This window comes from Arthrobacter sp. Rue61a, assembly GCF_000294695.2.
In the GTDB taxonomy this organism is placed as follows: domain Bacteria; phylum Actinomycetota; class Actinomycetes; order Actinomycetales; family Micrococcaceae; genus Arthrobacter; species Arthrobacter aurescens_A.
Window position 1 is genome coordinate 3318543 of record NC_018531.1, and the last position, 115343, is coordinate 3433885.

A 115343-nucleotide genomic window follows, 5' to 3' on the forward strand; every position below is an offset into this window, starting at 1 on the left:
CCATCAGGGCAGGACCGGAGGCGATCCAATAGTCCAAAGGGACGTGGTGGGGTGTTTGTTCTGGATACGGGAACTGCTGGCTCATGCGAAGGTCAAGGCCGCCGCGAATTCGTCGAAGGCTTGGTCTGCCGGCACAGGACGGTGAGGAGGGTTTTCCTCGTCGCCTGTGGCAAGGGTCCAGCTGCCGTCCACACCCGCTTTCAGGTGCGCAGTAACAGGCTTACCATCGGCGCGGTGGTGCTTGATCATGGCCGCGGCCGGCAAACCATCCGGGCCATCCACCAAGTAGTGCCGGGCAATCTCGATCCCCAGCGGGAGCATTCCCGAGCGCGAATCGATGGGCTGGACCTCGTGTACGCCATAGCGGCTGAGGTTCAGGAGAACGGAGCCCTGGTCTGAGCCCGCCGTGAACAACACGTGATCCGTGCTGGGGGTCACCAAAGCCATTTCCAACCATTCATCAGCACTGGAGACTACTGCCGCCACGATGGCACCACGGTCAACGGGCACGATGTCATCGCCGTCCACTTCAGCCAGCCCCCGCACCAACAGAGTGGTGATCCCGGCCTGTTCCAGCACGTCTTTGTCCGCCACCCCCGAGAGACGGAACAGCTCGCGTGTTTTCTCCGCGCCCCGGGTGGGGCGCATGGCCAGCAACGCCAAAAGCTCATGGTCCGTCAGCCGCAGGGTTTCCAGGTTCGCCGTCTCTGTCATGCCGTCCTCATGTTGGTTGTCTGATTCCACGCTATCTTAGGAAGCCCGGTCAACCGCCGAGCCAACCCCAGACCTTCTTGGCGCCATCCGCTACCGCCTTGGCGCCGTCTTCCACGGCCCCGGCAACGGCTTTGGCGCCGTCTACCACCATTTCCGAGGTGGAATCGTAGCCGAGACCCTTGGCCAGGAAGCCCATGCCTGCCCAGGCAAGGCTGGCACCGGCAAAGAACGGGCCAACTACGGGTATAAAGCTTCCGGCCGCCAGTACGGTTGTGATGCCGCCATCAGCCATGGCATAGCCGTCGCCGCGCATGTAGCCGTCAGCGAACTGTGCCACTCCCCCGATGACGCTTAAGACGCCGGCCGCGCGTCCCACCATGGATAGGCCGTTGAGGAGCTGGGTGCCCTTCAGATAACCGACACCCGGCATCTGTCCGAACTGTGCGCCCAACAGGCTCCACGGCTGACGCACCAGGAGGTTCGCCTTGCTCATCTTGTTCAAGAGCAGGTCACTGACGAATCCCGCCCCGGAGGCTGTGAAGTTCAGCGCTTGGTAGACAGTGTTGCCGTTGGCATCCACAACGGGCGAAAACGGAGTGGACGTTTGACCTGGCCCCGAGCCCGAACCTGAACCTGAACCAGAGGCAGATGAGCCTGTGGATCCGTGGCTTGCCTGCTCCTGCTCATCAGCTTGGGCAAGGAGTGCCTTGGCCTGCGTCCGGAGTGACTCGCTGGCCCCATGGAGCATTGGCCGCATCTTTCCGGACCATTCGGACCGGAAGCGCTCACCGTCGGCGCCCCGCCAGGCAGTGGAGGCGACGACGCCATTGATGTTCAGCTCAAGGTTGGACAGGGTGTTACCCGATGCCCCCATCACTTTGGACAGTGACCTTAGCTGGGCAACGTCTGCCCCATAAATGCCCGGCGCCATTCTCTCCCCCACTTTCTGCCAGCAAAAACTTCTTCGGCGTCAGACTACGGGGCAATGAAGGGAGCCGCGATGGGGAGAACTGCCCCGATGAAGAAAGCCCCCGTTGGCTCCGACGGGAATCGGTAGTCAACAGGGGCTTTCAGCGCCTGGTATCAGTTGCCTGCGTAGGGCGAAACTACGACGTCCACACGCTGGAACTCTTTGAGGTCCGAGTAGCCGGTGGTCGCCATGGAACGGCGCAAGGCGCCAATCAGGTTGGACGTTCCGTTGGTGTGGTGGCCGGGCCCAAAGAGGACCTCTTCCAGCGGGCCAACCGTTCCAACGTTGACGCGATCGCCGCGGGGCGATTCAAGGTGGTGTGCTTCAGGACCCCAGTGCCAGCCCCGGCCCGGCGCCTCTTCGGCACGCGCCAGTGCACTGCCAAGCATGACGGCGTCGGCGCCCATGGCGATCGCCTTGACGATGTCGCCGGAGCTGCCCATGCCGCCGTCGGCAATGACGTGGACATAGCGTCCGCCGGACTCATCCATGTAATCGCGGCGTGCTGCAGCCACATCGGAGATAGCCGAAGCCATGGGCGAGTGGATACCCAGGGCGCGGCGCGTAGTGGTGGTTGCACCGCCGCCGAAGCCCACCAGGACGCCGGCAGCGCCCGTGCGCATGAGGTGAAGGGCAGGGGTGTAGCCGGCTGCTCCGCCAACAATCACGGGAACATCGAGTTCGTAGATGAACTGCTTCAGGTTCAGGGGTTCGTGATTCTTGGAGACGTGTTCGGCTGAAACCGTGGTTCCACGGATGACAAAGATGTCGACGCCGGCAGCCACTACGGTCTTGTAGTGCTCTTGCGTGCGCTGCGGGGTCAAGGACCCGGCTACGGTCACTCCGGCGGCGCGGATCTCGGCCAAGCGGGAGCTGATGAGTTCAGGTTGGATGGGTGCCTGGTACAGGTCCTGCATGCGCCGCGTGACGGCGGGGCTGTTGGTTTCATCGGCTAGGTCTGCGATCTCGTCGAGTATCTTCTGGGGATCCTCGTAACGTGTCCAGAGACCTTCGAGGTCAAGGACTCCCAGGCCGCCGAGGCGACCAAAAGCGATGGCTGTATCCGGGGACATCACTGAGTCCATGGGAGCAGCAATTACGGGGGTGTCGAACTTGTAGGCGTCGATCTGCCACGAGACAGAGACGTCCTTCGGGTCACGCGTCCGGCGGTTCGGGACGATCGCGATGTCATCCAGGGAGTAGGCACGACGCCCACGCTTGCCACGGCCAATCTCAATCTCATAAGTCACTGCTCGAGTTTATCCCACCTCAACCAAGGCCCCGGTTTTGCCCCACCGTGCACCGGCACAGCGGACGCGGGCACAGCGGACGCCTACACAGCGCAGATGGGCGCTCAGGGACTGTTCTGGCTGGTCTCATCCACCGAAAGCTGGGATTCGAACATCCGGAAGTACCGGCCCCTCAATGCCACGAGTTCCTTGTGTGTTCCTTGCTCCGCAATGCGCCCGTCCTCCAGCATGTACACGATGTCCGCCTTCTCGATGGTGGCCAGGCGATGGCTGATGGCGATGATGGTGCTGCTACGGTCCGCGAACAGCCGGGTGAAGATGCGGTGCTCCGCCAAAGCGTCGATGGCTGATGTGGGTTCATCCATGACCATGAACGAGGCATCGCGGTAGAAGTTACGTGCCATTGCGAGCCGTTGCCATTGGCCGCCTGACAGCCCGCTTCCCTTGCGTCCGCGGGGGTCCTCCATCCAGTTGCTGACATGGTTCTCCAGGCCGTTTGGCAGCTTGTTGATGAACTCCATCGCTTCAGCGTCCGAGGCCGCCCGCCGGATGCGGTCATCGTCCCGGGGCTGGTCCACATCGCCGAGGTAGATGTTCTCCGCCGCGGTGGCGAACTCATATTTCAGGAACTCCTGGCTCAGCACTGCGAGGTGCCGGTGCCAGCTGGTGACGTCAATCGTGGTGAGGTCAACGCCGTCGAGCAGAACCTGGCCTGAATCGGGCCGGTACAGTCCCGCCAAAATTCGGATCAGCGTGGATTTGCCGGCGCCGTTCTCCCCCACAATCGCGATGTGCTGACCTGCCCTGATGGTCATGGAAATGCCTTTGATGACCTCAATGTCGCTCCCCGTATAGCTGAACCGGATGTCCCGCAGCTCCACGGTGTTGGGCGACGCGGGCAGAGGCTTTTCTTTCCCGCTGGGCACAGGAAGGGCCATGAAAAGCTCGTAGTCCTTGAGGTTTGCGAGGTCCTCATCGATTGAACTCAGCGACGAGACAAGGCTGTTGGCGGTGGAGAGCGCGCGGCTCACAATCTGTTGGACATAGAGGAACTGGCCCACCGGCTGTGCCCTGGCGATGATCTGGCCAACCACCCAGATCAGGGACACAACTTCGGCTCCGTACTGCAGGGAGTCTGCGGCCAGCTGCTTGGGAATGTACCGCTTTTGGAAGTCCAGGCGCCTGCGTTCATCAGCATCCCGCAGCCTCGACCTGAGGTCCATGAGGTACCCCACGATCCCGTAAAGGCGCATCTCCGCAATGTGCTGGGGCCGAAGCAGGTTTTGCTCGATCATCCGGCGTTGCCGCCGCGAATCAACCTGTGTGTTCCAGTGCGCGATCTGTTCCCGGGACAGCTTGAACTGGAGGTAGACACTGGGCACGATAGCCACCAGCACAATGACTGCGATCCACCAACTGACCAGCAGCAGGGCACCGATGGCCAGGACCACGGAGACGAACTGCGTGAAGATGGCCGCTATCCGGTCCAGAACGCGCGCATACGAATCGGAGAACCGCTTGGCGCGGTCGTAAAGATCCACCGTTTCCTTGTCGTCGTAGCGCCAGAACTCCAGCGCCAGAAACCGCTGGTACATCATGTCGCCAACGATGGCACCCACTTTGAAGCTCATCAGCTGCTGGATGTAGCGGTCAACGCTGCTGAAGGCCCCCCAGAACAAGCCCAGCGCCGCAGTGATGATGACGTACAGGATGGCCCGGGGGCCGGCGTCGGAGTCTCCCGCGTAACCGGCGGCCAGCGCTGTGGTGGTCAGCGCAGCGAAATAGGTGGTGACCAGCGGCAGCGTGGCCGAAATCAGCGATCCGGCCACCTTCATGATGACCGCCCCAGGTGAGGCTTTGAAGCTCACTTTCAGGACCTGTCCGACGGCGCGTGCGTACGGCCGCAGAGCCAGCTTGCGGGGCGGCGCCTTGCCCGGTTGGCTTGAATTCAGCCGGATCGATTCCGGGTGCCGCGGTTGCGCGGGCTTTTCTGACATGTGCCCAGCCTATTCTTAGGGACCGACAATGATGCGGCGTCCTGTTAAACAACTGTTCCCCGTGGAAACTTCCACGGGGAACAGTTGAGGTAATTGATCAGCGGGAACCGTAGTTAGGTGCCTCGACAGTCATCTGGATGTCATGCGGGTGGGACTCCTTGAGTCCCGCGGGCGTGATCCGGACGAACTTGCCGCGTGCCTTCAGCTCCGGAATGGTGGGAGCGCCGGTGTAGAACATGGTCTGGCGGAGGCCGCCAACCAGCTGGTAAGCCACCGAAGCCAGCGGGCCGCGGAAGGCAACGCGGCCTTCGATACCTTCCGGGATGAGCTTGTCGTCGCCGGAAACGTCCGCTTGGAAGTAGCGGTCCTTGGAGTAGGAGGTGTTCTTGCCACGGGACTGCATGGCGCCCAGGGAGCCCATGCCGCGGTAGCTCTTGAACTGCTTGCCGTTGACGAAGATGAGCTCGCCCGGGGACTCCTCACAGCCTGCGAGGAGGGAGCCCAGCATCACGGTGTCGGCTCCGGCAACCAGTGCCTTGCCAATGTCGCCCGAGTACTGGAGGCCGCCGTCGGCAATCAACGGAACGCCGGCAGGGATTGCTGCCTTCGCGGACTCGTAAATGGCGGTGATCTGCGGCACGCCCACGCCGGCAACCACGCGGGTGGTGCAAATGGATCCCGGGCCCACGCCCACTTTGATGCCGTCGGCGCCGGCGTCGATCAGTGCCTGGGCGCCTTCACGGGTGGCAGCCTGGCCGCCGATGATGTCAACGTGCGCAGCGATGGGATCCGACTTCAGGCGGCGGATCATGTCCAGCACGCCCTGGGAGTGGCCGTTGGCGGTATCGACGAACAGTGCGTCAACGCCGGCGTCGATGAGCTTCATGGCGCGCTCCCAGCCGTCACCGAAGAAACCGATGGCGGCACCCACGCGGAGGCGGCCTTCGTCGTCCTTGGTGGCCAATGGGTACTGCTCTGCCTTGGTGAAGTCCTTGGTGGTGATGAGGCCCATCAGGCGGCCTTGCTCATCAACCAGCGGGAGCTTCTCGATCTTGTTGGTGGCCAGCTTGTGCGAGGCTTCCTCGCGGCTGATGCCCACATGACCGGTGATGAGCGGCATCTTGGTCATGGCGTCGCTGACGCTGCGCAGCGGGAATTCCGATTCCGGGATGAAGCGGGTGTCGCGGTTGGTGACGATACCCAACAGGCGTCCATCGGTGTCCACTACGGGAAGGCCTGAAACGCGGTAGCGGGAACACAGCTCGTCCAGTTCCTGCAGCGTTGCCTGCGGGCCAATGGTCAGCGGGTTGGTGATCATGCCTGATTCGCTGCGCTTGACGCGGTCAACGTGCTCGGCTTGGTCGTCGATGGACAGGTTGCGGTGAACCACGCCCAAACCACCTTGGCGGGCCATGGCGATGGCCATGCGGGACTCGGTGACGGTGTCCATGGCTGCGGACAGCAACGGAGTCTGTACCGAGATGCGCTTGGAAATGCGTGATGAGGTGTCCGCGTCGGACGGGATGACATCCGTGTGGCCGGGGAGCAACAGGACGTCGTCGTAGGTCAGGCCGACAAAGCCAAAGGGATCGTGTTCGGGCTGGGTCATGAGTGTGCGCCTCTTACCTGGGTTCCGGGGGCTTAACTGGTAGGGGTTGCAACTGATGACCAGCCCGTCATTACGGGACTGGCCTGTGCATGAGGTACCTGTGCAGAAGTTACCTGTGCAGAAGGTATTGGATAAATACTAGAACCTCCGCGCCTATCGCCATATTCCGCGACGCCTGACTGTGAGCAATCCCACTGGCGGCAGGCCGGCGTCGTGCGTTTGAAACCGCCGGAGAGCGGGAACCTAGCTGGCTGACCAACCGGTGGCGGCCAGCAGCCGTTCTTCAAACATCGGGATCATGGTTTGCACGTAGGTCTTGGTGAGGTGGTTGTCGTCCTTGTAGACATAGATGTTCCCAACCACAGCCGGACACGTCCCTTGCTCGCAGATGAAGTCGCTCATGTCCATCAGGTAGAGCCGCTCCACCTTGCCGACGTAATCGTCCAACGGTGACGACGCCGCCAGGGACTCTTCAAGCGGCACATTGCAGTCGGGCGAATCTTTGCCCTTCTTCTGGACGCATTCAGGCATGTTGAAGCCGAAACGCGGGTTGTCCCGGACGCCCACTACATCGATTCCTGCGTCTGTGAACGGCTTGATGCCTTCGAGGTACCCGGGCACTTCGGTCTCGAACGGGGCCTCGACGTGCGTCAGCGAAGCTACGGTGAACACGGCATCAGGCTTGTGCTCCATGACGTAAGCGGCACTAGCCTTGTTGAACTCGTTGCAAAAATCGGGCCTCTCCGGAGATTGGGCACCGAAACGGCAGCCACCCTTGAGCAACGTCACCACTTCCCAACCGTGTTCCTTGGCGATCGGACCAAGGGCAGCCGTGTACTGCTGGGAGTGCGAATCACCGAGCACCACAATTCTCTTGGTGACCACATCGGGTTCCTCATTCTGCAGGCAGCCCTCCAGCAGAGGATCGCCGGGCACGTTGTCCCCGGTGCACGGCCCATCGACGTTCGCCCACTCATCCTTCATGGCTGCAGGCGCCGGGATGATCAGGGCCTCTTCGCTCGGCCGACCGGAGTAGTCCGGGGACAACGCGGCAGCACCCGGCGTCAATTCCTGGGGCTGACCAGCAATCGCTGCAGCTTCCGCGGTGATGGCGCTTTGCCAAGCCGTGACCGGCAGTGCCAGCAGCGCACCGCAGGAGACAATCACGACGGCGGCCCGCCAGGACCGCACGTCTGGCCACTTCCAGCTGCGCAGGGGTACTTCCACATACCTTGTGGTGGCAACCGCGAGCAGCAGGGAACCCGCCATGATTCCCAGACCTTGGAGGAGGCTCGGCTGCTTGGTGCCGGAGGCCAGGAGGAAGAACACCAGCATTGGCCAGTGCCACAGGTACAGGGCGTACGAATTGTCTCCCAGCATGACCAGCGGACGCGAGCTCAGGAGACGGTCGGCACCGAACCGGCTCCCGCTTTGCCCGGCGACGATCACGGCGGCGGCTGCGAGGGTGGGCCAAAGGGCTACGAACCCCGGGAACGAGCGGTCCACGGTGAGCATGAGCCCACAGGCGAGCATCGCTGCAATACCGGCCCATCCCAGAAAAACGCGGAGCCTCCGTTTTGGTTTCAGATACGGGATGGCCAGGGCCAGCAGTGAGCCCAAGGCGAACTCCCACAGGCGGGCACGGGTATCAAAGTAGGCGTACGCCTGGTTGGTGGCGGTCTGCTCGATGGAGAACACGAGCGAAGCCACGAAGACGGCACCGAAGGCGATGAACAGCATTTGCCGGTGGGCTACGGCCTTCCGCTGCGGGAACAGCCTGGCCAGCTGCGGCTGCAGAAGGGCGACTCCGGCGAAGATCAGCGGCCACAGAATAAACACCTGGCCCTGCACGGACAGCGACCAAAAATGTTGCAGGGGGCTGGCGTCCACGTGCTGCTGGGCGTAGTAATCCACGGCGAACGCGGCAAGCTGCCAGTTTTGCCGGTACATGAGGGATGCCCACGCCTCCGTGAGCACATCAGGCCACCGGCTCTGCGGGATCAGCGCCCAAGTGCCGGCCAAGACCGCCAGCAGGACGACGACGACGGCGGGCAGCAGCCGCTTGAACACGTGGAGCCAGTGCCGCAAGAGTCTGAGTGGCTTATGACTTTCAAGCTTGCGCGTGAAGGACAACGTCAGCAGGAAAGCCGAGATGAGCAGGAAGACGTCCACGCCGCCCGAAACTTTGCCGAGCCAGATATGGTAGGCCGCAACCATGAGCACTGCCAGTGCACGCAAGCCCTGGACCTCCGGACGGAAGCCGGGTTTCGCCGTCGTGCCTTCCTTGCCCGCCGCCGGGGACGTGGCGCTTGCGCGTGTATCCATCATTGTTGCCACCCTGTCGCGGCAAACCACCTTTCATCGAGCATGCCCGCCATGCTCTTGACGTAGGTTTTGGTCAGGTGGTTGTCGTCCAGGTAGACGAACGTATTACCGATGATGGGCGGACAGTAGATTCCCAGGCAGATCAGGTCTGTCATGTCCAAGAGGAACAGGTTCTGGTACTTACCCCTCACGGCGTCAAAAGGGCTGGGTTCGGCCAGGACGTCTGACTTCAGCGGGCGGCAATCAGGGCTGTCCACGCCTTTGGCGAGCGTGCAGTCCGTGAGGCTGTAAGTAAACCGTGGGTTATCCCGCACCGCCACCACCTGGATGCCCAGCCCCGTGACCTCAGGAATGAGGTCCTCGAAACCGTGGGTCAGTCGCTCGTCGGGCAAGGATGACACAGCCGCCGTGCCCACCATGAAGATGGCATCCGGCGCATGGTCCTGGATGTGGCTGCGCACTTCACTGTTGAACTCGTTGCAGCCCGGCTCGGACTCGGGGTCTTCTGTCATGAAGGGACAGGCTCCGGCGAGCAACGAGTAGACGCGCCAATGATGCTGCTCCGCCAACACTTCCAGGGCGGCAAGCCACTGCTGGGAGTGGGAGCTGCCAACTACCAGGACTGTCTTGGTGGCGTCGGCCCCGACGCCGTTCTGCTGGCAGTTGTCCTGAAGCAGCTGCGATTCCGGCTTAATGTCGCCCGAACATCCGTCGGACAGGTTGGCCCAGTCACTCCCAATCCTTTCCGCGGTGGGCTGGGTGAGCGCATTCGGAGCCACTTCATTCACATATGTGGGAAGGAGGGCTTTTGCACCGGGGTTATCGAAGACCATCCGCGCCTCCGCAGCTTGCTGGTCCACGTCCAACCTGTACTGGAAAGCGAGGAGGGGCGCGGACACCACTGCCAGGCAGGCCACGATCGCGATGACCGAGCGGCGGCGCTTCATCTCCGGCCACTTCCACTCACGGAAGGGCTTCTCTATGTACTTGGTGGTCAGGAAAGCCAAGACAAGTGACAGCGCAATAATGGCCGTGCCCGAAAGCCAGCCGGCGTGATCCTTGCCGCTCCAAGCCAAGGCAATCACCAGAATGGGCCAGTGCCAGAGGTAGAGGGCGTAGGAGTTGTCACCGAGCCGGACCAGGAATTTGGAACTCAGGATCCTGTCCACGCCGAAACGGCTCCCCGTCTGACCGGCTGCGATAACCGCGACGGCAGCCAGCGTGGGCCACAAGGCCACGAATCCAGGGAACGCAGTCTGCACCTGCAGAAGGATGCCGCAGGTGAGCATCGCTGCCACCCCAATCCAGCCCAAGGCCACACGGACAGGTTTGGAGAAGTTCAGGGCCGGCAGGATCAAGGCCACCAACGTGCCCAAAGCAAACTCCCACAAACGGGCAAAGGTATCGAAGTACGCTACTGCCTGGTTGTTGGCAGTGAAGATGATGGAGTAAATGAACGAGACCAGGAAAATGATCGCGAAGACGTACACCAGCGTGGCGCGGTAGCGGAGGGCAAAGCGGCGGCACACCAGCGCGACCGTTGCAAAGATGATGGGCCACAAAATGAACACCTGGCCCTGGATGGACAAGGACCAGAAGTGCTGCACAGGGCTCGCCATGCTGTGGTCGGTGGCGTAGTAATCAACTGCCAACTCCTGCAACAGCCTGTTCTCAAAGTAAAACAGCGAAGCCCAGGTTTGCTGGACGATTTCAACCCAGCGCGTGGCCGGCAGGAACGCGAAGGTTGCTGCGAGCGTGCCCACCAGAACTACGACGACGGCGGGCAGGAGCCGCCTGAACAGGTGCAGCCAGTGCCGCAGGAGGTCCATGGGGCGGCCCTGTTTGTAACGTCCCGTGAACTGGAGGGTCATGAGGAACGCTGAGATCAGGAGGAAGACATCAACGCCTCCGGAGACCCTGCCGATCCAGATGTGGTAACTGACCACCATGAGGACTGCGAGGGATCGAAGGCCTTGGATTTCGGGGCGGAACTTAGACTTCGCAACGGGTCCGGCAGCCCGCTTACCGTGGTGGGCAGGGGCTGGAATCGTTGGCGTCGTCACGTTAGGCAGTTCCTCAAAGCTTGTGGCACAAAGCATCAATATTACGCGGATTTAGCCGCGCAACCCATGGTGGAGGGTGTCCCTGGCCGCCATACGAAGCCCCATCAGCACAGGTCCAGCCATACATTCTGCCAGCCCAACCTGTGCGTGACCTGTGCTGATACTTCTTTGCCTCGTTAGCGTTGCCGTTCGGCGCGCCCCCTCCAACGTGACCCATTACACGTTTTATGAGGCTGCCTGGCCCGCTGCGTTTTGCTTCAATACTGGTTCCGTTGCACGGCCTGGATTCCGTTCAGCGAGCCGGCTGGCAAGGTAGCGGGCATCCCTGGTGACTCCGGGAAGCGTTGCCGAGGCTGCCGCGAAAAGGAACTCCTGACCGATGAAATAAACGCCCGGAACGTCGTGGGCCACTCCCCGTGTCTGTTGGGGCTCACCGAGGGCATCGAAGACCGGGAGTTTCACCCACGAGTAGTCCTCGTGGTAACCGGTGCACCAAATGACATTCGAAGCTTCCACACGACTCCCATCGTCCAGGACCGGCCGGCCCTCCGAAACCCCGGCCAGCCTCGGTACCAGGTGCACCCCCGCAGCAACCAGGTCCTTGGTCTTGGTCCGGATTAGTGGTGCCGCCATCGACTTGAATCCGGGAGCCGCCTTGCGACCGATGGGTGTGTTGAGATTCAGGACATGCAAACCGAGGAACCGCACCATGGGAAGGGCGAAGCGTGCAGCCGTCCGGCCATGCCGCATAGGCATCTCACCGCTGGGGCGTCCCGCCAGTTGAGTGGCATGGGATTTGCCAACTTCAAGGGCTATTTCAGCTCCTGAATTGCCCAGCCCCACCACCAGGACGGGGCCATCCTTCAACTGCCCGGGATTCCTGTAGTCCTCTGAATGCAGTTGCAGTATCTCCGAATCCAAATCTCCTGCGAACTGCGGCTTCTTGGGCAGATGGTGTCCTCCTGTAGCAATCACCACGTTGTTGCAGCGCCAGCTGCGATCTCCCGCTGCCACGGTAAACACGTCTCCGACACGATTGATCTGGTCCACGAGGACGTTTGGGACGAAGGGGAGGTCAAAGCGGCGCACATAGTCCTCCAGATAGTCAGCCAGTTGATCCTTTGTGGGGAACGCAAGGTGGTCACCGGGGAAAGGCGCTCCTGGGAGGCCGTCATACTTGGCGGGCGTAAAGAGCCGCAGCGAGTCCCAGCGTTGGCGCCAGGCTTCCCCCGGCCTCCCGTTCTGATCCAGTATCAGGAAGGTCCTGCCTTCCTGGGCCAAGAAGTATCCCAGCGCGAGCCCTGCCTGCCCACCTCCCACGATGATCGTGTCCACTGTCGATTCCAGGTTGGCGTTCATTGTTCTGTCCCTTCAGTTACTGGTTCTCCGATTGGTTCATTGAGAGCGTCGTCAGGGACCTTCCGGTAGCGCAGGCACCACAAGAGCATGAGGGCGGAAGCAACAATGTAGAAGGAGTGCAGCAGCCAAACGGGGCCCGCCGGGAGGTCAAAGACATAGAACGAATGCACTGCATTGGCCACGTTGGTGGTGGCGATGTTGCCGACGCTGTAGGACTCAAGGTCCTTGGTGCGCACAGCTTTGAGAAGCATGGGCAGCATGCTGGCTGCAAAAAGCACTGTGGATACGGTGCCGGCAAGCAGTGGAATGTTCATAACGCCAAGCTATGAGTCCAGCCCCTTACGCCGCGTCGGCAGAATGACGCATTTCAGTACACGCTGCATGGGTATTTCTGCGCAGGAGATGACTGAGGGTCAGTGGATCAGGCCGTGCTCAAAGGCGTAGCCGGTCGCGGCCGCCCTGGAGGGCACCGCGAGCTTGGAAAGAATGTTGCTGACGTGCCGGGCTACCGTCTTTTCGCTGAGGTAAAGCTCGCGGGCGATGGTCCGGTTGGCATTGCCGCCCGCGATCAGGCGCAGGACTTCCAGTTCCCTGCTGGTCAACGGAGATGCGTCCACGCTCGTTTCGCCAGTCAATTCCAAAACATCTGCTGCTGCCGGAGTTGCCCCGAGATCGGCGAACTCTGCTTTTGCGGCTTCAAACTCCATCGCAGCAGAGTCCTGGTCGCCCAGCAAGTTGCAGGCACGGCCCGCCAGCACCCTGCAGCTGGCGGCGCCAAAGGGGGCCTCTAGGCTGTACCAAAGACGCCATGCTTTCCTCGCCGCGGCCAGGGCCGCATGGGGATTTCCTTCGGCGAGCAGCACGTTGGCTTCAGCCTGGGCAGCGATAGCCTGTTCCAAGGGCCTGCGCGCGTCCCTGACCGGTGCCGCGAATTCGTCGGCCGCTGCGCGTGCCGCTTCAAGATCGCCGGCGGCAAGCTCGATGTCCACCACAGCAGGGAGCAGTCGACGGCGGTTGGCAGGATCCGCGCCGGACATCGCTCGTCGCACCATGGATTGGGCTTGTGCTGCCTTGTGCTGCCTGACGAGCATGAGGGCCAACCCCGGCAGTGCTTCGAAGCCGGTCTCGGCGGCTTTGGCATAGGCCGAGGCCGCTTCTTCTTCAAGGCCGGTCAGGCGAAAGAGCTCGCCTTGAAAGTACCAGGCGCCCCAAGTCGCTTCGGGGTCGCCGTGTCGAGAACGGTCTTGGGCGATCTTGAGTGCCGCCATGGCTTCCTCCCAAGCTCCATGGAGGATGAACAACTCGGCCCTGTGCGTTTGGCATTGCCCGCTGAACATGACCATGTCAGGCTGCTGCCCGCACCAGCGTGCCAGCGCAGCCGTCCACTCGTGCGCGCGCTGCACGTCCAAGGTCAGGCGGCAGCTTCCGATCACAGCGCAGTAGATGATGCCCGAGGGGATGGGCGAGACTTCCCCGGCGCTTACGGCGACCATCGCTTCGTCCAGGAAACCGAGGCCTTCATCGGGGAATCCCAAGTTGATCCGGGCAGTCCCAACGCCCAACTGCCCCAACGCCGTCAGGTCACGGTCGTGGAACCGCTGTCCCAAGGCCAAAGCGCGGCTGAAGAGCTCGTTGCTGGTCTCCGGATTCCCTCCATACAGTGCTCCCAGTGCTGTCGGGATCAGGACGTAGCCCTCGGCTTCCGTGGGGTCTACCATTCCGTCCAGCATGTGCTTGGCACGGGACAACCAGCCGGAACCCCGCGCTTGTTCCCCGAGGTTCATGAGGTAGAGGACCAGCCACGCTGCACAGCGGGCCGCCCCTGCCATATCCCCCACGGTCACGTACTCGTCATGGGCTCTCGTCAGGTAGGCGACGCCCTCCGATTCCTTACCCAGGAGCATCGCCACGGATGCCACCAGCTCAATGTCTTGGGGAGGCAGACCACCCTCGGCATCCGCGCGGGCGAGGCAATCCAGAGCATCGCTCCAGCGATGCTCGGAGAACGCCGAGCGTCCCAGGTCCAAGGCTGTGGCAGGCATCGTCATGGCTCACCTTGCGGCGACGATGCACCCCGGTGACGCACCCAAGCCGCCGTATTAGCGTCAGGTTACCGCCGCCGTCGTACGCTCACAATAGCCGCCCCGCGCAAAGCCGCAGACAACAAAAGCCCCGGTCAACGTGACCGGGGCCTTTGTAAAACAGGCCGTTAGTGCTGGTGGCCTGCGTGTGCGTCTTCTTCCTCAGCCGGCTTCTCGGCAACCAGGGTCTCGGTGGTGAGAACCAGGGCAGCGATGGAAGCGGCGTTGCGGAGAGCCGAACGGGTGACCTTGACGGGGTCGATCACGCCAGCGGCGATCAGGTCCTCGTACTCGCCGGACTTGGCGTTGAAGCCGTGGTTGGCTTCGAGCTCGGAAACCTTGGCAACAACAACAAAGCCGTCGAAGCCTGCGTTCTGGGCGATCCAGCGCAGCGGCTGAACCAGGGCGCGGCGGACGATGCCCACAGCAGCTGCTGCGTCGCCTTCGAGCGCCTTCACGGCCGGGGACTCGTCCAGTGCCTTGAGGGCGTGGATGAGAGCGGAACCGCCACCGGAAACGATGCCTTCTTCGAGGGCTGCACGCGTGGAGGAAACTGCGTCCTCGATGCGGTGCTTCTTTTCCTTCAGCTCAACCTCGGTGGCTGCGCCAACCTTGATCACGCCGATGCCGCCGGCCAGCTTGGCCAGGCGTTCCTGCAGCTTTTCCTTGTCCCAGTCGGAGTCCGTCCGGGTGAGCTCAGCACGCAGCTGTGCAACGCGGTCGGCAACGTCCTGGGCCGTGCCGGCGCCGTCAACGATGGTGGTGTTGTCCTTGGTCACCGTGATGCGGCGCGCGGTACCAAGCACCTCCAGGCCAACGGTGTCCAGGGTCAGGCCGAGGTCCGGGGAAACAACCTGGGCGCCCGTGAGCGTGGCGATGTCCTGGAGCATGGCCTTGCGGCGGTCGCCGAAGCCCGGAGCCTTGACGGCAACAACGTTGAGCGTGCCGCGGATGCGGTTGACGATCAGCGTGGAAAGGGCTTCGCCTTCGATGTCTTCAGCGATGATGAAGAGCGGCTTGTTTGCCTGCAGGGCCTTCTCCAGCAGCGGCAGGAAGTCCTGCAGCGAGGAGATCTTGCCCTGGTTGATCAGGATGAGGGCGTCCTCAAGGACGGCTTCCTGGCGCTCAGCGTCGGTGACGAAGTACGGGGAAAGGTAGCCCTTGTCGAACTGCATGCCCTCGGTGAGGACCAGTTCGGTCTGGGTGGTGGAGGACTCTTCAATGGTGATCACACCATCCTTGCCAACCTTGCCGAATGCTTCAGCCAGCAGTTCGCCAACCTCGTCGCTCTGCGCGGAGATGGCTGCAACGCTGGCAACCTGGGTGCCTTCAACTTCGCGGGCGTTCTCCAGGAGGCGGGCGGCGACGGCTTCGACGGAAACCTCGATGCCGCGCTTGATCTCGCCCGGAGCTGCGCCGGCAGCAACGTTGCGGAGGCCTTCCTTGACCAGCGCCTGTGCCAGCACGGTAGCCGTGGTGGTGCCGTCACCGGCGACGTCGTTGGTCTTGGTGGCTACTTCCTTGGCCAGCTGTGCGCCAAGGTTCTCGTAGGGGTCGTCAAGCTCAACTTCGCGGGCGATGGTCACGCCGTCGTTGGTGATCGTGGGAGCGCCCCACTTCTTGTCCAGCACGACGTTGCGGCCGCGCGGGCCAAGCGTCACCTTGACAGTGTTGGCGAGCTTGTCGATACCGGCCTCAAGAGACCGGCGGGCAGCATCGTTAAAAGCAAGCTGCTTTGCCATGGTTGTGTCCTTTCAAGACAGAAAACCCGCACCGCTGACGGGTTGGAATGATTCCAACGCGGCGGCGGTGCGGGGCTCCGGGAAGTTACTTTACGACGATCGCAAGGACGTCGCGGGCGGACAGAACGAGGTACTCGTTGCCGCCGGTCTTGACTTCGGTTCCACCGTACTTGGAGTAGATGACGACGTCGCCAACAGCTACGTCAACCGGTACGCGGTTGCCGTTGTCATCGAAGCGGCCGGGGCCGATTGCAACAACTTCGCCTTCCTGCGGCTTCTCCTGTGCGGAGTCCGGAATTACCAGGCCGGAAGCCGTGGTCTGCTCTGCTTCGAGCGGGCGAACAACAATACGATCCTCAAGAGGCTTAATCGAGACCGACACTCGGACTCTCCTTTTCATGAGCTGATTCATGGACTAAGAACTAGGGTGCCGGAGCGTACAACCGTCGTCGCGGTGCCGGAAGACGCTTGGCGTGATTAGCACCCTCCGGGGGAGAGTGCTAACAAGACTCTATGTAAGCGTTAGCACTCGGTCAAGGTGAGTGCCAGCATTTCGTCATGGGTGAACGTTCGTCACCTGCCGGTGAGGTCGTCCAGATCGTAGTCTTCGCCGTCATCGTCTTCGTCCAGCGGAGCGTTGCCACGGTTCAGATACAGCACCACGGCGGCGGCAACGGCCATGACGCCGGAGATCACCAGCGTGATGATTCCACCGGTCCTGGCTCCGCTGTAAAGTTCGCGGATGCCTCGCGCTTCATCCGTGGCGTCATTGACGCTTTTGCCAGCGACGGAGTAGGTGGCGGCATTGAAGGAATCCAACGCAAAGATAATGACGAGCAGGCCGATGCACACCACCGCGATCACTCCCCCTGCTATGAGGGCGGGGCGCGCGAATTTTGCCATGGTTGAGGGGTGCGGGGCTGCGTTGTCTTCCATGAAAACAACCTTATCGGGCTGATTAGCCGGTCACGCTGTCAAGTGCCGCGCCGTTAGGCTTGATCCCATGCCTCACGCACCGCAGGAACAGATCGCCCCCTTGCTGACCACTGAAGGATGGGAACTTCTTGCCTCCCTGGGGCCCTACCGGGAGGCCGATTCGTTCAGCGTCAACGCGCACCTTCGGAAGGCCGGTCACTCCCCCGAACTCGTGGCCGCGGTGCTCACGCAATCCCGGCTGCGGACACGCGCAGAGGCAAAGTTCGGCGAGTTTGCCCGGCAGATGCTGTTCACCCAAGCCGGTTTGGAACAGGCCACGCGATTGAACGTCGCAGCCCGGCACGCGGAGCGCTTTGCGAAGGCCGGCATCTCGCACGTTGCAGACCTCGGCTGCGGCCTTGGCGCCGATTCCATGGCGATGGCGTCAATGGACATTTCCGTGACCGCCGTTGAGATGGATGAAACCACTGCCGCCTGCGCCACCATCAATCTCATGCCCTTCCCGCATGCCACCGTGGTGCATGCGGATGCAACCTCCGTAGAGTTGGACGGGATGGACGGGGTATGGCTGGATCCTGCCCGCCGAACCACGTCCACGTCCGGAACCAAGCGGATTTGGGATCCTGAAGCCTTCTCTCCCCCGCTGTCCTTCGTAGAACGTCTGGCGGCGACCGGCCGCGCTATCGGCGTCAAGATGGGTCCCGGCATTCCCCACGACTCCGTGCCCCCAGGCTGTGAAGCCCAGTGGGTCTCAGTGGGCGGAGACGTCACCGAAGTGACCCTCTGGTTCAACGCTGTGGCGCGCCCCGGCGTGCGTCGGGCCGCGCTGGTGATCGGCAACCAGGGCGCCGCTGAAATCACCAGCGGCGCGGATTTCGACGGCGGTCCGGTAGCCGTCGTCGGGCCCGTTGAGGGCTTCCTCTACGAACCGGATGGTGCGGTGATCCGCGCAGGACTGGTGGCCGACGTCGCCGAAAGGCTGGGCGGGCACCTCGTGGACGAGCACATCGCCTACATCTGCGCCCCCGAGCTTCACGACACCCCTTTCGCCCGCGCCTTCAAGGTGCTTGAGGTGATGCCGTACAACGTCAAGGCCCTGAAGGCCTGGGTGAAAAACCAGGGCATCACTGTGCTGGACATCAAGAAGCGCGGCACTGCCGTGACGCCGGAAGAACTTCGGAAGCAATTGCTGCCTGCCAAGCCCGTCAAAGGCAAGGATGCGAAAACAGCCACCCTGGTCCTCACCAGGATCGGCGAGGAAAGAGTGGCTGTTGTCGTGGAGCCGGTGACGGCCTAGAGCGTCAGCGGCGCGAGAACTCCGAGGCTTCCCGGACCTGCTCGGCGCTAGGTCGCACACCCGTGTAGAGGACAAACTGCTCCTCAGCCTGGATGGCGATGACCTCGGCACCCGTGATCACAGGCTTACCGGCGGAGCGTGCGGCGGAGATAAGGGGCGTCTCCGAAGGCAAGGCGACGACGTCGAACACCACCTGTGCAGCGGCGATCGTGGCGTCGTCGAAGGACTGGGCGGTTTCATCCGCACCAGCCATTCCCAGCGGCGTGACGTTAATGATGAGATCGGCTGTGGAGCCGTTGACGTCATCCTGCCAAGCGAAGCCGTAGAGATCTGCCAGCGCGCGGCCGGTGTCCTCGTTGCGGGCCACGATGGTGACGGCGGTGAACCCGGCGTCCCGAAGTGCTGCGGCTACGGCCTTCGCCATGCCGCCTGCACCGCGGAGGAGCACGCTGTGGCTGTTGGGAACCTGATGGTCCTTCAGCAGCCGGGCAATGGCGATGTAGTCCGTGTTGTAGGCAGTCAGCACGCCATTGTCGTTGACGATGGTGTTCACCGAATCGATGGCCTTGGCCGACGGGTCCATGACGTCAACCAGCGGGATGACGGCTTCCTTGTACGGCATGGACACCGCGGCGCCCCGGATCGGGAGGCCGCGGATGCCAGCCACTGCAAGGGTGATGTCCGCCGGGGCGAATGCCTTGTAGACAAAGTTCAAGCCGAGCAGATCGTACAAATAATTGTGGAACCTGGTCCCGATATTGCTGGGCCGGGCCGCAAGCGAAATGCACAGGGACATGTCTTTGTTCAGGATTGGCATTCCCCCATTAAACACGCCCATTTATCACCGACGTGCGGTTAGCCCTGCCGCGCCTTCATCCGCGGGTTGTTCTTGTTGATGACGAACGTGCGTCCACGCCTGCGGACAATTTGCGCACCGGGGATCTTCTTGAGGGCACGCAGCGAATTCCTGACCTTCATGGTGTTTCTCCTTTGGTTGGGTGTTTGGTTTAGAGGGCGTCGCTGAGTTCCAGGGGGTCGTCCCAGACGCCGAAGTCCTGCTTCATTTCAGCCTGGGTGAGTTGGCAACTGTCCAGGAGGTCGCGAAATTCCCGGGCGTCGATGTCCTCCGAACGGCCGGTGATCGCCAGCACAGTTCCACGGTCGCCATGGCTGGGGTGCCAGTCCAGGACAGAGTCGACGTCGGCACCCGTCTTTCCGGCGTGTGCCTGGCCAGGTTCGGCCGAGTCCGCCAGCCATTTCCCGGTACTTTCGAGCCAGACCCGCGGCCCAATACCTTGGACGGCGATCCGCGTTTTCGGCGCGGATGCGATCCAAAGACGGCCACGCAGCCAGTGCGTTCCAGCCGCCAATTGGGGCAGTGCTTCACGGAAACGTCCCGGATGCAGCGGACGGCCCGCCCTGTGCAGCACCGTGCGGAAGGAACCCTCCGCTTCAATGACGGGCACCCGCACCACGCCGGGCCGGTTACGGGCCGCTGCCTCGGCGTCGTCGAAGCAGCCCGGCCGGTATTCGTCAGCGGCGCCAACAACGCCGGCATGGGACGCCAGCTGGCCGAGTAGTTCGACACCGAGCAGCCACTGCGCGGAACCTTCGCGAGGATCACCGGTGAGCACAGCCCCCAATCCAGGGTGCACCATGACGGTGTCCACCTGCCCGAACTCGCCGATCAGAAATTCTCCGCTGGTGCGCTCATCAGTGGGCATGGAGGTGAAACCGGATTCGAACAGCGTGTGACGGTCCCATATATGGTCGTCCAGGTCTACCGGGTCCAGGGCCAGCACGGCGTTGTCGATCACAGCCGGGCGACTCAGGCCACGCCGCAGCTCGGTAACGGCCATCCCGGCCGCAACGCCGGGCGGGAGGCCCAGCACTACGTGGTCGAAACCGCATGAGGCGAGACGTTCCGCCGTCGGGACTACGTCCAACCTGACAGTGCAGCTGAGGCAACCATGCTCCAGCTGTGTGGTTTCGCGCTCGAACAGCTGACCGTCCCGGTAGACGCGACGCAGGACCAAGGAGCCATCCAGCAGATCGTGAAGGACCACCACGGAGTTGGTGTGGGTTTGGCCGAGCCTGGCAGCGGCTGACTCCCGGCATTGACTGTCCAGTGAACTGACGACTGTGAGATGCATGCGTTTATTCTATTGAGAAGCATTCTCAATAGCAAATGACCGGCCCTCTCCCGTAAGGCCCCAGCAGCAACCTGTGTTCCCGCTGCATTAGACTTGATCCGACCGCTGGCGGCCCCACAGCGGGGAACCGTGCCCGGCAGAGACAAGACAATGAGGGGACTACGTGCAGATTGATTTTGCGCCATCCAGGCAATCGACACTGGGTGTGGAATGGGAGTTGGCGCTCGTCAATGCACGCACCGGGGAATTGGTATCAGTGGCCAACGACGTCCTGAAGGGCGTCGCAGCGAACCACCCCGACCTCAACGAGGACGACGAACACCCCCATATCAAGCGCGAGCTGCTCCTCAACACGGTGGAACTGGTCACCGGCATTTGCGAGACCGTCAAGGACGCCAAAGAGGACCTCAGCCGATCCCTCGCCGCCGTCCGTGAAGTCACCGATCCCATGGGCGTGGAAGTATTCTGCGCAGGCAGCCACCCGTTCAGCCCTCCCCTGCTCCAGCCCGTAACGGACAAGGAGCGCTACGCCAAACTGATCGAGCGGACCCAATGGTGGGGACGCCAAATGGTGATCTACGGCGTTCACGTCCACGTGGGCATCGACCACCGGGACAAGGTCCTTCCCATTCTGGACGGCTTGGTCAACTACTTCCCGCACTTCCAAGCCCTGTCCGCCTCCAGCCCTTACTGGGCTGGAGAAGAAACCGGCTACGCGTCACAGCGCGCACTCATGTTCCAGCAGCTTCCCACTGCCGGGCTTCCCTTCCAGTTCGAAACATGGGAAGCCTACGAGTCCTACGTCCAGGACATGTTCACCACAGGTGTCATTGATGCGACGTCGGAAATCCGTTGGGATATCCGGCCGGTGGCGAACCTGGGCACTATTGAAATGCGCATCTGCGACGGCTTGGCCACCCTTGAAGAAGTAGGCGCCATCGCTGCGCTGACGCAATGCCTGGTGGACGAGTTCTCCTCCATCCTCGACGCCGGCGGCAGCATCCCCACCATGCCCCCATGGCATGTGCAGGAGAACAAATGGCGTGCCGCACGCTACGGCATGGAAGCGATCATCATCCTCGACGCCGAGGGCAACGAGCAGTTGGTCACGGAGCACCTCGCGGAAACCGTCTCGCGGCTGGAACCCGTGGCAGCCAAGCTCGGCTGCTCGGAAGAACTGGCCGACGTCTTGAAGATCATCCAGCGCGGAGCAAGCTACCAGCGCCAGCGCCGCGTCGCCGCAGAACACAACGGAGACCTGCAAGCAGTGGTGATGGACCTCGTGCAACAGATGCGCAAGGGGCCTGACGCTTAGGCGAATTGCCACAGAGGCAGGTGACGCGATTGACGAGACTTACGGGGACTGCACTTTGCAGGACGCCTTCGACGGGTCTCGTTTCGTCCTAGGCGCCGAAGAGCTTCTTGCTGATGAAGTTGTTTCGCCTGGTCGATTTCGTTGGGTGTGCCGGCTTTGCGATTCTGCCATTCGTGCTGAGGGAAAACACCTGCGCCTTCACCGATGAACCCCAGAGCGGACGGTGCTGCATGCCCGCCGTCGTAGCCGGGGCCGCCGAGCCAACCGGCTTTGCGCTGCTGATAGCCGTTACGGTTCGCGTCGCCGACGAGGGTTGAGACGACATGGCCCTTGGCCGATACGGGGTGCCCGTCACTGTCCATCTTGATAGTGAACGTGTTCTGCAGACCACCGTCGACCTGGACAACGACGTTGTAGGTGACGTTGGGCATGGGCTTGTTCAGCTCCACGGACCAGGCACCTCTGACTCCGGCGTAAGTGTTAGCTGAACTTAGCCGTCCACCCATGACTGGTGTCGTTCGTACTATGCTCCGAAGAGCTTTTTGCTGATCCTGGCGAAGATGCCGGAAGTGGGCCATCGGAAACGACGCTGATCCACTGGTGGCAGACCTTCGGGTTGCGACAAAGAGGACTGCAAAGGCCGCAACGTCGTCAAGCGCAAGTTCAACACCTTCAAGCAGTGCCAGGCTCGGACTGTGCAGTAGGACATTCCCCCCACTCACCAGCCGCAGCGGCACGGTCCGCAGAGCCGATCGAGCATCCGGCTGCGAGCTCGAGGGGTCGGTCCCGACGACTAGTTTCGGCCATGGCGCCTGCCCTGATGGAGAAGCTCAGGCGGGCACTGACACCGTAGTCACCGGCATGGAGGAATCCGGCGCGAAGGAAACTCCACTGGGACTGATGCCGGCCATGATCAGCTGGGCACCAAGCGCAGCAACCATAGCCCCGTTATCCGTGCACAGGCCCAGCGGCGGAACATGCAGCGTGATCCCGGCGGAGGCACAACGCTGCCCAGTCAACTCGCGGAGCCTCGAGTTCGCTGCCACACCCCCACCGAGCAGGACGTCCGTGATGCCGTGCTCTTTGCAAGCCAGGACTGCCTTCGAACTGATGACGTCCACCACGGCTTCCTGGAACGCTGCTGCAATGTCTGCCACGGGGACTTCCTCGCCACGGGCTTCGAACTGCTCAACACACCGGGCCACCGCTGTTTTCAGGCCGCTGAAAGACCAGTCGTAGCGGTGCGGCCCCTTCTCCTCCGCCGTACCCATGTACTTGGGCTGAGTGAGTCCGCGCGGGAAACGGATGGACTTGGGGTTTCCTTGGCGCGCCAGCTTGTCGATTGCAGGCCCACCCGGGTAGCCGAGGCCAAGGATGCGGGCCACTTTGTCATAGGCTTCACCGGCGGCGTCGTCGATGGTTGACCCCAGGAGTTCCACGTCATCCGTGATGCTCCGGATGCGCAGGATTTCCGTGTGCCCACCCGATACCAGCAATGCCCCGAGGTTCTCCGGGAGCTTGCCTGCACCCAAGCCGGCGGCAGCAACGGCGTCGTGCTTTCCTTCCGAAACCCGGTTGCCGTCCAGCAGTCCCACCCCAACGTGTGCCACCAAATGGTTGATCGCGTACAGCGGCTTGCCGGTGGCAACGGCCAGCGCCTTCGCGGCACAAACACCCACCATGAGCGCACCGGCCAGGCCCGGGCCGGACGTGACGGCTATGGCGTCGATGTCCTCCAAGGTGACACCGGCCTCTTGCAGTGACTCCTGCAAGGTGGGCACAAAGGCGTCCAAGTGCGCGCGCGAAGCGATCTCCGGGATGACCCCGCCAAAGCGGACATGCTCATCCATTGACGAGGACACGGTGTTGGTCAAAAGGGTGGTACCCCGCACGATTCCAACACCGGTCTCGTCGCAGGATGACTCGATGCCAAGCACCAGCGGCTGCTTCTGCTGTTCCGGAAATGGCCGGCTCACGCTGTGGCTCCTTCTTGGGACTCATGTTTGTTCAGTTCAAGACGCATGATCAGGGCATCAGTACCGTCCCGGTAATAGCGGGGACGCACGTGGATCTGCTCGAAGCCGAAGCGCAAGTACAGTTGCTGGGCGCGGGGGTTATCCGCCCGGACTTCCAGCAGGACGTCTGCCGCACGGCGGCGCCGCGCTTCATCAATCAGTTCCGTCAGGATGGCCGAGCCGATTCCCTTGCCTTCGAATTCAGGCACGACGGCGATCGTCTGGACGTCCGCGATCGGCTCGATGCACATCAATCCGGCGTAGGCCACGATCTCCCCTGCAACCTCGGCCACCACATAGCGCCGGGTCTCGGGCTGGGCCAACTCATCGAAGAACATCTGCAGGGGCCACGCGTCCACGGGGAACAACCGGCGCTCCAAGGCCTCCACCGCCGGGATGTCGGCCTCCGTCATGTCGCGCAAGGAAACCCCGGCGAGTTCCAGCTTGGGTGACAGTTTCACAGTGCCCCTCCCATCACAACGCACGCTTCCTGGGTCCGGGCACCTGGGCGTCCGATTCGCGCAAGTACAGCGGAGTGGAGTCCAACAACGCCTGTCCGGCCGTGAGCTTGGCCAAAGCGAACTGGCCCAGCGACGCCGCATCCGGCTGCGTGGTGGCGAAATCTTCATCCGCTTTCAAGACATCGGAATACAAGCCTGCGCCTGCGCCGAACACCGGCAAGTCCGGAAGCTCGGAGGCGAAACCAACATGGGGGCCGTCCACAAGTTCCGGAAGCTGGCCGTCGTCCAATGTATAACGGGCCCAGTACACCTCTTTGCGCCGGGCATCCGTAGCAACAAGGAATTCGGGGGTGGCCGCCGTGGACTCCGCAACTTCCAACGCGATGGCATCCAGGCTCATCAGCCCGTACAAGGGCTTGTTCCACACGAAAGCGAGGGTGCGGGCGGTCGCAATGCCGGAGCGGAGTCCGGTGAAAGGGCCAGGTCCCACGCCGGTGACGATCGCGTCGATGTCCGCGCCCGTGACCCCCGCGCCAGCCAGAAGCTTCTGGATCCCGGGAGCGAGCACTTCGGCGTGGCTGCGGGTGTCCTCCGTGGCAAAGGATTCCACCACGCTTTCCATGGCATCGTCCGAAATCAGGGCCGCGCTGGCAACCGCTGAAGTATCAATAGCCAGGATCAGCATCAATTGCCTTCCACCAGGGCAGTAGTTTCAAGGAGTTGCGGCGTTATGGCCCAACGGGGACCGAATCCCCGGAAAACGATAGTGCGGGGCTCGTCGTCGTCATCGGTATCGAAGTCCAACACGTCGCCGTCCGTTGCCGCTGCCGTGCTTTCCCCACCGACAGCTCTGAGCAGGTCAACCTCCAAACGGCTGTCCGAGAGGTGCTCCACACGGTCCCGGCCCCACTCCACAACGGTGACCGATGTGTCCATGGTGTTCTCAAGATCGATGTCATCGATCTCCGCTGCCGAGTCCAACCGGTACGCGTCAACATGGACCAGGTCCGGACCACCCGGCCTGGGGCCATCGGCAAGATTGGGGTGGATCCTGACCAGCACGAACGTGGGCGAAATGATGCCGGCACGGACGCCCAGACCCTCGCCGAGTCCCTGGGTGAACGTCGTCTTGCCTGCACCCAGTTCGCCGGTCAGGACCAGAAGATCCCCGGCCTCCAGCACCTCACCTAGAGCTGCTGCGAGCGCGTGCGTCTGTTCCGCCGTCGTGACCTTCAGCGTGCGCTCCCACTGTGGATTGCTCACAGCGCTGCCGTTTCGGCTTGGCCGCTGACGACCGCCGGCGCGTGCGGCTGTGCGGGCATTTCGTTGACGTAGCTGCGAGGGACCCGGGGGCTGATGCGCGTCACGATTTCGTAGTTGTTGGTTCCGGCGGCGGCCGCCCAATCATCCGCGGTGGGGCCGCCGTCGGCACCGTTGCCGAACATCACGGCCTCCGCGCCCTTGAGGCCTGCCGCCGCTTCAGGGGACAGCGGTCCCAAGTCGATGACCATCTGGTCCATGGCAATCCTGCCGACTACCGGGTAGTTGATGCCGTTCACCCGCACGGGGCCCCCGGTGGCAATCCTGGGGACGCCGTCAGCATAGCCCATCGGCACCAGGCCCAGCGTGCTTTCCTCCCTGGTCCGGTAGTTGAGTCCGTAGGAAACACCCTGGCCTTCGGGCACCTTCTTGCAGTTGGACAGTAGTGTCCGGACGGTCATGGCGGGATGCAGGCCAAGTTCAGCAGACGTTGCACCGTCAAAGGGCGACAATCCGTAAATGCCCAGGCCCACGCGGACCAGGTCGAAGTGGGAGTCCGGGCGGGACAGTGCTGCGGGCGTGTTGGCAATGTGCCGGACCTCGGTATCCACGCCGGCGTCCTCGGCCATGGCAAGGGCTTCGCGGAAAACGGCCAGTTGCTCATCGGTTTCCGGGCGTTCCGGCTCGTCAGCAACTGCGAGGTGCGAGAAAACGCCCACCACGCGCAGGAGGCCTTGGTCCTGGTATTCCATGGCCTGGCCCAACAACTGGTCCCAGTCGGCGATGGTGCAGCCGTTGCGGCCCAGACCGGTGTCCACTTTGAGGTGCACACGCGCCGGGCGCTCCTGTTCCCGGGCTGCAGCCACCACGGCTTCCAGCTCCCAGCCGGAAATTCCGACGTCGATGCCGGCGGCGACTGCCGCTTGGAAGTTGCTTTCGCGGGTGTGCAACCAGGCGAGCAGCGGGGCTTCGACACCGGCGGCGCGCAAGGCGAGCGCTTCGGAAATGTGGGCGACGCCCAGCCAGGCAGCTCCGGCGTCGAGGGCTGCCCGGGCAACCTGTACAGCACCGTGGCCGTAAGCGTCTGCCTTCACCACGGCCATAACAGCGGCCGGGGAGGCAATACCGACGAACTGACGAACGTTGTGCCGCACGGCGTCGAGGTCGATCACGGCGGAGCGTTCCAGCACCGCTGACTTTGCTATGGAGGCCTTCGACCCGATACCGATATCTGCAGCTGCTTCGTAAGTCACCCTAGAGATTCTAGTGCTGTCAGTGAACTCGGGTTAACTGCGGGCACCCCGCGCCCCTACTGTGCGTCCGACAAATGCGCGATGGTGGCCCGGGCTCGTCGTTGGGCCTCCGCCGGGATGTCCTTCACGATCGGTTCCAAAAAGGCGAAGCGCCGCAACCATTGACTCGACTGACGTTCCTTCCGCGCGTTCGCCCGTTGCCACCAGTCGGCGATGTCGCCCCAACCCGGTGCTGCCAGTGAGCCACCAACTTCCTGGACCGCCAAAGAGGCGCAAAGGTTCGCGAACCGTAGCCTGTCCCCCAATCTCCACCCTGCCAGGCATCCCACAATGAAGGCCGCCCCGAAACAGTCCCCCGCACCGGTGGGATCGGAAGCCGATACGGGCAGTGACGGCACCCATTCCTCTTCCCCGGTTTCCGAGTCCACTGCCACCGCGCCTTGAGGGCCAAGAGTTACCACGGCCACCGGGACGCGGTCAGCCAGCGAATACAACGCCGCCCACGGGTCAGCTTTTCCGGTGAACGCCATCGCTTCGGGAGCATTGGGCAGGAAGGCATGGAAGTTGGCCAGCTGGTCCAGCCGCCGCTCGGACCACTGCCCGGTGGGGTCCCAGCCCACCACGCCAAAGAGTTTGGTGCCTGCATCCTTCGCTGCGAGCATCCACGGTTCCATCTCCTCGCCTAAATCGGCGACGGCGGCGAGCGCCTTGGGTGGCTTCCCAATCAGTTCCGAGGAACTGATCGGGGCGGGGTGGCCGTGCGTGACCATGGACCTGTCCTGGTTGACGCACATGGATACCGTCACTGGTGAGTGCCAGCCGGGAACTCTTTGCGAGAGCGAGAGGTCAACGTGTTCCTGGCTTTCCAGGATCTGCCAGTTGTAATCGCCATAGCCGTCGTCCCCGAAGGTCGCCGCGAGGTTGGTCCGCAAGCCCAGCCGGGAAGCGGCAATGGCCTGATTAGCAACACCTCCCGGGCAACTACCCATGCCTTCGCTCCACACCTCCGTGCCGGGTTCGGGAGCGTGCGGAAGTCCGGTAAAAATGATGTCCTGGAAAACCGTTCCTGTCAGGAGGAGATCGCACTGGTGGTCCCCGTCCGACCGCACGGCGGCCAAGGGATCGAATCGTCGCTGGGGCATAGCGTCCATGCACGGCAGACTACGCTGCACGTGCTGGGCTGCATAGACTCGGATCATGCGGCTCATGATCGCCGGCGGCGGCGGATTCCGGGTTCCCCTTGTGTACCGCGCCTTGTGTGCGGGTCCCTTTGCCGGGTTGGTAGATGAACTCGTCCTCTTTGACGTGGACGGCTCACGGCTCGCTGCCATGGAGGCGGTACTCCGCGACATGCCCGCCGACGAAGGTTCCGCTCCCGCCGTCGTGGTTTCCACGGACCTCGGGCAGGCACTCACCGGGACGGACATGGTGTTCGCCGCGATCCGTCCGGGCGGCACCGCCGGGCGGATCACTGACGAACAGATTCCCTTGGGATTGGGGTTGCTGGGTCAGGAGACGACAGGCGCAGGAGGCATCTCGTACGCTCTCCGCTCCATTCCCCACATGTTGGAACTCGCTGCGGCGATGCGTCGCCACTGCCCCGATGCGTGGCTCATCAACTTCACCAATCCGGCTGGCATGGTCACCGAGGCGCTGGTTCCCATCCTGGGGCGCCGGGTGATCGGCATCTGCGACTCGGCCGGTGGCCTGGTCCAGCGCGCTGCCCGCGCTGCCGGTGCGCCCCTCAACGAAGGAACCCTCGACGGCGTGGGCTACTACGGCCTGAACCACCTCGGGTGGCTTTATCGGTTGGCGCCTGCTGGACGGGACCTGTTGCCCGGTCTGCTGTCCGACCGCGTTGCCTTGGAGACCATGGAGGAAGGGCGGTTGTTCGGGCAGCACACTCTGGAAAAACTCGGCTGCCTGCCCAACGAATACCTTTACTACTACTACCAAACGGCACAGGCCACCGAAGCCATCGGACAGCAAAGCGAAACCCGTGGAACGTCTATCCACCAACAGCAAAATTCGCTGTACCCAAGCCTTCTTCAGGATCCGCATCCGTATCGGCTGTGGGATGCCGCCCGACGCTCCCGCGAGGAAGGCTACCTGGCCGAAGCCCGGACCCACGGGGAGCAACGCGACGAGTCTGATCTCGCAGGCGGCGGCTACGAACGCGTTGCCCTGTCCGTCATGCGGGCGCTGTCCGGCGGCGGGACCGCCCAGCTGATTCTCAACGTGCCCAACTCACCGGTGTCTGCTCCTGCGCCAGCGGCGGAGGTGGCCGTTCCCGGATTGCCGGCGGACGCCGTCGTCGAGGTTCCTTGCCAGGTAACGCCCGACGGCGCGTTGCCGCTTCCGCAGGAACGGCCGGACGGGCCGTTCCTCACCCTGATGCAGCACGTCAAGGAGGTGGAACGGCTAACCATCCGTGCGGTTGTTGCCGGCGATCGCGAGGCTGCCGTTCAAGCATTTGCCGCGCACCCGCTGGTGGGTTCAGTCCCCTTGGGACGGCAACTGCTGGAGGGGTACGAGGCCGCTTTTCCTGAGTTAAGCCAGTTGTGGACCTAGAGCTTTCTGTACATGACGTGCAGGCCCACGTAGCCGATCTCCGGGTGGTCGAAGGCTTCAGGAACCGTGGCCAGGATCTTGAACCCCATGGATTGCCATAGCCACACCGCTCTTACATTGCTCTCCACCACGGCGTTGTACTGCATGGAATGGAACCCTGCGGCCTTGGCTTCGTTCAGCGAGTAGGCACACAATGCCCTGGCAATTCCCTGGCCCGAGTTGTTGGCCCCCACCATGTACCCGGCGTTGGCAACGTGGCTTCCGCCGCCCGCTTGGTTGGCGTGGAACTCCCCTGTTCCCAGGATCTCGCCTGTGTCCCGGTTCACCGCCACGAAGGTCTGGCCGGGAGCGTCCTTGATCCATTTGGTCCTGGCTGTTTCTTCGCTGGTATCGCGGTCCCAGGTAAAAGTCTCGCCCTCACGGATCACGGGCTCCAGGATGGACCAGATGCCTGCCCAGTCGTCAGGCGTTGCTTTGCGGATGTGGAAGGTTTGTTCTTGGCTCACAGCCGCCACGCTAGCAGCCTTGTCCACATAGCGGAGTTTGCCGGGATGGGAACTCGGGGGCAGGAGTAGTGTTTTCTGCAGGGCAAAGCTGATTTTTGTTGTGATCGTGAGGAGGACCGGGTGCCGTTGATCCGTCGTGTTGCGTTCCTGTCGTTGCACACCTCCCCCATGGAGCAGCCCGGCGCGGGTGATGCCGGGGGCATGAACGTCTACGTACGGGCGCTGGCCATGGCGCTTGCCGAGTCCGGCGTGGAGGTAGAGATCTTCACCCGTTCCACCAAAGCCGGCCAGCCCGCCGTCGAACACCCCGGACCGGGCGTTTGCGTCCATAACGTCATGGCAGGTCCGCGCCGCAAACTGCCCAAGGAAGAACTGCCGGAGCTCCTGCACCACATGGTGGAGGAAATCGACAGAATCCGCCTCCAACAGCTCCACGGCCGTTACGACGCCATCCATTCCCACTACTGGGTTTCCGGCGTCGCAGGGCTTGAACTGTCAGAGTTATGGGGCGTTCCGCTGGTCCACACCATGCACACCATGGCAAAGGTCAAAAACCTCGTCCTGGAGTCCGGGGAAAGGCCTGAGCCACGGCGCCGGGAAGAAGGCGAACAACGGATTGTGGACGGCGCTGCCCGGTTGGTGGCCAACACCCCCGCGGAGGCCGACGAACTGGTTTCCCACTACGGGGCAGACCTTGACCGGATTGACGTTGCCCCGCCCGGGGTGGACCTGAAGGTGTTCACGCCGTCGTTTCGGCGGAAGTCCCGTTCCTTGCGAGGTGTCAGGCCGGACAGCTTCCATATCCTCTTTGCCGGCAGGATCCAGCGGCTCAAAGGCCCGCAGGTTTTTGTGAAGGCAGCCGGTATCCTCCGAAAACGCCGTCCGGACATCGATCTGGAAATGACAATCCTGGGTTCGCTCAGCGGCGCCAAGGACTTCAACCTCCAACACTTTATTGAAGACGCCGGACTGGCCGACGTCGTCACTCACCGGCCGCCTGTTGTGGCACCGGAGCTGGCCAGTTGGTTCCGGTCCGCAGACGTCGTGGTAATGCCGTCCTTCAGCGAATCCTTCGGTTTGGTGGCGTTGGAAGCACAGGCGTGCGGTACTCCCGTTGTGGCTACCAACGTTGGTGGTCTTTCCCGCGCCATCTCGGACGGACGAACGGGCATACTGGTGGACGGGCACCACCCCTCCGACTGGGCGGACGCCCTGGAAGACCTCTACGACGACGTCCAAACCCGGGAGGACATGGGCCGCCTCGCTGCCACCCACGCCGAGTCCTTTGGGTGGCAGCGCACAGCCGCCATCACCTTGGAAAGCTACCGGGAGGCCGTCAGCGGCCTGCTGGTTCCCAGGCGCTGAGTCTTCGCCAGGATCCGCTCCAGGGCTGATAGATTGTCGCGCACAGCGTAAGAACCCCAGCAGCAGCATCCCCGCTGCGGGCAGAGCCGAAGGACAACGATGTCTGAAAACAAGGTCCTGAGCGATCTTGAAATTGCCCACAACGCCACCATGCTTCCCGTTGAAGCAATCGCCGAACGCGCGGGCATCAATGTGGATGCCCTTGAGCTGTATGGGCCGTACAAGGCCAAGATCAATACGGCCAAGCTGGTGCTCCCCCGGGGAAAGGCGCCCGGCAAGGTGGTGCTGGTCTCTGCCATGTCCCCCACCCCGGCAGGCGAGGGCAAGTCCACCACCACTGTGGGACTCGCGGACTCCCTGGCCCGCGCTGGCCACAAAGTGATTATTGCCCTGCGCGAGCCCTCCCTGGGCCCCATCCTCGGCATGAAGGGCGGGGCTACGGGCGGGGGCTATTCCCAGGTGTTGCCCATGGATGACATCAACCTGCACTTCACCGGCGACTTCCACGCCATCACGTCCGCAAACAACGCCCTCATGGCACTCGTGGATAACCACATCTTCCAGGGCAACCAACTCGGAATCGATCCACGCCGCATGACGTTCAAGCGCGTGCTGGACATGAACGACCGTGCATTGCGGGAAGTCGTCATCGGACTCGGCGGGCCCATGCAGGGAGTGCCCCGGCAAGACGGCTTCGATATCACGGTGGCTTCGGAAATCATGGCGGTCTTCTGCCTCGCCACAGACCTCGACGACCTCCGGGAACGGCTGGGACGCATCACCTTCGGGTACACCTACGATCGCACCCCGGTCACCGTTTCGGACCTCGGCGTGGAGGGGGCCTTGACCATGCTTTTGAAGGACGCCATCAAGCCGAATCTCGTCCAAACCATCGCAGGCACCCCCGCCTTGGTCCACGGCGGTCCCTTCGCGAACATTGCGCACGGCTGCAATTCGTTGATCGCCACCAGCACCGCCATGCAGCTTGCCGACATCGTGGTTACTGAGGCCGGCTTCGGCGCAGACCTCGGTGCCGAGAAGTACATGGACATCAAAGCGCGCATCGCCGAGGTGGCACCATCCGCCGTCGTGGTGGTTGCCACAATCCGCGCCCTCAAGATGCAGGGCGGCGTTCCCAAGGAGAAACTCAACGAACCAAACGTCGAGGCTGTCGCCGCCGGCGTCGAAAATTTGAAAAGGCACGTGGGAAACGTGGCGAAGTTCGGTATCTCCCCCGTTGTTTCCATCAACAAGTTTGGATCAGACACTCCCGAGGAACTTGAGTGGCTCCTCGCTTGGTGCGCTGCAGAAGGCGTGGAAGCAGCCGTCGCTGATGTCTGGGGCCGAGGGGGCGGAGGCGATGGCGGTGACGAGCTGGCGGCCAAAGTCGCAGCAGCTTTGGAAGCCCCGTCCAACTTCCACCACCTGTACCCGCTGGAACTCGGTGTTGAGGACAAGATCCGCACGATTGTGCAGGAGATCTACGGAGCCGACGGAGTGGAGTTTTCAGTCCCCGCGCTCAAGCGTCTCGCCGAGATCGAGAAGAACGGCTGGTCAGGACTCCCGGTGTGCATGGCCAAGACACAGTACTCGTTTACTGACGATGCCTCGAGGCTTGGCGCGCCCAAGGGATTCCGCGTGCACGTCCGCGAACTGATTCCCAAGACGGGTGCCGGCTTCATCGTTGCGTTGACCGGCGCGGTGATGACCATGCCCGGCCTCCCCAAGGAACCGGCCGCGATGCGCATGGACGTCGACGCGGACGGCAACCCTACGGGCCTTTTCTAACCCTCTCTCACATCCCACCCCCTTCCGGCCAACCCTCTCTCACATCCCACCCCCTTCCGGCCAACCCTCTCTCACATCCCACCCCCTTCCGGCCAACCCTCTCTCACTCTTTCTAGGAAAGTGATAGAGCGTCACGCTCAAACCCGAGGGATGTGAGACAGCGTCCGGCTCAAACCCGAGGGACCTGACAGAGCGTCCGGCTCAAACCCGAGGGATGCGAGAGAGCGTCCGGCTCAAACCCGAGGGATGTGAGAGAGCGTTCGGCTCAAACCCGAGGGATGTGAGAGAGCGTCCGGGAACGACAGACGCCCTCCCACATCAGTGGAAGGGCGTCTGTTCAAACCGTGGTGGTTTAGCGCTCGATGTCGCCGCGGATGAAGGCTTCAACCTTGTCGCGGGCGAGGTCGTCGTTGAACTGCTCCGGCGGCGACTTCATGAAGTAGCTCGAGGCGGAAAGCAGCGGACCGCCGATGCCGCGATCCAAGCCGATCTTCGCAGCGCGGATGGCGTCGATGATCACGCCGGCAGAGTTCGGGGAGTCCCACACTTCGAGTTTGTACTCGAGGGAAACCGGAGCGTCACCGAAGTTGCGGCCCTCAAGGCGGACGAAGGCCCACTTGCGGTCATCGAGCCAGGCAACGTAGTCGGACGGTCCGATGTGGACGTCGTCGGCGTGCAGCTCGGCTTCTACGTTCGAGGTCACGGCCTGGGTCTTGGAGATCTTCTTGGACTCGAGGCGGTCGCGCTCCAGCATGTTCTTGAAGTCCATGTTGCCGCCGACGTTCAGCTGGTATGTGCGGTCCAGCGTGACGCCGCGGTCTTCGAAGAGCTTGGCCATGACGCGGTGCGTGATGGTGGCACCGATCTGGCTCTTGATGTCGTCGCCAACGATCGGGACGCCGGCTTCGGTGAACTTGTCAGCCCACTCCTTGGTGCCGGCGATGAAGACCGGGAGGGCGTTGACGAAAGCAACTCCGGCGTCGATGGCGCACTGGGCGTAGAACTTGGCTGCCTGGTCCGAACCGACGGGCAGGTAGCAGACCATGACGTCGGCTTTGGCTTCGCGGAGCGCAGCGACGATGTCAACGGCTTCATCCGGAGCCTCGACGATCGTTTCGCGGTAGTACTTGCCAAGACCGTCAAGGGTGTGGCCGCGCTGAACAGTCACACCGGTTGCGGGAACGTCGGCAATCTTGATGGTGTTGTTTTCGCTGGCGCCGATGGCGTCTGCGAGGTCCAGCCCAACCTTTTTGCTATCGACGTCGAAAGCAGCAACGAAGTGGACGTCGTTGACGTGGTACTGGCCGAACTCGACGTGCATCAGACCCGGGATCGTGGCCTTGGGGTCAGCGTCGCGATAGTACTGAACACCTTGGACCAGCGATGCGGCGCAGTTACCTACACCGACAATGGCAACACGAATCGGATGTGAAGACACGGAACTCCTTTTGAGAAATAACCTCAGGTGCCAGGCGCATCCCTGACTGAGTCCAGGGCACGGCTAATTGGCACGGCGCCATTCGGCGCACACTTGCATTGTAACCAACACAGCGGAAGCCGGTTTTGTTCCCTACCGGCTTCCGCTGTTTATGTCAGTTCTTGAAGGTTACTTCTGAGCCCACAGATTGATGTCCGACTCGACGGCGAACTCGTCAATCGCAGTCAGCTCATCTGTAGTGAACTTCAGGTTGTTGATCGCGCTGAGAGTGTCCTCAAGCTGGGCCACGCTGGAGGCACCAACAAGCGCGGATGTCACCGGCGAACCCTTGGGCTGATCGCGAAGGATCCACGCAATGGCCATCTGCGCGAGGGTCTGCCCCCGACCCTCGGCAATGGCGTTCAGGCCGCGCACGCGGTCCAGCTTGTCTTCCGTCAGCGCGGACTCGGACAGGAAGCGTTCCTTGGCTGCGCGGGAGTCCGCCGGAACGCCGTTGAGGTACCGGTTGGTGAGCATGCCCTGCGCGAGCGGTGAGAACGCGATGGATCCTGCGCCCACTTGGTCCAGTGCCTCGTAGAGGTTGGGTGAGCCGTTCTCGGTCCACCGGTTCAGCATGGAGTAGCTGGGCTGATGGATCAGCAGCGGGGTGCCAAGCTCCTTCAGGATCCGTGCGGCTTCGAGGGTCTGCTCCGGGGTGTAGGAGGAGATGCCCGCGTAAAGTGCTTTGCCGGACCGGACTGCGTAGTCCAAGGCGCCCATGGTCTCTTCCAGCGGCGTCTCGGGGTCGGGACGGTGGCTGTAGAAGATGTCCACATAGTCCAGGCCCATGCGCTCCAGCGACTGGTCCAGGCTGGAGATCAGGTATTTGCGGGATCCCCACTCGCCGTAAGGGCCGGGCCACATGTAGTAACCGGCTTTGGTGGAGATGACCAGTTCGTCACGGTACGGCTTGAAGTCGTCCTTCAGGTGACGCCCGAAGTTGGTCTCGGCCGATCCGTCCGGCGGTCCGTAGTTGTTGGCGAGGTCGAAGTGGTTCACGCCGAGGTCGAATGCACGGCGGAGGATGGCGCGCTGTTCGTCGAATCGTTTGTCGTCGCCGAAGTTGTGCCAAAGGCCCAGCGAGATAGCGGGTAGCTTGAGTCCGCTGCGTCCGACGCGGCGGTAGGGCATGGTTTCGTAGCGGTTTTCCGCAGCCGAATAAGTCATACGTACCATCCTGCCACTGCATAAACCGGGGTGACGGCGCTGTCCGCATTGTGGGCGCCGTCACCCTCGATCCATGGACTTACTGGACGCGCACGACGGCGGCGCTAGCGCCGGGAAGCGTCAGCGTCCCGGCTTCCAGGGCTACTTCGCCGTCGGTGGCCAGCAGCACGGAGCCGCTCAGTGGCGTTTCGAGTGCGTCGTCCCCGAAGTTGCATACCACCCGGACGGTGCCGCGGGTGAACTGCAGCCAGTGTTCGTCGTCGTCGAACTCAACGGAAGTCTCACCGAAGCCGCCCTCCACCAATTCCGGGGTGTTGCGGCGCAGCTGTGCCAAATCCTTGTAGAGCTGCAGCAAGCGTGCGTGGTCCCCATCGCCGATTTCATCCCACTTGAGCTTGGAACGCTGGAACGTCTCCGGGTCCTGCGGATCAGGAACAACTGCCGGATCCCATCCCATGCGTTCAAACTCCTTGATCCGCCCCTCGGCTGTTGCCTTGCCCAGCTCTGGTTCCGGGTGGGACGTGAAAAACTGCCACGGGGTGGAGGCCCCAAACTCCTCACCCATGAACAACATGGGCGTGAAGGGGGATGTCATGGTCAGCACAGCGCCGATGGCCAACTGTCCGTAGGACAACGTAGCCGTGAGCCTGTCACCGATGGCGCGGTTGCCGATTTGGTCGTGGTTCTGGAGGCAGACCACCAGTGCTGACGGGTGGGCCAAGTCACGCCGAATGGGCCTTCCATGGTGTCGTTCTCTGAAACTGGAGTAGCTTCCGTCGTGGAGGAATCCATGTTCAAGGACTTTTGCCAGCACTGCCAGAGAGTCGAAGTCCGAGTAGTAGCCGGTGGTCTCCCCGCTGAGATTGACGTGGACGGCGTGGTGGAAGTCATCGCTCCATTGGCCTTCCAAACCGTAGCCGTTGTCCTGGCTCGGGTAGATGAGCCGAGGGTTGTTCAGATCGGATTCAGCGATCAAGGTCCTGGGTATACCTGTTTCGGCCTCAATCTGGTCTCCCAGCGCCCCGAACTCTTCGAGGATGTGCACGGCGCGCTCGTCCCGAAAAGCATGCACAGCGTCGAGTCGGAGTCCGTCCACATGGTAGTCCCGGAGCCACATCGCTGCATTGTCCAGAATGTAGCGGCGAACGTCGTCCGAGCCGGGGCCGTCAAGGTTTACGGAATCACCCCAGGTGTTGCCCTCTCCCGATTTCAGGTACGGGCCGAACTTGGGCAGATAGTTGCCGCTCGGCCCGAGGTGGTTGTAAACAACGTCCTGGATGACACCAAGGCCCGCTGCATGTGCCGCGTCCACAAAGCGCTGGTACGCGGCCGGACCGCCGTAAGGCTCGTGAACGGAATACCAAAGGACGCCGTCGTAGCCCCAGTTGTGAACCCCGTTGAACCCGTTGACCGGCAGCAGTTCAATGAAATCGACGCCGAGGTCCACCAGGTAGTCCAGTTTCCCGGCGGCGGCATCCAGCGTGCCTTCAGGAGTGAAGGTGCCCAGATGTAGTTCGTAGATCACGGAACCCTTGAGGTTCCGCCCTTTCCACTCGCTGTCCTTCCATTCATGGACGGAGGGATCGAAGGTCGCGGACAGCTGATGAACCCCGTCCGGCTGCCTCCGTGAGCGCGGATCGGGGAACGGACCCTCCCCGTCCAGTACGTAGCCGTACCGAACCCCGTCGGTTTCCTCTGCCACCACATCAGCCGGCGCGCGCCACCATCCGGAGGCGGCGCCGTCGTGATGCTTTTCCATGGCGTATTCCCGGTCGTCGGCGAGCAGCCGAACAGAACCAGCGTTCGGCGCCCAAACGTCGTAACGGTTTTTTCCAGCAGCGTGCTCCAGCATCAAGCTCCCCTGTACGTGTTTAAGCGTGCTTTGCAGTGACGATGTTGCCAGTCCAGCGATCAGGCCAGTCCAGCGATCAGGCCAGTCCAGCGATCAGGCCAGTCCAGCGATCAGGCCAGTCCAGCGATCAGGCCAGTCCAGCGATCAGGCCGTGGGCACCAACAGGGCCACCGGGTAATGCTCCAGCAAGGTGGCCACCGGAACAGCACCGGCCCCGTATGTAGCTCCCGTGAGTTCATCCCGGCAGTTCACAGTCAATTCAATGGTCGTGTCCCGCCAGCCGCCTTCGCTTGCGAGCCGCTTGGGCAGGCGTGTGGCAACGGTGAGGGCTCCGCGACGGTCCGCCCCGCGGTCGAAAGCCACCACGTGTCCCGCTGCAGCGCCTTGGGCCGCGACCGGTAGGTAACCGGCGAACAGCTCAGGCCTGTCACGGCGCAGCCTTAGTGCGCGGGAAACCACCAGGAGTTTGGCGGATTCATCCGTGAACGCGGGCTTGGCGCCATCATCCAGCTCCGCCAAGGCAGCGATGCGGGCTTGGAAGTCCACCGGCCGCCGGTTGTCGGGGTCCGTCAGTGAACCGTCCCTGAATTCCGTCCCTTGGTAGACGTCCGGGACGCCGGGCATGGTCAGCTGGATCAGTTTGGCGGACAGCGAGTTGGACGTTCCGTAGGGTTCGAGTTCTTCCACGAAGTTCGTCAGCGCGGCGGCAACCTCGGGGACGTCGAAAACGGCGTCGACGGCGGTAGCCAACTTACGCTCGAACTCCTGGTTGGGGTCGGTCCAGTTGGTGGAGTTCCCGGCTTCGCGGGCCGCTTTCAAGGCGTAGGACTGCAGTCGTTGGCGATCTGCAGGCCACGCGCCGACGATTGACTGCCAGACCAAGGCGGAGAGGGGTCCGTCCGGGATGGGGGCGAGCTCCTGAACGGTGCCAAGGAACAGCTCCCATTCCGGTACTGCCTCGGAGATGACCGAGATCCTGGCCCGTGCATCCTCGCTCCGCTTGGTGTCGTGCGTGCTCAGGGTGGTCATGGAGAGCGGCAAGAGCTGCTGCCTTCGGGCCATGCGCTCATGGAAGACTCCGCTGGGGATGGAGAATTCCGTGGGATCAGCGCCCACTTCCGTCAGTGATCCAAGCCGCGTGTAGCGGAAGAACGCGGTGTCCTCCACGCCCTTGGCCATCACCATGCCGGATGTCTGCTGGAAACGCTGGGCCAGCAGGCTGGATTCATCCAACAGGAGAGGCTGAAGCTGGCTGAGGACAGTTGCCAGGTCGGGGCGCTCCCTGGCGGCGTTTTCCACGGACTCTACGAGGGTCTTCCCGCCATAGGGCAGATATGTCCTGTAGATAGGGAAGCAGCAGATGACTTCAGCCAGGGCGTCGGCCACCTTGGCGAACGGCAGTTCCAAGGATTCAGGCACAAGGCGGGCAAGACGCAGGATCTCCGAGCGCAAGATGCCATCCGCGATCCGACGCTTGGTCGCATGAATCATGGCGTGGTAATCCGCTGGGGCGTCCGCGTTCCGCAGACGGGCATCAAGGGAGTTCAGGTACTCTTCAGCCGCTGGGTCCACAAAAAGACGGTCAACGTCGGCCAAGGCGTCATACCCGGTGGTGCCTTCGCAGTCGAAGGTCTCCGGCAACTGCTCCCCCGGTTCCAGGATCTTTTCCACCAAAAGGTAAGCGCCCGCCGTCGCTTCGCGCAGCCTTGCGAGGTATCCCTCGGGATCGGCGAGCCCATCCGGGTGGTCGATCCTCAGCCCGTCCACCAGGCCTTCACGGAACCAGCGAACAATCTCTTTATGGGACTCGTCAAAGACCCAGGGAACCTCAACGCGCACTCCGGCCAAGGTGTTAACAGCAAAGAACCGGCGGTAGTTCAGGTCAGCGTCGGCCCGGCGCCAGCCGACCAACTCATAGTGCTGCCGCTCATGGACCTCGCGCGGGCTATCCCCGGACGCGTACGTTCCTTCGGCCAACGGGAAACTGTGATCGTAGTACCGCAGTTCGTCGTCCACCACCTTCAGCTCGTCAAGGTCGTCGTCACTGCCCAGGACAGGGATGCGGATCTTCCCGCCGCCGAAGTCCCAGTCGACGTCGAAAGCCTCGGCGTATTTTGAACCGCGGCCTTCCTTCAGCAGCTGCCACCACCACGCATTCTGCTTGGGCGAAGCAACACCCATGTGGTTGGGCACGATGTCGGCCAGGATGCCCAGACCCTTGTCCTTCGCTGCCGCGGACAGTGCGGAAAGCCCCTCGGGCCCTCCCCTTGAGGGATCCACAGTGGAGGGATCGGTGACGTCATAGCCGTGATCCGAACCCTTCTCCGCGGTGAGGATCGGTGAGACGTAGACCCAATCGATTCCCAGGGTGCGCAAGTATCCGGTGAGCTCAGCCGCATCCTGCAACGTGAAGCTCGGGCGAATTTGGAGCCGGTACGTCGAAACGGGGGTTTTCACGAGTCCGCCTTCTTCGGGTCGCCGGCGTCCTTGGACTCAGCCGGCGCGTCCGCCTTGTAGTCGAACGGCAAGGACGTCACTGCAGGGGCGGTGATGGATGCCGTTTCCGGAGTGCTTGTCTGCGTAAGAGCTGCAAGGGAGGCTGCCACCGAGTGATCGGGTTCAATCTCAGGAGTGCTGTGGGCGCGAAGTACCACCAAGGACTTGCCGCCTACCATGAGGATCTGATCGGGCTTGATGACGCCGGCTTCAGCACCTTCTCCAGCGGTATCGATCATGACATCCCAAGCAGGCGCATACTCATCGGAAGGAATCCGGAAGCCTACTTCGTCCTGGTCGGCGTTGAAGTACAACAGGAAATTGACGTCGGTGATGCGTCGCCCCTGTGTATCCCGGCCATGGATACCGTCTCCATTGAGGAACACGCCCACGGAGCGTCCCAAAGCTTCGTCCCAATCGGACGGCGTCATAGTGCTCGCGTCAGCGTCCAGCCATACGATGTCCGGCAGACGCTCGCCTTCTCCACGGAGCACCGGGCGCCCATCGAAGAATCGGCTGCGACGCAGGCTGGGGTGTTTGGCCCGGAGTGCGCTAACCGCCGCCGTGAACTCGATCAGGGGTTGGTCAACGTTGTCCCAGTTGATCCACGTCAACTCTGAGTCCTGGCAGTAACCGTTGTTGTTGCCGTTTTGGGTCCTGCCGAGTTCGTCTCCGTGCAGAAGCATGGGAACGCCCTGGGACAGGAACAGCGAGGCTATGAAGTTGCGCTGCTGACGCGCCCTCAGGCCAAGGACCGTGGGATCATCCGTGGGCCCTTCCGCACCGCAGTTCCAGGAACGGTTGTGGGATTCGCCGTCGTTGTTGTCTTCACCGTTGGCCTCGTTGTGCTTCTCGTTGTAGGAGACGAGGTCGGCCAGGGTAAAGCCATCGTGTGCGGTGACGAAGTTAATCGACGCCACAGGGCGACGCCCGGAATGTTCGTAGAGGTCCGCCGAGCCGGTGAGCCGGGAAGCGAACTCGCCCAAGGTGGAAGGTTCCCCGCGCCAGAAGTCGCGGACGGTGTCGCGGTATTGGCCGTTCCACTCCGTCCATTGCGGAGGGAAGTTACCCACCTGATACCCACCAGGTCCAACGTCCCACGGCTCAGCAATGAGCTTGACTTGGGACACTACCGGGTCCTGCTGGATGAGTTCGAAGAAGGTGGACAGCTTGTCCACATCGTAGAACTCACGGGCCAGCGTGGAGGCGAGGTCGAAACGGAATCCGTCAACGTGCATCTCGGTGACCCAGTAACGCAGCGAATCCATGAGCAGCTGGAGCGAGTGCGGGCTGCGGACGTTGAGCGAGTTGCCCGTGCCGGTGTAATCCATGTAGTACTTCTGGTCGTCTTCCACCAGGCGGTAGTACGCGGAGTTGTCAATGCCCTTGAAAGACAGGGTGGGTCCAAGGTGGTTTCCCTCGGCGGTGTGGTTGTACACGACGTCGAGGATGACCTCGATACCAGCGGTGTGCAGCGCCCGCACCATGGCCTTGAAGTCCTGGACCTGCTGGCCGGTATCACCCTTGGAGCTGTAACTGTTGTGGGGCGCGAAGAAACCGATGGTGTTGTAGCCCCAGTAGTTGTTCAGGCCCTTGTCCTGCAGGATGCCGTCGTTGACGAACTGGTGCACCGGCATGAGTTCGATGGCCGTGATCCCCAGCTTCTGCAGATGGGAAATAACAGCCGGGTGGGCGACGCCGGCATACGTGCCGCGTTGCTCCTCGGGCACTTCCGGATGCATCTGGGTGAGGCCCTTGACATGTGCCTCGTAGATCACGGACTTGTGGTACGGAATCCGCAAGAGCTTGTCGCCGTCCCAGTCGAAGAACGGGTTGATGACCACGCCCAGCATCATGTGCGGCGCGGAGTCCTCGTCATTGCGGGAATCCGGGTCCCCCATGTTGTACGAGAACAGGGAAGGGTCCCAGTCGATCTGCCGGTGGATGGCCTTGGCGTAAGGATCCAGCAGCAGCTTGTTGGGGTTGAAGCGCTGGCCCGCGTCGGGGTCGTAAGGCCCGTGCACACGGTAGCCGTACTTCTGCCCGGGCTGAACCTGCGGCAGGTAACAGTGCCACACATAACCGTCTACCTCGGTAACAGCGACGCGAACCTCCGCGCCGTCGTCGTCGAAGAGGCAAAGCTCTACTTTTTCGGCCTTCTCGCTAAACAGCGCGAAGTTGGTTCCGGTGCCGTCAAAGGTGGCACCCAGCGGATAAGCCGATCCAGGCCAGACTTCCATGCGTTCTCCTCTTGATGATGCGAACAACTGTTGCAAGCCTACTCATGCCCCCAGACACCGACAGCAACCTTACGGTCTTGTTCGGTCGTATTCCGCGTTGAGCGAACCAATGACGCGTGGTACAGCTGCCATGATCGCCGACGCGGTAAGGGGTCCTCCGTCAAAATTTGCGGACGCCAGGGCTCCTGCCCGGCCGTGGACGCTCGCCGCCACCGCGGCGAGGGCGGCCCAGCGGTCCTCGAGCTTCAAGCCCAAGCGGGCATACGCGCCGTCGTCATCATTGATCGATTCAGCCGCCTGCGCCAGCAACGCGCCCAGAACGCCGGCCAGAACATCGCCGCTGCCTGCTGTCGCCATCCAAGCGGTGCCATCCGATTGACTGAAGACAACGCCCGACGGCGAGGACACCAGAGTGGTGGCACCCTTCAGGAGCACGGTGGCTCCGGTTTGTTCGGCGGCCTGACGCACAAAGTGCAGGGGCCGGGATTCGACGTCGTCGCGGGTGACTTTTACCTCGCCCGTAGAAGGAAGCGAACCCAGCAACGTGGCCATCTCACCGGCGTGGGGAGTCAAAATCCAATGGGGCGGGCAACGATCCGGCAGGAGGCTCAAAGCTCCTGCATCCACAATCACCGGCAACCCGTCGGCGAGGGCCGACGATCCGGCATCCCTCGCCCGCTCCAGCTGTTCCTCGCCGGCGACCCCGGACCCTAGTAACCATGCTTGGACGCGGCCGGGATCATCCGTTTCCCAGAGGGCTTCCGGGGTTCGGGCCAGAACCAGTTGAGCTGCTGCTTGGGGTCCGAGGTAGCGCACCATGCCCGAGCCGGCGAGAGCAGCCGCGTGCACGCTCAAGACAGCCGCTCCGGCAAAACGCGCCGAACCCGCTACTACACCAAGGACGCCCCGGGAGTATTTGTGGGCGCGCCGGCCGGGGTTGGGCAGCAAAGCGCCGATGTCCGAGGCAGTGAGCCTCCGAAGCTCGGGGCTGTTGTGTTCCAGCTGTTTCTCGATACCGATCGGAACCCGCTCCACGCGTCCGGCACAGCCTTCACCCGGATCTGCCATGAGCCCGGCCTTGATGCCGCCGAATGTCACGGTGACATCCGCATCCAGCACCGGCCAATGCACTTCGCCGGTGTTTGCGTCCAGTCCGCTGGGGAGGTCGCAAGCCACTACCAAGCGAGGACGCAGCTCTTGAAGCGAGGCCACCAGTTCGGCAGAGGCGTCCCGCAGCCCACCGCGCGCGCCGGTCCCGAGCAGGGCATCAATAATGACGTCATCCCCGGCGCACAGGACTGCGAGCTCTTCCGCGTTCGCGGCCTCCAGCCGCACAACACGCCCTCCGGCCGCAACAAAAGCAGCCAGCGCCTCCGCATGGACTTCAGCCGCGGCGAGGACCGCCGTCGTGCGCATTCCGCGTCGGGCCAGCAAAGCCGCAGCGAAGAGGCCATCGCCGCCGTTGTTGCCCTTGCCGACCAGCACCGTGACGCTCGCACCCGCAAGCTTTCGCCTCTTTTTGACCTCACGAGCCACCGCATGGGCCAACCCGTAAGCCGCCCGCTGCATAAGAACAGCGCCCTCACCGGAGGCCAGGAGCGGTTGTTCCGCATCCCTGATCTGTTGTCCGGTGAAGGCGCTGATCATTGCTTATAAGTCCGTTTAGCCCTCGGCGAGGACAGTCGCCGTGGCGATTCCCCCGTCGTGGCTCATGGACAGGTGCCAGCGCTTGACGCCCTTGGCCTCGGCCACGGCAAGCACCGTTCCCTTGACCTGGACGGTAGGTCCGTTCTCGTCGAGGCCGATCCAGCAATCCTGCCAGTTCATGCCCGCCGGAGCGCCCAGAACCTTGGCCACCGCTTCCTTGGCAGCAAAACGTGCTGCCAAGGACCGGGTGTTGAGTTCCCGCTCGGCAGGAACAAACAGACGGTCCCGGAGTCCGGGTGTCCGTTCCAACTGCCGGCCGAACCGCTCGATGTCTACGACGTCTACGCCAATGCCAACAATCATGGCGTTATTCTACGGTCACGCTCTTGGCGAGGTTACGCGGCTGATCGACGTCGTAACCCTTGGCGCCAGCCAATTCAGCAGCAAAGATCTGCAGCGGAACGGTGGTGAGCAGCGGCATCAGCAAGGTGGGAGTCTCCGGTACGTAGAAGACGTGCTCTGCGTAATCCTTGACGGACTCGTCACCTTCTTCAGCGATGACCAAGGTACGGGCACCACGTGCGCGGACTTCCTGGATGTTGCTGACTACCTTGGAGTGCAGGGAGTCCCGGCCACGCGGAGACGGCACCACAACGAACACCGGCTGGCCGTCGTCGATCAGGGCGATCGGACCGTGCTTGAGCTCGCCGGCAGCGAAACCTTCAGCGTGGATGTAGGCGATTTCCTTGAGCTTCAAGGCACCCTCTAGGGCAACCGGGTAGCCAACGTGGCGACCCAGGAACAGGACGGACTTCTCGTCCTTCATGCTCCGCGCGAGTTCGCGCAAGGGCCCTGCGTTGTCCAGGATTTTCTGGATCTTGGCCGGGATCTTGTTGAGGTCCGCCAGGACATCCTTGATCTGTCCGGAGAAGATGTTGCCGCGCAACTGGGCCAGATAGAGGCCCAGCAGGTAGGCAGCAGTGATCTGCGCCAGGAATGCCTTGGTGGACGCAACGGCGATTTCCGGGCCTGCGTGTGTGTAAAGCACGGCGTCGGATTCGCGCGGGATGGTCGAACCGTTGGTGTTGCAGATGGAGATGGTCTTGGCGCCCTGCTCGCGGGCGTAACGGACAGCCATCAGCGTGTCCATGGTTTCGCCCGACTGGCTGATGGAAACCACCAGCGTGTTGGAATCAACGATGGGGTCGCGGTAGCGGAACTCGTGGGCGAGCTCCACCTCGGTGGGGATCCGGCACCAATTCTCGATTGCGTACTTGGCCACGAGGCCGGCGTAGGCTGCGGTACCGCAAGCCAGCACGATGATCTTGTCCACCTGCTTGAGGAGCTCCGGATCGATGCGGACTTCGTCAAGAGTGAGTTTGCCGTTGAGGTCCGAGCGGCCCAGGAGGGTCTGCGCTACGGCGTCCGGCTGGTCGTGGATTTCCTTCTCCATGAAGGAGCTGAATCCACCCTTTTCGGCAGAAGCAGGGTCCCAGTCAACGTGGTATGCCTTGCCCTCGGCGGGAGCGCCGAAGAAGTCGGTGATCTCCACGGAGTCCGCGGTGATGGTGACAATCTGGTCCTGGCCCAGTTCCACTGCGCGGCGGGTGTAGTCGATGAAGCCGGAAACGTCGGAGCCGAGGAAGTTCTCGCCATCGCCAAGGCCCACAACGAGCGGGGAGTTGCGGCGGGCAGCCACGACGACGTCGGGCTGGTCTGCGTGGACTGCGAGAAGGGTGAAAGCGCCTTCGAGTCGCTGGCAGGCCAGGCGCATCGCCTCGGTGAGGTTGCCGCCGTCGCCATTGAGTTGGTTGCGGAAGATGTCACCGATGAGGGCGGCAGCAACTTCGGTGTCGGTTTCCGATTCGAAGGTGACGCCTTTGCCCAGCAGTTCCTGTTTGAGCTCAGCGAAGTTTTCAATGATGCCGTTGTGAATGACCGCGAGCTTGCCACCGTCGGAGAGGTGCGGGTGCGCGTTACGGTCGGTGGGTCCGCCGTGGGTAGCCCACCGCGTGTGGCCAATGCCGGTCATGGACTCGGGAACGGGACTTGCTTCCAGTTCTGCGATCAGGTTGCTCAGCTTGCCGGACTTTTTACGGGACGAGATGGTCCCATCAGCCACTACTGCGACGCCGGCGGAGTCATAGCCGCGGTATTCCAGACGGCGCAGCCCTTCCACCACAACGTCAAGAGCGCTGTATCCAGCTGCCTTGCGAGACGAATTGCCAACATAGCCTACGATTCCACACATGGGTACAAGCCTAGCGGCTAGTGCAAACAACTGATGTGGGACATCCCAGCTCCTTGACCGCCCCGGCGCATTCCATCACTCACAATTCACCTGCCGGTCGTCGCGCATTTCCTGATCAGCCCCGCGGAGGGCAGAATCATGAGCGTGACTTTGCAACGCACCGAAGCTAATGGCGACGGCGCTTCCCCGTTTGTAGAGCTGGACCGTCAAACGTGGTCCCGGCTTGCAGCGCAGATGGAGCAGCCCCTCAACGAAGAGGACATTTTCCGCCTCCGCGGCCTCGGCGACCCCTTGGACATGAAGGAAGTCCGGGAGGTCTACCTCCCCCTGTCACGCCTCCTGCATCTGTACGTCGAGGCGTCGCATCAGCTCCACGCAGCCACCACCACGTTCCTGGGCGAACAAACCCAGCGCACGCCGTTCGTGATCGGTGTGGCCGGTTCGGTTGCTGTTGGCAAGTCCACCATCGCCCGTGTGCTCCGGGAAATGCTCAGGCGCTGGCCAGGGACTCCCAACGTGGAGCTCATCACCACTGATGGCTTTCTGTACCCCTTGGCGGAGCTTAAGCGTCGGCACCTGCTGGAGCGAAAGGGATTTCCGGAGTCCTACGACCGCCGAGGCCTTCTCCGCTTCGTCTCGGAAGTCAAAGGCGGCGCCGAGGAAGTCCGCGCCCCGTGGTACTCCCACGTTACGTACGACATCGTGCCCGGGAAGGAAGTCGTGGTCCGGCGCCCCGATGTGCTGATCGTTGAAGGCCTCAACGTCCTGGCCCCCGCCCGTCCACGAATGGATGGCAAACAGGGGCTCGCAGTCAGCGACTTCTTCGATTTCTCCATCTACGTCGACGCCAAAACCTCCTACATTGAGGAATGGTACGTGGACCGCTTCCGGAAGCTGAGAACCACAGCCTTCGCCCAGCCCGAGTCCTACTTCCACCGCTACGCCACACTGTCGGACGACGACGCTGAGTCCACGGCACGCGGCATTTGGAAGCGCATCAACGAGCCGAACCTTGAGGAGAATGTTCTGCCGACCCGCGGACGTGCGCAGTTGGTACTCACCAAGGACGCAGACCACTCCATCCGCCGCATGCTCCTGAGGAAGGTCTAGCGTGGCCAACAATCCTCAGCCGATGCCGAGCCGTCGCGCTTTCGCGAGCCTGCTGACCGCAGGTGCAGGAATGGCGGCCCTCGCCGCCTGCGCACCGGACAACACTGCACCCTCCCCTGTTGCGGCCAACGCCGCCAGCGGGGTTCCCTCGGCCTCCGAAACGCCTTCCGCCGCCACCCCCGGTGCCACAGCCACCGAGCCTGCACCCGTCGAACCCGCGCCCAGCGCTGAACCGTCCAGCACCGCCCCGTCGAGTTCCGTTGCCCCGCAGCACTCGCTGACGGACCCCACGAGTCCCTGGGTTGTGGTCAACAAGCACCGGCCCTTGGCTCCCCAGGACTTCGTTCCGGCAGATTTGGTCCAGCCGAACATACAGCTCGCCGTCAGCGGCGAAGCGGCTTTGCTTAACAGCACGACGGCGGCCGCGGCAGAGAAGATGTTCGGGGCAGCAGCCTCGGAGGGCATCATCATGACGTTGGCCTCCGGCTACCGTTCCTATTCCACCCAAGTGGCCACGTACAACGGGTACGTAGCGAGCACCGGGCAGGCGGCAGCGGACCGCGCCTCCGCCCGCCCAGGGCACTCCGAGCATCAGACGGGGTGGTCCTTCGACATTGGCGATGGTGGCGGAGCGTGCAGCTTCCAACCATGCTTCGCCGAACAACCCGCCGCAGTGTGGGCGAAAGCCAATGCCCACAAGTTCGGCTTTGTGGTCCGCTATCCGTGGATGTTCCACGACACTACCGGGTACTTCTACGAGTCCTGGCACCTGCGCTACATCGGCGTGGAGGCGGCAACCGACATGGCCACGCGGGGCATCGCGACCCTGGAAGAGTACTTCGGGCTCGAAGCAGCGCCGGACTACCTCTAGAACCTTAAACACTGAGGCCCGCTGTCCTGCTTCTACTCAAGCAGGACAGCGGGCCAAAAAAGTGAGCTTTCCTAGACTGCCAATTCGCTGGGAGCGCCCAAACGCTCCTTGACCACGGCAGCAAGGCCCTTGCAGATGCGCTCGGCCGTCTCCATGTCAGCGGCTTCCACCATGACACGGACCAGTGCCTCAGTGCCTGAAGGGCGGAGCAGCACACGGCCCGTCTCACCGAGTTCGAGCTCCGCTGCGGCAACGGCCTCGGCAACGCCTTCATCGGTGGCGGCCCGGGCCTTGTCAACGTCCTTGACGTTGATCATGAGCTGCGGAAGCTTTGTCATGGCGCTGGACAGGTCCTTGAGGCTGCGGCCCGTCAGGGCGACCTGCGCGGCGAGCTGAAGCCCGGTCAGGACACCATCACCTGTAGTTGCGAAGTCCGAGAAGATCACATGGCCGGACTGTTCGCCGCCAAGGTTGTACCCGCCGTCGCGCATTTCCTCCAAGACGTAACGGTCACCAACACCGGTCTCCCGGATAGTGATGCCGGCATCGCGAAGGGCGATCTTTAGGCCGAGGTTACTCATGACCGTGGCCACGAGGATGTTGTCCTTGAGCTTTCCGGCTTCCTTCAGTGCCAGCGCCAGGATCGCCATGATCTGGTCGCCGTCCACTTCGTTGCCTTCATGGTCAACTGCCAGGCAGCGGTCGGCATCGCCGTCATGGGCTACGCCAAGGTCCGCGCCGTGTTTAACCACAGCTTCTTTCAGCGGACCCAAGTGGGTGGAACCTACGCCGTCGTTGATGTTGAGGCCGTCGGGCTCTGCTCCGATAACTACGACCTCAGCCCCGGCGTCCTTGAACACCTGGGGTGAACAGCCGCTCGCTGCACCATGGGCGCAGTCGAGGACCACCTTCAAGCCTTCCAAGCGCTTGGGCAGCGTGCCGAGCAGGTGCACGATGTACCTGTCCTCGGCGTCTGAGAACCGTTGGATGCGTCCGACGTCGGCGCCTACCGGGCGCTGCGGCTCTTTACCCAGCTGCGCCTCGATGGCGTCCTCAACATCGTCCGGGAGCTTCTGACCGCCCCGTGCAAAGAACTTAATACCGTTGTCCGGCGCCGGGTTGTGGGAGGCCGACAACATGACGCCGAAATCGGCGTCGAGATCCGCCACGAGGTAAGCCGCGGCAGGGGTGGGGAGCACACCGGCGTCGTAGACGTCGATGCCGGAGCTGGAAAGCCCAGCCTCCACGGCCGCAGCAAGGAACTCGCCGCTGGCTCTGGGATCCCTTGCGACGACGGCGCGCGGCCGCTTGCCATCAGTTGTGCGGTCATGGCCGAGTACGACGGCGGCCGCCTGCGCGAGCTGCATAGCCAGTTCAGCGGTGAGCAATCCGTTCGCGAGACCGCGGACGCCATCTGTTCCAAATAATCTAGACATCGGGTCAAGTTTAGACGACGACAGGACACCACCGGTTCAACAGGTCACTTGCGGTGCGTTTCCTGACTCCCTGCCTGGGTTGTTAAACGACGAAAGCCCGCCCCGCCGAAACGGCGGAACGGGCTTTCGAGTAAGCGCTGAAAGCGCTTGTAAGCGTGTTTAGCGCTTGGAGTACTGCTGAGCCTTACGTGCCTTCTTGAGACCAGCCTTCTTGCGCTCGATGACGCGGGCGTCACGGCTCAAGTAACCGGCCTTCTTGAGGGTGGCGCGGTTGTTGTCGACGTCGATCTCGTTCAGCGAGCGAGCAACACCGAGACGCAGTGCACCGGCCTGGCCGGAGATGCCACCGCCGTGGATACGGGCGATGACGTCGTAAGCGCCTTCGAGATCAAGGATCTTGAAGGGCTCGTTGACGTCCTGCTGGTGCAGCTTGTTCGGGAAGTAGTTGTCCAGCGTGCGGCCGTTGATGGTCCACTTGCCGGAACCCGGCACAACGCGAACGCGTGCAACGGCTTCCTTGCGGCGGCCAACAGCTGCACCGGCAACGGTCAGTGCCGGGCGCTCCTTCTTGGGCGCATCTTCAGCAGATGTGCTTTCAGAGGTGTAGCTGGTGAGGGTTTCCTCAGCCTCGACGGCTTCGGCGGTCAGTTCTTCGTTCTGAGCCACGGTTCTCCTTGTAATGAAAAGTTGGTTGGTGGCCAGGACTACTGGGCGACCTGGGTGATTTCGAAAGTCTTCGGCTGCTGTGCAGCGTGGGGGTGCTCCGGGCCTGCGTAGACCTTGAGCTTGCCCAGCTGCTGAGCGGCGAGGGAGTTCTTGGGGAGCATGCCCTTGATGGCCTTCTCAACAGCGCGAACCGGGTTGGATTCCAACAGCTCGGCGTAGTTGACGGAGGTCAGGCCGCCCGGGTAACCGGAGTGGCGGTATGCGCGCTTCTGCTCCAGCTTGGCGCCGGTGAGGGCAACCTTTTCAGCGTTGATGATGATGACGAAGTCGCCCATGTCCATGTGGGACGCAAAGGTCGGCTTGTGCTTTCCGCGCAGCAGTGTTGCGGTCTGGCTGGCAAGACGACCAAGGACAACGTCGGTGGCGTCAATGACGTGCCACTGGCGGTTGATATCGCCGGGCTTCGGGGTGTACGTACGCACGGTTTTGCCTCGTTCTTGTTCTGGCGTTCATGTTTTAGGCGGCACGCAATAAGGCGTGCACCTACTATGTATGCGCTACCGGAGCAGAGGTGAGGGCTCTATGTACCAGTTATCCCAAGATCTCGAAATGCCTCAGGAGTTAGCGATCCTGCAACTGGATCCCCCGGAAGGCATGTGTCATCGAGATAGGACACGCACAACGACTCTAAACAATACCGTCACTAGGGCGCCCGGGTCAAAATGGGGTGACCGCCCCCAGGGGTAGCGCACTTTTACTAAGGGAGAAACATGAACGATGGCCCCGGCGTCCCGCTCCTCATTGCGCTCCTCGGGTTGCTGCTCAGCCCTACTGCCGAGCTAGTGATCGCCCGCACGCTGCCGCGACTCGGCGGCGCGCCTGCCCTCAAGGTCCGGATCACGACGGCGGGGGTCACCGCGCTGCTTTTTGGCTTACTGGCGTGGCGTTTTGGGTTTTCTCCGGAGTTGCCGGCATTTCTTTTATTGGCATTGCTTGGCGTTCAGCTTTCGCGGATTGATTTCACCGTCCACTTGCTGCCGAACGCACTGGTTTTACTTTTGTTTGGGGGCGGATTGGTCCTGCTCCTTGCCTCCGCTGCCCTCACGCCAGGATGGGCGGACTTGATTCGAGCTCTCGCCGGAGGAGCGATCCTGTTCGCCGGCTACTTAATTCTGGGACTTTTTTCGCCGGGAAGCCTCGGAATGGGCGATGTGAAGCTCGCAGCGCCCCTAGGGCTGTACTTGGGGTACTTGGGTTGGGGCCAAGTACTCTTCGGGGGGCTTCTGGGATTCGTGGTGGGCGGGGTGCTCACGGTCCTGATGTTGCGCGTGCGATCAGCCGAAAAACCCGTGGAGACGGCTCACGGCCCTGCAATGGTAGTCGCTGCCCTGGGCGTGGCCCTGCTCATGAACTAACCAAAGGTAAGTACGCCCTTACTCAGGCCCCACTGTGCACCGCAATTAATAAGACTGCTTCGCAAACCAAGTAGTTTCCGCCTGTTATGGCCGTCGAAACTGAGTACTCACGGCCTCCGCAGTGCGCCACCAAGTAATGAGTGGCCCATGAAATCGAGTACGACTACGCATTGTGGCTTCTGCCTGCCCTGGTGAATTCTTATCTCATCGAATTCCGAACCGCTAAAGGCTACATGGGGGCAGTTCGAAAGTCGGACGAATTTCAATTCGGAGTTCGTCATTCATCATTTGCCATATTAATTCTGGGAAGGATTTTCCAATGTCATCTCTCATGGTTTCCGTTATCTCGTTCATCGCCGGCGTCAAGGATCGCTTCACCAACGAGGAGAAGGGCGCGACGGCTGTTGAATACGGTCTGCTCGTGGCTCTGATCGCCGCTCTCATCGTTGGCACCGTCGTCCTCCTGGGGCAGGACGTCCTTAAGGGCTTCGACACAGTCGAGAAGGCCCTGGTCTAACACGCAAAAGGCCGGCTTCATATCGAAACCCGGGCCGGCTGCTCCGATACACTCATCGGCTGCAGCCGGCCCGGAATCGTTTTCTGGGAGTTGCTATGAGATCCAAAGGTAGGAAGAGTAAAACGCTCTTTAACAGAAAGCCCTCTACCGCTAAAAGCCAGTCTGGTGCGGTAGCAGTTGAATTTGCACTTGTACTGCCGATATTCCTCGTCTTGGTACTGGGGATTTTTGAGTTCGGCCGGGCATTCAACATCCAGATTTCCTTGTCTGAGGCCGCTCGCGAAGCAGCCCGCTACGCAGCTATTCATCAATCAGATTCCACCTACAGCGTCGGCGACGCGCAGGCGGCTGGTGTGGCCGCCGCGCCCACCGTGGACTTGGCTCCGGGCGACATCACCGTCACGTCGTCGGGCACAAGCCCGTGCAACGTGGAGGTCAATATCTCCTACAGCACGCCGTGGATGACTGGATTTCCAGGACTGGTGCCCGGGATGCCGGCCGAACTGGATATCTCCGGGACAGGAGTCATGCGATGCGGCGGCTGAAACACGATGATCGCGAGCGCGGCGCTGTTGCTCCCATGACCGCCATGCTGATGGTGGCCCTCCTGGGCATGACTGCTTTCGCCGTAGATGTTGCCATGATGTACTCCGAGCACGCTCAGTTGCAGAACGGTGCCGACTCATCAGCAATAGGCATCGCCCAGGCTTGTGCACAGAACGCCGCTTCAGCCGACTGTGCTGCACCCACATCAGCAGCAACCTCCTTGGCGGGCCTGAATGCACTCGACGGTGTCAGCAATGCGCCACAAGCCTCGGTAAATCTGGGCACCGGGACCGTTGATGTCACGACCCAATCCCGCAACACCTCCGGCGACAATCACTTCACTCTGGTGTTCGCGCGAGCCTTGGGCGTCGAGACAGCCAACATCCAGGCCTCGGCCCAAGCTAAATTCGGCGGATTCTCAGCTACCGATGCCATCCCGCTGACGTTCTCCCAATGCGAGGCGGACCCGAGCTTCACCAAAGGCCTACAGTTCTTCCCGGTTCACGGCACCACGCTTTCCGACGACCCGGACTACGCATGCCAGCACCAGTCTTCATCGGGATTCGAGCTTCCCGGTGGCTTCGGCTGGCTCAAACACCCAGGCTCCACCTGCACGGTGCACATAGACATTGACAATCCCTGGTTGGAGGCCAACGAGGGCAATGATTTCGATTCGACGTGCGCTGCCGCCTTCGCGTCCTGGGAGACCAAGCTCAAAGCCGGCAAGCCTGTGGAACTTCTCATTCCGATTTTCGAAACAGCCTGCCCAGTGAAGAAGGGTACGGGAACCAACCCCTGCGCTTCCTCACCCTACAAGAAGTCCTTCAAGATCGAGGCCTTCGCGCAGATCTCTCTCCGGGGGTGGCATCTCACGGGCGGCGGATCCAGCTACATGACCTCCGATGCCTCTGCGCTTCAGAAGTCCCTGGGTCTCAAGAACAGCGACACAGGTTTGTACGGCACCTTCATCAAGAAAGTAAGTCTGACGGAGGCCGCAACTCTGGGCGGCCCAACCACGTACGGCGCCTTGGGCGTCCAACTCACCGAGTAGTAACCAATCTGGGAGAAAACTCCATTGCACTAAGGAGAATCAAAGTGAAAACTCGCCTACTGGGAGGCATAGTCGCAGTCGTGCTGGCAATAGTCGGCACGCTGCTACTGGTCACATACGTTCAAGCAGCAGACGCGCGGGCACAAAAGGACCTCCAGCCCGTTGATGTCCTTGTTATCCAAAGTCAGGTTCCCGAGGGAGCCGATCTTCAGCAGATCAAGTCTGCTGTAAAGCTTGCTTCGCTACCCGCGGCTTCGGTACCCAATGGTGCCCTCAAGAGCCTCTCCGGAATGGAGGGCAAAGTCGCGGGGGCAGAACTCATGCCTGGTGAAGCCCTGCTGGGAAACCGCCTGGTGGATCCCAACAGCCTGGCGGCCCCCGGGTCAGTCCCTGTCCCCGACGGACTTCAAGAAGTTTCAGTACAACTTGATGCGCAGCGCGTTGTAGGCGGGCGACTGGCCGCCGGCGACACCGTAGGCGTCGTGGTGCTGGTGGGCGAGAACGGGCAATCCGACACTGACGCTTCAGCCCAGCTCGTCTTCCATAAAGTGCTCGTTACCAGCGTTCAGCGGGCCACAGCCAGGAACTCGAACACCGCGCAAGCAAGCTCGGAGCAGGCCAACACACAGCTGCCGGAGGGTTCATTCATCGTGACACTCGCCCGCAGCGATGTGGACGCCACCAAGATCGTTTACGGAGCAAAGTACGGGGATATCTGGCTGACGAAAGAACCCGCCGAGGCCCAGGAAAGCGCACGCGTCACCATCAAGAAGGCAGAGGTACTCCAATGAGCCGCTTTCTAGTCATCACGGCTGATGTAGATTTCGAAAAGCGCGTCCGCCAAGCCGCGGCCGGCATGCATGGCGATGTGCAGTCCATCATTGCCGACTACTTGCCGCAGGGCCCGGACGACGTCCTCCGGGTGCTGTCCGGACAACTGCTGGAAGTCCTTGTCCTGGGGCCCGGGCTACAGGCTGACGACGCAATCCGATTGGCAAGCCTGTTCGATCTTCAGTATCCGGAGATCAGCGTAGTGCTCGCTTCGACGGATGCAGCGGAAGTCGCACTCCCGGCAATGCGCGCAGGCATCCGTGACTTGTTGGAGCCTTCCGCGGATCCGGGCACCATTCGGGCGCTGTTGGAGCGTGCCAGCCTCGCGGCTGCCGGGCGTCGCAGGGGCTTGGGTGCACAAGTAGACGCAGGGCCACAGGGAGGGCGGATTATCGCCGTCATGTCGCCCAAGGGCGGCGTGGGCAAGACGACTATCTCAACCAACCTCGCTATTGGGCTGGGGCGAATCTCTCCCATGAGGGTTGTCATCGCCGATTTGGATCTCCAGTTCGGCGACGTCGCATCCGGGCTCCTCATAGACCCGGATAGGACAATCGCGGATGCGGTTACCGGTGCGGCAGTCCAGGACAGCATGGTGCTGAAGTCATATCTCTCAGTTCATCCCGCCGGTATTTATGCCCTCTGTGCGCCCCGTAACCCCTCCCAAATCGAGCAGATTTCCGCGGAACAGGTGGGGCATCTCCTTGAACAACTGGCCAGGGAATTCGACTACGTGATTGTGGATACCGCACCGGGTCTTGGTGAGCACGTCCTGGCGACCCTAGAACGTGCCTCCGACGTCGTGTGGGTATGTGGAATGGATATCCCGAGCATCAGAGGACTTCGGAACGGTCTCGAAATACTTGACGAGATCGGGCTGGTCCCCGAACAGCGCCACGTTGTCCTGAACTTCGCGGACAAGCGCAGCGGGCTGACCTTGATTGATGTGGAAGCCACCATAGGGTGCCCGGTGGATGTCACTTTGCCGCGGTCCCGTTCACTCCCCTACTCAACCAATAGGGGCATCCCCGTACTTCAAGACGGGACGAAGGATGTCACGCTCCGCGGTCTCCGTCAGCTCGTTGATCGCTTCAAGCCGGGCTGGGAAGAACGGCCGCACAAGCAGCTGCACCGAAGGGCGGTAGTCAAGTGAACCTCGCAAAGCGCCTTCAGACCGCTCGGGGGCTGGAAGTTGAGACCCCCGGCACGTCAACATTGGGAGATCCATGGGCCGGGCCAGCAACCCACACCCCTGACTACATCGCCGATTCAACGGGAGCAGGAGGAACTACCGAGGACTCAAGCCAAGCGTTGTCAGCAGTCAAAGAACGCACCAGTTCAGCGTTGTTTGATCGTATGGGTTCCCGAATTTCAGACACCACACTGGATGAGGCGGAACTCCACCGCTACGTCAAAGAGGAACTCCGTGCCGTTATTGACGAAGACGACATTCCGCTGACATCCCAGGAGAGACAACGACTGGTCCAGGAGATCGCTGACGACGTTCTTGGTCTTGGGCCGCTTCAACGCTTCCTTGACGACAAGGATGTCACAGAGATCATGGTGAACGGTGCCGACAAGGTCTACGTGGAGATTGCCGGAAGACTTCACTTAACCAATGTTCATTTCAGCTCCGAAGAGCATCTTCGCCGAATCATTGAGCGGATTGTCTCCAAGGTTGGCCGCCGCATTGACGAGTCCTCTCCACTGGTGGACGCAAGGCTCTCGGACGGATCCCGAGTCAATGCGATTATTCCTCCGCTCGCTGTCAATGGATCGTCGCTCACGATTCGAAAGTTTGGCCGCGTGCCGCTAACGGCCCAGAATCTCATCCAATTGGGAACCATGAGCCCCGAGATCACCGAACTGCTTCACGCGTGCGTACAGGCCCGGCTGAACATCATCGTCTCGGGCGGTACAGGAACAGGAAAGACAACGCTCTTGAACGTCCTGTCATCGTTTCTTCCTTCAGATGAACGCATCGTCACCATCGAAGACGCCGTGGAACTGCAGCTCCAGCAATCGCACGTTGTCCGGTTGGAAAGCCGACCAAGCAACATCGAAGGAAAGGGTGAGATCGCCATCCGGGATCTCGTGCGGAATTCCCTGCGCATGCGCCCCGACCGGATCGTAGTGGGCGAAGTTCGTGGCGGTGAGGCACTGGACATGCTTCAGGCAATGAACACCGGCCACGATGGTTCCATTTCTACTGTCCACGCGAATTCTCCGCGCGACGCCATCGCACGCCTCGAAACGTTGGTACTGATGGCCGGCATGGACTTACCTCTCCGCGCAATTCGAGAGCAGATTTCGTCCGCCGTGAACCTGGTTGTCCAAATTTCGCGGTTGCGCGACGGCACCCGCCGCATCACTCATGTGACGGAAGTCCAAGGCATGGAAGGTGATGTTGTCACCCTGCAGGATGCCTTCATCTTCGATTACTCAGCAGGGATGGACGCAAACGGGCGATTCCTAGGGAAACCGGTTCCGACCGGTGTGCGGCCACGGTTCGTAGACCACTTTGCGGACTTGGGCATCCATATTTCACCAGCGGTCTTTGGAACGATGGCAGCTGGCGGTGGAAAGCGATGATCACCGCAACCAGTCCCCTGCTGCTCATCGGCGGGGTAATCCTCGGAATCGCGGCCCTGGCGATCGGGCTATTCCTTATCCCCAGGTCGAGGAACTCAACGATTGCATTGTCCCGGCGGCGTCCAAACGCCGGCACCCAGGACTCAGTGCTGACCCGGATGACAAATTCTGCTGTCGCATTGGTAGATGGGTCAGTTTCGGCCAGCAGGGCTTCCGGAACCAGGCTTCTCCTTGAGCAGGCCGGCTCCAGGATGCGGCCGGCGGACTACGTACTCTTGGTCATCTGCGCCACCTTCACTGGCGCCGTCGTAGGCTTCATCCTCGGCGGTCTCTTGGTGGCAATACTCTTCGGAATCTTAGTGCCCATCGGCGCACGCATGGTTCTGAGCGTCATGACGTCCCGACGCCGGGCGCAGTTCGAAGCTCAACTGGGCGACACGCTGCAAATGCTGTCCGGCAGCATGCGGGCCGGTCATAGCTTGCTGCGGGCAGTCGATGCTGTGGCTCTGGAGGCACAGTCACCTACCAAGGAAGAATTCGCCAGGATCGTAGGAGAAGTCCGTCTGGGACGTGACCTCCGCGATGCACTCCTGGACGCAGCAAACCGTCTACACAGCGAGGATTTCCTCTGGGCCACCCAGGCCATCGAAATTCACCGTGAAGTGGGCGGCGACTTGGCTGAAGTACTGGACCACGTGGCTGAAACGATCCGCGAGCGATCACAAATCAAAGGCCAAGTGCGGGCCCTCAGCGCTGAAGGTCGGCTGTCAGCGTATGTGCTCATAGCACTGCCGACCGGCATGTTTCTGTACCTCAGCCTCGCCAACGGGACGTACATCCAGCCTCTCTTCACGCACCCCGTGGGTTGGATCATGCTCGTGGTAGCCGTCGTCCTTCTTGCGTTGGGGTCCTTCTGGCTCAGCCGCGTCGTCAAGATCAAGTTCTAGGGAGTGACCATGAACGTTATTGCATGGGCGTCCGTCGCCTTGATCGTAGTTCCCATCGCCTTTATGGCATGGGCGTTCATTTCAGTAGACCGTACTGGCCTCGCAACCGTCCGTACCAACTTGAGTCGAAGCGCAGGAATGGCCACTGACTTGGGGGCACAGCCGTCAGCATTCAACCTGCATCGTCTGGGTGCAAAGCTCACCCCAAAGGGCTACACCATCTGGCTGGACAAGTTGCTGGCCAAATTGGGCCGACCAGCGGGAATGCCCCTGGGACGCCTCCTGATCCTCAAACCAGCGTTGGCCTTGGCAGCAGGCCTCGTGGGTCTGTTGTTCTTCCTGAGAGCCCCTTCGGGCCAGGGTTTCCTGCTGTACCTGGCCGCAGTGTTGCTGGTGTACTTCATCCCGGACCTGATCATCCACGGCCGCGCTGCCGAACGGCAAAAGGCAATCCAAACTGAGTTACCCAACACTCTGGACCAGATGCTCATCTCCGTTGAAGCCGGCCTTGGTTTTGAAGGGGCCATGGCCCGGGCCGGGCAGAATGGTTCGGGACCGCTGGCCATGGAAATGCTCCGAACACTGCAGGACATGCAGGCGGGACGCAGCCGCAAGGAAGCATACGTGGCTTTGGCCGAACGTGTGGATGTCCACGACCTCAGGGCATTCGTCGGGGCCATAGTGCAGGCCGATACCTATGGGATCGCCATAGCCAACGTCCTGCGGACCCAGGCCAAGCAAATGCGTATCAAACGCCGCCAAAGGGCGGAGGAGCAGGCAATGAAGCTGCCTGTGAAGGTCCTGTTCCCTTTGATGTTCTGCATCCTGCCAGTGCTGTTCATCGTCATCATGGGTCCGGCCGTCCTCAATGTGATGACTAATCTGGCCGGCACTTTTTAGGGTTCTGGTGTTCTTGCCCTAAATACCGGCCGTTCGCGGATCCCAGACCACGGGCGGCCACATCGGCCCCCTTCCGGTACCCAGAGCCGGGAGGGGGTCCTCCAACAGACCCATTCAGCCAGTAGCCACTTCTGGTCAAACGAGTACCTGCCGGAGGGTTCAGGTAGCACTCCTCACGGAAGTCGAGTACGCCCTACTCGTGCCAAGCACTGAACCACTCTTCTACACTCCACGTACAGCCTGGGATCCGCCCAACGTCTGCCCATATCAAAGCCTAGGGAATGATCATGAAAAGGTCAGAGACGGTCAAGAAGCCGGAGAAGAAACTCGCTATACCGGCTTGCTTGGCGGCACTGCTAACAGCACCGATTCTGGCCGCGTCGCCTGCAGCAGCCGAGATCAACGCGGACACCATCGACAAGTCCATTGTGTGGGTGGACACTGCGTGGAGCGCTTCCGTTCAGGTGCCCTTCAAGGACGGAACCACCGAAACGTACCGGACCACCGTCTACGCGTACTGCACGGGATGGTTCGTCAGCGACACAGGGCACGTGGCAACTGCCGGCCACTGCGTCGAGGCTGACGACGGACTTCGTGTAAGCGTCTACTCGAACGTCATTGAAGAGCAGGGCTTGACGGGGGTCAGGGCTGAGGACGTTGACTGGCCCATGAGCCTGGGCGAGCCATCCATCAAGATTGATCAGCCCTCGGGCATCGATGGCGGAGTTCTCAGCGGGAAAACCGCCATTACAGCGCAGCTGATCGCCAAACAAGGTTTTGAGAAGGGCGACAACGCCCTCTTGCGCATTGCCGATATGAAAGACACCCCCGCTTTGTCGATAGGCCCGGAGGCACCCAAAGTCCGCGAGAAGGTCACCTCTATTGGCTTTCCTGATCTCGTTGGCTCAACCTCGGATGTGGAACGGCAAAAGCCGTCGTACCGATCCGGGGCCGTGAGCTCACGCAGTTACTCAACGCAAGGTGTTCCCCGCACGGAGATCGACACCGACATCACCCCGGGGATGTCCGGAGGGCCTTCAGTCAACGAGGAGGGACAAGTCATTGGCATCAATTCCGCCTACGTGTACCAAGGGGCTGGACAGGCTAACTACATCACCGACACGGAAACGCTCCGGGAATTCCTGACAGCAAATGGAGTCAAGTTGGCTGAGCCGGCGTCACAGTCCGCAGCCCCTGCGGCTGCCGTTGAGAACCCGACCGCCGTCACGTCGACCGGTCCTGAGATTCCGCTGTGGATGATCGTGACACTGGCAGGCCTCGTGCTCGCCCTCGCCGTCATGGCTATCTTCCTCACCCGGGCGATGCGCCAACGGCCCAAGCCGGCCGCCGCAGCCGCTATGCCTGCCGGTCCACAGATGCCTTGGGTGCAAGAACCGCCTCGCCCCGAGAATGGACCCCGCCCTGAAAACGGACCGCGCCGTGAGGACGGTCAGCCTCTGTAGTTCTTCGACGGTATGGTCTACTCTCGCCGGGCCCGCGTCAGCTCGGCCCGCGCCAGCAACTCGCTATCGGACGGGTAGGCGACTTCCTCCAGCACCAAGGGATGCGGAGCAGCAAGCACAGATTTGGCATCGCGTTTGCGTTCGAGAAGACGTGAGTGCAACCAACCCGGAGTTTCCAACCCCTCCCCCACTCGCAAGGCGGAACCTACCAGGGACCGCACCATGTTGTGGCAGAACGCATCGGCCTGAACGGTGGCAACAATAACGTCGTCGCTTCCACGGTCAAACGAGAACTGCTGCAGCTCACGTATGGTCGTGGCTCCCTCGCGGGGTTTGCAGTAAGAACGGAAATCCTGGAGGCCCAGCAACGCAAAGGCGCCCTCGTTCATGAGCTCCACATTCAAAGGCGCTTTATGCCACAAAGTGATTCCCCGCAGCACAGGGTCCCAACGTTCCGGACCGTCGGCAATCCGGTAACTGTACCTCCGCCACAACGCTGAGAAGCGGGCGTCGAAACCTTCCGGCGCCAGACCGGCGTCGTGCACTTCAATGGACCCCGTCAGATCGCCGAGAATGCGGCTCAAAGCGCCGCGGAGTCGGCGTAAAAGCGCGACGGCGGGATCGAGCTCGTGCCCGCGCGGCAGTGACAGCCACTCGGCTTCCGTCAGGTCCAGGTGAACCACTTGACCGCGGGCGTGGACGCCGGCGTCCGTCCGGCCTGCAACCGTCACGCGAACCGGTCGCTGTAGTAGAAGCGCCAAAGCTTCCTCAAGGGATCCTTGCACGGTCCGGAGACCTGGCTGCAGAGCCCACCCGCTGAAAGGGCCGCCGTCGTAGGAAAGATCAAGCCGGACACGCAAAAACCCGCCGCCCCCCATAACGGGGGCAGCGGGTTTTCGTTCGTTCATAGACTTAAGTCTACTGTGAAGAATTCAGTGAATTACTTCTTGTCCTCAGCGGCCGGAGCCTCTTCGGTTTCAGCAGCTTCAGCTTCAGCAGCTTCTGCCTCAGCGGCCGGAGCCTCTTCGGTTTCAGCAGCCTCTGCCTCAACGGCAGGAGCCTCTTCGGTCTCCACGACCTCTTCCTCGGCAGCCGGAGCAGCCTTGGCAGCGGCAGCGGTTGCTTCAGCAACAACGGCCTGCTTCGGGGAAACCGGCTCGAGAACGAGCTCGATGACAGCCATGGGAGCGTTATCGCCCTTGCGGTTGCCGATCTTGGTGATGCGGGTGTAGCCACCATCGCGGTTAGCAACGGCGCCGGCGATGTCGGTGAACAGCTCGTGGACAACGCCCTTGTCGCTGATCAGGCCGAGAACGCGGCGGCGGGAAGCGAGGTCGCCACGCTTGGCGAAGGTGACCAGACGCTCTGCGTACGGCTTCAGGCGCTTGGCCTTGGTGACCGTGGTGGTGATGCGCTTGTGCTCAAAGAGAGCAGCTGCCAGGTTCGCGAGCATCAGGCGCTCGTGAGCCGGGCCGCCTCCGAGGCGCGGACCCTTAGTGGGGGTAGGCATAGTTATTTCTCCTGTTATGTAAGCCGGTCAGGTCCATCACTGGACCCGGCGGCCAAGATCTGCTGTTTAGAGCTCGTCGTCGCTGAACGCGGCGTCGTCCTCTTCGATGGCTGCGGCGCGGGCTGCGAGATCGAAACCGGGAGGGGAGTCCTTGAGGGACAGACCCAGTTCCACGAGCTTTGCCTTGACCTCGTCAATGGACTTCGCACCGAAGTTACGAATGTCCATCAGGTCAGCCTCGGAGCGGGCAACGAGTTCACCCACGGTGTGGATGCCCTCACGCTTGAGGCAGTTGTAGGAACGGACGGTGAGGTCCAGATCCTCGATCGGCAGAGCCATGTCCGCTGCCAGGGCAGCGTCCGTCGGCGACGGGCCAATCTCGATACCTTCAGCTGCGGTGTTCAGCTCACGAGCCAGACCGAACAGTTCCACCAAGGTGGTGCCTGCGGAAGCAACAGCATCGCGCGGGGCGATGGCCTGCTTGGTCTCGACGTCGACAATGAGCTTGTCGAAGTCGGTGCGCTGCTCAACACGGGTAGCTTCCACGCGGAAAGTTACCTTCATGACCGGCGAGTAGATCGAGTCAACCGGAATACGGCCGATCTCGGAGTCGCCGGACTTGTTCTGAGCTGCCGAAACGTAGCCACGGCCGCGCTCGATGGTCAGTTCGAGTTCGAACTTGCCCTTCGAGTTCAGTGTGGCAATGTGCAGATCCGGGTTGTGGAATTCGACGCCGGCCGGCGGAGCGATGTCCGCGGCGGTGACGACTCCGGGGCCCTGCTTGCGCAGGTAAGCAACAACCGGCTCATCGTGCTCTGAGGAAACCGAAAGGTTCTTGATGTTCAGGATGATCTCGGTGACATCTTCCTTGACACCCGGAACCGTGGTGAACTCGTGCAGCACGCCATCGATCCGGATGCTGGTTACAGCGGCACCGGGGATGGAGGAGAGCAGGGTACGGCGGAGGGAGTTTCCGAGGGTGTAGCCGAAGCCCGGTTCCAGCGGTTCAATGATGAAACGGGAGCGGTTCTCGGATACAACTTCTTCAGACAGGGTGGGGCGCTGTGCAATGAGCACTTAGGTTTCCTTTCGGCGAGCATCCGCTATATGACGCAACACAGGTGGTGGAAATCGGCTTCGGTTTCCAGCCTGACCAGCCGGGCCATGCTGATGGATGATCGAAACCATCCATAGCAGGCCCGGCCGGTCAGGCAGGGAAGACCTAATTAGACGCGGCGGCGCTTCGGCGGGCGGCAACCGTTGTGGGCGCTGGGGGTGACGTCCTGGATGGAGCCAACCTCGAGGCCAGCAGCCTGAAGCGAACGGATTGCGGTTTCGCGTCCGGATCCCGGGCCCTTGACGAATACGTCAACCTTGCGCAGACCGTGCTCCTGAGCGCGCTTTGCAGCAGCTTCGGCAGCCATCTGGGCAGCGAACGGGGTGGACTTACGGGAGCCCTTGAAGCCAACCTCACCGGCGGAAGCCCATGAGATTACAGCACCGTTCGGGTCCGTGATGGACACGATGGTGTTGTTAAAGGTGCTCTTGATGTGCGCCTGGCCAAGCGCGATATTCTTCTTATCCTTGCGACGCGGCTTACGAACCGCTCCACGAGTCTTCGGGGGCATTGTTTCTCCTACAGAAAGTTATCGGGGGAAAACCGGATCAATCCCGAGGGATTAACGTCCGGCCTTCTTCTTGCCGGCGACGGTGCGCTTCGGGCCCTTGCGGGTACGAGCGTTGGTCTTCGTACGCTGTCCGCGTACGGGCAGGCCCTTGCGGTGGCGCAGGCCTTCGTAGCTGCCGATCTCTACCTTGCGGCGGATGTCAGCGGCTACCTCGCGGCGAAGGTCACCCTCAACCTTGTAGTTGCCTTCAATGTAGTCACGCAGCTGGACCAGCTCGGCGTCAGTCAGGTCCTTGACGCGAACGTCAGCGCTGATGCCGGTGGCAGCCAGGGTTTCGTGTGCACGGGTCTTGCCCACGCCGTAGATGTAAGTAAGCGCAATTTCCAACCGCTTTTCGCGGGGAATGTCTACGCCAGCGAGACGAGCCATAGTGGCAGTACTCCTTGAATAAACCGGAGGTCGTAGGCAGTACACCCACACGTTCAGTGTGGCCCCAGCCTCCGACCGGGGGTTCGCTGACCAGGCTCTGTAATGCAGTCCTGGCACAGCTTGTGCTGCCTTTATTTACTTGCGTGGGCTAGCAGCCCAGGTTTGTCCTTGCGGACGCAGATTCCCGGAAGGGGAATTAGCCCTGGCGCTGCTTGTGGCGCGGGTTCTCGCAGATCACCATGACCCGGCCGTTACGGCGGATCACTTTGCACTTGTCGCAGATCTGCTTGACGCTCGGCTTGACCTTCATGGCGTTCCTTTGCGTGTTTTGCAGTTGATCTGCTGGAGCGGCTTAGGCACTATTGCCTTGCCGCCCAGCAATTTACTTGTAGCGGTAGACGATACGACCACGTGTGAGGTCGTATGGGCTCAGCTCAACCACTACCCGGTCCTCGGGGAGGATTCGAATGTAGTGCTGTCGCATCTTCCCAGAGATGTGTGCGAGAACGACGTGCTTATTGGTGAGCTCAACACGAAACATCGCATTGGGCAGCGCCTCAGTCACAACGCCCTCGATCTCAATGACCCCGTCCTTCTTGGCCATATCCTCCGCTAACTGTTGTTTGCCGCCGTCCTCCAGTTAGGCACCGAAGATCCAGCGGACGTTTTTTGTTTGCTTGGCCCTCTTGGAACCACGACACTAAAAAGGGCGTGGCTGCACAGACAACCAACAAATAACTCTACGCCAATGTGGCCGGAAAGTTAAATCCGTCTATGGTAGCGCACGTACCTCCAGCCGTCACTCCCCCGCTTGCCGATAGGCGGGGAAGTCACCGGCCTCCGTCGACACGCTTTCGGCCGCCAGGATGCCATCCAGGATGGCCAGCCGGACGGCTTCCGCCGCGGCGCTTTGGAGCGTTATCAGCGACACCTGCCGTGCCTGCTCAGTGCTACGGTCAAGCCCGACGGCGCCAGTCGCCAAAGCGAACACGGTATCTCCGTCCGCCAACGTATGGGACGGATCCAAGGCCCGGGCCAGCCCCGCATGCCCGGCAGATGCAGTCCGCTTGCACTCGGCCACATCCAGTACGGCATTCGTCGCAATCACCACCAACGTGGTGTTGAGCCCCTGCGGCGGTGTCGCGAACGGCACACCCGGCTGATCCTGCGGGCCTGGGGCCCGGCGGCGCGCTTCTAAGGGAGGCACGACCGAGCGCGCAGAGGGCTGCAGGTCCGCAGGGCCAAACACCGGCGCCCCCATCGCGTTCACCACGGCAATGGCTCCGACGATCACCCCGCCATCGAGAGTGATGGACGACGTACCGACCCCGCCCTTGTAGTGGCCACGCGCAACAACGGCCCCCGTACCGGCACCCACGTTTCCACGTTCGACGGCGGCGTGGTCGCCTGAGGCGAAGGCTGCGGCGGCTGCCTGGTAACCCATGTCTGTACCGGGTCGGGCCTTCACGTCGCCGCCCCGTCCGACGTCGAAGATGGCGGCCGCCGGCACAATCGGCACCACAGTCCCGGGAACAGCGAATCCCCTCCCCTGCTCCTCACACCACAACTGCGCCCCGGTAGCCGAGGCCAAGCCGAACGCGCTGCCACCTGTTAGCACCACGGCATCCACAGTGGAAACCAATGTGGTCGGATCCAGCGCATCGGTCTCATGCGTCCCGGGTCCACCCCCGCGCACGTCGACAGACCCCACAGTCCCCGGCGGAGGAAGCACCACAGTAACCCCGGACAACCACCCCTCCCCCACCCTCTGCACATGCCCAACCCGTATGCCAGCAACATCGGTGATCGAATTCATGGCTCCATTCTCCACCTTCGGCCCCCACAGGACTGCTGGCGGGCTGGACCCCGGCAGCGCGCGTCCAAGGGAGGCACGACCGAGCGCGCAGAGGGGTCCAGTTCGCCCGCAGGGCACGGACCCGACCACGAAGTGGGAGCCGAGCCTCAAATACGAACGGGCGAGTAACGCTGAGTAAACGGGTTAGGAAGTGTAAGCCAACTATCGCTACGGCTCCCCGTTTTGGTCCGGAGGGCCTCTGTGGGTGTGGTGAGCTAGCCCTGTCTTCGCTGCCCCGCTCCGGGAGGCGGCGCTCCACATTCGCCCAAAACCGATAGTGACTCATGACTACCCGACAGATTCACAGCAGCAACACCGTGCCTGCAGACAGGCCGGGCATCGAACCTCCGGCCCCACCCGCCGCGCCTGCAAAGGCCGGACCGGACCGAAAGCGCTGGTCCGCCCGCAGTCGCCGGGAATTCCTGGTGTTCCTTGCCATGGCCTTGCCGAACTTGGTGTTGATCGGCACCTTCACCTATTGGCCGCTGATCAACAACATTTACTACTCCACTCTGGATTGGACGCTCGGTTCGGCTTCGGCCACGGTGGTGGGCTTGCAGAACTATGTCACGTTCTTCACAGGTGAGGACGCGTCCAAAGTCCTTGGGACTACTGCGATTTTCACGCTGGTGACGGTTGGCGGTTCGATGGTCCTTGGCCTGTTGGTTGCCTTGGCCTTGAACTCCAAAGTCCGCGGCACCACGTTCGCCCGGTCGGCCGTGTTCGCGCCGTACGTGTTGTCCGGCGTGGGTGTTGGCTTGGTGTGGCTGTTCATTTTTGACCCCGGCTATGGAGTACTCGCTTGGGTCCTGCGCGGCCTTGGCCAACAGAGCCCGCAGTGGATCAATGATCCTCAGCTCTCTTTGGTGATGGTGATCATCGTGTACGTCTGGAAGAACTTGGGCTATTGCGCGGTGGTGTACCTGGCCGGCTTGCAGTCCCTGCCGCGCGATGTGATGGAAGCTGCGGCTCTGGATGGGGCCAACAGCGCACGGAGGTTCTTCAATATCTCCTTGCCGTTGCTTTCCCCCACCACATTCTTCCTGCTGATCACCACCATGCTCAGCTCTTTGCAGGCTTTCGACCTTATCCGCATCATGACTCCGCTCGGCAACGGCACCAGCACGTTGATCTACGAGGCTTATCTGCAGGCGTTCGGGGCTTACAACAGGGCTGGCTATTCGGCCGCGATATCGGTGATTCTCTTCGCCATCCTGTTGATCATCACTGTTCTTCAACTGCGGTTCGTTGAGCGAAAGGTCCACTATTCATGAGCACGCCTCCACCCGCCGTCGTCGTTGGTTCTCCACAGGAGACCATGCAGGAGATGGCGCCGCATGAGCCGCCGCGACCATTATCCAAAGCCAACCTCATCCGGACCGTGGCAACCGGTTACGTGCCCCTGATCATCGCCACGCTTGTGGTGTTCCTGCCGTTGCTTTGGATGGTGTTGAGTTCCTTCAAGCAACCGGGCGAGATTGTCACGATGGATCTCAAGATCCTGCCGGAGTCCCTGAACCTGGAGAATTACGCCACGGCGATGACCACGGTTCCGTTCGCGCAGTTCTTCGCCAACAGCTTGATCGTTACGGTGGTGGGTTCGTCCATCAAGGTCATCCTGGCGATCCTGACGGCTTACGCGTTGGTGTTCGTTCGTTTCCCGTTCAAGAACGTGATCTTCGTGCTGATTCTGGTGGCGCTCATGGTTCCGGCGCAGGTGTCCATCCTGCCCAACTACATCCTCATCGCGGGCATGGGCGGCAAGAACACTCTGTGGGGCATCATCCTTCCGGGCCTGGGGACGGCGTTTGGCACGTTCTTGCTGCGCCAGCACTTCCTCACGTTACCGCCGTCGATTCTTGAAGCAGCTGAAATCGACGGCGCCGGCCACTGGCGCCGGCTGTGGCAGATCATTGTCCCGGTGTCTGTTCCTTCCATCGCGACGGTGGCGCTGGTGACCGTGGTCAGTGAATGGAACGACTACATTTGGCCGCTCATCATCACTGACCGCCCTGAAACCATGACGCTTCCCGTGGGCCTCACTTTGCTGCAGAACTCTGAGGGGAACGGCGCCGGGTGGGGAATCCTCATGGCGGGCGCTGTGCTGGTGATCGTTCCCATCCTGCTGGTGTTCGCAGCACTCCAGCGATACATCGTTGCCGGGCTGACCCAAGGCAGTGTCACCGGCTGATTTTCTCCAACCGCACCATTCGCATCGAAGTAAGTTATTGAGAGGAAACACCATGCGCACCAACCTTGACCGCCGACATTTCCTGGGCCTGGCGGGCCTCGGCGCCGGAGCTGCGGCTCTCGCCGCTTGCGGCGGACCGTCGACGGCGGGCACGGCAGACGCCGTCGACACCGCAACTATCGACTTCAGCGGCATAAAGCCCGCCGCATCCATCGACTTCTGGACCAACCACCCTGGTAAGTCCCAGGATGTGGAGAAGGCGATCATCGAGAAGTTCCATGCCAAGTTCCCTGACATCAAGGTGAACCTGGTGACGGCCGGCGCCAACTACGAAGAGATCGCCCAGAAGTTCCAGACGTCCCAGGCAGCCAAGACGGGCCTCCCCGGATTGGTGGTGCTCTCGGATGTCTGGTGGTTCCGCTACTACTCGAACGGCAGCATCATCCCCATCGATGGCCTGGTGAAGCAACTGGACATCAAGATCGACGACTTCCAGAAGTCGTTGGTGGATGACTACAAGTACGAGGACAAGCAGTGGGCGCTCCCCTACGGCCGTTCCACCCCGCTGTTTTACTACAACAAGGACCACTTCAAGGCCGCCGGCCTTCCGGACCGGGCGCCGGCCACGTGGCAGGAATTTGCCGAGTGGGCACCCAAGTTGAAGGCGACGTCGGGTGCGCAGTACGCCTACATCTACCCGGCCCTGGCTGGCTACGCGGGCTGGACCTTGCAGAACAACCTGTGGGGCTGGGGCGGAAGCTGGTCAAAGGACTGGGATATCACGTGCGATTCTCCTCAGTCCGTCGCCGCGCTGCAGTGGGCGCAGGACTCCATCTATAAGGATGGTTGGGCCGGCGTCTCGTCCAAGGAGGCAGCGGACGACTTTGCCGCGGGGATCACCTCGTCCACGATTTCCTCCACTGGCTCACTGCTTGGCGTCCTGAAGGCAGCCAAGTTCAACGTGGGCGTCGGGTTCCTGCCCGGCGGCCCGGAGGCACCCAGCAGCGTTTGCCCCACAGGCGGTGCGGGCCTGGGCATCCCCAGCGGCATCAGCAAGGAAGAGCAGCTGGCTGCTGCGACGTTCCTCAAGTTCATGACCGAACCTGAGAACACTGCGGCATTCTCGGCAGCCACCGGCTACATGCCCACCAGGCTTTCCGCTGACATGTCGGCCGTTCTTGCAGCCACGCCGCAGATCAAGACCGCCATGGACCAGCTCGCCGCCACCAAGGTTCAAGACAATGCCCGCGTGTTCCTGCCCGGAGCTGACCAGGAGATGGCCAAGTCAGCGGCCAAGATCCTGACGCAACAAGGAGACGTCCAAGCAACCATGAACGAGCTGAAGAAGACCCTCGAGGGCATTTACACCAAGGATGTAAAGCCCAAGCTGAAGGCCTAACAGCCTTTCCGGGGATAAGAAGAGCTGGGCTACTTCAGTAGCCCAGCTCTTCTTTTGCAATTCTTACGGGATAGGGACAGGCACGACGCCGAGCGGCGCCAATTGCTCGGCTCCTCCATCCGGGGCTGACAAGACCCAGATGCCCTTTTCGTGAACAGCTACCGAGTGCTCCCACTGGCAGGATCGCTTGCCGTCGGTGGTGACCACGGTCCAGTCGTCGTCGAGGGTGGCGGTCTCGATGCCGCCACGAACCAACATTGGTTCAATGGCCAGGCACAGGCCGGGCCGGATCTTGGGGCCGCGGTGGCTGGTCCGGTAGTTCAAGACGTCGGGCGCCATGTGCATCTCCGAGCCAATCCCGTGGCCCACGTAGTCCTCCAGGATGCCCAACGGCTTTCCGGGGACGGATGACACGTAGTCATCGATCGCGTTTCCGATGTCCCCCACAAACTTGCCTTTAGCGAGGCCTGCTATGCCCCGCCACATTGCTGCCTCGGTGACGTCGGAAAGACGCTGGTCTTCCGGGTCGGCGTTGCCTACGATCACGGTCCTGGCTGAGTCGGAATGCCAGCCATCAACGATGCAGCCGCCATCGATGGAGATGATGTCGCCGTCGTTGAGGACCCTGCCACCCGGGATGCCGTGGACCACTTCCTCATTGACCGAGGTGCAGATGGTTGCAGGAAAGCCGTGATAGCCGAGGAAGTTCGACTTCGCCCCGGCGTCGTTCAAGACTGCAGCAAAGACGTCGTCCAGGTCCTTGGTGGTGACGCCCGGTTTGGCCGCCGCAACGGCAGCGTCGAGTGCACGGCTCAGGACCAGGCCGGCCTGGTGCATGGTGCGCATCTGCTCGTTGGTTTTGTATTCAATGCGGGGCTGACCGAACGCCATGATCTCCTCTGGAAGGTTTGCTGTAGAGGCCGATCGGGCCCCCTGCTCCGACCATTTTCCCGCACCGGGGAGCGTGGCCGAAATTGGAATGCATCGTGGAAACGAAGAAGGGTGTGTCCCGCACTCACGGTACGGGACACACCCCTTGCTCCGCATAGCTGGTCTCCCGGCTATGTGGAGAACGAACTAAACGGCCTTGGCCGACTCGATCGCCGTCAGCACGCGGTCGGTAACTTCGTCGATACCGCCGATGCCATCAACCTGCGTGAGGATGCCACGCTCGGCGTATTTGGCCACAACGGCTTCGGTCTGCTCGTGGTAGAGATCCAGGCGGTGACGGATGACGGCTTCGTTGTCATCCGAACGGCCCGTTTCCTTGGCACGGCCGAGGAGGCGGGTTACCAGCTCTTCGTCGTCGGCGGTCAGCTGGAGCACGACGTCGAGCTCCTGCTCACCCTCGGCGAGGATCTGGTCAAGGTAGTCAACCTGCGCGGTGGTGCGCGGGTAGCCATCCAGGAGGAAGCCGTTCTCGACGTCGCTCTGGCCCAGGCGATCGCGAACCATGTTGTTCGTGACGCTGTCCGGAACAAAGTCACCGGCATCCATGTACTTCTTCGCTTCAATGCCCAAAGGGGTTTCGCCCTTTACGTTGGCACGGAAGATGTCGCCGGTGGAGATGGCGACTACGCCGAGGCGCTCGGAAATCCGCTCAGCCTGCGTACCCTTGCCCGAACCGGGAGGTCCAATGATCAGCATTCTCGTCATCGCAAAAGCCCTTCGTAGTGACGTTGTTGTAGCTGCGCATCAATCTGCTTGACGGTCTCCAGGCCGACACCCACCATGATCAGAATTGACGTGCCACCGAACGGGAAGTTCTGGTTGGCGTTGATCAGGACGAGTGCAACCAAAGGAATCAACGCGACGAAGCCCAGGTAGAGGGCTCCAGGCAAGGTGATCCTGGAAAGCACGTACTGCAGGTAGTCCGCGGTCGGTTTACCCGCCCGGATGCCCGGAATAAACCCGCCGTACTTCTTCATGTTGTCCGACACTTCTTCAGGGTTGAAGGTGATGGCTACATAGAAGTAGGTGAAGAAAACGATCATGGCGAAATAGAGCGCCATGTAGATGGGGTGGTCGCCACGGGTGAGGTTGTTGTTGATCCACTCAACCCACGGGGCCATCTGCTCCCCTGGAGCCGGCTGGTTGAACTGCGAGATCAGCCCGGGCAGGTAGAGCATGGAGGACGCGAAGATGACAGGCACGACGCCGGCCATGTTCACCTTGATGGGGATGTAGGTGCTGGTGCCACCCACTGTGCGGCGGCCGATCATACGCTTGGCGTACTGAACCGGAACGCGGCGCTGTGACTGCTCCACGAAGACCACCAAGGCGACCGTAAGAAGGCCGACGGCAAGGACAGTGAAGAACGTGCCCGGACCCTTTGACTCCCAGATGGAGCCCAGCGAGCCGGGGAAGCTTGCAGCGATGGAGGTGAAGATCAGCAGCGACATGCCGTTGCCCACACCCTTTTCGGTGACCAGCTCGCCCATCCACATGATGAGGCCGGTGCCGGCCGTCAACGTGATGATGATGAGGATGGTGGTCATGATGCTCTCATCAGGAATGATGGGCAGCGCACAGCCCGGCAGCAACTGGCCGGATCGGGCCAAGGACACCAAGGTGGTGGCGTTAAGCAGGCCCAGGGCGATGGTGAGGTACCGGGTGTACTGCGTCAACTTTGACTGACCGGAGGAACCCTCTTCGTAGAGCTGCTGGAACCGGGGAATGACTACCCGGAGCAGCTGCACGATGATGCTCGCCGTGATGTAGGGCATGATGCCCAAGGCAAACACTGAGACCTGCAGCAACGCGCCGCCGCTGAACAAGTTCACCAGCTGGTAGATGCCCTGCGAGGTGTCACCGGTGTTCAAGCATTGCTGGACATTCTGGTAGTTCACACCAGGCGAGGGGATGAAAGCTCCCAAGCGGAAGATTGTGATGATTCCCAGCGTGAACAACAACTTGCGTCGCAAATCAGGCGTCCGAAACGCCCGGCCGAATGCGCTTAGCAAGCGTCCTCCTGAGTAGAAAGTACAAGGATGTGGATGGGATCAATGAAACCCAACAACCGAGTCTAACCGCTTGTGACGCCGTCGGAATAATCGAGAGTCCACAATCACGCAAAAAATCCCGGTATACAGGGCCGAAGCCCCGCATACCGGGATCCTTTACAACGGGCATTTGCCCCACTGACTCTTAGAGAGCAGTGGTGCTTCCGCCTGCTGCGGCAATCTTTTCCGCAGCGCTGGAAGAGAATGCGTGGGCGGTGACGTCAACCTTGACGGTGATGTCGCCGGTGCCCAGCACCTTGACGGGCTGGTTCTTGCGAACGGCACCCTTCTCAACCAAGGACTCGACGGTGACTACGCCACCTTCCGGGAACAGCTCGTTGAGCTTCTCCAGGTTAACAACCTGGAACTCAACCCGGAACGGGTTCTTGAAGCCGCGCAGCTTCGGCAGGCGCATGTGCAGCGGCAGCTGGCCGCCGGCAAAGCCAGCCTTTACCTGGTAACGGGCCTTCGTACCCTTGGTACCGCGACCAGCGGTCTTACCCTTGGAGCCTTCACCACGACCAACACGGGTCTTGGCGGTCTTGGCACCCGGGGCGGGGCGCAGGTGGTGGACCTTCAGAGCGTGCTGCTTCTCAGCAGTCTCTTCGGCGGTCTTGTTCTCTGCCATTACTTCGCCTCCTCTACATTCACGAGGTGCGGAACCGTGTTCAGCATTCCAACGGTCACGGCGTCAGCGTTACGGACAACAGTGTGTCCGATGCGCTTCAGGCCGAGGGACCGAAGGGTAGCCTTCTGGTTCTGCTTGGCGCCAATGACGCCCTTGATCTGGGTGATCTCCAACTTGGCGTCGGAGGGAGTCAGGTTCTTAGCCATGACTAAACACCTGCCTTCTGGTTCTGGAGCGCGCGCACCAGAGCAGCAGGAGCAACCTCGTCCAGCGGCAGGCCACGGCGGGCAGCCACGGAAGCGGGCTCTTCGAGCTGCTTCAGAGCGGCAACAGTCGCGTGAACGATGTTGATCGCGTTTGAGGAACCGAGCGACTTGGAGAGGATGTCGTGGATACCCACGCACTCCAATACCGCGCGGACCGGACCACCGGCGATAACACCGGTACCGGCGGAAGCCGGACGCAGCAGGACTACACCTGCAGCGGCCTCACCCTGCACACGGTGCGGGATGGTGCTGCCAACGCGGGGAACGCGGAAGAAGGACTTCTTGGCCTCTTCAACGCCCTTTGCGATAGCCGCGGGAACTTCCTTGGCCTTGCCGTAGCCGACGCCGACCATACCGTTGCCGTCACCGACGACGACGAGAGCGGTGAAGCTGAAGCGACGACCACCCTTGACGACCTTGGCAACGCGGTTGATGGTGACAACGCGCTCTACGAACTGGCTCTTCTCAGCCTCACGACCGCCGTCGCGGCCACCACGGCCACCACGGTCGCCGCGGCCCTGGCCACGGTCGCCGCGCTCGCCACGACGTCCGCCGCGGCGGTCATCGGTAGCGGGTGCGGTCTCAGTTGCTTCAGCAGCTACAGCTTCAGTCACCTGGGTGTCCTTTTCGTTATTTTCAACGGTCACAGTGCCAGCCCACCTTCGCGAGCACCGTCAGCGACGGCGGCGATACGGCCGTGGTACTTGTTACCGCCACGGTCGAAGACAACAGCTTCGACGCCTGCAGCCTTGGCACGCTCGGCAACGAGCTCGCCGACGCGCTTGGCCTTGGCAGTCTTGTCTCCGTCAAATGCGCGGAGGTCAGCTTCCAGGGTGGAAGCGTAAGCCACGGTTACACCCTTGCTGTCATCGACAACCTGGACGAATACGTGACGTGCCGAACGGTTGACGACCAGACGAGGACGTACAGCCGTACCGGTGATGCGCTTGCGGATACGAAGCTGGCGACGGCTGCGTGCAGCAGACTTGCTCTTGTTCGAACGCTTCTTGTTAATTGCGATGGCCATGGTTTACTTACCAGCCTTTCCGACCTTGCGGCGGATGACTTCGCCGGCGTAACGGACACCCTTGCCCTTGTAGGGGTCGGGCTTGCGCAGCTTGCGAATGTTGGCAGCAACCTCGCCGACCTGCTGCTTGTTGATACCCGCAACAGAGAGCTTGGTCGGACCCTCTACTACGAAGGTGATGCCTTCGGGTGCAGAGACGTTGACCGGGTGGCTGTAGCCCAGAGCGAACTCCAGGTCAGAACCCTTGGCCTGAACGCGGTAACCAGTACCAACGATTTCAAGCTTCTTCTCGTAGCCCTCGGTAACGCCCTGGATCATGTTGGCGATCAGGGTGCGGGTCAGGCCGTGCAGCGAACGCGAGTTGCGCTCGTCGTTCGGGCGGGTGACCGTGAGAGTGTTCTCTTCCTGGGTAACCTCGATCGGGCTGGCCACAGTGTGGCTCAGCTCGCCTTTGGCACCTTTGACGCTGATGACGGAGCCATCGAGCTTGACCTCAACTCCGGCAGGAACGGTGATGGGGAGACGTCCAATACGTGACATTATTCTCTTCCTTTCCCGTTACCAGACGTACGCGAGGACTTCGCCGCCCACGCCCTTCTTGCCGGCCTGCTTGTCAGTCAGGAGGCCGGAAGAGGTGGACAGGATTGCGATACCCAGGCCACCCAGCACGTGCGGCAGGTTGGTGGACTTCGCGTAAACGCGGAGGCCCGGCTTGGAGATGCGGCGGACGCCAGCGATGGAACGCTCGCGGTTCGGACCGAACTTCAGGTCGATGGTCAGCTTCTTGCCAACCTCGGCGTCTTCTTCCTTCCAGCCGGCAATGTAGCCTTCTGCCTTCAGGATGTCAGCAACGCGTGCCTTCAGTTTGCTGTACGGCATGGACACGGTGTCGTGGTATGCCGAGTTTGCATTGCGCAGACGCGTGAGCATGTCTGCGACAGGATCTGTCATAGTCATTTGGGCTATAGCCCTTCCTCGTACCGGTTTCCGCTGCGCTTGCTCCTAAGAGCCTGCGCGGACGGACCTGTCACGTAGTTAGTTTTCGGTCTTGAACGGGAAACCAAGCGCCTTGAGCAGCGCGCGGCCTTCGTCATCGGTCTTGGCGGTGGTAACAACCGTGATGTCCATACCGCGAACGCGGTCAATGGAGTCCTGGTCGATTTCGTGGAACATAACCTGCTCGGTCAGACCGAAGGTGTAGTTGCCGTTACCGTCGAACTGCTTGCCGTTGAGGCCGCGGAAGTCGCGGATACGCGGCAGTGCCAGCGAAACAAGACGGTCCACGAATTCCCACATGCGGTCTCCACGCAGAGTTGCGTGTGCACCGATGGGCATGCCTTCGCGCAGCTTGAACTGTGCGATCGACTTGCGGGCCTTGGTTACCTGCGGCTTCTGGCCGGTGATCAGGGTGAGGTCGCGGACAGCGCCGTCGATCAGCTTGGAGTCCTTAGCGGCATCTCCAACACCCATGTTCACTACAACCTTCACCAGGCGGGGAACCTGGTTGACGTTCGCGTAGCTGAATTCGTCCTGCAGTGACTTTTTGATGGTCTCTGCGTACTTCGTCTTCAGACGCGGAACGATCTTTACCGGAGTCTCGAGAGTCTCAGTCATTAGATGTCCTTCCCGGTGGCCTTGGACACGCGGATACGGACGGTCTTGGTAGCGCCATCCTTCTCAACGGTGTCGAGACGGAAACCAACACGGGTCGGCTTCTTGGTGGACGGGTCAACCAAAGCAACGTTGGAAACGTGGATCGGGGCTTCAACAACCTCGATGCCACCGGTCTTGGTGCCGCGCTGCGACTGACCGACCTTGGAGTGCTTGGTGACGCGGTTGATTCCCTCTACCAGCACGCGGTTGGTGTCCGGGAATACGCGCAGGACCTTGCCCTGCTTGCCGCGGTCGCCGCCACGTTCCTGCTTGGCGCCAGTGATGACCTGAACGAGGTCACCCTTCTTGATCTTAGCCATGGACTAAAGCACCTCCGGGGCCAGCGAAACGATCTTCATGAACTTCTTGTCGCGAAGTTCACGACCAACCGGGCCGAAGATACGGGTACCGCGGGGGTCACCGTCGTTCTTCAGGATCACAGCTGCGTTTTCGTCAAACTTGATGTAGGAACCATCCGCACGGCGGCGTTCCTTCTTGGTACGAACGATGACAGCCTTGACGACGTCACCCTTCTTTACGTTGCCGCCAGGGATAGCGTCCTTGACGGTGGCGACGATGACGTCGCCGATGCCTGCGTAGCGACGACCGGATCCACCGAGAACGCGAATGGTAAGGATTTCCTTAGCACCCGTGTTGTCGGCGACCTTGAGTCGCGACTCCTGCTGAATCAATTTTTACTCCTTGCGTCGCGCCGGTTCTCAGACCGAAATCATGCATACGGAATGAGCCTTGCGGAACGGTTGATCGGGGTGTCTCTTGACCTGCCTGGATTTTGCCAGAACAGGCCTAAACGCCCGTGCCACAAGCATCAGCTTCCCTTGCAGAAAACTCTGCGCGGGGCAGTATGCAGCGGCACGATTGTTTACGAGGTAGTGGACGACGCACAAGTGGCGCCATACAAACTCAATATCCTAGCACGTCAGCGGCCTAAAACCGAAACGGCGGGAGAAGCGGAAAGGCCCGCATTCCCAAGGGAATGCGGGCCTCTCCAGTGAATCACTGCCAGGCGAGCCCGGCGTTGGATTTACTTGGCCTTTTCGAGGATCTCCACCAGACGCCACCGCTTGGTAGCGGAGAGCGGGCGGGTCTCAGAGATGAGAACGAGGTCGCCGATGCCGGCGGTGTTCTCTTCGTCGTGAGCCTTGATCTTCGAGGTGCGGCGAATAACCTTGCCGTACAGAGCGTGCTTCACGCGGTCTTCAACCTGAACAACGATGGTCTTTTCCATCTTGTCAGAGACAACGTAGCCGCGACGCGTCTTACGGTAACCGCGCTGTTCAGCGCTGGCTGCTGCTTCCGTCACAGTTTCCTTCTCGCTCACTTGGCGTCCTCTCCAGCTTCAACCTCGGCCTTTTCAGCCTTGGCAGCCTTCTTGGACTTCTTTTCTTCCTTGGCTTCCACAACCGGTGCGGCAACCTCGGCACGAATGCCCAGCTCGCGCTCACGGAGAACGGTGTAGATGCGTGCGATGTCCTTCTTTACCGCGCGCAGGCGACCGTGGTTCTCCAGCTGTCCGGTGGCGGACTGGAAACGCAGGTTGAACAGCTCTTCCTTGGACTTGCGGAGTTCTTCAACGAGACGCTCGTTGTCGAAACCGTCCAGCTGTGCGGGTGCGAGATCCTTCGACCCTACTGCCATTTCTATTCACCACCTTCGCGACGCACAATGCGTGCCTTCAACGGGAGCTTGTGGATTGCCAGGCGCAGGGCCTCGCGAGCTACCTCTTCATTGACACCGGAGAGTTCGAAGAGAACCCGGCCCGGCTTGACGTTTGCGACCCACCATTCCGGAGAACCCTTACCGGAACCCATGCGGGTTTCGGCAGGCTTCTTCGTCAGCGGACGGTCCGGGTAGATGTTGATCCAGACCTTACCGCCACGCTTGATGTGGCGGGTCATCGCGATACGAGCGGACTCGATCTGACGGTTGGTTACGTATGCCGGGCTGAGAGCCTGGATACCGTACTCACCGAAGCTGACCTTGGTGCCGCCCGTTGCAGCGCCGGAACGACCCGGGTGGTGCTGCTTACGGTGCTTGACTCGACGTGGGATAAGCATTTAAGCCTGTCCTCCTTCTGCTGCCGGAGCAGCAGCTTCAGCGGCCGGTGCTTCAACGGCAGCGGGTGCTGCCTCAGCTGCCGGACGGTCGTTACGACGACGGCGGTCGCCACCCGGGCGGCCCGGGCGGTCTCCTGCACGGCCACGGGACGGAGCAGCAGCTGCCTGCTGAGCCAGTTCCTTGGCAGTTACGTCACCCTTGTAGATCCAGACCTTCACGCCGATACGGCCGAAGGTGGTCTTGGCTTCGTAGAAGCCGTAGTCGATGTTCGCGCGGAGGGTGTGCAGGGGCACACGGCCTTCGCGGTAGAACTCCGAGCGGGACATTTCTGCGCCACCCAGACGACCCGAGCAAGCAACACGGATACCCTTGGCACCCGCACGCTGTGCGGACTGCATGGCCTTCTTCATCGCACGGCGGAAAGCCACGCGGGAAGTGAGCTGCTCAGCGATGCCCTGGGCAACAAGCTGTGCTTCCATCTCGGGGTTCTTGACCTCGAGGATGTTCAGCTGAACCTGCTTGCCGGTGAGCTTTTCGAGCTCGCCGCGGATGCGGTCTGCTTCAGCGCCGCGGCGGCCGATAACGATACCCGGGCGTGCCGTGTGGATATCCACGCGGACACGGTCACGGGTGCGCTCGATCTCGACCTTGGCGATGCCGGCGCGCTCCATGCCGGTGGACATGAGCTGACGGATCTTGATGTCCTCGCGGACGAAGTCCTTGTAGCGCTGTCCGGGCTTGGTGCTGTCAGCGAACCAGTGCGAAACGTGGTCGGTGGTGATGCCGAGTCGGAACCCGTGCGGGTTAACTTTCTGTCCCACTTAGCGAGCCTCCTCTTTCTCCGGGGTTGCGACAACCAGCGTGATGTGGCTGGTCCGCTTCCTAATGCGGTAGGCGCGGCCCTGGGCACGCGGCTGGAACCGCTTCATGGTCGGGCCTTCATCAACAAATGCTTCGGTGATGAAGAGGTCGCTGTCGTCGAATGCAACGCCGTCACGGTCCGCGAGGACACGTGCGTTGGCCATTGCCGACTGAAGTACCTTGAATACCGGCTCCGAAGCTGCCTGGGGGGCAAACTTCAGAATTGCCAGAGCCTCATTCGCTTGCTTACCACGAACAAGGTTGACGACGCGCCGGGCCTTCATAGGCGTTACGCGGATGTGACGCGCAATAGCCTTGGCTTCCATTGCTTTCCTTCTCTCGTCTAAGACGTAAGGTCAGGCGCCTAGCGGCGCTTGCCCTTACGGTCGTCCTTAACATGGCCGCGGAATGTCCGCGTGGGAGCGAATTCGCCGAGCTTGTGCCCGACCATCGACTCAGTGACAAACACCGGGATGTGCTTGCGTCCGTCGTGTACGGCGATCGTGTGCCCGAGCATGTCGGGGATGATCATCGAACGGCGGGACCAGGTCTTGATGACGTTCTTGGTGCCCTTATCGTTTTCCCGTGCGACCTTCACAAAGAGGTGCTGGTCAACGAAAGGACCTTTTTTCAGGCTGCGTGGCATGTGTCCAGGCTCCTATCGCTTGTTCTTGCCAGTACGGCGGCGACGAACAATAAGCTTGTCGCTCTCTTTGTTCGGACGGCGGGTACGGCCCTCGGGCTTGCCGTTCGGGTTAACCGGGTGACGTCCACCGGAAGTCTTACCTTCACCACCACCGTGCGGGTGGTCAACCGGGTTCATGGCTACACCACGGACGGTCGGGCGAACGCCCTTCCAGCGCATACGGCCGGCCTTGCCCCAGTTGATGTTCGACTGCTCGGCGTTGCCGACCTCGCCGACGGTTGCGCGGCAGCGCACGTCAACGTTGCGGATTTCGCCGGAGGGCAGACGCAGCTGGGCGAAGCGGCCTTCCTTGGCAACGAGCTGTACCGAAGCACCTGCGGAACGTGCCATCTTGGCGCCGCCACCCGGACGCAGTTCAACTGCGTGGATTACGGTACCAACCGGGATGTTGCGCAGCGGCAGGTTGTTGCCCGGCTTGATGTCAGCGTCAGGACCAGCCTCGACGAAGTCACCCTGGGACAGCTTGTTAGGAGCGATGATGTAACGCTTGGTGCCATCAACGTAGTGCAGGAGTGCGATGCGAGCCGTACGGTTCGGGTCGTACTCGATTTCGGCAACGCGGGCGTTGATGCCGTCCTTGTCGTGACGACGGAAGTCGATCAGACGGTACTGGCGCTTGTGCCCACCACCCTTGTGACGGGTGGTGATCTTACCGGAGTTGTTACGGCCGCCGGTCTTGTGCAGCGGACGCAGCAACGACTTTTCCGGAGTCGATCGCGTGATTTCAGCAAAGTCGGCTACGCTCGAGCCACGACGGCCCGGGGTAGTCGGCTTGTATTTACGGATTCCCATAATTTATTTCCTCGTTAAAGTGGTCTCCGCTACGCGAGCGGACCGCCGAAGATGTCGATTGTGCCTTCTTTGAGGGTGACAATTGCACGCTTGGTGCTCTTGCGCTGTCCCCAGCCGAATTTGGTGCGCTTGCGCTTACCGGCACGGTTGATGGTGTTGATCGAGTCAACCTTGACCGAGAAGATCTTCTCGACGGCCAATTTGATCTCGGTCTTGTTCGAGCGAGGGTCCACCAGGAAGGTGTACTTGCCTTCGTCGATCAGACCGTAGCTCTTTTCCGAAACGACGGGTGCAAGCACGACGTCGCGCGGGTCCTTGATGGTGGTTACGCTCACTTGGAGGCCTCCTCGTTCTTGGCCTTGTCAGCGACGAACGCCTCGAAAGCAGCCTTGGTGAAGACCACGTCGTCGGAGATGAGTACGTCGTAGGTGTTCAACTGGTCTGCGTACAGAACGTGAATACCTGCGAGGTTGCGCACGGAGAGTGCAGCAACATCGTTGGCGCGCTCGATTACGACGAGCAGGTTCTTGCGCTCGGAGACTGCACGCAGCGAAGCCAGTGCTTCCTTGGCGGACGGCTTGGTGCCGGCTACCAGTTCAGCGATGACGTGGATGCGGCCGTTGCGGGCGCGGTCAGACAGGGCGCCGCGGAGTGCAGCAGCCTTCATCTTCTTGGGGGTGCGCTGGCTGTAGTCACGAGGGGTCGGACCGTGGACAACGCCACCGCCGGTCATGTGAGGAGCACGGATTGAACCCTGACGGGCGCGGCCGGTGCCCTTCTGCTTGAACGGCTTGCGACCTGCACCGGAAACCTCGGCGCGGGTCTTCGTCTTGTGGGTACCCTGGCGTGCAGCAGCGAGCTGTGCGACGACGACCTGGTGCAGCAGGGGCACGTTGGTCTGGACGTCGAAGATCTCTGCAGGCAGGTCTACCTTGACAGTGCTAGTCATTTAACTAGGCTCCCTTCACGGCGGTGCGTACGAGTACGACCTGGCCGCGGGCACCGGGGACGGCACCCTTGATAAGGAGCAGCGACTTCTCAGCGTCAATGGCGTGAACCGTGAGGTTCAGCGTGGTGTGACGCTCGGCGCCCATGCGGCCGGCCATTTTCAGGCCCTTGAAGACGCGGCTCGGGGTGGATGCGCCACCGATGGAGCCAGGCTTACGGTGGTTCTTGTGGGCACCGTGGGAAGCGCCAACGCCGTGGAAGCCGTGACGCTTCATAACACCGGCAAAGCCCTTACCCTTGGAGGTGCCGACGACGTCGATCTTCTGGCCGGCTTCGAAGATCTCAACAGAGAGCTCCTGGCCCAGCTCGTAGGATGCGGCGTCTGCGGTACGCAGTTCGACGACGTGGCGGCGAGGAGTTACGCCAGCCTTTTCAAAGTGACCAGCCAGCGGCTTGGTGACCTTGCGGGGGTCGATCTGGCCGTAGCCGATCTGGACGGCGACGTAGCCATCTACCTCTGCGTTGCGCAGCTGGGTGATGACGTTGGAGTCAGCCTGGACGACAGTTACCGGGATGAGCTTGTTGTTCTCGTCCCAGACCTGGGTCATGCCGAGCTTCGTGCCCAGCAGGCCCTTTACGTTACGGGTTGCGGTCATAGTCTCTCAGCACCTCCCTAGAGCTTGATTTCGATGTTCACGTCAGCGGGCAGGTCGAGACGCATAAGCGAGTCAACAGCCTTCGGCGTGGGGTCGATGATGTCGATCAGACGCTTGTGAGTACGCATTTCGAAGTGCTCACGGCTGTCCTTGTACTTGTGAGGAGAGCGAATAACGCAGTAAACGTTCTTCTCCGTCGGCAGCGGCACCGGGCCGACTACCGTTGCGCCTGCGCGCGTGACCGTCTCAACGATCTTCCGCGCTGAAACATCAATGACCTCGTGGTCATATGACTTCAGCCGGATGCGGATTTTTTGTCCCGCCATGTCGCCTGACTCTCTTTCAGCTAGTGCTGCTCTAGTTAGGGCTGCTCTGTTTACTTACCTGTTGATGTGGCCGCCGAAGCGTTTGAGGATTTACCACCACACGCCGCACAAGCTGAATCCGGAGTAATCCGGGTTCCTCACCTTGCCGGCGCACCGACCCCCGCGGTCGGGCGTGTCGCGATTTCCACGCAAACTCGACCGCAATCATGGGGTTCAGGGTTATGTTTGGGCTTCAGCCTGGACCCTGACACCCGGCATTATCCGGATCGGGACACGAAGAAGCGCTTGAACAACTCATCCAGTATGGCGGAAATATGGTGTAAAGGCCAATCGACCCTGAGGAGCCATTGCCCGGCCCCCATCCTGTGAGGATGATGGGGGCATGAACGCCCGGGATTCAGGTTCAGTGGAAGATCTCGCCGCCCGCCTGCGCCCGGGGTTCACGCTGGGTGTTGCGGCTGCCGCCTTCCAGATTGAGGGTTCCCTGACCGCTGATGGTCGTGGCCCGTCGGGTTGGGATGCGTTCTACGAAAAGCCGGGAGCAATAGTCGACGGCGGCTCCCCCGCCGTCGCGTGCGATCACTATAACCGTGCTGATGAAGACATCGCCTTGATGCAAGAGCTGGGCGTTGATTCCTACCGCTTTTCGCTTTCTTGGCCGCGAATCCAGCCCGGAGGCAAGGGTGCAGTCAACCAGCGTGGCCTGGACTTCTACGATCGCCTGATCGACAAACTCCTGGCTGCAGGCATTTCCCCCATGGCCACGTTGTACCACTGGGATACCCCTCTGGAGTTGGAGCACGCCGGGGGGTGGATGAACCGGGACACCGCGGAACGCTTCGCAGTCTATTGTGAAGCCGCCGCTGAGCGCTTCGGTGACCGCGTTGAGTACTGGGTCACCATGAACGAGCCCGTTTCCGTTACCGTGCAGGGCTACGCGTTGGGGGTGCATGCCCCTGGCAGGGAACTGCTGTTCGACTCACTGCCTGCCGCGCATCATCAATTGCTGGGACATGGGATGGCCGTGCGGGCTCTCCGGAGCGCAGGAGTCAAAGGGCAAATCGGGGTGTCCAATATGCACAGCCCCGTCGAGCCGGCCAGCAACAGCCTTGCCGACAGGCTGATGACGCAGGCGCTGGACCTGATCCTCAACCGCATCTATGCCGACGCGATACTGCTTGGCCAATACCCCAAACCACCTTTGCCCATGAAGCCGTGGTTCCGCTCATTAGGTACAGTCCATGACGGTGATCTTGAACTGATCAGCCAACCCTTGGACTTCTACGGGCTCAACTACTACTACCCCGTGAAGGTGGCGGCAGGCCCCGGTCCGGCTGAGATCCCCACCGGAAGGTCGCCCGAAATGTCCAAGGTCCCTTTCCATTTGGCCGCCTACCAGGAATATGAGACCACAGGGTTTGGCTGGCCTGTTGCACCGGAATACCTGGCGTTGCTGCTACGCGAAATGAAAGACCGGTATGGGGAGGCTCTCCCCCCTGTCTACATCACGGAAGGCGGAGCCAGCTTTCCTGAACCAGGCCACGTCGATGGACCTGTCCAGGACACCAACCGCATCACGTATCTGGCCGAACACATAGGACATGCACTGACAGCAACCGGGCCTGGCGGCATCGCCGAGGATGTGGATCTTCGCGGGTACTACGTCTGGACCTTGCTGGACAATTTTGAGTGGGCGGCGGGCTACTCGCAGCGATTTGGCCTCATCCACGTGGACTTCGAGACCCAGGAAAGGACTCCGAAGGATTCCTTTTACTGGTACCGGGCGCTGGGTCGTGCACGCCACCACCACCGGCATATTTAGCCCGCCTGAGTTAACTTGAACCTTGCAGTTCGGAACGTCGCCCTATTTGTTCTTGTTGGCGCGCCGAATCCGCTTTGCGCGTTCGATCTCGCTCTTGAAGTTCTTTCGACCCCACAACACGCCGCCGCCGATAGCCGCAATGACTGCCAGGAAAATCAGGAATTCCATGGTGCACTCCTCTCCGTAGACTGCAACATTATCGGATTCCGTCATGGGTACGCGCAGGAGGGACGTCACTCGGATCTCCGCCTTGGCCCGGGCCACCGGTACTACTTGGCGGCTTCCGGTTCAAACGCCATACGGCCAGCACGATCAGCGCCAAGGCTACAAGGGCAAGCATGGCGAAGGCGTAGGAGCGCAGCGCCCACATGACGCTCAGCGCCACCGCGATGGCACCCCACCACACCAGCAACCGTTCTGCCAAAAGCAGGCCTGCGGCCAGAAGCAGAACATGTGCCACAAGTACGTACAGTTGCTGAGACGACGTTCCGCCGAAGATGGTTCCCAAAGACGTCAAGGACAACGCACCGGCGGCAATGCAAAGCCGGGGCAGGCCGTCCGTCCGTTGCCCCTTGACATAGCGCAGCCCTGCTATAACGGCTCCAGCTACCACATACCATTGCGCGGCCCAGAACCAATCAGGCCTGGAACCGTCCACAAACAGCACTGCCCGTTGGAGGGCTGCAACAGAGATCAGCCCCGCCAGCTCAGCTGCCAGCCACTTGCCGTGCGGCACCTCAACCACGGCCAATACCCCGGTTGCGACCACCAGGACGAAGCCGAGCATGGACGTTTCGTCATGCCCCAGCCCCACCGCCGCAGATGAAGCAACAGCCAAGGCCGCTGCGGCAGACAGCGAGTTCCGTCGCCAGTGTTGCCCGCTGATGGCCGGTCCGCCGAACATCTTCAGTGAATAGAGGATCACCGCGGTCCCCACACCGCCAAAGATCCAAGCGGCGTAGTCGCTCCAGACGCCCGTAGGCAGCCCCTGCAGCAAACCGTCGACGGCGGGAACCGCCCCTACCAGCACTGCCGGAGCAGCTGCCGCGTAGAGAGCGGGCAATCGTTCAAAGTGCGAGACCGCGAACAAGACACCGGCCAGCACCAACACAGACAGTCCAGCCAGGGAATAGGAAACGCCCAAGGTCAGCAGGCCGCCGGCAACGGTGAACGCCATGGCTGAGTTGAGCCAGAACCACCGCTCCGTGACAGCAACCTCTACTCCGGCAGCCGCCTTTTCGGGCCCGAACACGGCCCTGGCAGCAATCATGGCGACTGCAAGGGCCAGCAGGACAACAGGTACTTGGGACTTGTCCAGCAGTGGCTGGTGCAGCCACGTTGATGCAGGGAACAAGAGTGCCGGCCCGGCTGCGATGACGCCCGCCCCTATAGCCGCGACACCGAAGTATCGGGATCCGCGTGTACCGAGGATCCGCCAGACGACCGCAGCGGAAGCCGGGACCAGGGCCAACTGAAGCATGACCACCCAGCGGCCACCGCCGTCGTAATCTCCTGCGAGCAAGTAGACGAACGGCAGCAAGAGTTGGGCACCCAAGGTGGCCCGGACCGTTGCCTGTTGGAAGGCGACATCGACGCCAAGCCTGCGCAGGACCAAAGTCAGCACATGCTGCGCCACGAATACCAGCGCCAGACTGATGGACACCGCTGCCGGCGACTCCGTGACATCGGCCACTGTCACAGCAATGAAGGCGCCACCAAGCACCCGGACCGCCAGCAAGTAGCCACCCCGGATCAATCGGTGGCGGATCACACCCACCATGAAACCGCCGTAGGCCGCAAAGATGCCAAGCAAAATTTGGACGTCCCGGATATCCCCCAAGCGAAGAGCCAGGAGGAGCACCAAAGCGGCGGGGGCGAAGATCCACGCGGCGGCGTGGTCTCGCAGAATCGCACTGACAATGACGGCAGCCAGGGCCGTTGTAACCGCTGCAACTCCCGGTTGCCAGCTGTCCCTGACGCCCCACCCTCCCAACTCCGTGGTGACAGTAAGGAAAGTGGTGGCTGCGGCCATGAGGGCAAGCACAGCACCGGCGTCGAACACGGAAGCACGCGGGTTGCGGCGGCGGCTGCCCGCACGCAGGGGAAGGATCAGCTGGAGCGCAGCTGCCACTACAACCACAAGTCCCACGGACGCAATTTCACCGGCGAGGCGAATACTCCAGCCATCGCGCATCGCGTCCCCGTAGGCCGATGCCACCAAAACGGTGCCGACTATCCGAGCCAGCCACCAATAGCACTGTCTATGGAAGGTCGGGGAAATGCGCACGGCTGTTACGACAAGGTAGGCAAGCAGGGCCAGGAGGACAACATTTGCCTGCGTCCAGGACACGAATGCTGCTGCCATGCTGCCGGCAATAGCCGCAGTGGCCGGAGCGATTACTTCAGCCACCGAAGGGCGCCACGCATCCCGGGTGCCTGGATCCCGATGAGATTGCGGGAACACCAGGAGGCCTGAGGCCAAGCCTGCCAACAGGACAACCAGAACAGCTGCAGCAACAGCCGGGCGACCGGATGCGGCATCGAACGCCGGCAAGGCAAGAAGCCCGGCCACTGCGGCGCCGCCAAAGCCAGCCACGGAGGCTTGCGGGGCCAACAACCGGACTCCCCCGCGTTCCAGCCCGGCACTGAGCAGTTGCTGCACAGATGCTCCGGCGACGAGCACTATCAGAGAGTACGCAGTCCGGTCCGGATTTCCCGTAAAGATGCCTGCCACCCCGGTGGGTACAGCCAAGGTGATGGCGATCCGCCCCGCAAGAATCAAGTACTGGCGATAAGAAGCCGGCCTGATCAACGCCCGCAAGAACCAATAAAGTGCGGCGGACGCCAAGAGTGCCGAGACGGTCCATGCACCCAGCAGGCCGCCCAGCGCACCAGCCACCCCCAGCACTGCGACGGGGGCGAACTCCATGCCTTGGCCCAGTTTCCAAACAACCACCATGGCAGTCAGCATCGTCAAGGACAGAGGAACGTAGTTGGGGAGGTCGAACGCTCCAAACTCCAGCACCACCGTGAGTACTGCCGAGGTGACTAGCTGCAACGCCAGGCATGAGACGGCGTCATACCACCAGGAGTGCGGCAGCAGCCTCTTACCACCGTAGGCGACTCCCAAGGATTGGACTCCCAGGCAGATTGCCGCAGCCAACATCACCGAACTCACATCAGCGGTGACGTCCCATACCACTCCGAGTAAAGCCAGTGTCAGTGCAGCCCGTGCAGCATAAAGATGCTGCACCCTGTACCGTGCCTGCGGGACGAAGAACATCACAGCAAAGTAGACACCACACATCAACATCACCCAGGCGTACTCCCCCTTGGACAAAAGATGCGGTGTGAGGGTCACGGCCACGGCCACCAGAGGAACCAACGAGGGGTGCAGCACCATCAGCGGACGGACGTACAACGGAGGAAGCCACCTGGGATTCAGCAAGGCAACAACAGTCAGGAGAATGGCCACTCCGATGAGTGCCGTGAAATACCAGACCAAGGCGCCCCCAAGAACGGAAACACCGGACCACGCCGTTGAGACGACAAAGCTGAGGGACAAGAAGGCCAGGACTTTGTTGTCCAGCCTCACGGCTGTGTAGGCATAAACCGCTGTCCCCAACAACGACGTGACCAGCCAAGCCGCAGGACCGTTGTGTAGCACGAAGTTGTACATGGCCAGCCCGGTAACGGGTATGAGCGCCAAGCCTGTTCCAACGAAGGCAACGGCAGCCGGCCTGAGGCGGGCTACGCGCGCGTGGATGACCATACCTGACACGTAGAACAGCGCAGTGATGAACCAGATGCCTACGAAGCGGAAGAGAGCAGGAAGGCTCGTGCCCACGAAGAGCGCCCCCGCTGCGACGAGGAGGAGGCTGGCAACGTAAAGCGTGATGTTGATGTTTTGCTGGTCACGCTTCTCCTTGCGCGCAGCAGCAGCCTCAGGAGTTTCCCGTACTACCGGCGGGGGCGGAACCGGGGAAGCAACTTGTTGATATGGCGCAGGCTGCCGGGCGGCCGGCGGAGGCATTGGGGGCCTGGCCTGCTGACTCGCTGGCTGCGGGGAAGGCGGCCGGAAAGGCGACCGGACGTCCGGCAGAGGCATCGCGGGTGGAGCCGGTGCTTGTACGGGCCGCTGGAGGTACACCGGGGCCGGCGGGGAGCTTACGGGGGCCGGCGGCGAGCTTACGGGGGCCGGCGGGGAGCTTATGGGGGCTTGCTGGGCCGTCCGGGCGGCTGCCCTGTTCACGTCCTGCCCCTTGGCTTCCGCGTCCCGCCAGCCAGCCACGTGACCGGCAAGGTAGCCCGCTTGGTAAGCGGCGGCCTTGTCCGGCGCCACGGAAGCATCGTCTGAAGTCCCCCGGCGCCCCATTGCCACCCCCAGCGCATAGCCAACCGCGCCCACGATGACGATGAGCAGCAGTAAGAGGAATGCAGTCATGGAAGCTCCTTGGTTATGCCGGACGCGGCAAGTGCACGGCCTTTATCCATTCGATAGATTAACTATAGCAAAAAGAACCCCACCGCCGAAGCGGTGGGGTTCTTTCTAACTAACTACCGGCTGGGCCGGAGCGTCACCGATCTACAAGTAGAGACTACTTGATGATGCTGGTGACACGTCCCGAACCAACGGTGCGGCCGCCTTCGCGGATAGCGAAGCCGAGGCCCTCTTCCATAGCGATCGGCTGGATGAGCGCAACGGTCATCTCAGTGTTGTCGCCAGGCATAACCATTTCCGTGCCTTCCGGCAGGGTGATAACGCCGGTTACGTCCGTGGTACGGAAGTAGAACTGCGGGCGGTAGTTGGAGTAGAACGGGTTGTGACGTCCGCCTTCGTCCTTGGAAAGGATGTAGACGTTAGCCTCGAAGTCGGTGTGCGGGGTGATGGAACCCGGCTTGACGACAACCTGGCCACGCTCGACATCGTCGCGCTTCAGACCGCGGAGCAGGAGGCCACAGTTCTCGCCGGCCCATGCTTCGTCGAGCTGCTTGTGGAACATCTCGATACCGGTAACCGTGGTCTTCTGGATCGGGCGGATGCCAACGATCTCAACCTCGGAGTTGATGGCGAGAGTTCCACGCTCGGCGCGGCCCGTAACAACGGTGCCACGACCGGTGATCGTGAAGACGTCTTCGATCGGCATCAGGAACGGCTTGTCGCGGTCACGTACGGGGTCCGGAACGGACTCGTCGACAGCTGCCATCAGGTCCTGGACGGACTTGACCCAAACCGGGTCGCCTTCCAGAGCCTTGAGGCCGGAAACGCGAACAACCGGAGCCTCATCGCCATCGAAGCCCTGCGAGCTCAGGAGCTCACGAACTTCCATTTCGACGAGGTCGAGGAGTTCTTCGTCATCAACCATGTCGGACTTGTTCAGTGCGACCAGCAGGTAGGGAACACCAACCTGGCGGGCGAGCAGAACGTGCTCACGGGTCTGAGCCATCGGACCATCGGTTGCAGCAACCACGAGGATTGCGCCGTCCATCTGGGCAGCACCGGTGATCATGTTCTTGATGTAGTCAGCGTGACCCGGGGCGTCTACGTGTGCGTAGTGGCGCTTCTCGGTCTGGTACTCCACGTGGGAGATGTTGATGGTAATACCGCGCTGGCGCTCTTCCGGAGCAGAGTCGATCGACGCGAAGTCGCGCTGCTCGTTGAGATCCGGGTACTGGTCGTACAGCACCTTGGAAATGGCGGCAGTCAGCGTCGTCTTACCGTGGTCAACGTGACCAATGGTGCCGATGTTGACGTGCGGCTTAGTCCGCTCGAACTTTGCCTTTGCCACAGGTTCCTCCTAGAACGATTTCAAGTGAAGTGCTCCTCGGCCGCGCTTTTCGCGGCAGAAACTTTAGCAAGTCTACTTGGGGGCTTGGTTTTGGTGAAATTGCAGATTCAGGAACCAATGGTAGTTCCTCGAGCCTGTTTGCGCAGTGGCCGGGCCGCGGCTGTCGCCGCAGCCCCGCCTCAAGCGCTCAGATGCCTTCCCGATACCGGAATTGCATCCGTTACCGGGAGATTACTCGCCGCGGGTTTTCTGGATGATCTCGTCGGCTACTGCCTTGGGGACCTCCGCGTAGCTGTTGAACGTCATGGAGTACACAGCGCGACCCTGGGTCTTGGACCGGAGGTCACCGATGTAGCCGAACATGCCGGACAGCGGAACGTGTGCACGGATAACCTTCACACCTGCAGCGTCTTCCATGGACTGCATCTGGCCACGACGGGCGTTCAGGTCACCAATAACATCACCCATGTATTCCTCAGGTGTGCGGACCTCAACATCCATCAGCGGTTCAAGCAGAACAGGGTTCGCCTTACGTGCAGCTTCCTTGAAAGCCATACGTCCGGCGATCTTGAACGCCATTTCCGAGGAGTCAACATCGTGGGACGCGCCATCAATCAGCGTGGCCTTGATACCGACAACCGGGTAACCGGCCAGGACGCCGTCGTTCAGTGCATCCTGGATACCAGCGTCAACGGACGGGATGTATTCGCGCGGAACGCGGCCACCAGTGACCTTGTTCTCGAACGCGTACAGCTCGCCGGAAGCGGTGTCCATGGGCTCGATCGCAATCTGGATCTTTGCGAACTGACCCGAACCACCGGTCTGCTTCTTGTGCGTGTAGTCAAGGCGCTCAACGGCGCGCTTGATGGTTTCGCGGTAAGCAACCTGCGGCTTGCCAACGTTTGCCTCGACCTTGAATTCGCGGCGCATGCGGTCCACAAGGATGTCCAGGTGGAGCTCGCCCATGCCGGCGATGATGGTCTGGCCCGTGTCTTCGTTGAGGGAGACCTGGAAGGTCGGGTCCTCAGCGGAGAGCTTCTGGATGGCCGTGGAGAGCTTCTCCTGGTCACCCTTGGTGTTGGGTTCGATCGCAACCGAGATCACGGGCTCCGGGAAGCTCATGGACTCGAGGACGATCTGGTTGTTCGCATCGCACAGGGTGTCGCCTGTGGTGGTGTCCTTCAGACCGATGGCTGCATAGATGTGGCCGGCGGTAGCGCCCTCGACGGGCATTTCCTTGTTGGCGTGCATCTGGAACAGCTTGCCGATGCGTTCCTTCTTGCCCTTGGTGGAGTTAACCACCTGGGCGCCAGCCTCGACGTGACCGGAGTACACGCGGACGAAGGTCAGCTGACCGAAGAACGGGTGCGCAGCAATCTTGAAGGCGAGGGCCGAGAACGGCTCGTCGGCAGACGGCTTGCGGGTGAGTTCCTTCTCTTCGTCGCGGGGATCGTGACCGATCATCGGCGGGACGTCGAGCGGGTTCGGCAGGAAGTCAACAACAGCGTCAAGCATCGGCTGGACGCCGCGGTTCTTGAAGGCAGAACCACAGAACACCGGGTAGAGCTCAGAGTTGATGGTCATCTTGCGGATGCCGGCTTTGATCTCTTCGAGGGTGAGTTCTTCACCTTCGAGGTACTTCTCCATGAGCTCTTCGGAAGCCTCGGCCACAGTCTCAACGAGCTGTGCACGGTACTCTTCGGCCTTGGCCTGGAGGTCCGCCGGGATTTCCTGCACTTCGTAGGAAGCGCCCATGGTGACATCACCCTTAGCGTCGCCAGGCCAAACCAGGGCGCGCATTTCGAGGAGGTCAACAACACCGATGAAGTCGTTCTCAGCACCAATGGGCAGCTGCATAACCAGCGGCTTGGCACCAAGGCGGGAGATGATGGTATCTACGGTGAAGTAGAAGTCAGCACCCAGCTTGTCCATCTTGTTGACGAAGCAGATACGCGGAACGTTGTACTTGTCAGCCTGGCGCCAAACAGTCTCGGACTGCGGCTCCACGCCTTCCTTGCCGTCGAACACTGCGACTGCACCGTCGAGGACGCGCAAGGAGCGCTCAACCTCAACCGTGAAGTCAACGTGGCCCGGGGTGTCAATGATGTTGATCTGGTTCTTGTCCCAGAAGCAAGTCACGGCGGCAGACGTGATGGTGATGCCGCGTTCCTTTTCCTGTTCCATCCAGTCAGTCGTCGAAGCGCCGTCGTGCGTCTCGCCGATCTTGTGGTTCACACCCGTGTAGAACAGGATGCGCTCGGTAGTGGTGGTCTTGCCGGCATCGATGTGGGCCATGATGCCGATGTTGCGGACCTTATTAAGGTCGGTAAGCACGTCCTGTGCCACGGGGTCTCCCTTTCGGATGGACTACACGTTCGCCGCCGGCTCAGTGAGCCGGCGGCGTCCGGAAAGTTTTTACCAGCGGTAGTGTGCGAAGGCCTTGTTGGACTCGGCCATCTTGTGGGTGTCTTCGCGACGCTTCACAGCGGCACCAAGACCATTTGAGGCATCCAGGATTTCGTTCTGGAGGCGCTCGGTCATGGTCTTCTCGCGGCGGGCCTTGGAGTAGCCCACGAGCCAACGCAGAGCGAGAGCGGTGGAGCGACCCGGCTTGACCTCAACCGGAACCTGGTAGGTAGCGCCACCAACACGGCGTGAACGCACCTCGAGGGAAGGCTTGACGTTGTCCATGGCCTTCTTGAGAGCGGCAACGGGGTCGCCGCCGGACTTGGCACGTGCACCTTCGAGTGCACCGTAAACGATGCGCTCTGCGGTGGACTTCTTGCCGTCGACAAGAACCTTGTTGATCAGCTGCGTGACCAACGGGGAGCCGTAAACGGGATCGGAAACTAGCGGCCGCTTCGGGGCCGGACCCTTGCGAGGCATATTACTTCTTCTCCATCTTTGCGCCGTAACGGCTGCGAGCCTGCTTGCGGTTCTTGACACCCTGGGTGTCGAGTGCGCCGCGGACGATCTTGTAGCGGACACCCGGAAGGTCCTTAACACGACCACCACGGACGAGCACGATGGAGTGCTCCTGGAGGTTGTGGCCAACACCGGGGATGTAGGCGGTAACTTCTACGCCACCGTTGAGGCGCACACGTGCAACCTTACGAAGAGCCGAGTTCGGCTTCTTGGGGGTGGTGGTGTAAACGCGGGTGCAAACACCGCGGCGCATCGGGCTGCCCTTCAGCGCGGGAGCCTTGGTCTTGGAGACCTTCGGCGTGCGGCCCTTGCGGACCAGCTGGTTAATCGTAGGCACTTTCGTGTTCTCCGTTGTTTGATCTCTGCCCCCACACACAGGCGCCAGCCAGTGTAAACGTGGGAACTTTGGCGTTGCTCGTGCAGCCGGCCGAAACTCCGGTAGGCGTGCAAAAGTGCGGCATTCGTTGCGCATGTTGCCCGCAACCCGGAAACAGGCTCCACCCAGCACCATGAGAACAAAACCAAAATGATGCTGCGGCGGCCTTCATCCACTGCCACACAGAACAATTACCAAAAGTCTAGCACGGCTTGATCTGGCGCCTTAATCGGGTGTATGGAGGTCGACGGCGGAAGCCGGCTGCCGCCGTCGTCCTCCACTCCCCCGGCTTCCTCCCGAAAAGCGGCGTTAACGGGTCAGGCCCCGCACTCGCGAGTGCGGGGCCTGACCGTCAAAGCGCTAACTGCCGCTTCTAGCGGAAGTCGTTGCCGAGATCGTAGTCATCCAGCGGGATGGCGTGGAACTCGGGAGCACCGTCGCCACCCAGGGCGTCATAGGAGAAGTCGGTGAAAGCGCTGGGGCCCGTGAACAGGCTTGCCTTCGCTTCTTCCGTCGGCTCCACAGTGACCTCTGTGTAGCGGGGCAGACCCGTACCAGCCGGGATGAGCTTACCGATGATGACGTTTTCCTTGAGGCCGAGCAGAGGATCGCTCTTGCCTTCCATGGCCGCCTGCGTCAGGACGCGGGTGGTTTCCTGGAAGGAAGCAGCCGACAGCCAGGACTCGGTAGCCAAGGAAGCCTTGGTGATACCCATGAGTTCCGGACGACCGGATGCCGGTGCCTTGCCCTCGGACACGACGCGGCGGTTCTCGTCCTCGAAGCGGGCGCGCTCTGCAAGCTCACCGGGGAGCAAGTCGGAGTCGCCGGACTCGATGACGGTAACGCGACGCAGCATCTGGCGGACAATAACCTCGACGTGCTTGTCGTGGATACCAATACCCTGGCTGCGGTAAACGCCCTGTACTTCGTCCACAAGGAACTTCTGTGCAGCACGAGGACCCATGATGCGCAGAACCTGTTTCGGGTCCACCGGACCGTTGATCAGCTTCTGGCCGACGCTGACGTGCTCGCCATCCTCGATGAGGAGACGGGAACGGCGCAGCACCGGGTAGGCAATCTCTTCGGAACCATCGTCCGGAGTGATGACCAAGCGCATCTGACGCTCGGACTCTTCAATGGTGATGCGGCCGGCTGCTTCAGCAATCGGTGCCACACCCTTCGGAGTACGGGCTTCGAAGAGCTCCTGGATACGGGGCAGACCCTGGGTGATGTCGTCGCCACCACCAGCGGAAACAGCACCACCGGTGTGGAACGTACGCATGGTCAGCTGTGTACCGGGCTCACCGATGGACTGTGCGGCGATGATGCCCACGGCCTCGCCGATGTCCACGGTCTTGCCGGTGGCCAGCGAACGGCCGTAGCAGAGTGCACAGGTACCCACCTTGGACTCACAGGTGAGTACGGAGCGGACCTTGACCTCGGTGATGCCTGCAGCCAGCAGCTGGTCGATAACGACGTCGCCGCAGTCGGTGCCGCCGGCAGCCAGGACGTTGCCCTGGGCATCGACGACGTCGACAGCCAGCGTACGTGCGTAGGCGCTGTTCTCGACGTTCTCGTCCAGGACGAGCTCACCGTTGGAATCCGGCACGGCGATCGGGGTGACCAGACCGCGTTCGGTACCACAGTCCTCTTCGCGGACGATGACGTCCTGCGAAACGTCCACCAGACGACGGGTCAGGTAACCCGAGTTGGCGGTACGGAGAGCGGTATCGGCCAGACCCTTACGGGCACCGTGCGTGGCGATGAAGTATTCCAGAACCGACAGGCCCTCGCGGTAGGAGGACTTGATCGGGCGAGGAATGATCTCACCCTTCGGGTTGGCCACAAGACCACGGATACCCGCAATCTGGCGGACCTGCATCCAGTTACCACGTGCACCGGAGGACACCATGCGGTTGATGGTGTTCATCGGGGACAGGCTGTCACGCATCGCCTGGGCGATTTCGTTGGTTGCCTTGTTCCAGATTTCGATCAGTTCCTGGCGACGCTCGTCGTCGTCGATCAGGCCCTTGTCGTACTGGCCCTGGATCTTGGCGGCCATGTTCTCGTAACCGGCCAGGATGGCAGGCTTGGAAGTAGGCACCTCGATGTCAGAGATGGCAACCGTGACACCCGAACGGGTGGCCCAGTAGAAGCCGGCATCCTTCAGGTTGTCCAGCGTTGCCGCGGTAACAACCTTCGGGTAGCGCTCTGCGAGGTCGTTGACGATACGGGACAGTTCGCCCTTGTCCGCAACAGCCTCAACCCACGGGTAATCCTCAGGCAGCGTCTGGTTGAAGATGACCTGGCCCAGGGAGGTTTCAACGAGAGCCGGCTGACCGGGCTCCCAACCTTCCGGAGCTTCCCATCCTGCGTAAGGCACGAAGTCGTCCAAACGGATCTTGACCTGGGAGTTCAGGTGCAGATCACGGGCGTCGTACGCCATGATGGCTTCCGAAACCGAGGAGAAGATACGGCCTTCGCCGGCGGAGCCGACGCGCTTGGTGGTCAGGTGGTACAGGCCGATGATCATATCCTGCGAAGGAAGGGTCACCGGACGGCCATCAGACGGCTTCAGGATGTTGTTCGAGGACAGCATCAGGATGCGTGCTTCGGCTTGGGCTTCCGGGCTCAGCGGCAGGTGGACTGCCATCTGGTCGCCGTCGAAGTCAGCGTTGAAGGCGCCACAAACCAACGGGTGAAGCTGGATTGCCTTGCCTTCCACAAGCTGGGGTTCGAAGGCCTGGATACCGAGGCGGTGCAGGGTAGGTGCACGGTTGAGCAGCACCGGGTGTTCGGTGATGATCTCTTCCAGCACGTCCCAAACCTGCGGACGGTAACGCTCAACCATGCGCTTGGCCGACTTGATGTTCTGTGCGTGGTTGAGGTCAACCAGGCGCTTCATCACGAACGGCTTGAAGAGCTCCAAGGCCATCTGCTTGGGCAGACCACACTGGTGCAGCTTCAGCTGCGGGCCGACGACGATCACCGAACGACCGGAGTAGTCAACGCGCTTGCCGAGGAGGTTCTGGCGGAAACGACCCTGCTTGCCCTTGAGCATGTCGCTCAGGGACTTCAGGGGACGGTTGCCCGGACCCGTAACGGGGCGGCCACGACGACCGTTGTCGAAGAGGCTGTCAACAGCTTCCTGAAGCATGCGCTTCTCGTTGTTGACGATGATCTCCGGAGCACCGAGGTCAAGCAGGCGCTTGAGGCGGTTGTTGCGGTTGATCACGCGGCGGTAGAGGTCGTTGAGGTCGGAGGTCGCGAAGCGGCCACCGTCCAGCTGGACCATCGGGCGCAGTTCCGGCGGGATCACCGGGACAGCGTCGAGAACCATGCCGAGCGGGCTGTTGTTGGTGGTCAGGAACGCGTTGACAACCTTCAGGCGCTTCAGGGCACGCGTCTTGCGCTGGCCCTTGCCGTTCTGGATGGTGTCGCGCAATGACTCAGCTTCAGCCTGCATGTCAAAGGTCTCGAGGCGCTTCTTGATGGCCTCGGCACCCATGGAGCCCTCGAAGTACAGTCCGTAACGGTCGCGAAGTTCGCGGTACAGGCCTTCGTCGCCTTCAAGGTCAGCGACCTTGAGGTTCTTGAAGCGGTCCCAAACCTGCTCAAGGCGCTCGATGTCGGCGTCGGCACGCTTGCGGACGTTCGCCATCTGACGGTCAGCAGAGTCGCGGGCCTTCTTCTTGTCGGCAGCCTTGGCGCCTTCGCCTTCAAGACGGGCAAGCTCGTCTTCAAGGTCGCGGGCGATCGTGGCGATGTCGCTGTCGCGGTTGTCCACCATCTGCTTCTTCTCGAGGTCGTGCTCGACCTGGAGGTTCGGCAATTCGGCGTGACGGCTTTCCGTGTCAACGCTGGTGATCATGTAGGCGGCGAAGTAGATGACCTTCTCAAGGTCCTTCGGTGCCAGGTCCAAAAGGTAGCCCAAGCGCGAAGGAACGCCCTTGAAGTACCAGATGTGGGTTACAGGCGCGGCCAACTCGATGTGGCCCATGCGCTCACGACGCACCTTGGCGCGGGTGACTTCAACGCCACACCGCTCGCAAATGATGCCCTTGAAGCGGACGCGCTTGTACTTGCCGCAGTAGCATTCCCAGTCGCGGGACGGGCCGAAGATCTTCTCGCAGAAGAGGCCGTCCTTCTCAGGCTTGAGCGTGCGGTAGTTGATGGTTTCCGGCTTCTTGACCTCACCGTAAGACCATCCGCGGATGTCTTCCGCGGTGGCGAGGCCGATCTGCATGAGGCCGAAGGAGGATTCGCTGGACATATGGTCCCTGTTCTCTCTTGTTCTCTAAATTCTGAAGTCTTGGTTACGGGAAGAGGGAGTTGTTCCGACGGACAGTTGTTGAGGCTGTCCGCCGGAACAGCTGCTAGACCTCTTCTACGGAACTGGGCTCTGCACGAGACAGATCGATGCCCAGTTCTTCCGCAGCCGTGAAGACTGCGTCATCAGAGTCACGCATTTCGATCGTGGTTCCGTCAGTGGAAAGAACTTCCACGTTCAGGCACAACGACTGCATTTCCTTGATCAAGACCTTGAAGGACTCGGGAACGCCAGGCTCAGGGATGTTCTCGCCCTTGACGATGGCTTCGTAGACCTTCACACGACCATGGATGTCATCCGACTTGATCGTGAGGAGTTCCTGAAGGGTGTAAGCGGCACCGTAAGCTTCGAGCGCCCACACTTCCATTTCACCGAAGCGCTGGCCACCGAACTGAGCCTTACCACCCAGCGGCTGCTGCGTGATCATGGAGTACGGGCCGGTGGAGCGCGCGTGGATCTTGTCGTCCACCAAGTGGTGGAGCTTCAGGATGTACATGTAACCGACGGAGATCGGGTCCGGGAACGGCTCGCCGGAGCGGCCGTCGAACAGACGGGTCTTGCCGGAGGAGTCAATCAGGCGGTCGCCATCGCGGGTCACGTTGGTGGAGTCAAGCAGGCCCGTGATTTCTTCTTCGCGGGCGCCATCGAACACCGGTGTGGCAACGGTGGTCTGGCCGGTTTCACGGGGCAGGTTCGGGAGGTTCTTGACCCACTCCGGCTCGCCTTCGATCTTCCAACCGGTCTTGGCAACCCAACCGAGGTGGGTTTCCAGAACCTGTCCAACGTTCATTCGACCCGGAACACCAAGCGGGTTCAGGACGATGTCCACCGGGGTACCGTCTGCAAGGAAGGGCATGTCCTCGATCGGAAGGATCTTGGAGATAACACCCTTGTTGCCGTGACGGCCGGCGAGCTTGTCGCCGTCGGTGATCTTACGCTTGGCTGCAACGTAGACGCGGACCAGCTGGTTCACGCCCGGGGGCAGCTCGTCGTCGTTGTCGCGGTCGAAGACGCGCACGCCGATGACCGTACCGGATTCGCCGTGGGGCACCTTCAAGGAGGTGTCGCGGACTTCGCGGGACTTCTCACCGAAGATGGCGCGGAGAAGGCGCTCTTCCGGGGTCAGTTCGGTTTCACCCTTAGGGGTGACCTTTCCGACCAGGATGTCGCCGGCTTCAACCTCGGCACCGATGTGGATGATGCCGCGCTCGTCCAGGCCTGCAAGGACTTCCTCGGACACGTTGGGGATGTCACGAGTGATTTCCTCGGCACCAAGCTTGGTGTCGCGGGCATCAATTTCGTGCTCCTCGATGTGAATGGAGGAAAGGACATCCTCAGCAACAATGCGCTGGGAGAGGATGATGGCGTCCTCGAAGTTGTGGCCTTCCCATGACATGAATGCCACGAGCAGGTTCTTACCGAGGGCGAGCTCACCCTGGTCCGTTGCGGGACCATCAGCGATGATGCCGCCAACTTCCAGGCGCTGGCCTTCGTTGACCAGGACACGGTGGTTGTAGCAGTTGCCCTGGTTGGAGCGGGCGAACTTGTTGATGCGGTAGTTGGTCTCAGTACCGTCGTCGTTGATCATGACAACGAGCTCGGCGGAAACCTCGGTGACCACACCTGCCTTCTTCGCGATGACAACGTCACCGGCGTCGACGGCTGCTGCGCGCTCCATGCCGGTGCCCACGAAAGGAGCCTCGGAACGGACCAGCGGCACGGCCTGGCGCTGCATGTTGGCACCCATGAGTGCACGGTTGGCATCGTCATGCTCAAGGAACGGGATCAGGGCCGTTGCCACGGACACCATCTGGCGCGGGGAAACGTCCATGAACTGAACGTCTGCGGCGGGAACCAGAACGGGCTCGCCTCCACCACCACGGGCACGGACAAGGACGGTCTCTTCGGAGAACTTCTTGTCAGCATCCAGGGGAGCGTTGGCCTGTGCGATCAGGACCTCTGCTTCGTCGTCAGCAGTGAGGTACTGGACCTCATCGGAAACGACGCCCTCGGAAACCAGGCGGTACGGCGTCTCGATGAAGCCGAACGGGTTGATGCGGCCGTAAGATGCCAGCGAACCGATCAGACCAATGTTCGGGCCTTCAGGGGTTTCGATGGGGCACATACGTCCGTAGTGGGACGGGTGAACGTCTCGAACTTCCATGCCTGCACGGTCACGGGACAGACCACCCGGGCCAAGTGCCGACAGGCGGCGCTTGTGGGTCAGACCCGACAGCGGGTTGTTCTGGTCCATGAACTGCGACAGCTGGGACGTTCCGAAGAACTCCTTGATGGCTGCCACAACGGGACGGATGTTGATCAGTGTCTGCGGCGTGATGGCCTCGACATCCTGCGTGGTCATGCGTTCGCGGACGACGCGTTCCATGCGGGAAAGACCTGTGCGGACCTGGTTTTCGATCAGTTCGCCCACGGCGCGGATGCGACGGTTGCCGAAGTGGTCGATGTCGTCGACGTCGACGCGGAGCTCGTGGTCTTCGCCGTCGCGCTTGCCCATGAGGGTCTTCTCGCCGGCGTGAAGCGCAACGAGGAACTTGATCATGGCAACGATGTCTTCAACGTGCAGGACCGAAGCTTCCTTGTCACCAAGGGAGCGGTCGATGCCGAGCTTGCGGTTGATCTTGTAACGGCCAACCTTGGCAAGATCGTAGCGCTTGGCGTTGAAGTACAGGTTGTCCAGCAGGGACTGGGCAGCCTCAACTGTGGGCGGCTCGCCCGGACGCAGCTTGCGGTAGATATCCAAAAGCGCGTCTTCGCGGGTTTCGGTGGCGTCCTTCTCCAGCGTTGCACGCATGGAGTCGTACTGGCCGAACTCTTCCAGGATCTGGCCTTCGGTCCAGCCGAGGGCCTTCAGGAGAACGGTGACCGACTGCTTGCGCTTGCGGTCGAGGCGTACGCCGACCTGGTCGCGCTTGTCGATTTCGAGTTCAAACCATGCACCACGGGACGGGATGATCTTCGCGGTGAAGATGTCCTTGTCACTGGTCTTGTCAGCGGTGCGCTCAAAGTAGGCGCCCGGTGAACGGACCAGCTGGGAGACAACGACGCGCTCGGTGCCGTTGACGACGAACGTTCCCTTTTCAGTCATGAGGGGGAAGTCGCCCATGAACACGGTCTGCTGCTTGATTTCGCCCGTGTTGTTGTTCATGAACTCGGCCTTGACATAAAGCGGGGCCGAGTAAGTGGCGTCACGGTCTTTGCATTCGGCCATGGTGTACTTCGGGTCAGCGAACTCCGGCTCGGAGAAGCTCAGGGACATGGTGCCCTGGAAATCCTCGATTGGGGAGATCTCTTCGAAGATGTCGGCAAGTCCGGAGGTAGTGGCGACGCTGAGGTCGCCCTCCTCGACAGCCTTCGCTACCCGCGCCTGCCAGCGTTCGTTTCCGACCAGCCAGTCAAAGCTGTCTGTCTGCAGGGCGAGAAGATTCGGAACGTCAAGCGGTTCGTGAATCTTTGCGAATGAGAGGCGGCGGGTGGCACCATCGGTGCTTGCCGTGTTAGCGGTTTCGTTATTAGAGGTGCTCGAGGCGACCAAGAGGGATCCTTCCACAGACCTTCAGGCGTTTTCAGATCTCCCCCGTTTGCATCCCGCAGAGTGCTCCGCAGAATACTTGTTCCGGTTCCGCTATATGACCCGGACCCAGTCCGCTTATGACAGTGCACGTTTCGGAACGGCACGTCAATGACGCAGCTGAGAGGTAAAGCCCACCGCTATATGAAGGCTGAAGGTTAACAGGGAAGACGCAAATATCTACGATACGGCAAAGCAGCCTTTCTGTCTACCCCAGATCGTCCGTGATTGCAAGCACCGTTGCTGCAGGCACCAATGCCGGGCAGATCCGCCAAGGAATGTGGAGAAGGGCACAATTGTTGAAGAGGTAGGCTGGCGCGCGCTCCGCGATAACCTTGCTACACCACTCCCGGATCGGAAGAGAGACCATGACCAACTCCGCTGACGACAATGACGTTGTCATCCTTGCTGCTTCCCGTACCCCGCAGGGGCGGCTCAACGGGCAATTAGCGGGATTCACCGCCGTCGACCTTGGCGCACACGCCATAACCGCCGCCCTGGCAGCCAGTGGGGTCAAAGCCGAACAGGTGGACGCTGTGATCATGGGCCAGGTCCTTCAGGCAGGTGCGGGTCAGAATCCGGCTCGGCAGAGCGCCATCGCCGCGGGTGTTGGCTGGAACATCCCTGCCGTCACCATCAACAAAGTGTGCCTGTCCGGCCTCACGGCTGTCATTGATGCCGCGCGCATGATCCGCAGCGGCGACGCCACCGTGGTTGTTGCCGGGGGCCAGGAATCCATGACCCGCGCACCGCACCTGCTCCCCGGATCCCGGCAGGGATGGACGTACGGAGCCATCCAGGCTTTGGACGTCGCTGCGCATGACGGCCTCACCGATGCTTTTGATGGACAGTCCATGGGCTTGTCCACGGAAACGAAGAACGTCACGCTCGGCATCGACCGCAAGGCCCAGGACGAAGTCGCGGCGGCCTCGCACCAGCGCGCCGCTGCCGCCATCGCGGACGGAACTTTCGACGTCGAAATCGCGCCGGTACGCGTCAAGCAGCGCAAGGGCGATCCCCTGGTACTCACCACGGATGAAGGCGTTAGGCCCAACACCACCGTTGAGACGCTGGCTCCACTGAAGGCTGCCTTCGCCACCGACGGCACCATTACTGCCGGGAACTCTTCTCCCCTGTCCGACGGCGCCTCCGCACTGGTGCTGACCAGTCGCCGCTTCGCCAAGGACAACGGGCTGGACTACCTTGCCGTTGTAGGCAAGCCCGGGCAGGTTGCAGGACCTGACAATTCGCTGCACTCCCAGCCGTCGAACGCCATCGCCCAGGCGTTGAAGCGTGCCGGCTGGACGGCAGAGGACCTGGATTTCATCGAAATCAATGAGGCTTTCGGTTCTGTGGCCGTCCAGTCGCTCAAGGACCTCCGTTACCCCTTGGAGAAGTGCAACATTCATGGCGGCGCCATTGCCTTGGGCCACCCCATCGGAGCATCCGGAGCACGGCTTGCACTCCACGCGGCCCACGAGCTCAAACGCCGGGGAACCGGAAAAGCGGCTGTCTCGCTGTGCGGAGGCGGAGGCCAGGGTGAAGCCCTCCTCCTGTACCGCGACTGATGGCTGACGAATCGGTCGCACCCGGGATGGACGGTGCCGAACGCTTCTTGTCCGACGCCGCCGCGCGCGGGCTGGATGTTGACGTCGTCGAGCGCCCGGCTGCCCGCAGCCTGGAAGAGGCTGCCGGCATCCTGGGCATCAGCCCCGCGGACATCGTGAAGTCATTGGTAGTCAAGCACCGCGATGGCAGCTTCCTATTTGCGCTCATTCCGGGGGACCGGCAGATCTCCTGGCCCAAGCTGCGAGCCCTGGTGGGCGTCAATAAGCTCTCACTCCCCCATGCCGACGTGGCCTTGGCCGCCACCGGCTACGAGCGCGGGACCATCACTCCGCTGGGCAGCACCACGCCCTGGCCTGTGTACGCCGACGCCACCATTACCGGGCGTCGCATCTCCATGGGCGCCGGAGCGCACGGCCGGAGTGCTTTCGTGGACGCGGACGCACTCACGGCTGCCCTGGGCGCGGTAGTCGCAGACATCAGCGAACCCAACTAAGTAGCAATTGAGTGCTTAAACGCAGGAAGCCCCGCCCGGCGAACCGGACGGGGCTTCCACAAGCAAGACGAGTTACTTGAGGGTAACCGTTGCGCCAGCTTCTTCGAGCTGAGCCTTTGCCTTCTCGGCAGCTTCCTTGGTGGCGCCTTCGAGAACAGCCTTCGGTGCGCTGTCAACCAGGTCCTTGGCTTCCTTGAGGCCGAGGGAGGTGATGGCGCGAACTTCCTTGATCACTGCGATCTTCTTGTCGCCAGCAGCTTCGAGAACGACGTCGAATTCGGTCTTCTCTTCAGCAGCTTCAGCAGCACCGCCGGCAGCGGGGCCAGCAACTGCAACAGCAGCAGCCGTAACTTCGAAGGTCTCTTCGAAGAGCTTGACGAACTCGGAGAGCTCGATGATGGTCAGTTCCTTGAAAGCTTCAATGAGCTCTTCGTTGCTGAGCTTCGCCATGGTGGCGTCCTTCCATTAGTTGGTGCAGATCCGGGCTAAGCCTGTCCATGCACCAGAGTTTGATTGAGGGGAGAACTTAGTTCTCTTCGGTTGCAGCTTCAGCGGCTTCGGCCGGAGCCGCAACCTCTTCAGCAGCAGCCTCTTCAGCGGCCGGGGCTTCTTCAGCGGCCGGTGCAGATGCGCCGCCCTCTTCTTCAAGCTTGAGGCGCAGAGCGTCGATGATGCGTGCAGCAGCGGATGCGGGAGCCTTGAGGACACCAGCAACACGTGCAAGCTGCAGCTCGCGGGACTCGAGGGCTGCCAGTGCGGCAACTCCTGCTGCGTCCAATGCCTTGCCTTCGAAGACGCCGGTCTTGATAACCAGCTGCTTGTTGGCCTTGGCAAAGTCCGTCAGGCTCTTGGCAGCAGCAACAGCGTCACCCTTGATGAAGGCGATTGCAGTAGGGCCGGCGAGCTGATCGTTGAATGCTTCAACTCCAGCTTCCTTGGCTGCAATGGCACTCAGGGTGTTCTTGACGACCGAGAACTTGGTGTCCTGGCCGAGCGCAACACGCAGTTCCTTGAGCTGTGCAACAGTGAGCCCGCGGTATTCGGTCAGGACAGCCGCGTTCGATTCCTTGAAATCGTTGGTGATCTCTGCAACTGCGGAGATCTTGCTAGGCGTTGTCATAACCCTCCTTCCGGGGAATAAAGCCGGTCTTCCGGGTCCCCGCTCGAGAGCTAAAACTAAAAAACGCCCCGCGCAGATGCACGGGGCTTGGCTCAACACAGTTTGATCCGCGGAGACTTGCTTCGTTCACCTGCGCCGGCCGCCCTATGTTCAGGGTCCTTCGTCAAGGAATTCACTTTTGCCTCAGGGGCGCAGCTACAGAATTGAGCTGTGCTCGAAAGAGTGGATTCCCATCAACCGACGGTCTTTGGTACTTCAAGGTTACGGGAGAGTGTTCGGCAAACCAAATCGGCCCCTGCCTAGTCGGATGACGTGGCGCCCGACAACCTGCCCGGAAGTTCCTTCTGCCACAGTCCGGTGACACCCGCAGTGGTGAATCCCAGCTGCTTGTTCACGGTCAGGAGGTACCTGTTCTCGGGGGCGTTCCAGGTATAGATGACCCGGGCGTCCGGGAACTGCTCACTCAGCCGTTCCATGTTGGCAACCTTGATCAACAAGCCGAGCTTGTTACCCCGGTGCTCCTGCAGGACCAGCGTATCGTCCTGAAAAACCACGTCCTGGCGGTGTGCAAGGACACTGATGGTTGTCAGGCCCACCAGCCGCCCGCTCTCAACATGCTCGACGGCGGTCACCACCGTGCGCCGACCCTGCGCCAAGGCTGCGTCCTCAGTTTCGCGGAGTACGGTTGCGTCGAAAACCATTCCGCTCGCTTCAACTTCAGGCGCGTCTTCGTCCCCTTCGTCACGGACTACCTCACCAGCGGCGTTTTCCAGCGCGGCCACGGCTTCCAGCCAGGGCTCGGGGCAACGGTCCGTCCAGTGGTGCAGCGTGTACCTGCCCCCATTGGCTTCTTCGGCTTCGAGCTGCAGGTCTCCCACAAGCTTGGAATCCAGGGGCAAGACGCATGAGCTGAACTGTTCGATGTGCTGAAGGGTGTATCCGGCCCGCTTGGCGAAGTCCACCTCCCTGCTGCTCACAGGAACAAAACCAGCGCCGCTCCCCGGAATCAACTGATCCTCGGGTATCTCAGTGAGCGACGTTGCCGGATGGTTGGTATCCACCAAGGCCATGGTTCGTCCCTCTGCCCGCGCGAGCTGCTCCGCGGCCTCCAGCAACTGACGGCCGACTCCTTGCCCCTGGAACTCGGGAAGGATGTCCAAGGTGAACTCAGCCAGGTCAAGGTTATCCGCCAATGGCAAGGCAATGTCCACCGTGCCCACAATGACGCCCTCTACTTTTGCCACCAGAAGAACTTGGCGCTCATAGGGGTCGGATAACTCCAACAGCTTTTCCAAGGGCGTGTAGGCGAGGTCGTCGCTCCCCCAGGTCTCCATGCGTACCCGGCGCCCCACTTCAACGGCGTCCAGGAAATCAGCGGCGTCGGGGCTGTCCAGGGTGTCAGGCACCCACAGCTGCTCGATGTGAACGGTCTTCGCCTCGTCTACAGTCATTCCAGCCGTTTCTGCCATTCGCCGTCAAAGCCGGAAGGCTTGAATCCTAGGGCGATATTTATGGCCAGCATATGCCGGTTTTCATTGGCGTTCCACGTCATCACCGACGTGGCGGCCGGCCACAACTTCTGAACACGGCGAAGATTGGCAATCTTGACCAGCATGCCAAGGCGATGACCGCGGTGCCCGGGAGCAACCAACGTGTCCTCCTGGTAGACCATGCCCGGGGTGGCTTCGCGGTGGGTGAGGACGGTGTAGGCCGCCAGCTCCCCCGTAGCGTCATGTCGAGCAACAGCCGCAGTGAAAGCAACCCCGCCTGCCAGCCAGGTGGATTCCTCAAGACGGACGCGGTTGGCATCCCATTCCTCGCCCTCCCAGCCCAGGCCTGCGATAGGCACCTCAGTGCTCATGACGCTTTTTAGCCTGGCGAACATGTCCACTAGGTCATCCGGGCAGCGATCCTTCCAGCCGATCACGCTGTAGCCGGCTGCCCGCGTTGTTGCCTGCTCTTCCAGCTCCCGCAGGAGCTCTTCCTCGACCGGAAGGGGCCGCGTGCTGTTGGTTTCCACCTGCTCCAGGGAATAGCCGTGGTGCAAGGCGAAAGCCGTGGAGGCCGTATCCAGCGGGACGCCGCCAGTACCGGACTTTGCCTCCAACAACCCGGCACCCGGGACGAGGAGCCTGATTGGCTCAGAGCAAAACGCATCAAAGGACACGCGATCCCGCTCCCGGGCCTGTTCTTCCAGCACAGCGAGGATCTTCGACCCAAAGCCCCGCCGACGATAGGCGGAGTCCACCAGGACGTCCACACCCGCCGTCGTCGTGTTTTCGCTCAGCGGTAACGTCAGCGTGCCGCGGCCCACCACCACTCCGTCGAGGCGCGCCAGGAACACGTGCCGTTCTTCGTAGTCATTGCCCTGCCAGAAGAGGACAGCTTCGGCCAGTGTGGAGCAACGGTCCAGGTCCCCCCACAGTTCCAGGTGGTGGGCGACATCGAGCTCGTGGAAGGAGAGGAACTCGGGTGCCCCCTCGGCGTCAGGATTTGAGGGGACCGGGATTCTGTCCACGGACAACCTGCCGTTTGCGGAAGAGTTCGACGACGACACGCACCACAGCCTACGGCGCTCCTTCGGCGCTGAACAGGGAAAAGGCAAAGAAAAAGGACCGCCCGGCAAAAGCCGGACGGTCCTTTATCAGAGCAAGAGCTCGCGAAGCTTACGCGTCGACGAGAACCTTGGTGACGTTCGGGTCAACGGTGATGCCCGGACCGAACGTGGTGGCAACGGTAGCCTTCTGAATGTAGCGGCCCTTGGAAGCGGACGGCTTCAAACGAAGCACCTCTTCCAGTGCAGCTGCGTAGTTCTCAGCCAGCTTGTTGACGTCGAAGGACACCTTGCCGATGATGAAGTGCAGGTTCGAGTGCTTGTCGACGCGGAAGTCGATCTTGCCGCCCTTGATGTCGTTGACAGCCTTAGTGACGTCCGGGGTAACCGTGCCGGTCTTCGGGTTCGGCATCAGGTTACGCGGGCCGAGGACCTTACCCAGACGGCCAACCTTGCCCATGAGGTCAGGGGTTGCCACTGCGGCGTCGAAGTCGGTCCAGCCGGCTGCGATCTTTTCGATCAGGTCATCGGAACCAACGAAGTCGGCGCCGGCAGCGATTGCTGCTTCAGCCTTGTCGCCCGTTGCGAAAACGAGGACGCGGGCGGTCTTACCGGTGCCGTGAGGCAGGTTGACGGTGCCACGAACCATCTGGTCAGCCTTACGCGGGTCAACGCCCAGGCGGAAAGCGACCTCAACGGTTGCGTCGAACTTGGAAGGATTGGTGTCCTTCGCGAGGGTGATGGCCTCGATCGGGGCGTAGACCTTGTCTGCCTCGATCTTGGCTACGGCTGCCTCATATGCTTTGCTGCGCTTTGCCATGCTGCTATTTCTCCTTGTGCAGTTGTGGTCTGCGGACCGCGCTGGGCCCTGCCACAAGCCGCGGATCCGGCAAGGATCCTGCGACATTTCAATGTTTCAGATGCCGGTTGCCCGGCGGGTGAAGGCCACAAGGGCCCTCGAAGGTTACTAGCCTTCTACGGTGATGCCCATGGAGCGGGCGGTGCCTGCGATGATCAAAGCAGCTGCCTTGATGTCGTTGGCGTTGAGGTCTTCCATCTTGGTGGAAGCAATTTCCTCGACCTGTGCCTGGGTCAGCTTGGCAACCTTGACGGTGTGCGGGGTAGCCGAACCCTTGGCGACGCCTGCAGCCTTCTTGATGAGCTCTGCGGCCGGCGGGGTCTTGGTGATGAAGGTGAAGGAACGGTCTTCGTAAACCGTGATTTCAACCGGGATAACGTTTCCGCGCTGGGATTCCGTTGCAGCGTTGTACGCCTTGCAGAATTCCATGATGTTGACACCGTGCTGGCCAAGCGCAGGACCGATCGGCGGAGCCGGGTTAGCGGCACCTGCCTGGATCTGCAGCTTGATGAGGCCGGTGACCTTCTTCTTGGGAGCCAATGTAGGGTCCTTCTCTCAATAGCTTCCTGGGACACAGGAGCGCGTCCCAGGTTGGTGGCCGCCATGGCGAGGCGGCCGGCCGCTCCCGAACTGCTAAGCAGGCAGGACTGGAGCGAAATTTTGGAATCAGCTAGATCTTGGTGACCTGGTTGAATGCGAGCGTCACCGGGGTTTCGCGCTCGAAGATCGAGACCAGAACCACAAGGGTCTGGGACTCGGGCTTGATCTCGGAGATCGTAGCCGGGAGGGTCTCGAACGGACCTTCCTTGACGATGACCGACTCGCCGACCTCGAAGTCGACGGCCACGGGAGCCTGGTTCTGCTTGTTGACGGGCTTGCCCTGCTCTGCCTGCTCTTCTTCGAAGACCGGGGCGAGCATGGAGAAGACCTCATCAAGCCGCAGCGGGACGGGGTTGTGAGCGTTGCCCACAAAGCCGGTGACACCCGGCGTGTGGCGGACCGCGCCCCAGGAGGCGTCCGTCAGGTCCATGCGGACAAGGACGTAGCCGGGAATGCGGACGCGGTTGATGACCTTGCGCTGCGCGTTCTTGATCTCGACGACCTCTTCCATGGGCACCTGGATCTCGAAGATGTAATCTTCCATGTCCAGGGTCTGGATGCGGGTCTCGAGGTTAGCCTTCACGCGGTTCTCGTAACCGGCGTAGGAGTGGATGACGTACCAGTCACCTTCCTGGCGGCGCAGCTTGCCCTTGAATTCTTCAGCCGGATCGGCCGGCGCTGCAGCAGCAGCAACTGCCAGGTCGTCGCCGTCGGACTCCTCCGAAGCGTCTGCTTCGTCGGAAGCGTCGTCGGCGTCGGACGCGTCATCGGACTCGGCGTCTACGTCAGCTTCGAAGTCCTCTTCGGAATCGTCGGTGTCGGCAGATTCGGGCGCAGCAGAATCAACCTCGGACTCTTCCACGACAATTGCCGTGGCGTCGGCTGAGTCCTCGGCGGTTCCGCCCAGCTCAGTCTCGTTTACCTCGAGCTCCTGCTCAGACACTTGGTCTCCTGCTTCCTCATTGCCTAACATGCCTATTTAAATGGCTCAATTCCGCAAACCCCGCAAAATCCCTGAAGTATCAAAGAATTTCACACAGTTTGCGGACAGATCCGCTTATTGGTCCACAGCCCCTGTGCCACCGAAGACCCAACTGGCTCCCGTCCCGAAGGCGATGTCCAGCAGGCTGACGATGAGCATCATGATGGCCACGAACACCAGCACCACGAGCGTGTAATTGATCAGTTCCTTGCGGGTGGGCGCAACGACCTTCTTCAGTTCACCAATGACCTGGCGGACGAAAAGTGCAATACGGGCGAAGAAGCCGCGATCGGCTTTCTTGGCGGGACGGCCCTTCGAGCTGCTGGCAGCTGTTTCGGTCACCTGGTCCTCACTCACCTTGCAAAGTCGTTGACCCGACTCTGATCAGAGCCATGGTTGCTGCGCGTGCCCCGGCGTTTCCGCCGGAACAGCTTGCGCAGGGCAGACAGGACTCGAACCTGCAACCTGCGGTTTTGGAGACCGCTGCGCTACCAATTGCGCCACTACCCTATGGATCGAATCCATGTTTCAGGCCGCACTTCAGCCTGTGGTGCTTTTCAACACCGGTGAACCAGTCTACGCAAGAAATTCGCGATAGTCGAACCGGCCCGATTCCGGACCTCCCAGCCCTAAAAGCCTGTGACCAGCATTATCAGTCACAAAGTTCTGCAGGCACCCGGGAGCTCCGCAGAACAGCATAAGGTAGTTTACGTCGAATCCCATCATCCAGCCCACGAGCTGCCTGCGAAGAACGGTACATAGATGTCTGCCGGAACAACTACCGCCCGCATTTCACAGCGAATCTCCGCCATTGCAGAGTCCGCCACCCTTGCCGTTGACGCCAAGGCCAAGGCACTGAAGGCCGCGGGACGTCCCGTGATCGGTTTTGGTGCCGGCGAGCCCGACTTCCCCACCCCGGACTACATCGTCCAGGCCGCCATTGAGGCAGCCAGCCAGCCGAAGTACCACCGCTACTCCCCCGCAGGTGGGCTCCCCGAGCTGAAGAAGGCCATCGCCGAGAAGACCCTGCGGGACTCCGGCTACCAGGTTGACCCTTCCCAGGTCCTGGTGACCAACGGCGGCAAGCAGGCCGTCTACAACACCTTCGCAACGCTGGTGGATCCGGGCGACGAAGTCATCATTCCCACCCCCTTCTGGACCACCTACCCGGAAGCCATCCGGCTCGCCGGCGGGGTGCCCGTTGAGGTCTTCGCCGGACCGGAGCAGGGCTACCTGGTAACCATCGAGCAGCTTGAGGCCGCACTGACGGACAAGACCAAGATCCTGCTGTTCGTCTCCCCGTCCAACCCCACCGGCGCCGTCTACAGCCCGGAACAGGTTGCGGAGATCGGCAAGTGGGCAGCGTCCAAGGGACTCTGGGTTGTCACCGACGAGATCTACGAGCACCTCACGTACGACGGTGTTGAGTTCACGTCCATCGCCACTGCTGCACCGGAATTGGGCGACAAAGTTGTCATCCTCAACGGCGTTGCCAAGACCTACGCCATGACCGGCTGGCGAGTGGGATGGATGATCGGCCCTGCCGACGTCATCAAGGCCGCCACCAACCTGCAGTCGCACGCGACGTCCAACGTCTCCAACATTATGCAGATCGCAGCCGCAGCAGCCCTCACAGGTCCGCTGACCGCCGTCGACGAGATGAAGGTTGCCTTCGACCGCCGCCGCAAGGCCATTGTTGCCGGCCTGAACGCGATCGAAGGCGTTGACTGCCCGACGCCGACCGGTGCCTTCTACGTCTACGCGGACGTCCGCGGCCTGCTGGGTAAGGAATTCGAGACCTCCAACGGTCCCGTCCGCCCGGAAACTTCCGCTGAACTTGCCACGCTCATCCTCGACGAAGTTGAAGTTGCCGTGGTCCCGGGCGAGGCGTTCGGCCCGTCAGGCTACGTGCGCCTGTCCTACGCGCTCGGCGACGAAGACCTCGCCGAGGGTGTCCGCCGGATGCAGGAATTCCTGGGCAAGGCCAAGTAGCTTTCCTTCGGTCCGGAGCGTGGCTTCCTGACCCTCTTTGATGCTGATTCAGCCCTTGGGCAACCGCAACAGGTTGCCCAAGGGCTGATCTGTTTCCACAGAAGGTCAGGAAGCTCCACCTCTGGTTGCGGCTCCGACGTGTGCCGCTACCACCCACTTCGGCCACACCAAGACCCACAGCTCGCCCACCCCACGGCGTGTTGGGGTAGCAGGGATCCAAAGTAGGTGATGGCGGACCGCATGCCATCGCGGGATGTGAGAGAGCGCCCAGCCCAAGCCCGCGGGATGTGAGAGAGCGTTAGAGGAGGCGGCGCTCCGCAGCCCACTTGGTGAGTTCGTGTCGGCTGGAAAGCTGGAGCTTCCTCAGAACTGCCGACACGTGCGTTTCCACCGTCTTGATGGAGATGAACAGCTCTTTGGCCACCTCCTTGTAGCTGTAACCCCGGGCGATGAGACGCATGACTTCCAGTTCGCGGGCGGAGAGCTTGTCCAGTTCATCGTCAGCGATGTCAGCGGGAGCGGTCCCGAAAGCGTCCAGCACGAAACCTGCCAGTCGCGGCGAGAAGACGGCGTCGCCATCGGCCACCCGGATGACGGCGTCGGAAATCTCCTTGCCGGAAATCGTCTTGGTGACGTATCCACGTGCGCCGGCACGGATAACCGAGACCACGTCCTCAGCGGCGTCGGACACACTCAGGGCCAGGAAGCTGGTGGTGGCAAGCAGTGCGGCGGAGCCGGCGATGACTTCACGGCCGCCACCGCCCAGTCCGCCCGGAAGGTGAACGTCCAGGAGAACCACTTCGGGGCGGCTCTCGGCTATGACGGCGATGGCCTGTTCCACGGTTCCGGCTTCGCCCACAACGTTGATGCGTTCGTCGAGGTCCGCCTTCAATCCTGAGCGGAAGATGGTGTGGTCGTCCACGATGACCACACGTACCCTGCGTCCGGAACCACTCTCAGGGCTATTGTTCATTACTTCGCTTCTCCATTCCGCTGTTCGTGGGCGTCCACACTGACTGACGGAAGGGCCAAGCGGACTTCCGTTCCGTCGCTGCTGCTGTTGATGACCGCCGTGCCCCCGTGCCGCTTCATGCGGCCGATGATTGACTCCTTCACGCCCAGCCTGTCATCCGGGACAGCATCAGGGTCGAACCCCGGGCCGCGGTCCTTGATGAAGATCTCTGTACTACCGGCGGTGCTCTCCAGATAGACGGATACCGTTCCGCCGCCATGTCGGGCGGCATTGAGCATGGCTTCCCTGGCTGCTTGGACCAGGGCCTCGTGCCGGTCCGTCATCTCAGTGTCTCCGACCGTGACAACCTCCACGGCGTGCCCATGGGAGTCTTCCACTTCGGCGGCGACAGCCTTGATCCGGTCTGCCAGGAGCCCGGACTCCTTGGCGGGATCACTGAACAGCCAGGTCCGGAGTTCACGTTCTTGGGCCCTCGCAAGCCGGATCACGTCCTGCTCGGAACCCGCCCTGCGTTGAATGAGCGCCAAGGTTTGAAGTACGGAGTCGTGCAAGTGGGCAGCGATCTCCGCACGCTCCGTTTCACGGACCCTGCCGGCCCGTTCGGCTTCGAGGTCCTTCCAGAACTTCAGCCCCCACGGGAGCAGCACCAAGGCAACTCCGCCCAGGACAGCAACGGAGGCCAGCAATGCCAGCCAGGTCTGCTCCCATGATCCCGAACCGGACACCATCACCAAGACGCCGGCCACCACCAGGGCCAAGCCGGCTGCCAGGCGCGTCCATCCACCTGCTTGGTCGGCCTTCGTCTTGTCCACCAAGCCTGCTCGCCGGGTCTCATCGAGCTGCATCCAGGCAATCGCTGCGCCACCCAGGATGGCGGCGGCCGGAATGAGCGTGCCCAGAGGGACGTCGACGCCGAACTGGCGGGCGATCAGGATTGCCCCCACCAGGAGCAGTGCCGCTCCGAGCAAGATTTCCTTACCGTACTGGATCTTGCGGAACGAGAACCAGGACGACAATGTACTTCCACTGCCGTTGCCATCCCGATCTCGGGATCCAGCCCAGTCCCACGAGGATGAGGCGCTGCCAAAGACGGAAGGTTCGGCGGCAGGCACGGCGCCTGCAGTGAGGATAGGACCGCTACCGGCGACTGAACCGTTTCCCCGGATGGAATCACTCGCCGGAGCAGAATCCACGCCCACCACTGAGCCCAACACCGGAGGTGCGCCGGCCACCGCAGGCCAGGCTCCGGCGTCGTAAGCTGTTGGCGCCGCAGGAGAGCCAGCGGTAGGGACGGACGCAGGCGGCAGGCTCACCGCAGGAGCAATGGGCGACGCCGGCCGACGGGCATTGCGCTTGGCGTTCTCATCCGCGGTGGGAACCATTGTCCACAGCCACGCGTAGAAGGCCACGCCTGCTCCACCGGCGAAACAGGCAAGGATCATGCCAAGGCGGACCAACTTGACCGGCCAGCCCAAATGATCAGCCAAACCGCTGCAAACGCCCGCGATCATGCGGTCGCTGCTGCGGACCAGCGTGGGGCGTTGTACAGCGGTTGTCATGTACCAATCCAAACACGGATCAGGGTGCCCCGGACCGAAAACCGGCGTTGTTCGGGGGTCGCTCAGGGATCACTCAGGGTATCCCCCAGTAGAGGGCAGGGTGGTCCGGGCGGCAGGATCGAAGTATGAACGCGAACAGCATGAACCCAGAGGAACCCGGAACGCCTGGCACCGCCGGCGCATCCGGCTCCAGCGCCAACACCGGCGCTTCCACCGGCGCCTCGGGTGCCACGTCCGGGGCGCCTTCGGGGACACCTGGAGAATCCGGCGCCCCGTCGGGAACAGGTACCAGCGGCAGCTACCCGCCAGCCGGCAGTGCTCCCCAAGCGTCCCAGCAGAACTTCTTCGACTGGATCCGCAACCAGGGCGTGCGCCGGGGGCCGGACCGTTGGATCGGCGGCGTCGCAAGCGGTGTGGCCCACCGGTTCGGCATCGACCCCCTGATTGTGCGGGGCATCTTCATTGTCCTGGCACTCTTTGCAGGTGTTGGCGTGCTGCTGTACGGCGTGGCCTGGGCGCTCCTGCCCGAGCCTGACGGCCGTATCCATGTGCAGGAAGCCGCCGCGGGCCGCTGGTCCGGGGGCATGACGGGTGCGTTGATCACCACCATCATCGGATTGCCGAGCCTGGGCCGCGGTTTCTGGGGCTGGGGCTGGGACGGACTCCCCGGCCTGTTCTGGACACTGTTCTGGATGGGCGGCGTCTTCTACCTCATCTACTTCCTGGTCCAACGCAACAAAGCTTCGAAGGGAACTGCGCCTGTGGGCCCGCAAAACTACTCCGCGCCCGGCGGCACAGCAGCTTACGGGACGCCCACGTCCTATGGGGCCCCTGCCACCTACGGGAGCACGGCAACGTCCAACACCGGTGTACCTGTCTACGGCGCAGGCCAGCAAGGCACCAAGCCACATTACGGGGCAGCACCGTCAGCCGGCGGCTCGTACGCCCCCACCGGCGGGTACGGTTCCGGCACCGGCCCCACCCCACCCTCCGGCCCGCGTCCGCCGTACGGTCCCACTCCCCCAGGCGGCTGGCAGCCCAAGCCCGCTGCCCCGACGCGCAAAGGCCCGGGAGCTGCGATCGTGTCAGTCTCAGCCGGTGCAGCGCTCCTTGCCGGGGGCACCTTGAAAGCCCTCGATGCCGGTAACGTCATTGAGCTGGGCAACTCTGGCAACGCTGTCGTGTGGGCCACAGGTGCCGCCGTCCTGGGTTTGGGCATCCTCGTCGCGGGGCTGCGTGGGCGGACGTCTGGGTTCCTTGGCTTCCTGGCTGTGGTTGCCCTGATCATTGGTGGAATCTTCAACGTGGTCCCCAGGAACGGCGACCGCTTCACCTTCCGTGATGTGAACT

Annotated in this window: 110 protein-coding genes and 1 tRNA gene (2 of these 111 cut by a window edge); 25 read left to right on the forward strand and 86 right to left on the reverse strand. The window is 61.7% G+C overall.

Annotated features, from left to right (window positions below):
* The 14 genes from ARUE_RS15080 to ARUE_RS15145 all read right to left on the reverse strand — a co-directional run.
* Nucleotides 1-85, reverse strand: partial view of a hypothetical protein gene (locus tag ARUE_RS15080; protein WP_014922348.1) — the 5' portion only. 563 nt of this gene lie to the left of the window's left edge; 85 of the gene's 648 nt are visible here — the first part of the coding sequence; it begins with the start codon at nt 83-85; the stop codon falls past the left edge of the window.
* Nucleotides 82-714 carry a hypothetical protein gene (locus tag ARUE_RS15085; protein ID WP_011775512.1) on the reverse strand — a complete coding sequence of 211 codons (633 nt, stop codon included), beginning with the start codon at nt 712-714 and terminating at the stop codon, nt 82-84. Before ARUE_RS15085 ends, ARUE_RS15080 begins: the two co-directional genes overlap by 4 nt.
* Before the next feature lie 49 nt (nt 715-763).
* Nucleotides 764-1645: a WXG100 family type VII secretion target gene (locus ARUE_RS15090; RefSeq protein ID WP_014922350.1), complete on the reverse strand. Its 882-nt coding sequence runs from the start codon at nt 1643-1645 to the stop codon at nt 764-766.
* A 152-nt stretch (nt 1646-1797) separates the two neighbouring features.
* A complete protein-coding gene (locus ARUE_RS15095; protein ID WP_011775514.1) occupies nt 1798-2934 on the reverse strand; it encodes a GuaB3 family IMP dehydrogenase-related protein in 1137 nt (378 codons plus the stop codon).
* 104 nt (nt 2935-3038) lie between these two features.
* Entirely contained in the window at nt 3039-4931 is a 1893-nt protein-coding gene (locus ARUE_RS15100; protein WP_011775515.1) for an ABC transporter ATP-binding protein, read from the reverse strand.
* Nucleotides 4932-5028: 97 nt separating this feature from the next.
* A complete protein-coding gene (gene guaB, locus ARUE_RS15105) occupies nt 5029-6540 on the reverse strand; it encodes an IMP dehydrogenase (protein WP_011775516.1) in 1512 nt (503 codons plus the stop codon).
* A 243-nt stretch (nt 6541-6783) separates the two neighbouring features.
* On the reverse strand, nt 6784-8868 hold the full coding sequence (locus ARUE_RS15110) for an acyltransferase family protein (protein ID WP_014922351.1): 2085 nt from the start codon (nt 8866-8868) through the stop codon (nt 6784-6786).
* Nucleotides 8865-10964 carry an acyltransferase family protein gene (locus ARUE_RS15115; RefSeq protein WP_014922352.1) on the reverse strand — a complete coding sequence of 700 codons (2100 nt, stop codon included), beginning with the start codon at nt 10962-10964 and terminating at the stop codon, nt 8865-8867. Before ARUE_RS15115 ends, ARUE_RS15110 begins: the two co-directional genes overlap by 4 nt.
* Nucleotides 10965-11153: 189 nt before the next feature.
* Complete coding sequence (locus ARUE_RS15120; RefSeq protein ID WP_014922353.1) at nt 11154-12287, reverse strand: flavin-containing monooxygenase; 1134 nt, start codon at nt 12285-12287, stop codon at nt 11154-11156.
* Nucleotides 12284-12601: a hypothetical protein gene (locus ARUE_RS15125; protein ID WP_011775520.1), complete on the reverse strand. Its 318-nt coding sequence runs from the start codon at nt 12599-12601 to the stop codon at nt 12284-12286. Before ARUE_RS15125 ends, ARUE_RS15120 begins: the two co-directional genes overlap by 4 nt.
* 99 nt (nt 12602-12700) lie before the next feature.
* A complete protein-coding gene (locus ARUE_RS15130; RefSeq protein ID WP_043470491.1) occupies nt 12701-14335 on the reverse strand; it encodes a helix-turn-helix transcriptional regulator in 1635 nt (544 codons plus the stop codon).
* Nucleotides 14336-14496: 161 nt separating this feature from the next.
* Nucleotides 14497-16110 carry a chaperonin GroEL gene (gene groL / locus ARUE_RS15135; RefSeq protein ID WP_011775523.1) on the reverse strand — a complete coding sequence of 538 codons (1614 nt, stop codon included), beginning with the start codon at nt 16108-16110 and terminating at the stop codon, nt 14497-14499.
* Nucleotides 16111-16195: 85 nt separating this feature from the next.
* Nucleotides 16196-16492, reverse strand: a complete 297-nt coding sequence (groES, locus tag ARUE_RS15140) for a co-chaperone GroES (protein WP_011775524.1) — start codon at nt 16490-16492, stop codon at nt 16196-16198.
* A gap of 191 nt (nt 16493-16683) precedes the next feature.
* Nucleotides 16684-17046, reverse strand: a complete 363-nt coding sequence (locus tag ARUE_RS15145; protein WP_014922355.1) for a hypothetical protein — start codon at nt 17044-17046, stop codon at nt 16684-16686.
* Nucleotides 17047-17113: 67 nt separating this feature from the next.
* Here ARUE_RS15145 and ARUE_RS15150 point away from each other — a divergent pair, with 67 nt between their 5' ends.
* Complete coding sequence (locus ARUE_RS15150; RefSeq protein ID WP_014922356.1) at nt 17114-18343, forward strand: THUMP-like domain-containing protein; 1230 nt, start codon at nt 17114-17116, stop codon at nt 18341-18343.
* Nucleotides 18344-18347: 4 nt separating this feature from the next.
* Here ARUE_RS15150 and ARUE_RS15155 read toward each other — a convergent pair whose 3' ends face one another.
* Genes ARUE_RS15155 through ARUE_RS15165 form a run of 3 tightly spaced genes read right to left on the reverse strand, consistent with a single transcriptional unit; the run spans nt 18348 to nt 20496 of the window.
* The gene (locus ARUE_RS15155; protein WP_014922357.1) at nt 18348-19160 is read right to left on the reverse strand and encodes a shikimate 5-dehydrogenase; all 813 of its coding nucleotides are present in this window, start codon (nt 19158-19160) and stop codon (nt 18348-18350) included.
* A gap of 38 nt (nt 19161-19198) precedes the next feature.
* Complete coding sequence (ykgO, locus tag ARUE_RS15160; protein WP_011775528.1) at nt 19199-19321, reverse strand: type B 50S ribosomal protein L36; 123 nt, start codon at nt 19319-19321, stop codon at nt 19199-19201.
* 29 nt (nt 19322-19350) lie between these two features.
* Entirely contained in the window at nt 19351-20496 is a 1146-nt protein-coding gene (locus ARUE_RS15165; protein ID WP_014922358.1) for a GTP-binding protein, read from the reverse strand.
* A 163-nt stretch (nt 20497-20659) separates the two neighbouring features.
* On the opposite strand from ARUE_RS15165, the gene ARUE_RS15170 reads away from it, so the two are divergent.
* Nucleotides 20660-21811, forward strand: a complete 1152-nt coding sequence (locus tag ARUE_RS15170; RefSeq protein WP_011775530.1) for a glutamate--cysteine ligase — start codon at nt 20660-20662, stop codon at nt 21809-21811.
* Here ARUE_RS15170 and ARUE_RS24735 read toward each other — a convergent pair.
* From ARUE_RS24735 to ARUE_RS15205, 7 genes are all read right to left on the reverse strand, one after another.
* A complete protein-coding gene (locus ARUE_RS24735) occupies nt 21808-22260 on the reverse strand; it encodes a DNA/RNA non-specific endonuclease (RefSeq protein WP_286139763.1) in 453 nt (150 codons plus the stop codon). The genes ARUE_RS15170 and ARUE_RS24735 overlap by 4 nt on opposite strands.
* 381 nt (nt 22261-22641) lie before the next feature.
* The gene (gene tsaD, locus ARUE_RS15180; RefSeq protein ID WP_014922360.1) at nt 22642-23787 is read right to left on the reverse strand and encodes a tRNA (adenosine(37)-N6)-threonylcarbamoyltransferase complex transferase subunit TsaD; all 1146 of its coding nucleotides are present in this window, start codon (nt 23785-23787) and stop codon (nt 22642-22644) included.
* Complete coding sequence (rimI, locus tag ARUE_RS15185) at nt 23784-24287, reverse strand: ribosomal protein S18-alanine N-acetyltransferase (protein WP_014922361.1); 504 nt, start codon at nt 24285-24287, stop codon at nt 23784-23786. Before rimI ends, tsaD begins: the two co-directional genes overlap by 4 nt.
* Before the next feature lie 13 nt (nt 24288-24300).
* Nucleotides 24301-24972: a tRNA (adenosine(37)-N6)-threonylcarbamoyltransferase complex dimerization subunit type 1 TsaB gene (gene tsaB / locus ARUE_RS15190; protein WP_011775534.1), complete on the reverse strand. Its 672-nt coding sequence runs from the start codon at nt 24970-24972 to the stop codon at nt 24301-24303.
* Nucleotides 24972-25550, reverse strand: a complete 579-nt coding sequence (tsaE, locus tag ARUE_RS15195) for a tRNA (adenosine(37)-N6)-threonylcarbamoyltransferase complex ATPase subunit type 1 TsaE (RefSeq protein ID WP_014922362.1) — start codon at nt 25548-25550, stop codon at nt 24972-24974. The genes tsaB and tsaE overlap by 1 nt, the downstream gene beginning before the upstream one ends.
* Nucleotides 25547-26800: an alanine racemase gene (gene alr, locus ARUE_RS15200; protein ID WP_014922363.1), complete on the reverse strand. Its 1254-nt coding sequence runs from the start codon at nt 26798-26800 to the stop codon at nt 25547-25549. Before alr ends, tsaE begins: the two co-directional genes overlap by 4 nt.
* Before the next feature lie 56 nt (nt 26801-26856).
* Nucleotides 26857-27951 carry a carbohydrate kinase family protein gene (locus ARUE_RS15205; protein ID WP_238324342.1) on the reverse strand — a complete coding sequence of 365 codons (1095 nt, stop codon included), beginning with the start codon at nt 27949-27951 and terminating at the stop codon, nt 26857-26859.
* 46 nt (nt 27952-27997) lie between these two features.
* On the opposite strand from ARUE_RS15205, the gene ARUE_RS15210 reads away from it, so the two are divergent.
* Nucleotides 27998-29371: a 6-phospho-beta-glucosidase gene (locus ARUE_RS15210; RefSeq protein WP_011775538.1), complete on the forward strand. Its 1374-nt coding sequence runs from the start codon at nt 27998-28000 to the stop codon at nt 29369-29371.
* Here ARUE_RS15210 and ARUE_RS15215 read toward each other — a convergent pair.
* A complete protein-coding gene (locus ARUE_RS15215) occupies nt 29368-29877 on the reverse strand; it encodes a GNAT family N-acetyltransferase (protein ID WP_502691383.1) in 510 nt (169 codons plus the stop codon). The two genes, ARUE_RS15210 and ARUE_RS15215, sit on opposite strands and share 4 nt — an antisense overlap.
* Before the next feature lie 120 nt (nt 29878-29997).
* Between ARUE_RS15215 and mshA the strand changes: the two genes are divergently transcribed.
* Together mshA and ARUE_RS15225 are read left to right on the forward strand one after the other, a co-directional pair.
* Nucleotides 29998-31242, forward strand: coding sequence for a D-inositol-3-phosphate glycosyltransferase (gene mshA / locus ARUE_RS15220; protein ID WP_014922366.1), 1245 nt, complete (start codon nt 29998-30000; stop codon nt 31240-31242).
* A 99-nt stretch (nt 31243-31341) separates the two neighbouring features.
* The gene (locus ARUE_RS15225; RefSeq protein ID WP_014922367.1) at nt 31342-33030 is read left to right on the forward strand and encodes a formate--tetrahydrofolate ligase; all 1689 of its coding nucleotides are present in this window, start codon (nt 31342-31344) and stop codon (nt 33028-33030) included.
* A gap of 352 nt (nt 33031-33382) precedes the next feature.
* Here the strand turns inward: ARUE_RS15225 and ARUE_RS15230 are convergent, their stop codons facing one another.
* From ARUE_RS15230 to glmS, 8 genes are all read right to left on the reverse strand, one after another.
* The gene (locus ARUE_RS15230; RefSeq protein ID WP_011775542.1) at nt 33383-34468 is read right to left on the reverse strand and encodes an inositol-3-phosphate synthase; all 1086 of its coding nucleotides are present in this window, start codon (nt 34466-34468) and stop codon (nt 33383-33385) included.
* 168 nt (nt 34469-34636) lie between these two features.
* On the reverse strand, nt 34637-35674 hold the full coding sequence (gene mgrA, locus ARUE_RS15235) for an L-glyceraldehyde 3-phosphate reductase (RefSeq protein WP_014922368.1): 1038 nt from the start codon (nt 35672-35674) through the stop codon (nt 34637-34639).
* A gap of 79 nt (nt 35675-35753) precedes the next feature.
* A complete protein-coding gene (gene treZ, locus ARUE_RS15240) occupies nt 35754-37526 on the reverse strand; it encodes a malto-oligosyltrehalose trehalohydrolase (protein ID WP_014922369.1) in 1773 nt (590 codons plus the stop codon).
* A gap of 144 nt (nt 37527-37670) precedes the next feature.
* On the reverse strand, nt 37671-39983 hold the full coding sequence (treY, locus tag ARUE_RS15245; RefSeq protein WP_011775545.1) for a malto-oligosyltrehalose synthase: 2313 nt from the start codon (nt 39981-39983) through the stop codon (nt 37671-37673).
* On the reverse strand, nt 39980-42262 hold the full coding sequence (gene glgX, locus ARUE_RS15250; RefSeq protein ID WP_011775546.1) for a glycogen debranching protein GlgX: 2283 nt from the start codon (nt 42260-42262) through the stop codon (nt 39980-39982). Before glgX ends, treY begins: the two co-directional genes overlap by 4 nt.
* A 69-nt stretch (nt 42263-42331) precedes the next feature.
* Nucleotides 42332-43909 (reverse strand): NAD(P)H-hydrate epimerase, encoded by a 1578-nt coding sequence (locus ARUE_RS15255; RefSeq protein ID WP_187329892.1) that lies wholly within the window; start codon nt 43907-43909, stop codon nt 42332-42334.
* A 15-nt stretch (nt 43910-43924) separates the two neighbouring features.
* Nucleotides 43925-44272 (reverse strand): holo-ACP synthase, encoded by a 348-nt coding sequence (locus ARUE_RS15260; RefSeq protein ID WP_011775548.1) that lies wholly within the window; start codon nt 44270-44272, stop codon nt 43925-43927.
* 4 nt (nt 44273-44276) lie between these two features.
* Nucleotides 44277-46160 (reverse strand): glutamine--fructose-6-phosphate transaminase (isomerizing), encoded by a 1884-nt coding sequence (gene glmS / locus ARUE_RS15265; protein ID WP_043470495.1) that lies wholly within the window; start codon nt 46158-46160, stop codon nt 44277-44279.
* A 138-nt stretch (nt 46161-46298) separates the two neighbouring features.
* On the opposite strand from glmS, the gene coaA reads away from it, so the two are divergent.
* Both coaA and ARUE_RS15275 read left to right on the forward strand, forming a co-directional pair.
* Nucleotides 46299-47270: a type I pantothenate kinase gene (coaA, locus tag ARUE_RS15270; protein ID WP_011775550.1), complete on the forward strand. Its 972-nt coding sequence runs from the start codon at nt 46299-46301 to the stop codon at nt 47268-47270.
* Nucleotide 47271: 1 nt separating this feature from the next.
* Nucleotides 47272-48141: a M15 family metallopeptidase gene (locus ARUE_RS15275; RefSeq protein ID WP_014922372.1), complete on the forward strand. Its 870-nt coding sequence runs from the start codon at nt 47272-47274 to the stop codon at nt 48139-48141.
* A gap of 71 nt (nt 48142-48212) precedes the next feature.
* Here the strand turns inward: ARUE_RS15275 and glmM are convergent, their stop codons facing one another.
* The 3 genes from glmM to rplM all read right to left on the reverse strand — a co-directional run bounded on the left by glmM (nt 48213) and on the right by rplM (nt 50725).
* Nucleotides 48213-49577: a phosphoglucosamine mutase gene (gene glmM, locus ARUE_RS15280; RefSeq protein WP_011775552.1), complete on the reverse strand. Its 1365-nt coding sequence runs from the start codon at nt 49575-49577 to the stop codon at nt 48213-48215.
* Between the two features lie 159 nt (nt 49578-49736).
* Nucleotides 49737-50243, reverse strand: coding sequence for a 30S ribosomal protein S9 (gene rpsI, locus ARUE_RS15285; RefSeq protein WP_011775553.1), 507 nt, complete (start codon nt 50241-50243; stop codon nt 49737-49739).
* Nucleotides 50244-50281: 38 nt separating this feature from the next.
* Complete coding sequence (gene rplM, locus ARUE_RS15290; RefSeq protein ID WP_011775554.1) at nt 50282-50725, reverse strand: 50S ribosomal protein L13; 444 nt, start codon at nt 50723-50725, stop codon at nt 50282-50284.
* Between the two features lie 288 nt (nt 50726-51013).
* On the opposite strand from rplM, the gene ARUE_RS15295 reads away from it, so the two are divergent.
* The 10 genes from ARUE_RS15295 to ARUE_RS15340 all read left to right on the forward strand — a co-directional run bounded on the left by ARUE_RS15295 (nt 51014) and on the right by ARUE_RS15340 (nt 60505).
* Nucleotides 51014-51658 (forward strand): prepilin peptidase, encoded by a 645-nt coding sequence (locus ARUE_RS15295; protein WP_011775555.1) that lies wholly within the window; start codon nt 51014-51016, stop codon nt 51656-51658.
* Nucleotides 51659-51977: 319 nt separating this feature from the next.
* Nucleotides 51978-52175 (forward strand): Flp family type IVb pilin, encoded by a 198-nt coding sequence (locus ARUE_RS15300; protein WP_011775556.1) that lies wholly within the window; start codon nt 51978-51980, stop codon nt 52173-52175.
* 95 nt (nt 52176-52270) lie between these two features.
* Nucleotides 52271-52720 carry a TadE family protein gene (locus ARUE_RS15305; protein ID WP_011775557.1) on the forward strand — a complete coding sequence of 150 codons (450 nt, stop codon included), beginning with the start codon at nt 52271-52273 and terminating at the stop codon, nt 52718-52720.
* On the forward strand, nt 52708-53772 hold the full coding sequence (locus ARUE_RS15310) for a pilus assembly protein TadG-related protein (protein WP_014922373.1): 1065 nt from the start codon (nt 52708-52710) through the stop codon (nt 53770-53772). Before ARUE_RS15305 ends, ARUE_RS15310 begins: the two co-directional genes overlap by 13 nt.
* Nucleotides 53773-53816: 44 nt before the next feature.
* Nucleotides 53817-54563 carry a Flp pilus assembly protein CpaB gene (cpaB, locus tag ARUE_RS15315; RefSeq protein ID WP_011775559.1) on the forward strand — a complete coding sequence of 249 codons (747 nt, stop codon included), beginning with the start codon at nt 53817-53819 and terminating at the stop codon, nt 54561-54563.
* Nucleotides 54560-55756 carry a CpaE/TadZ family protein gene (locus tag ARUE_RS15320; RefSeq protein WP_011775560.1) on the forward strand — a complete coding sequence of 399 codons (1197 nt, stop codon included), beginning with the start codon at nt 54560-54562 and terminating at the stop codon, nt 55754-55756. The genes cpaB and ARUE_RS15320 overlap by 4 nt, the downstream gene beginning before the upstream one ends.
* A complete protein-coding gene (locus ARUE_RS15325; protein WP_011775561.1) occupies nt 55753-57195 on the forward strand; it encodes a TadA family conjugal transfer-associated ATPase in 1443 nt (480 codons plus the stop codon). Before ARUE_RS15320 ends, ARUE_RS15325 begins: the two co-directional genes overlap by 4 nt.
* Nucleotides 57192-58142, forward strand: coding sequence for a type II secretion system F family protein (locus ARUE_RS15330; RefSeq protein WP_014922375.1), 951 nt, complete (start codon nt 57192-57194; stop codon nt 58140-58142). Before ARUE_RS15325 ends, ARUE_RS15330 begins: the two co-directional genes overlap by 4 nt.
* Nucleotides 58143-58151: 9 nt before the next feature.
* The gene (locus tag ARUE_RS15335; RefSeq protein ID WP_011775563.1) at nt 58152-59042 is read left to right on the forward strand and encodes a type II secretion system F family protein; all 891 of its coding nucleotides are present in this window, start codon (nt 58152-58154) and stop codon (nt 59040-59042) included.
* A 287-nt stretch (nt 59043-59329) separates the two neighbouring features.
* Entirely contained in the window at nt 59330-60505 is a 1176-nt protein-coding gene (locus ARUE_RS15340; RefSeq protein ID WP_011775564.1) for a S1 family peptidase, read from the forward strand.
* Nucleotides 60506-60522: 17 nt separating this feature from the next.
* Here the strand turns inward: ARUE_RS15340 and ARUE_RS15345 are convergent, their stop codons facing one another.
* The 8 genes from ARUE_RS15345 to ARUE_RS15380 all read right to left on the reverse strand — a co-directional run bounded on the left by ARUE_RS15345 (nt 60523) and on the right by ARUE_RS15380 (nt 65888).
* Nucleotides 60523-61413: a tRNA pseudouridine synthase A gene (locus tag ARUE_RS15345; RefSeq protein WP_011775565.1), complete on the reverse strand. Its 891-nt coding sequence runs from the start codon at nt 61411-61413 to the stop codon at nt 60523-60525.
* A gap of 32 nt (nt 61414-61445) precedes the next feature.
* A complete protein-coding gene (gene rplQ / locus ARUE_RS15350; RefSeq protein WP_043470498.1) occupies nt 61446-62015 on the reverse strand; it encodes a 50S ribosomal protein L17 in 570 nt (189 codons plus the stop codon).
* Nucleotides 62016-62081: 66 nt separating this feature from the next.
* On the reverse strand, nt 62082-63092 hold the full coding sequence (locus ARUE_RS15355; RefSeq protein ID WP_011775567.1) for a DNA-directed RNA polymerase subunit alpha: 1011 nt from the start codon (nt 63090-63092) through the stop codon (nt 62082-62084).
* A 149-nt stretch (nt 63093-63241) separates the two neighbouring features.
* Nucleotides 63242-63643: a 30S ribosomal protein S11 gene (gene rpsK, locus ARUE_RS15360; protein ID WP_014922380.1), complete on the reverse strand. Its 402-nt coding sequence runs from the start codon at nt 63641-63643 to the stop codon at nt 63242-63244.
* Nucleotides 63644-63694: 51 nt separating this feature from the next.
* Nucleotides 63695-64072 (reverse strand): 30S ribosomal protein S13, encoded by a 378-nt coding sequence (rpsM, locus tag ARUE_RS15365; RefSeq protein ID WP_011775569.1) that lies wholly within the window; start codon nt 64070-64072, stop codon nt 63695-63697.
* Nucleotides 64073-64268: 196 nt separating this feature from the next.
* Nucleotides 64269-64382: a 50S ribosomal protein L36 gene (gene rpmJ, locus ARUE_RS15370; protein ID WP_011775570.1), complete on the reverse strand. Its 114-nt coding sequence runs from the start codon at nt 64380-64382 to the stop codon at nt 64269-64271.
* Between the two features lie 72 nt (nt 64383-64454).
* Nucleotides 64455-64676, reverse strand: coding sequence for a translation initiation factor IF-1 (gene infA / locus ARUE_RS15375; protein ID WP_011775571.1), 222 nt, complete (start codon nt 64674-64676; stop codon nt 64455-64457).
* Nucleotides 64677-64871: 195 nt separating this feature from the next.
* Nucleotides 64872-65888, reverse strand: coding sequence for a P1 family peptidase (locus tag ARUE_RS15380; RefSeq protein ID WP_187329893.1), 1017 nt, complete (start codon nt 65886-65888; stop codon nt 64872-64874).
* Between the two features lie 323 nt (nt 65889-66211).
* Between ARUE_RS15380 and ARUE_RS15385 the strand changes: the two genes are divergently transcribed.
* From ARUE_RS15385 to ARUE_RS15395, 3 genes are read left to right on the forward strand one after another with little or no spacing between them, the layout of a single operon-like run.
* On the forward strand, nt 66212-67201 hold the full coding sequence (locus ARUE_RS15385) for a carbohydrate ABC transporter permease (RefSeq protein ID WP_014922382.1): 990 nt from the start codon (nt 66212-66214) through the stop codon (nt 67199-67201).
* Complete coding sequence (locus ARUE_RS15390) at nt 67198-68118, forward strand: carbohydrate ABC transporter permease (RefSeq protein WP_014922383.1); 921 nt, start codon at nt 67198-67200, stop codon at nt 68116-68118. The genes ARUE_RS15385 and ARUE_RS15390 overlap by 4 nt, the downstream gene beginning before the upstream one ends.
* Nucleotides 68119-68170: 52 nt before the next feature.
* Nucleotides 68171-69517, forward strand: coding sequence for an ABC transporter substrate-binding protein (locus ARUE_RS15395; protein WP_014922384.1), 1347 nt, complete (start codon nt 68171-68173; stop codon nt 69515-69517).
* Nucleotides 69518-69580: 63 nt separating this feature from the next.
* On the opposite strand, the gene map is transcribed toward ARUE_RS15395, so the two are convergent.
* From map to rpsJ, 23 genes are all read right to left on the reverse strand, one after another.
* Entirely contained in the window at nt 69581-70408 is an 828-nt protein-coding gene (gene map / locus ARUE_RS15400; protein ID WP_043470500.1) for a type I methionyl aminopeptidase, read from the reverse strand.
* Between the two features lie 186 nt (nt 70409-70594).
* Entirely contained in the window at nt 70595-71164 is a 570-nt protein-coding gene (locus ARUE_RS15405; RefSeq protein ID WP_014922385.1) for an adenylate kinase, read from the reverse strand.
* A 5-nt stretch (nt 71165-71169) separates the two neighbouring features.
* Nucleotides 71170-72480, reverse strand: coding sequence for a preprotein translocase subunit SecY (secY, locus tag ARUE_RS15410; RefSeq protein WP_011775578.1), 1311 nt, complete (start codon nt 72478-72480; stop codon nt 71170-71172).
* A gap of 184 nt (nt 72481-72664) precedes the next feature.
* Nucleotides 72665-73147: a 50S ribosomal protein L15 gene (gene rplO / locus ARUE_RS15415; RefSeq protein WP_011775579.1), complete on the reverse strand. Its 483-nt coding sequence runs from the start codon at nt 73145-73147 to the stop codon at nt 72665-72667.
* Complete coding sequence (gene rpmD, locus ARUE_RS15420; RefSeq protein ID WP_011775580.1) at nt 73147-73353, reverse strand: 50S ribosomal protein L30; 207 nt, start codon at nt 73351-73353, stop codon at nt 73147-73149. The genes rplO and rpmD overlap by 1 nt, the downstream gene beginning before the upstream one ends.
* A gap of 2 nt (nt 73354-73355) precedes the next feature.
* Nucleotides 73356-74027: a 30S ribosomal protein S5 gene (gene rpsE, locus ARUE_RS15425; protein ID WP_011775581.1), complete on the reverse strand. Its 672-nt coding sequence runs from the start codon at nt 74025-74027 to the stop codon at nt 73356-73358.
* A 29-nt stretch (nt 74028-74056) separates the two neighbouring features.
* Nucleotides 74057-74440 carry a 50S ribosomal protein L18 gene (gene rplR / locus ARUE_RS15430; protein ID WP_011775582.1) on the reverse strand — a complete coding sequence of 128 codons (384 nt, stop codon included), beginning with the start codon at nt 74438-74440 and terminating at the stop codon, nt 74057-74059.
* Between the two features lie 3 nt (nt 74441-74443).
* Complete coding sequence (gene rplF, locus ARUE_RS15435; protein WP_011775583.1) at nt 74444-74980, reverse strand: 50S ribosomal protein L6; 537 nt, start codon at nt 74978-74980, stop codon at nt 74444-74446.
* Between the two features lie 18 nt (nt 74981-74998).
* Nucleotides 74999-75397 carry a 30S ribosomal protein S8 gene (rpsH, locus tag ARUE_RS15440; RefSeq protein ID WP_011775584.1) on the reverse strand — a complete coding sequence of 133 codons (399 nt, stop codon included), beginning with the start codon at nt 75395-75397 and terminating at the stop codon, nt 74999-75001.
* Between the two features lie 78 nt (nt 75398-75475).
* Nucleotides 75476-76054 carry a 50S ribosomal protein L5 gene (rplE, locus tag ARUE_RS15445; protein ID WP_011775585.1) on the reverse strand — a complete coding sequence of 193 codons (579 nt, stop codon included), beginning with the start codon at nt 76052-76054 and terminating at the stop codon, nt 75476-75478.
* Nucleotides 76054-76413 carry a 50S ribosomal protein L24 gene (gene rplX / locus ARUE_RS15450; protein ID WP_011775586.1) on the reverse strand — a complete coding sequence of 120 codons (360 nt, stop codon included), beginning with the start codon at nt 76411-76413 and terminating at the stop codon, nt 76054-76056. The genes rplE and rplX overlap by 1 nt, the downstream gene beginning before the upstream one ends.
* A gap of 3 nt (nt 76414-76416) precedes the next feature.
* On the reverse strand, nt 76417-76785 hold the full coding sequence (gene rplN / locus ARUE_RS15455) for a 50S ribosomal protein L14 (protein ID WP_003803789.1): 369 nt from the start codon (nt 76783-76785) through the stop codon (nt 76417-76419).
* Nucleotides 76786-77138: 353 nt separating this feature from the next.
* Nucleotides 77139-77435: a 30S ribosomal protein S17 gene (gene rpsQ / locus ARUE_RS15460; RefSeq protein WP_011775587.1), complete on the reverse strand. Its 297-nt coding sequence runs from the start codon at nt 77433-77435 to the stop codon at nt 77139-77141.
* A complete protein-coding gene (rpmC, locus tag ARUE_RS15465) occupies nt 77432-77752 on the reverse strand; it encodes a 50S ribosomal protein L29 (protein ID WP_014922387.1) in 321 nt (106 codons plus the stop codon). Before rpmC ends, rpsQ begins: the two co-directional genes overlap by 4 nt.
* Nucleotides 77753-77754: 2 nt before the next feature.
* Nucleotides 77755-78171: a 50S ribosomal protein L16 gene (gene rplP, locus ARUE_RS15470; protein WP_003803795.1), complete on the reverse strand. Its 417-nt coding sequence runs from the start codon at nt 78169-78171 to the stop codon at nt 77755-77757.
* Complete coding sequence (gene rpsC / locus ARUE_RS15475; RefSeq protein ID WP_011775589.1) at nt 78172-78993, reverse strand: 30S ribosomal protein S3; 822 nt, start codon at nt 78991-78993, stop codon at nt 78172-78174.
* Nucleotides 78994-79359 carry a 50S ribosomal protein L22 gene (gene rplV, locus ARUE_RS15480; RefSeq protein ID WP_011775590.1) on the reverse strand — a complete coding sequence of 122 codons (366 nt, stop codon included), beginning with the start codon at nt 79357-79359 and terminating at the stop codon, nt 78994-78996.
* Nucleotides 79360-79397: 38 nt separating this feature from the next.
* Nucleotides 79398-79679 (reverse strand): 30S ribosomal protein S19, encoded by a 282-nt coding sequence (gene rpsS / locus ARUE_RS15485; protein WP_011775591.1) that lies wholly within the window; start codon nt 79677-79679, stop codon nt 79398-79400.
* A 12-nt stretch (nt 79680-79691) separates the two neighbouring features.
* Entirely contained in the window at nt 79692-80531 is an 840-nt protein-coding gene (rplB, locus tag ARUE_RS15490; protein ID WP_011775592.1) for a 50S ribosomal protein L2, read from the reverse strand.
* Between the two features lie 29 nt (nt 80532-80560).
* Complete coding sequence (rplW, locus tag ARUE_RS15495; protein ID WP_011775593.1) at nt 80561-80866, reverse strand: 50S ribosomal protein L23; 306 nt, start codon at nt 80864-80866, stop codon at nt 80561-80563.
* Nucleotides 80863-81480 (reverse strand): 50S ribosomal protein L4, encoded by a 618-nt coding sequence (gene rplD / locus ARUE_RS15500; protein ID WP_011775594.1) that lies wholly within the window; start codon nt 81478-81480, stop codon nt 80863-80865. Before rplD ends, rplW begins: the two co-directional genes overlap by 4 nt.
* Nucleotides 81481-81484: 4 nt before the next feature.
* Nucleotides 81485-82135: a 50S ribosomal protein L3 gene (rplC, locus tag ARUE_RS15505; RefSeq protein ID WP_011775595.1), complete on the reverse strand. Its 651-nt coding sequence runs from the start codon at nt 82133-82135 to the stop codon at nt 81485-81487.
* 17 nt (nt 82136-82152) lie between these two features.
* The gene (gene rpsJ, locus ARUE_RS15510) at nt 82153-82461 is read right to left on the reverse strand and encodes a 30S ribosomal protein S10 (RefSeq protein WP_003803825.1); all 309 of its coding nucleotides are present in this window, start codon (nt 82459-82461) and stop codon (nt 82153-82155) included.
* A 382-nt stretch (nt 82462-82843) separates the two neighbouring features.
* Here rpsJ and ARUE_RS15515 point away from each other — a divergent pair, with 382 nt between their 5' ends.
* The gene (locus ARUE_RS15515) at nt 82844-84283 is read left to right on the forward strand and encodes a GH1 family beta-glucosidase (RefSeq protein ID WP_014922388.1); all 1440 of its coding nucleotides are present in this window, start codon (nt 82844-82846) and stop codon (nt 84281-84283) included.
* Nucleotides 84284-84325: 42 nt separating this feature from the next.
* On the opposite strand, the gene ARUE_RS24740 is transcribed toward ARUE_RS15515, so the two are convergent.
* The 8 genes from ARUE_RS24740 to rpoB all read right to left on the reverse strand — a co-directional run bounded on the left by ARUE_RS24740 (nt 84326) and on the right by rpoB (nt 101256).
* On the reverse strand, nt 84326-84451 hold the full coding sequence (locus ARUE_RS24740) for a hypothetical protein (RefSeq protein ID WP_272941655.1): 126 nt from the start codon (nt 84449-84451) through the stop codon (nt 84326-84328).
* Between the two features lie 28 nt (nt 84452-84479).
* The gene (locus ARUE_RS15520) at nt 84480-88727 is read right to left on the reverse strand and encodes a hypothetical protein (protein WP_014922389.1); all 4248 of its coding nucleotides are present in this window, start codon (nt 88725-88727) and stop codon (nt 84480-84482) included.
* Between the two features lie 154 nt (nt 88728-88881).
* Nucleotides 88882-90072 carry an elongation factor Tu gene (gene tuf, locus ARUE_RS15525; protein ID WP_011775598.1) on the reverse strand — a complete coding sequence of 397 codons (1191 nt, stop codon included), beginning with the start codon at nt 90070-90072 and terminating at the stop codon, nt 88882-88884.
* 231 nt (nt 90073-90303) lie between these two features.
* On the reverse strand, nt 90304-92418 hold the full coding sequence (fusA, locus tag ARUE_RS15530; RefSeq protein WP_011775599.1) for an elongation factor G: 2115 nt from the start codon (nt 92416-92418) through the stop codon (nt 90304-90306).
* Nucleotides 92419-92487: 69 nt separating this feature from the next.
* Nucleotides 92488-92958: a 30S ribosomal protein S7 gene (gene rpsG / locus ARUE_RS15535; protein ID WP_003803829.1), complete on the reverse strand. Its 471-nt coding sequence runs from the start codon at nt 92956-92958 to the stop codon at nt 92488-92490.
* A 1-nt stretch (nt 92959) separates the two neighbouring features.
* Nucleotides 92960-93334, reverse strand: a complete 375-nt coding sequence (gene rpsL / locus ARUE_RS15540) for a 30S ribosomal protein S12 (protein WP_009358312.1) — start codon at nt 93332-93334, stop codon at nt 92960-92962.
* Between the two features lie 412 nt (nt 93335-93746).
* On the reverse strand, nt 93747-97646 hold the full coding sequence (locus ARUE_RS15545) for a DNA-directed RNA polymerase subunit beta' (RefSeq protein ID WP_011775600.1): 3900 nt from the start codon (nt 97644-97646) through the stop codon (nt 93747-93749).
* Nucleotides 97647-97749: 103 nt separating this feature from the next.
* Entirely contained in the window at nt 97750-101256 is a 3507-nt protein-coding gene (gene rpoB / locus ARUE_RS15550) for a DNA-directed RNA polymerase subunit beta (protein WP_043471397.1), read from the reverse strand.
* A gap of 404 nt (nt 101257-101660) precedes the next feature.
* On the opposite strand from rpoB, the gene ARUE_RS15555 reads away from it, so the two are divergent.
* Nucleotides 101661-102860: an acetyl-CoA C-acetyltransferase gene (locus ARUE_RS15555; protein WP_011775602.1), complete on the forward strand. Its 1200-nt coding sequence runs from the start codon at nt 101661-101663 to the stop codon at nt 102858-102860.
* Nucleotides 102860-103354, forward strand: a complete 495-nt coding sequence (locus tag ARUE_RS15560) for an aminoacyl-tRNA deacylase (RefSeq protein WP_014922390.1) — start codon at nt 102860-102862, stop codon at nt 103352-103354. The genes ARUE_RS15555 and ARUE_RS15560 overlap by 1 nt, the downstream gene beginning before the upstream one ends.
* 72 nt (nt 103355-103426) lie before the next feature.
* Here ARUE_RS15560 and rplL read toward each other — a convergent pair whose 3' ends face one another.
* From rplL to ARUE_RS15605, 9 genes are all read right to left on the reverse strand, one after another.
* Nucleotides 103427-103804 carry a 50S ribosomal protein L7/L12 gene (gene rplL / locus ARUE_RS15565; RefSeq protein ID WP_011775604.1) on the reverse strand — a complete coding sequence of 126 codons (378 nt, stop codon included), beginning with the start codon at nt 103802-103804 and terminating at the stop codon, nt 103427-103429.
* A 76-nt stretch (nt 103805-103880) separates the two neighbouring features.
* Nucleotides 103881-104474 (reverse strand): 50S ribosomal protein L10, encoded by a 594-nt coding sequence (gene rplJ / locus ARUE_RS15570; protein ID WP_011775605.1) that lies wholly within the window; start codon nt 104472-104474, stop codon nt 103881-103883.
* 299 nt (nt 104475-104773) lie between these two features.
* Nucleotides 104774-105943, reverse strand: coding sequence for a GNAT family N-acetyltransferase (locus ARUE_RS15575; RefSeq protein ID WP_014922391.1), 1170 nt, complete (start codon nt 105941-105943; stop codon nt 104774-104776).
* Nucleotides 105922-107031, reverse strand: a complete 1110-nt coding sequence (locus tag ARUE_RS15580; RefSeq protein WP_014922392.1) for a GNAT family N-acetyltransferase — start codon at nt 107029-107031, stop codon at nt 105922-105924. The genes ARUE_RS15575 and ARUE_RS15580 overlap by 22 nt, the downstream gene beginning before the upstream one ends.
* Before the next feature lie 109 nt (nt 107032-107140).
* Nucleotides 107141-107848, reverse strand: coding sequence for a 50S ribosomal protein L1 (rplA, locus tag ARUE_RS15585; protein WP_011775608.1), 708 nt, complete (start codon nt 107846-107848; stop codon nt 107141-107143).
* Between the two features lie 147 nt (nt 107849-107995).
* Nucleotides 107996-108427, reverse strand: a complete 432-nt coding sequence (rplK, locus tag ARUE_RS15590) for a 50S ribosomal protein L11 (protein WP_011775609.1) — start codon at nt 108425-108427, stop codon at nt 107996-107998.
* A 130-nt stretch (nt 108428-108557) separates the two neighbouring features.
* Entirely contained in the window at nt 108558-109430 is an 873-nt protein-coding gene (gene nusG, locus ARUE_RS15595; RefSeq protein WP_043470507.1) for a transcription termination/antitermination protein NusG, read from the reverse strand.
* A 114-nt stretch (nt 109431-109544) separates the two neighbouring features.
* Nucleotides 109545-109826, reverse strand: a complete 282-nt coding sequence (gene secE / locus ARUE_RS15600; protein WP_011775611.1) for a preprotein translocase subunit SecE — start codon at nt 109824-109826, stop codon at nt 109545-109547.
* Nucleotides 109827-109906: 80 nt separating this feature from the next.
* A tRNA-Trp gene (locus tag ARUE_RS15605) sits at nt 109907-109979 on the reverse strand.
* Between the two features lie 252 nt (nt 109980-110231).
* Here ARUE_RS15605 and ARUE_RS15610 point away from each other — a divergent pair.
* Nucleotides 110232-111461 carry a pyridoxal phosphate-dependent aminotransferase gene (locus tag ARUE_RS15610; RefSeq protein WP_014922393.1) on the forward strand — a complete coding sequence of 410 codons (1230 nt, stop codon included), beginning with the start codon at nt 110232-110234 and terminating at the stop codon, nt 111459-111461.
* Between the two features lie 298 nt (nt 111462-111759).
* Here the strand turns inward: ARUE_RS15610 and ARUE_RS15615 are convergent, their stop codons facing one another.
* Both ARUE_RS15615 and ARUE_RS15620 read right to left on the reverse strand, forming a co-directional pair.
* Complete coding sequence (locus ARUE_RS15615) at nt 111760-112434, reverse strand: LuxR C-terminal-related transcriptional regulator (protein ID WP_011775613.1); 675 nt, start codon at nt 112432-112434, stop codon at nt 111760-111762.
* Nucleotides 112434-113993 (reverse strand): ATP-binding protein, encoded by a 1560-nt coding sequence (locus tag ARUE_RS15620; protein ID WP_043470510.1) that lies wholly within the window; start codon nt 113991-113993, stop codon nt 112434-112436. Before ARUE_RS15620 ends, ARUE_RS15615 begins: the two co-directional genes overlap by 1 nt.
* 125 nt (nt 113994-114118) lie before the next feature.
* On the opposite strand from ARUE_RS15620, the gene ARUE_RS15625 reads away from it, so the two are divergent.
* A protein-coding gene (locus tag ARUE_RS15625; protein WP_187329894.1) for a PspC domain-containing protein crosses the window boundary here: on the forward strand, nt 114119-115343 show its 5' portion. The gene runs 341 nt beyond the window's last position; only the first 1225 of its 1566 coding nucleotides appear in the window; its start codon is at nt 114119-114121; its stop codon lies beyond the right edge, outside the window.

What these genes read in the sequence shown, in the direction of transcription:
- ARUE_RS15085 (WP_011775512.1), bottom strand. Translation starts at nt 714, where the DNA reads ATGACAGAGACGGCGAACCTGGAAACCCTGCGGCTGACGGACCATGAG.
- ARUE_RS15090 (WP_014922350.1), bottom strand. Translation starts at nt 1,645, where the DNA reads ATGGCGCCGGGCATTTATGGGGCAGACGTTGCCCAGCTAAGGTCACTG.
- ARUE_RS15100 (WP_011775515.1), bottom strand. Translation starts at nt 4,931, where the DNA reads ATGTCAGAAAAGCCCGCGCAACCGCGGCACCCGGAATCGATCCGGCTG.
- guaB (WP_011775516.1), bottom strand. Translation starts at nt 6,540, where the DNA reads ATGACCCAGCCCGAACACGATCCCTTTGGCTTTGTCGGCCTGACCTAC.
- ARUE_RS15110 (WP_014922351.1), bottom strand. Translation starts at nt 8,868, where the DNA reads ATGATGGATACACGCGCAAGCGCCACGTCCCCGGCGGCGGGCAAGGAA.
- ARUE_RS15115 (WP_014922352.1), bottom strand. Translation starts at nt 10,964, where the DNA reads ATGCTTTGTGCCACAAGCTTTGAGGAACTGCCTAACGTGACGACGCCA.
- ARUE_RS15120 (WP_014922353.1), bottom strand. Translation starts at nt 12,287, where the DNA reads ATGAACGCCAACCTGGAATCGACAGTGGACACGATCATCGTGGGAGGT.
- ARUE_RS15125 (WP_011775520.1), bottom strand. Translation starts at nt 12,601, where the DNA reads ATGAACATTCCACTGCTTGCCGGCACCGTATCCACAGTGCTTTTTGCA.
- ARUE_RS15130 (WP_043470491.1), bottom strand. Translation starts at nt 14,335, where the DNA reads ATGACGATGCCTGCCACAGCCTTGGACCTGGGACGCTCGGCGTTCTCC.
- groL (WP_011775523.1), bottom strand. Translation starts at nt 16,110, where the DNA reads ATGGCAAAGCAGCTTGCTTTTAACGATGCTGCCCGCCGGTCTCTTGAG.
- ARUE_RS15145 (WP_014922355.1), bottom strand. Translation starts at nt 17,046, where the DNA reads ATGGAAGACAACGCAGCCCCGCACCCCTCAACCATGGCAAAATTCGCG.
- ARUE_RS15150 (WP_014922356.1), top strand. Translation starts at nt 17,114, where the DNA reads ATGCCTCACGCACCGCAGGAACAGATCGCCCCCTTGCTGACCACTGAA.
- ARUE_RS15155 (WP_014922357.1), bottom strand. Translation starts at nt 19,160, where the DNA reads ATGCCAATCCTGAACAAAGACATGTCCCTGTGCATTTCGCTTGCGGCC.
- ykgO (WP_011775528.1), bottom strand. Translation starts at nt 19,321, where the DNA reads ATGAAGGTCAGGAATTCGCTGCGTGCCCTCAAGAAGATCCCCGGTGCG.
- ARUE_RS15165 (WP_014922358.1), bottom strand. Translation starts at nt 20,496, where the DNA reads ATGCATCTCACAGTCGTCAGTTCACTGGACAGTCAATGCCGGGAGTCA.
- tsaB (WP_011775534.1), bottom strand. Translation starts at nt 24,972, where the DNA reads ATGCTGATCCTGGCTATTGATACTTCAGCGGTTGCCAGCGCGGCCCTG.
- ARUE_RS15205 (WP_238324342.1), bottom strand. Translation starts at nt 27,951, where the DNA reads ATGGACGCTATGCCCCAGCGACGATTCGATCCCTTGGCCGCCGTGCGG.
- ARUE_RS15210 (WP_011775538.1), top strand. Translation starts at nt 27,998, where the DNA reads ATGCGGCTCATGATCGCCGGCGGCGGCGGATTCCGGGTTCCCCTTGTG.
- ARUE_RS15225 (WP_014922367.1), top strand. Translation starts at nt 31,342, where the DNA reads ATGTCTGAAAACAAGGTCCTGAGCGATCTTGAAATTGCCCACAACGCC.
- mgrA (WP_014922368.1), bottom strand. Translation starts at nt 35,674, where the DNA reads ATGACTTATTCGGCTGCGGAAAACCGCTACGAAACCATGCCCTACCGC.
- treZ (WP_014922369.1), bottom strand. Translation starts at nt 37,526, where the DNA reads ATGCTGGAGCACGCTGCTGGAAAAAACCGTTACGACGTTTGGGCGCCG.
- glgX (WP_011775546.1), bottom strand. Translation starts at nt 42,262, where the DNA reads ATGGAAGTCTGGCCTGGATCGGCTTATCCGCTGGGTGCCACCTTTGAC.
- ARUE_RS15255 (WP_187329892.1), bottom strand. Translation starts at nt 43,909, where the DNA reads ATGATCAGCGCCTTCACCGGACAACAGATCAGGGATGCGGAACAACCG.
- ARUE_RS15260 (WP_011775548.1), bottom strand. Translation starts at nt 44,272, where the DNA reads ATGATTGTTGGCATTGGCGTAGACGTCGTAGACATCGAGCGGTTCGGC.
- glmS (WP_043470495.1), bottom strand. Translation starts at nt 46,160, where the DNA reads ATGTGTGGAATCGTAGGCTATGTTGGCAATTCGTCTCGCAAGGCAGCT.
- coaA (WP_011775550.1), top strand. Translation starts at nt 46,299, where the DNA reads ATGAGCGTGACTTTGCAACGCACCGAAGCTAATGGCGACGGCGCTTCC.
- glmM (WP_011775552.1), bottom strand. Translation starts at nt 49,577, where the DNA reads ATGTCTAGATTATTTGGAACAGATGGCGTCCGCGGTCTCGCGAACGGA.
- ARUE_RS15295 (WP_011775555.1), top strand. Translation starts at nt 51,014, where the DNA reads ATGAACGATGGCCCCGGCGTCCCGCTCCTCATTGCGCTCCTCGGGTTG.
- ARUE_RS15300 (WP_011775556.1), top strand. Translation starts at nt 51,978, where the DNA reads ATGTCATCTCTCATGGTTTCCGTTATCTCGTTCATCGCCGGCGTCAAG.
- ARUE_RS15305 (WP_011775557.1), top strand. Translation starts at nt 52,271, where the DNA reads ATGAGATCCAAAGGTAGGAAGAGTAAAACGCTCTTTAACAGAAAGCCC.
- ARUE_RS15310 (WP_014922373.1), top strand. Translation starts at nt 52,708, where the DNA reads ATGCGGCGGCTGAAACACGATGATCGCGAGCGCGGCGCTGTTGCTCCC.
- ARUE_RS15320 (WP_011775560.1), top strand. Translation starts at nt 54,560, where the DNA reads ATGAGCCGCTTTCTAGTCATCACGGCTGATGTAGATTTCGAAAAGCGC.
- ARUE_RS15330 (WP_014922375.1), top strand. Translation starts at nt 57,192, where the DNA reads ATGATCACCGCAACCAGTCCCCTGCTGCTCATCGGCGGGGTAATCCTC.
- ARUE_RS15335 (WP_011775563.1), top strand. Translation starts at nt 58,152, where the DNA reads ATGAACGTTATTGCATGGGCGTCCGTCGCCTTGATCGTAGTTCCCATC.
- ARUE_RS15340 (WP_011775564.1), top strand. Translation starts at nt 59,330, where the DNA reads ATGAAAAGGTCAGAGACGGTCAAGAAGCCGGAGAAGAAACTCGCTATA.
- ARUE_RS15345 (WP_011775565.1), bottom strand. Translation starts at nt 61,413, where the DNA reads ATGAACGAACGAAAACCCGCTGCCCCCGTTATGGGGGGCGGCGGGTTT.
- rplQ (WP_043470498.1), bottom strand. Translation starts at nt 62,015, where the DNA reads ATGCCTACCCCCACTAAGGGTCCGCGCCTCGGAGGCGGCCCGGCTCAC.
- rpsK (WP_014922380.1), bottom strand. Translation starts at nt 63,643, where the DNA reads ATGCCCCCGAAGACTCGTGGAGCGGTTCGTAAGCCGCGTCGCAAGGAT.
- rpsM (WP_011775569.1), bottom strand. Translation starts at nt 64,072, where the DNA reads ATGGCTCGTCTCGCTGGCGTAGACATTCCCCGCGAAAAGCGGTTGGAA.
- rpmJ (WP_011775570.1), bottom strand. Translation starts at nt 64,382, where the DNA reads ATGAAGGTCAAGCCGAGCGTCAAGCAGATCTGCGACAAGTGCAAAGTG.
- infA (WP_011775571.1), bottom strand. Translation starts at nt 64,676, where the DNA reads ATGGCCAAGAAGGACGGGGTCATTGAGATCGAGGGCGTTGTGACTGAG.
- ARUE_RS15380 (WP_187329893.1), bottom strand. Translation starts at nt 65,888, where the DNA reads ATGAATTCGATCACCGATGTTGCTGGCATACGGGTTGGGCATGTGCAG.
- ARUE_RS15385 (WP_014922382.1), top strand. Translation starts at nt 66,212, where the DNA reads ATGACTACCCGACAGATTCACAGCAGCAACACCGTGCCTGCAGACAGG.
- ARUE_RS15390 (WP_014922383.1), top strand. Translation starts at nt 67,198, where the DNA reads ATGAGCACGCCTCCACCCGCCGTCGTCGTTGGTTCTCCACAGGAGACC.
- ARUE_RS15395 (WP_014922384.1), top strand. Translation starts at nt 68,171, where the DNA reads ATGCGCACCAACCTTGACCGCCGACATTTCCTGGGCCTGGCGGGCCTC.
- map (WP_043470500.1), bottom strand. Translation starts at nt 70,408, where the DNA reads ATGGCGTTCGGTCAGCCCCGCATTGAATACAAAACCAACGAGCAGATG.
- ARUE_RS15405 (WP_014922385.1), bottom strand. Translation starts at nt 71,164, where the DNA reads ATGCTGATCATTGGACCTCCCGGTTCGGGCAAGGGTACGCAGGCTGAG.
- rplO (WP_011775579.1), bottom strand. Translation starts at nt 73,147, where the DNA reads ATGGCAGAGAACAAGACCGCCGAAGAGACTGCTGAGAAGCAGCACGCT.
- rpmD (WP_011775580.1), bottom strand. Translation starts at nt 73,353, where the DNA reads ATGGCTAAGAACCTGACTCCCTCCGACGCCAAGTTGGAGATCACCCAG.
- rplR (WP_011775582.1), bottom strand. Translation starts at nt 74,440, where the DNA reads ATGGCCATCGCAATTAACAAGAAGCGTTCGAACAAGAGCAAGTCTGCT.
- rplF (WP_011775583.1), bottom strand. Translation starts at nt 74,980, where the DNA reads ATGTCACGTATTGGACGTCTCCCCATCACCGTTCCTGCCGGAGTTGAG.
- rpsH (WP_011775584.1), bottom strand. Translation starts at nt 75,397, where the DNA reads ATGACTATGACAGATCCTGTCGCAGACATGCTCACGCGTCTGCGCAAT.
- rplE (WP_011775585.1), bottom strand. Translation starts at nt 76,054, where the DNA reads ATGACTGAGACTCTCGAGACTCCGGTAAAGATCGTTCCGCGTCTGAAG.
- rplX (WP_011775586.1), bottom strand. Translation starts at nt 76,413, where the DNA reads ATGGCTAAGATCAAGAAGGGTGACCTCGTTCAGGTCATCACTGGCGCC.
- rpmC (WP_014922387.1), bottom strand. Translation starts at nt 77,752, where the DNA reads ATGGCAGTAGGGTCGAAGGATCTCGCACCCGCACAGCTGGACGGTTTC.
- rplP (WP_003803795.1), bottom strand. Translation starts at nt 78,171, where the DNA reads ATGCTTATCCCACGTCGAGTCAAGCACCGTAAGCAGCACCACCCGGGT.
- rplV (WP_011775590.1), bottom strand. Translation starts at nt 79,359, where the DNA reads ATGGAAGCCAAGGCTATTGCGCGTCACATCCGCGTAACGCCTATGAAG.
- rpsS (WP_011775591.1), bottom strand. Translation starts at nt 79,679, where the DNA reads ATGCCACGCAGCCTGAAAAAAGGTCCTTTCGTTGACCAGCACCTCTTT.
- rplB (WP_011775592.1), bottom strand. Translation starts at nt 80,531, where the DNA reads ATGGGAATCCGTAAATACAAGCCGACTACCCCGGGCCGTCGTGGCTCG.
- rplD (WP_011775594.1), bottom strand. Translation starts at nt 81,480, where the DNA reads ATGACTAGCACTGTCAAGGTAGACCTGCCTGCAGAGATCTTCGACGTC.
- rplC (WP_011775595.1), bottom strand. Translation starts at nt 82,135, where the DNA reads ATGACCGCAACCCGTAACGTAAAGGGCCTGCTGGGCACGAAGCTCGGC.
- rpsJ (WP_003803825.1), bottom strand. Translation starts at nt 82,461, where the DNA reads ATGGCGGGACAAAAAATCCGCATCCGGCTGAAGTCATATGACCACGAG.
- ARUE_RS15515 (WP_014922388.1), top strand. Translation starts at nt 82,844, where the DNA reads ATGAACGCCCGGGATTCAGGTTCAGTGGAAGATCTCGCCGCCCGCCTG.
- ARUE_RS24740 (WP_272941655.1), bottom strand. Translation starts at nt 84,451, where the DNA reads ATGGAATTCCTGATTTTCCTGGCAGTCATTGCGGCTATCGGCGGCGGC.
- ARUE_RS15520 (WP_014922389.1), bottom strand. Translation starts at nt 88,727, where the DNA reads ATGACTGCATTCCTCTTACTGCTGCTCATCGTCATCGTGGGCGCGGTT.
- rpsG (WP_003803829.1), bottom strand. Translation starts at nt 92,958, where the DNA reads ATGCCTCGCAAGGGTCCGGCCCCGAAGCGGCCGCTAGTTTCCGATCCC.
- ARUE_RS15545 (WP_011775600.1), bottom strand. Translation starts at nt 97,646, where the DNA reads ATGTCCAGCGAATCCTCCTTCGGCCTCATGCAGATCGGCCTCGCCACC.
- ARUE_RS15555 (WP_011775602.1), top strand. Translation starts at nt 101,661, where the DNA reads ATGACCAACTCCGCTGACGACAATGACGTTGTCATCCTTGCTGCTTCC.
- ARUE_RS15560 (WP_014922390.1), top strand. Translation starts at nt 102,860, where the DNA reads ATGGCTGACGAATCGGTCGCACCCGGGATGGACGGTGCCGAACGCTTC.
- rplL (WP_011775604.1), bottom strand. Translation starts at nt 103,804, where the DNA reads ATGGCGAAGCTCAGCAACGAAGAGCTCATTGAAGCTTTCAAGGAACTG.
- rplJ (WP_011775605.1), bottom strand. Translation starts at nt 104,474, where the DNA reads ATGACAACGCCTAGCAAGATCTCCGCAGTTGCAGAGATCACCAACGAT.
- ARUE_RS15575 (WP_014922391.1), bottom strand. Translation starts at nt 105,943, where the DNA reads ATGGCAGAAACGGCTGGAATGACTGTAGACGAGGCGAAGACCGTTCAC.
- rplA (WP_011775608.1), bottom strand. Translation starts at nt 107,848, where the DNA reads ATGGCAAAGCGCAGCAAAGCATATGAGGCAGCCGTAGCCAAGATCGAG.
- ARUE_RS15610 (WP_014922393.1), top strand. Translation starts at nt 110,232, where the DNA reads ATGTCTGCCGGAACAACTACCGCCCGCATTTCACAGCGAATCTCCGCC.
- ARUE_RS15615 (WP_011775613.1), bottom strand. Translation starts at nt 112,434, where the DNA reads ATGAACAATAGCCCTGAGAGTGGTTCCGGACGCAGGGTACGTGTGGTC.
- ARUE_RS15620 (WP_043470510.1), bottom strand. Translation starts at nt 113,993, where the DNA reads ATGACAACCGCTGTACAACGCCCCACGCTGGTCCGCAGCAGCGACCGC.